At 59.1% G+C, this 109,034-nt stretch carries 96 protein-coding genes and 2 pseudogenes; 56 read left to right on the top strand and 42 right to left on the bottom strand.

All coding sequences use genetic code 11. The annotated features are described in order from the left end of the window. Positions 1-175: 175 nt before the first annotated feature. A complete protein-coding gene (gene mrdA / locus PMI25_RS07690) occupies positions 176-2,068 on the top strand; it encodes a penicillin-binding protein 2 (RefSeq protein WP_007961790.1) in 1,893 nt (630 codons plus the stop codon). Between the two features lie 75 nt (positions 2,069-2,143). Here the strand turns inward: mrdA and PMI25_RS07685 are convergent, their stop codons facing one another. The 5 genes from PMI25_RS07685 to PMI25_RS07665 form a co-directional block, all read right to left on the bottom strand. Next, positions 2,144-2,815 (bottom strand): hypothetical protein, encoded by a 672-nt coding sequence (locus tag PMI25_RS07685; RefSeq protein ID WP_007961791.1) that lies wholly within the window; start codon positions 2,813-2,815, stop codon positions 2,144-2,146. 84 nt (positions 2,816-2,899) lie between these two features. Then, positions 2,900-3,106, bottom strand: a complete 207-nt coding sequence (locus PMI25_RS07680) for a helix-turn-helix domain-containing protein (RefSeq protein WP_003226632.1) — start codon at positions 3,104-3,106, stop codon at positions 2,900-2,902. 9 nt (positions 3,107-3,115) lie between these two features. Further along, on the bottom strand, positions 3,116-3,721 hold the full coding sequence (locus PMI25_RS07675) for a hypothetical protein (protein WP_007961792.1): 606 nt from the start codon (positions 3,719-3,721) through the stop codon (positions 3,116-3,118). A 218-nt stretch (positions 3,722-3,939) separates the two neighbouring features. Then, positions 3,940-4,344, bottom strand: a complete 405-nt coding sequence (locus PMI25_RS07670; RefSeq protein WP_007961794.1) for a lysozyme inhibitor LprI family protein — start codon at positions 4,342-4,344, stop codon at positions 3,940-3,942. 58 nt (positions 4,345-4,402) lie between these two features. Next, on the bottom strand, positions 4,403-5,323 hold the full coding sequence (locus tag PMI25_RS07665) for an ADP-ribosylglycohydrolase family protein (RefSeq protein WP_007961795.1): 921 nt from the start codon (positions 5,321-5,323) through the stop codon (positions 4,403-4,405). A gap of 186 nt (positions 5,324-5,509) precedes the next feature. Between PMI25_RS07665 and PMI25_RS07660 the strand changes: the two genes are divergently transcribed. Together PMI25_RS07660 and PMI25_RS07655 are read left to right on the top strand one after the other, a co-directional pair. After that, positions 5,510-5,998 carry an SRPBCC family protein gene (locus tag PMI25_RS07660; RefSeq protein ID WP_007961797.1) on the top strand — a complete coding sequence of 163 codons (489 nt, stop codon included), beginning with the start codon at positions 5,510-5,512 and terminating at the stop codon, positions 5,996-5,998. Then, complete coding sequence (locus tag PMI25_RS07655) at positions 5,985-6,806, top strand: aminoglycoside phosphotransferase family protein (protein WP_081755194.1); 822 nt, start codon at positions 5,985-5,987, stop codon at positions 6,804-6,806. Before PMI25_RS07660 ends, PMI25_RS07655 begins: the two co-directional genes overlap by 14 nt. Positions 6,807-7,167: 361 nt before the next feature. On the opposite strand, the gene acnA is transcribed toward PMI25_RS07655, so the two are convergent. After that, positions 7,168-9,909, bottom strand: a complete 2,742-nt coding sequence (gene acnA / locus PMI25_RS07650) for an aconitate hydratase AcnA (RefSeq protein WP_007961800.1) — start codon at positions 9,907-9,909, stop codon at positions 7,168-7,170. Positions 9,910-10,131: 222 nt separating this feature from the next. Here acnA and rlmM point away from each other — a divergent pair, with 222 nt between their 5' ends. Then, positions 10,132-11,205, top strand: a complete 1,074-nt coding sequence (gene rlmM, locus PMI25_RS07645) for a 23S rRNA (cytidine(2498)-2'-O)-methyltransferase RlmM (protein ID WP_007961801.1) — start codon at positions 10,132-10,134, stop codon at positions 11,203-11,205. Between the two features lie 178 nt (positions 11,206-11,383). Beyond that, positions 11,384-11,635 carry a sulfurtransferase TusA gene (tusA, locus tag PMI25_RS07640; protein WP_007961802.1) on the top strand — a complete coding sequence of 84 codons (252 nt, stop codon included), beginning with the start codon at positions 11,384-11,386 and terminating at the stop codon, positions 11,633-11,635. A 49-nt stretch (positions 11,636-11,684) separates the two neighbouring features. Here the strand turns inward: tusA and PMI25_RS07635 are convergent, their stop codons facing one another. Continuing rightward, positions 11,685-13,094: an MATE family efflux transporter gene (locus PMI25_RS07635; protein WP_007961803.1), complete on the bottom strand. Its 1,410-nt coding sequence runs from the start codon at positions 13,092-13,094 to the stop codon at positions 11,685-11,687. Between the two features lie 309 nt (positions 13,095-13,403). Here PMI25_RS07635 and pdxB point away from each other — a divergent pair, with 309 nt between their 5' ends. After that, complete coding sequence (gene pdxB, locus PMI25_RS07630; protein WP_007961804.1) at positions 13,404-14,546, top strand: 4-phosphoerythronate dehydrogenase PdxB; 1,143 nt, start codon at positions 13,404-13,406, stop codon at positions 14,544-14,546. Positions 14,547-14,729: 183 nt separating this feature from the next. Here the strand turns inward: pdxB and PMI25_RS07625 are convergent, their stop codons facing one another. Next, entirely contained in the window at positions 14,730-14,909 is a 180-nt protein-coding gene (locus tag PMI25_RS07625) for a PA1571 family protein (protein ID WP_007961805.1), read from the bottom strand. A 256-nt stretch (positions 14,910-15,165) separates the two neighbouring features. Here PMI25_RS07625 and PMI25_RS07620 point away from each other — a divergent pair, with 256 nt between their 5' ends. After that, positions 15,166-16,944: an ABC transporter transmembrane domain-containing protein gene (locus PMI25_RS07620; protein WP_007961806.1), complete on the top strand. Its 1,779-nt coding sequence runs from the start codon at positions 15,166-15,168 to the stop codon at positions 16,942-16,944. Positions 16,945-17,028: 84 nt separating this feature from the next. Here PMI25_RS07620 and PMI25_RS07615 read toward each other — a convergent pair whose 3' ends face one another. Next, positions 17,029-18,957 (bottom strand): transglycosylase SLT domain-containing protein, encoded by a 1,929-nt coding sequence (locus tag PMI25_RS07615; protein WP_007961807.1) that lies wholly within the window; start codon positions 18,955-18,957, stop codon positions 17,029-17,031. A 214-nt stretch (positions 18,958-19,171) separates the two neighbouring features. Between PMI25_RS07615 and PMI25_RS07610 the strand changes: the two genes are divergently transcribed. After that, positions 19,172-21,094 (top strand): ATP-binding cassette domain-containing protein, encoded by a 1,923-nt coding sequence (locus PMI25_RS07610; RefSeq protein WP_007961809.1) that lies wholly within the window; start codon positions 19,172-19,174, stop codon positions 21,092-21,094. A 181-nt stretch (positions 21,095-21,275) separates the two neighbouring features. Here the strand turns inward: PMI25_RS07610 and PMI25_RS07605 are convergent, their stop codons facing one another. Then, on the bottom strand, positions 21,276-21,713 hold the full coding sequence (locus tag PMI25_RS07605; protein WP_007961810.1) for a universal stress protein: 438 nt from the start codon (positions 21,711-21,713) through the stop codon (positions 21,276-21,278). 103 nt (positions 21,714-21,816) lie between these two features. On the opposite strand from PMI25_RS07605, the gene PMI25_RS07600 reads away from it, so the two are divergent. From PMI25_RS07600 to PMI25_RS07570, 7 genes are all read left to right on the top strand, one after another. Then, positions 21,817-22,254, top strand: a complete 438-nt coding sequence (locus PMI25_RS07600; RefSeq protein ID WP_007961811.1) for a hypothetical protein — start codon at positions 21,817-21,819, stop codon at positions 22,252-22,254. Between the two features lie 527 nt (positions 22,255-22,781). After that, on the top strand, positions 22,782-24,929 hold the full coding sequence (fadB, locus tag PMI25_RS07595; protein WP_007961812.1) for a fatty acid oxidation complex subunit alpha FadB: 2,148 nt from the start codon (positions 22,782-22,784) through the stop codon (positions 24,927-24,929). Positions 24,930-24,958: 29 nt separating this feature from the next. Continuing rightward, a complete protein-coding gene (gene fadA, locus PMI25_RS07590; protein WP_003226599.1) occupies positions 24,959-26,134 on the top strand; it encodes an acetyl-CoA C-acyltransferase FadA in 1,176 nt (391 codons plus the stop codon). Positions 26,135-26,233: 99 nt separating this feature from the next. After that, positions 26,234-26,470, top strand: coding sequence for a DUF1653 domain-containing protein (locus PMI25_RS07585; protein ID WP_007961814.1), 237 nt, complete (start codon positions 26,234-26,236; stop codon positions 26,468-26,470). Positions 26,471-26,584: 114 nt separating this feature from the next. After that, positions 26,585-29,215 (top strand): type I DNA topoisomerase, encoded by a 2,631-nt coding sequence (gene topA, locus PMI25_RS07580; RefSeq protein ID WP_007961815.1) that lies wholly within the window; start codon positions 26,585-26,587, stop codon positions 29,213-29,215. Positions 29,216-29,358: 143 nt separating this feature from the next. Further along, positions 29,359-29,883 carry a DUF6586 family protein gene (locus PMI25_RS07575; protein ID WP_007961816.1) on the top strand — a complete coding sequence of 175 codons (525 nt, stop codon included), beginning with the start codon at positions 29,359-29,361 and terminating at the stop codon, positions 29,881-29,883. Between the two features lie 106 nt (positions 29,884-29,989). Beyond that, the gene (locus PMI25_RS07570; RefSeq protein ID WP_003226592.1) at positions 29,990-30,223 is read left to right on the top strand and encodes a hypothetical protein; all 234 of its coding nucleotides are present in this window, start codon (positions 29,990-29,992) and stop codon (positions 30,221-30,223) included. 94 nt (positions 30,224-30,317) lie between these two features. Here PMI25_RS07570 and sulA read toward each other — a convergent pair whose 3' ends face one another. Next, positions 30,318-30,791 (bottom strand): SOS-induced cell division inhibitor SulA, encoded by a 474-nt coding sequence (sulA, locus tag PMI25_RS07565; RefSeq protein WP_007961817.1) that lies wholly within the window; start codon positions 30,789-30,791, stop codon positions 30,318-30,320. A 10-nt stretch (positions 30,792-30,801) separates the two neighbouring features. Beyond that, complete coding sequence (gene lexA / locus PMI25_RS07560; protein ID WP_007961818.1) at positions 30,802-31,410, bottom strand: transcriptional repressor LexA; 609 nt, start codon at positions 31,408-31,410, stop codon at positions 30,802-30,804. Positions 31,411-31,639: 229 nt separating this feature from the next. Between lexA and PMI25_RS07555 the strand changes: the two genes are divergently transcribed. The 4 genes from PMI25_RS07555 to PMI25_RS07540 all read left to right on the top strand — a co-directional run bounded on the left by PMI25_RS07555 (position 31,640) and on the right by PMI25_RS07540 (position 37,567). Continuing rightward, positions 31,640-32,347, top strand: coding sequence for a TetR/AcrR family transcriptional regulator (locus PMI25_RS07555; RefSeq protein ID WP_007961819.1), 708 nt, complete (start codon positions 31,640-31,642; stop codon positions 32,345-32,347). Between the two features lie 170 nt (positions 32,348-32,517). Further along, positions 32,518-33,516 carry a beta-N-acetylhexosaminidase gene (nagZ, locus tag PMI25_RS07550; protein ID WP_177325703.1) on the top strand — a complete coding sequence of 333 codons (999 nt, stop codon included), beginning with the start codon at positions 32,518-32,520 and terminating at the stop codon, positions 33,514-33,516. A gap of 10 nt (positions 33,517-33,526) precedes the next feature. After that, on the top strand, positions 33,527-34,264 hold the full coding sequence (locus tag PMI25_RS07545; RefSeq protein WP_007961822.1) for an S-methyl-5'-thioinosine phosphorylase: 738 nt from the start codon (positions 33,527-33,529) through the stop codon (positions 34,262-34,264). Positions 34,265-34,273: 9 nt separating this feature from the next. Beyond that, positions 34,274-37,567 carry a DEAD/DEAH box helicase gene (locus PMI25_RS07540; RefSeq protein WP_007961823.1) on the top strand — a complete coding sequence of 1,098 codons (3,294 nt, stop codon included), beginning with the start codon at positions 34,274-34,276 and terminating at the stop codon, positions 37,565-37,567. Between the two features lie 79 nt (positions 37,568-37,646). Here PMI25_RS07540 and PMI25_RS07535 read toward each other — a convergent pair whose 3' ends face one another. The 3 genes from PMI25_RS07535 to mfd are packed head-to-tail and all read right to left on the bottom strand — an operon-like array spanning position 37,647 to position 44,375. Next, positions 37,647-40,337 carry a DEAD/DEAH box helicase gene (locus tag PMI25_RS07535; RefSeq protein ID WP_024164440.1) on the bottom strand — a complete coding sequence of 897 codons (2,691 nt, stop codon included), beginning with the start codon at positions 40,335-40,337 and terminating at the stop codon, positions 37,647-37,649. 11 nt (positions 40,338-40,348) lie between these two features. After that, positions 40,349-40,915, bottom strand: a complete 567-nt coding sequence (locus tag PMI25_RS07530; RefSeq protein ID WP_007968185.1) for a CsiV family protein — start codon at positions 40,913-40,915, stop codon at positions 40,349-40,351. A 10-nt stretch (positions 40,916-40,925) separates the two neighbouring features. Continuing rightward, a complete protein-coding gene (mfd, locus tag PMI25_RS07525; RefSeq protein WP_007968186.1) occupies positions 40,926-44,375 on the bottom strand; it encodes a transcription-repair coupling factor in 3,450 nt (1,149 codons plus the stop codon). Between the two features lie 354 nt (positions 44,376-44,729). On the opposite strand from mfd, the gene PMI25_RS07520 reads away from it, so the two are divergent. Beyond that, a complete protein-coding gene (locus tag PMI25_RS07520) occupies positions 44,730-46,193 on the top strand; it encodes a glyceraldehyde-3-phosphate dehydrogenase (RefSeq protein WP_003226583.1) in 1,464 nt (487 codons plus the stop codon). Positions 46,194-46,366: 173 nt separating this feature from the next. Here PMI25_RS07520 and PMI25_RS07515 read toward each other — a convergent pair whose 3' ends face one another. Then, positions 46,367-47,665, bottom strand: coding sequence for an MFS transporter (locus tag PMI25_RS07515; protein ID WP_007968188.1), 1,299 nt, complete (start codon positions 47,663-47,665; stop codon positions 46,367-46,369). Between the two features lie 72 nt (positions 47,666-47,737). On the opposite strand from PMI25_RS07515, the gene PMI25_RS07510 reads away from it, so the two are divergent. Both PMI25_RS07510 and sthA read left to right on the top strand, forming a co-directional pair. Then, positions 47,738-48,787 carry an FAD:protein FMN transferase gene (locus PMI25_RS07510; RefSeq protein WP_177325701.1) on the top strand — a complete coding sequence of 350 codons (1,050 nt, stop codon included), beginning with the start codon at positions 47,738-47,740 and terminating at the stop codon, positions 48,785-48,787. A gap of 197 nt (positions 48,788-48,984) precedes the next feature. Next, positions 48,985-50,379 (top strand): Si-specific NAD(P)(+) transhydrogenase, encoded by a 1,395-nt coding sequence (sthA, locus tag PMI25_RS07505; protein WP_007968192.1) that lies wholly within the window; start codon positions 48,985-48,987, stop codon positions 50,377-50,379. A gap of 42 nt (positions 50,380-50,421) precedes the next feature. On the opposite strand, the gene PMI25_RS07500 is transcribed toward sthA, so the two are convergent. Both PMI25_RS07500 and PMI25_RS07495 read right to left on the bottom strand, forming a co-directional pair. Further along, positions 50,422-51,144: a glycerophosphodiester phosphodiesterase gene (locus PMI25_RS07500; protein ID WP_003226579.1), complete on the bottom strand. Its 723-nt coding sequence runs from the start codon at positions 51,142-51,144 to the stop codon at positions 50,422-50,424. A gap of 14 nt (positions 51,145-51,158) precedes the next feature. Further along, positions 51,159-51,740, bottom strand: coding sequence for a PilZ domain-containing protein (locus PMI25_RS07495; RefSeq protein WP_007968195.1), 582 nt, complete (start codon positions 51,738-51,740; stop codon positions 51,159-51,161). A 94-nt stretch (positions 51,741-51,834) separates the two neighbouring features. Between PMI25_RS07495 and PMI25_RS07490 the strand changes: the two genes are divergently transcribed. The 3 genes from PMI25_RS07490 (at position 51,835) to PMI25_RS07480 (ending at position 55,193) form a co-directional block, all read left to right on the top strand. Continuing rightward, the gene (locus PMI25_RS07490) at positions 51,835-53,085 is read left to right on the top strand and encodes a lipoprotein-releasing ABC transporter permease subunit (protein WP_007968198.1); all 1,251 of its coding nucleotides are present in this window, start codon (positions 51,835-51,837) and stop codon (positions 53,083-53,085) included. Between the two features lie 7 nt (positions 53,086-53,092). Further along, positions 53,093-53,779, top strand: coding sequence for a lipoprotein-releasing ABC transporter ATP-binding protein LolD (gene lolD / locus PMI25_RS07485; RefSeq protein WP_177325700.1), 687 nt, complete (start codon positions 53,093-53,095; stop codon positions 53,777-53,779). Between the two features lie 169 nt (positions 53,780-53,948). Continuing rightward, positions 53,949-55,193 carry a lipoprotein-releasing ABC transporter permease subunit gene (locus tag PMI25_RS07480; RefSeq protein WP_007968201.1) on the top strand — a complete coding sequence of 415 codons (1,245 nt, stop codon included), beginning with the start codon at positions 53,949-53,951 and terminating at the stop codon, positions 55,191-55,193. Positions 55,194-55,301: 108 nt separating this feature from the next. On the opposite strand, the gene PMI25_RS07475 is transcribed toward PMI25_RS07480, so the two are convergent. Together PMI25_RS07475 and PMI25_RS07470 are read right to left on the bottom strand one after the other, a co-directional pair. Beyond that, complete coding sequence (locus tag PMI25_RS07475) at positions 55,302-56,651, bottom strand: heavy metal sensor histidine kinase (protein WP_007968202.1); 1,350 nt, start codon at positions 56,649-56,651, stop codon at positions 55,302-55,304. Then, entirely contained in the window at positions 56,651-57,331 is a 681-nt protein-coding gene (locus PMI25_RS07470; RefSeq protein ID WP_007968203.1) for a heavy metal response regulator transcription factor, read from the bottom strand. Before PMI25_RS07470 ends, PMI25_RS07475 begins: the two co-directional genes overlap by 1 nt. Positions 57,332-57,485: 154 nt before the next feature. On the opposite strand from PMI25_RS07470, the gene copI reads away from it, so the two are divergent. Next, the gene (gene copI, locus PMI25_RS07465) at positions 57,486-58,019 is read left to right on the top strand and encodes a copper-resistant cuproprotein CopI (RefSeq protein ID WP_007968204.1); all 534 of its coding nucleotides are present in this window, start codon (positions 57,486-57,488) and stop codon (positions 58,017-58,019) included. Positions 58,020-58,080: 61 nt separating this feature from the next. Then, on the top strand, positions 58,081-58,911 hold the full coding sequence (queF, locus tag PMI25_RS07460) for an NADPH-dependent 7-cyano-7-deazaguanine reductase QueF (RefSeq protein WP_007968207.1): 831 nt from the start codon (positions 58,081-58,083) through the stop codon (positions 58,909-58,911). Between the two features lie 26 nt (positions 58,912-58,937). Here the strand turns inward: queF and PMI25_RS29620 are convergent. The 3 genes and pseudogenes from PMI25_RS29620 to PMI25_RS07450 form a co-directional block, all read right to left on the bottom strand. Further along, positions 58,938-59,024, bottom strand: a pseudogene (locus PMI25_RS29620) (metal ABC transporter ATP-binding protein); the annotation flags it as partial. Between the two features lie 80 nt (positions 59,025-59,104). Continuing rightward, entirely contained in the window at positions 59,105-59,368 is a 264-nt protein-coding gene (locus PMI25_RS07455) for a DUF4404 family protein (RefSeq protein WP_007968210.1), read from the bottom strand. A 109-nt stretch (positions 59,369-59,477) separates the two neighbouring features. Further along, positions 59,478-60,098, bottom strand: a complete 621-nt coding sequence (locus tag PMI25_RS07450) for a hypothetical protein (protein ID WP_007968212.1) — start codon at positions 60,096-60,098, stop codon at positions 59,478-59,480. Positions 60,099-60,294: 196 nt separating this feature from the next. On the opposite strand from PMI25_RS07450, the gene PMI25_RS07445 reads away from it, so the two are divergent. Beyond that, positions 60,295-60,984: an MlaA family lipoprotein gene (locus PMI25_RS07445; protein WP_007968214.1), complete on the top strand. Its 690-nt coding sequence runs from the start codon at positions 60,295-60,297 to the stop codon at positions 60,982-60,984. 52 nt (positions 60,985-61,036) lie between these two features. Here the strand turns inward: PMI25_RS07445 and PMI25_RS07440 are convergent, their stop codons facing one another. After that, a complete protein-coding gene (locus PMI25_RS07440) occupies positions 61,037-61,336 on the bottom strand; it encodes a PilZ domain-containing protein (RefSeq protein WP_007968216.1) in 300 nt (99 codons plus the stop codon). Positions 61,337-61,610: 274 nt separating this feature from the next. Between PMI25_RS07440 and rssB the strand changes: the two genes are divergently transcribed. Both rssB and rssC read left to right on the top strand, forming a co-directional pair. Continuing rightward, the gene (gene rssB, locus PMI25_RS07435; protein ID WP_007968217.1) at positions 61,611-62,795 is read left to right on the top strand and encodes a two-component system response regulator RssB; all 1,185 of its coding nucleotides are present in this window, start codon (positions 61,611-61,613) and stop codon (positions 62,793-62,795) included. After that, on the top strand, positions 62,792-63,274 hold the full coding sequence (rssC, locus tag PMI25_RS07430; protein ID WP_003226553.1) for an anti-sigma factor antagonist RssC: 483 nt from the start codon (positions 62,792-62,794) through the stop codon (positions 63,272-63,274). Before rssB ends, rssC begins: the two co-directional genes overlap by 4 nt. 238 nt (positions 63,275-63,512) lie before the next feature. On the opposite strand, the gene tal is transcribed toward rssC, so the two are convergent. Together tal and PMI25_RS07420 are read right to left on the bottom strand one after the other, a co-directional pair. Further along, positions 63,513-64,439 (bottom strand): transaldolase, encoded by a 927-nt coding sequence (tal, locus tag PMI25_RS07425; RefSeq protein ID WP_007968220.1) that lies wholly within the window; start codon positions 64,437-64,439, stop codon positions 63,513-63,515. A 207-nt stretch (positions 64,440-64,646) separates the two neighbouring features. Then, the gene (locus PMI25_RS07420; protein WP_007968222.1) at positions 64,647-65,597 is read right to left on the bottom strand and encodes a hypothetical protein; all 951 of its coding nucleotides are present in this window, start codon (positions 65,595-65,597) and stop codon (positions 64,647-64,649) included. Between the two features lie 290 nt (positions 65,598-65,887). Here PMI25_RS07420 and PMI25_RS07415 point away from each other — a divergent pair, with 290 nt between their 5' ends. The 8 genes from PMI25_RS07415 (at position 65,888) to PMI25_RS07380 (ending at position 75,550) form a co-directional block, all read left to right on the top strand. After that, complete coding sequence (locus PMI25_RS07415; protein ID WP_007968224.1) at positions 65,888-66,328, top strand: low molecular weight protein-tyrosine-phosphatase; 441 nt, start codon at positions 65,888-65,890, stop codon at positions 66,326-66,328. 38 nt (positions 66,329-66,366) lie between these two features. Further along, on the top strand, positions 66,367-68,595 hold the full coding sequence (locus PMI25_RS07410) for a polysaccharide biosynthesis tyrosine autokinase (RefSeq protein ID WP_007968226.1): 2,229 nt from the start codon (positions 66,367-66,369) through the stop codon (positions 68,593-68,595). Positions 68,596-68,635: 40 nt separating this feature from the next. Continuing rightward, entirely contained in the window at positions 68,636-69,718 is a 1,083-nt protein-coding gene (locus PMI25_RS07405) for a glycosyltransferase (RefSeq protein WP_007968227.1), read from the top strand. A 15-nt stretch (positions 69,719-69,733) separates the two neighbouring features. Then, complete coding sequence (locus PMI25_RS07400; protein WP_007968229.1) at positions 69,734-70,846, top strand: polysaccharide pyruvyl transferase family protein; 1,113 nt, start codon at positions 69,734-69,736, stop codon at positions 70,844-70,846. Continuing rightward, positions 70,843-72,072, top strand: a complete 1,230-nt coding sequence (locus PMI25_RS07395) for a polysaccharide biosynthesis C-terminal domain-containing protein (RefSeq protein WP_007968230.1) — start codon at positions 70,843-70,845, stop codon at positions 72,070-72,072. The genes PMI25_RS07400 and PMI25_RS07395 overlap by 4 nt, the downstream gene beginning before the upstream one ends. Continuing rightward, positions 72,063-73,166 carry a hypothetical protein gene (locus tag PMI25_RS07390; RefSeq protein ID WP_007968231.1) on the top strand — a complete coding sequence of 368 codons (1,104 nt, stop codon included), beginning with the start codon at positions 72,063-72,065 and terminating at the stop codon, positions 73,164-73,166. The genes PMI25_RS07395 and PMI25_RS07390 overlap by 10 nt, the downstream gene beginning before the upstream one ends. A 12-nt stretch (positions 73,167-73,178) precedes the next feature. Continuing rightward, on the top strand, positions 73,179-74,225 hold the full coding sequence (locus PMI25_RS07385; RefSeq protein WP_007968234.1) for an acyltransferase family protein: 1,047 nt from the start codon (positions 73,179-73,181) through the stop codon (positions 74,223-74,225). A 185-nt stretch (positions 74,226-74,410) separates the two neighbouring features. Continuing rightward, the gene (locus tag PMI25_RS07380; protein ID WP_007968236.1) at positions 74,411-75,550 is read left to right on the top strand and encodes an SGNH/GDSL hydrolase family protein; all 1,140 of its coding nucleotides are present in this window, start codon (positions 74,411-74,413) and stop codon (positions 75,548-75,550) included. 85 nt (positions 75,551-75,635) lie between these two features. Here PMI25_RS07380 and PMI25_RS07375 read toward each other — a convergent pair whose 3' ends face one another. Beyond that, positions 75,636-76,040: a hypothetical protein gene (locus PMI25_RS07375; protein ID WP_007968238.1), complete on the bottom strand. Its 405-nt coding sequence runs from the start codon at positions 76,038-76,040 to the stop codon at positions 75,636-75,638. 37 nt (positions 76,041-76,077) lie between these two features. Next, positions 76,078-76,911, bottom strand: a complete 834-nt coding sequence (gene galU, locus PMI25_RS07370) for a UTP--glucose-1-phosphate uridylyltransferase GalU (RefSeq protein WP_007968239.1) — start codon at positions 76,909-76,911, stop codon at positions 76,078-76,080. Positions 76,912-77,300: 389 nt separating this feature from the next. Here galU and galE point away from each other — a divergent pair, with 389 nt between their 5' ends. The 6 genes from galE to PMI25_RS07340 all read left to right on the top strand — a co-directional run bounded on the left by galE (position 77,301) and on the right by PMI25_RS07340 (position 83,498). Further along, positions 77,301-78,317, top strand: a complete 1,017-nt coding sequence (gene galE, locus PMI25_RS07365) for a UDP-glucose 4-epimerase GalE (RefSeq protein ID WP_007968241.1) — start codon at positions 77,301-77,303, stop codon at positions 78,315-78,317. 231 nt (positions 78,318-78,548) lie between these two features. Then, positions 78,549-78,785 (top strand): hypothetical protein, encoded by a 237-nt coding sequence (locus tag PMI25_RS07360; protein ID WP_003226528.1) that lies wholly within the window; start codon positions 78,549-78,551, stop codon positions 78,783-78,785. A gap of 144 nt (positions 78,786-78,929) precedes the next feature. Then, the gene (locus tag PMI25_RS07355) at positions 78,930-79,991 is read left to right on the top strand and encodes a polysaccharide biosynthesis/export family protein (protein ID WP_007968243.1); all 1,062 of its coding nucleotides are present in this window, start codon (positions 78,930-78,932) and stop codon (positions 79,989-79,991) included. Positions 79,992-79,999: 8 nt separating this feature from the next. Then, positions 80,000-80,665: a YjbF family lipoprotein gene (locus PMI25_RS07350; protein ID WP_007968245.1), complete on the top strand. Its 666-nt coding sequence runs from the start codon at positions 80,000-80,002 to the stop codon at positions 80,663-80,665. Then, positions 80,662-81,423: a capsule biosynthesis GfcC family protein gene (locus PMI25_RS07345; RefSeq protein ID WP_238547071.1), complete on the top strand. Its 762-nt coding sequence runs from the start codon at positions 80,662-80,664 to the stop codon at positions 81,421-81,423. Before PMI25_RS07350 ends, PMI25_RS07345 begins: the two co-directional genes overlap by 4 nt. Beyond that, on the top strand, positions 81,420-83,498 hold the full coding sequence (locus PMI25_RS07340; protein WP_007968250.1) for a YjbH domain-containing protein: 2,079 nt from the start codon (positions 81,420-81,422) through the stop codon (positions 83,496-83,498). Before PMI25_RS07345 ends, PMI25_RS07340 begins: the two co-directional genes overlap by 4 nt. Positions 83,499-84,474: 976 nt before the next feature. Here the strand turns inward: PMI25_RS07340 and PMI25_RS07335 are convergent. From PMI25_RS07335 to PMI25_RS07325, 3 genes are all read right to left on the bottom strand, one after another. After that, a complete protein-coding gene (locus PMI25_RS07335; protein ID WP_007969591.1) occupies positions 84,475-85,869 on the bottom strand; it encodes an undecaprenyl-phosphate glucose phosphotransferase in 1,395 nt (464 codons plus the stop codon). A gap of 390 nt (positions 85,870-86,259) precedes the next feature. Next, the gene (locus PMI25_RS07330; protein WP_007969590.1) at positions 86,260-86,904 is read right to left on the bottom strand and encodes a winged helix-turn-helix domain-containing protein; all 645 of its coding nucleotides are present in this window, start codon (positions 86,902-86,904) and stop codon (positions 86,260-86,262) included. Positions 86,905-87,183: 279 nt separating this feature from the next. After that, positions 87,184-87,924 (bottom strand): winged helix-turn-helix domain-containing protein, encoded by a 741-nt coding sequence (locus PMI25_RS07325; RefSeq protein ID WP_007969589.1) that lies wholly within the window; start codon positions 87,922-87,924, stop codon positions 87,184-87,186. Between the two features lie 508 nt (positions 87,925-88,432). On the opposite strand from PMI25_RS07325, the gene PMI25_RS07320 reads away from it, so the two are divergent. Beyond that, positions 88,433-89,266, top strand: coding sequence for an undecaprenyl-diphosphate phosphatase (locus tag PMI25_RS07320; protein WP_007969588.1), 834 nt, complete (start codon positions 88,433-88,435; stop codon positions 89,264-89,266). A 52-nt stretch (positions 89,267-89,318) separates the two neighbouring features. Here the strand turns inward: PMI25_RS07320 and dusA are convergent, their stop codons facing one another. The 3 genes from dusA to PMI25_RS07310 form a co-directional block, all read right to left on the bottom strand. Beyond that, positions 89,319-90,314, bottom strand: a complete 996-nt coding sequence (gene dusA / locus PMI25_RS07315; protein WP_007969587.1) for a tRNA dihydrouridine(20/20a) synthase DusA — start codon at positions 90,312-90,314, stop codon at positions 89,319-89,321. A 623-nt stretch (positions 90,315-90,937) separates the two neighbouring features. Continuing rightward, positions 90,938-91,564 (bottom strand): RloB family protein, encoded by a 627-nt coding sequence (locus PMI25_RS28015; protein WP_007969586.1) that lies wholly within the window; start codon positions 91,562-91,564, stop codon positions 90,938-90,940. Positions 91,565-91,566: 2 nt separating this feature from the next. Then, positions 91,567-92,835 carry an AAA family ATPase gene (locus tag PMI25_RS07310; protein ID WP_007969585.1) on the bottom strand — a complete coding sequence of 423 codons (1,269 nt, stop codon included), beginning with the start codon at positions 92,833-92,835 and terminating at the stop codon, positions 91,567-91,569. 706 nt (positions 92,836-93,541) lie between these two features. Between PMI25_RS07310 and PMI25_RS07305 the strand changes: the two genes are divergently transcribed. The 3 genes from PMI25_RS07305 (at position 93,542) to PMI25_RS07295 (ending at position 95,182) form a co-directional block, all read left to right on the top strand. Next, positions 93,542-93,904: a DUF6124 family protein gene (locus tag PMI25_RS07305; RefSeq protein WP_007969584.1), complete on the top strand. Its 363-nt coding sequence runs from the start codon at positions 93,542-93,544 to the stop codon at positions 93,902-93,904. A gap of 180 nt (positions 93,905-94,084) precedes the next feature. Continuing rightward, entirely contained in the window at positions 94,085-94,864 is a 780-nt protein-coding gene (gene rimA / locus PMI25_RS07300) for a S6 modification regulatory phosphodiesterase RimA (RefSeq protein ID WP_007969582.1), read from the top strand. Positions 94,865-94,966: 102 nt separating this feature from the next. After that, positions 94,967-95,182, top strand: a complete 216-nt coding sequence (locus tag PMI25_RS07295; RefSeq protein ID WP_007969581.1) for a hypothetical protein — start codon at positions 94,967-94,969, stop codon at positions 95,180-95,182. Positions 95,183-95,374: 192 nt separating this feature from the next. Here PMI25_RS07295 and PMI25_RS07290 read toward each other — a convergent pair whose 3' ends face one another. Then, positions 95,375-96,286, bottom strand: a complete 912-nt coding sequence (locus PMI25_RS07290) for an alpha/beta hydrolase (protein WP_007969580.1) — start codon at positions 96,284-96,286, stop codon at positions 95,375-95,377. A 161-nt stretch (positions 96,287-96,447) separates the two neighbouring features. Here PMI25_RS07290 and PMI25_RS07285 point away from each other — a divergent pair, with 161 nt between their 5' ends. Further along, the gene (locus PMI25_RS07285) at positions 96,448-97,299 is read left to right on the top strand and encodes a helix-turn-helix domain-containing protein (RefSeq protein ID WP_007969579.1); all 852 of its coding nucleotides are present in this window, start codon (positions 96,448-96,450) and stop codon (positions 97,297-97,299) included. Here PMI25_RS07285 and PMI25_RS07280 read toward each other — a convergent pair. From PMI25_RS07280 to PMI25_RS07270, 3 genes are all read right to left on the bottom strand, one after another. After that, complete coding sequence (locus PMI25_RS07280; protein ID WP_007969578.1) at positions 97,268-98,053, bottom strand: transporter substrate-binding domain-containing protein; 786 nt, start codon at positions 98,051-98,053, stop codon at positions 97,268-97,270. The genes PMI25_RS07285 and PMI25_RS07280 overlap by 32 nt on opposite strands. A gap of 154 nt (positions 98,054-98,207) precedes the next feature. Then, positions 98,208-99,479 (bottom strand): hypothetical protein, encoded by a 1,272-nt coding sequence (locus tag PMI25_RS07275; RefSeq protein ID WP_007969577.1) that lies wholly within the window; start codon positions 99,477-99,479, stop codon positions 98,208-98,210. A 124-nt stretch (positions 99,480-99,603) separates the two neighbouring features. Next, positions 99,604-100,074, bottom strand: a complete 471-nt coding sequence (locus PMI25_RS07270; RefSeq protein ID WP_007969576.1) for a hypothetical protein — start codon at positions 100,072-100,074, stop codon at positions 99,604-99,606. Positions 100,075-100,239: 165 nt separating this feature from the next. On the opposite strand from PMI25_RS07270, the gene PMI25_RS07265 reads away from it, so the two are divergent. The 4 genes and pseudogenes from PMI25_RS07265 to PMI25_RS07255 all read left to right on the top strand — a co-directional run bounded on the left by PMI25_RS07265 (position 100,240) and on the right by PMI25_RS07255 (position 103,628). Further along, positions 100,240-100,905 (top strand): ribonuclease T2, encoded by a 666-nt coding sequence (locus tag PMI25_RS07265; protein ID WP_007969574.1) that lies wholly within the window; start codon positions 100,240-100,242, stop codon positions 100,903-100,905. A gap of 134 nt (positions 100,906-101,039) precedes the next feature. Beyond that, a pseudogene (locus tag PMI25_RS28010) lies at positions 101,040-101,150 on the top strand (PAAR domain-containing protein); the annotation flags it as partial. 148 nt (positions 101,151-101,298) lie between these two features. Beyond that, positions 101,299-101,823 (top strand): hypothetical protein, encoded by a 525-nt coding sequence (locus PMI25_RS07260; protein ID WP_007969572.1) that lies wholly within the window; start codon positions 101,299-101,301, stop codon positions 101,821-101,823. A 236-nt stretch (positions 101,824-102,059) separates the two neighbouring features. After that, complete coding sequence (locus tag PMI25_RS07255) at positions 102,060-103,628, top strand: sensor domain-containing diguanylate cyclase (protein WP_007969571.1); 1,569 nt, start codon at positions 102,060-102,062, stop codon at positions 103,626-103,628. Positions 103,629-103,705: 77 nt separating this feature from the next. On the opposite strand, the gene PMI25_RS07250 is transcribed toward PMI25_RS07255, so the two are convergent. Beyond that, complete coding sequence (locus tag PMI25_RS07250; RefSeq protein WP_003226473.1) at positions 103,706-104,011, bottom strand: hypothetical protein; 306 nt, start codon at positions 104,009-104,011, stop codon at positions 103,706-103,708. 89 nt (positions 104,012-104,100) lie between these two features. Then, entirely contained in the window at positions 104,101-104,685 is a 585-nt protein-coding gene (locus PMI25_RS07245; protein ID WP_007969570.1) for a GNAT family N-acetyltransferase, read from the bottom strand. Positions 104,686-104,812: 127 nt separating this feature from the next. Here PMI25_RS07245 and xth point away from each other — a divergent pair, with 127 nt between their 5' ends. Beyond that, on the top strand, positions 104,813-105,607 hold the full coding sequence (gene xth, locus PMI25_RS07240) for an exodeoxyribonuclease III (RefSeq protein WP_007969569.1): 795 nt from the start codon (positions 104,813-104,815) through the stop codon (positions 105,605-105,607). 100 nt (positions 105,608-105,707) lie between these two features. Continuing rightward, positions 105,708-106,535: an arylamine N-acetyltransferase family protein gene (locus tag PMI25_RS07235; protein ID WP_007969568.1), complete on the top strand. Its 828-nt coding sequence runs from the start codon at positions 105,708-105,710 to the stop codon at positions 106,533-106,535. A gap of 2 nt (positions 106,536-106,537) precedes the next feature. Here PMI25_RS07235 and PMI25_RS07230 read toward each other — a convergent pair whose 3' ends face one another. Together PMI25_RS07230 and PMI25_RS07225 are read right to left on the bottom strand one after the other, a co-directional pair. After that, positions 106,538-106,870, bottom strand: coding sequence for a BrnA antitoxin family protein (locus tag PMI25_RS07230; protein ID WP_007969567.1), 333 nt, complete (start codon positions 106,868-106,870; stop codon positions 106,538-106,540). 3 nt (positions 106,871-106,873) lie between these two features. Then, complete coding sequence (locus PMI25_RS07225) at positions 106,874-107,158, bottom strand: BrnT family toxin (RefSeq protein WP_007969566.1); 285 nt, start codon at positions 107,156-107,158, stop codon at positions 106,874-106,876. A gap of 253 nt (positions 107,159-107,411) precedes the next feature. Between PMI25_RS07225 and PMI25_RS07220 the strand changes: the two genes are divergently transcribed. Further along, positions 107,412-108,935, top strand: a complete 1,524-nt coding sequence (locus PMI25_RS07220) for a nucleobase:cation symporter-2 family protein (RefSeq protein ID WP_007969565.1) — start codon at positions 107,412-107,414, stop codon at positions 108,933-108,935. Positions 108,936-109,034: the final 99 nt, after the last annotated feature.

Genomic DNA, 109,034 nt, shown 5'->3' with positions numbered 1-109,034 from the left:
GCTTCTCTCGTCAGAATCAGACGACACGAGAGTTCCAACCGTCGCAGGGACTGCCATTGGGGAAAATCCTTCTGAAGTGACCACTCGGTTTTTGGTATGGTGCAGCTCGTTTTTAACGGACTGATGTCATGCCCACGGATCGGCACTCAAATTATGCCAAAGAGTTGCTGTAGAAATGCCTGAACCCATCCCGATCAAGGATCACGAAAAAGAGACGCGCCTGGTCAACAAGCGGTTGATCGCCTGTGCTCTGTTCGTCTTTGCTATCAGCTGCGCGCTGGTGGTACGTCTGTACATCCTGCAAGTAGTTGAATACGACTACCACTCGACCATTTCTGAAAATAACCGCGTCCACGTCTTGCCGATCCCGCCGACAAGAGGCCTGATTTATGACCGCAATGGCGTGCTGCTCGCCGATAACCGTCCCAGTTACAATCTGATCATCACTCGTGAACGCGCCACTGATGTCAATCAGGAGCTGGACGAGGTGATCAATCTGCTGCATTTGCCCGCCGAAGATCGCACGGTTTTCGACAAGGCCATGAAGCAGTCTCGTCATCCATTTACTCCAGTGACGCTGTTCTATGAACTGACCGAAGAACAGATCGCCGTGTTAGCGGTCAACGAATTTCGTTTGCCGGGCCTGGATGTCGAGCCACAATTCGTTCGTCACTACCCGCTGGGTACGCACTTCGCGCATTCGATCGGCTATGTTGGCCGGATCAACGAAAAAGAGTCCAAGACCCTTGATTCGGTGGAGTACCGTGGCACGCAGTCCATCGGTAAAACCGGTATCGAACGCTTCTACGAAGCGCAACTGCACGGTCATGTTGGCTATGAAGAAGTTGAGACCAACGCTCAGGGCCGAGTATTGCGGGTGCTCAAGCACACCGATCCGGTCCCAGGCAAAAACATCGTTCTAAGTCTCGACGTCAAACTGCAGGAGGCTGCGGAAGCCGCACTGGGCGACCGTCGTGGCTCGGTGGTGGCTCTCGACCCGTCTACCGGCGAAGTGTTGGCCATGGTCAGCAATCCGAGTTTCGACCCAAACCTGTTCGTCACGGGCATCAGCTCCAAGGAATACTCGGCGCTACGCGATTCCATCGACCGGCCGCTGTTCAACCGTGTGTTGCGCGGCCTTTATGCGCCGGGCTCGACCATCAAGCCGGAAGTGGCAATCGCCGGCCTCGATGCCGGTGTCGTGACGCCGCAGACCCGGGTCTTTGACCCAGGCTACTACCAACTCCCGGATTTCGATCACAAGTACCGCAACTGGAACCACAGCGGCGACGGTTGGGTGGACATGGATGCAGCGATCATGCGTTCCAATGACACCTACTTCTACGATCTGGCACACAAGCTCGGCATCGATCGCCTGCACGACTACATGGCGATGTTCGGCCTCGGCGAAAAAGTCTCGCTGGACATGTTCGAAGAGTCGCCCGGTTTGATGCCGTCTCAGGCCTGGAAACGCGCCACGCGCCGTCAGGCCTGGTTCCCGGGGGAAACGGTGATCCTCGGGATTGGGCAGGGCTACATGCAGGTCACGCCGCTACAACTGGCTCAGGCCACCGCACTGATCGCCAACAAGGGCGTATGGAACCGTCCGCACCTGGCGAAGACGGTCGATGGCGTTGCGCCGGTCGACGAGCATCCGATGCCGAACATCCTGCTGAAGAACCCGCGTGACTGGGATCAGGTCAACCACGGCATGCAGATGGTGATGCACGACGCGCGGGGTATCGCGCGCGCCGCAGCGGCCGGTGCGCAGTACCGCATTGCCGGCAAGAGCGGTACTGCGCAAGTGGTCGCGATCAAGCAGGGTGAGCGCTACAACCGCGAGAAAACCCTGGAACGGCATCGCGACAATGCCTTGTTTGTCGGCTTTGCTCCGGCAGAGCATCCGAAGATCGCCATCTCGGTGATGATCGAAAACGGTGAGGCCGGTGGTCGAGTGGCCGGCCCTGTGGTGCGGCAGATCATGGACGCCTGGTTACTGGATCAGGATGGCCACCTCAAGCCGCAATATGCGGCGCCCGCCAAGCCGCCGGGTGATCCGCACGTGTAACCTGGATCAGCTTCACAGCGCCGGCTCACATCGGCTGCGCTGTGAAGCTGTCGAGACAGACGTTTGGGCAACTGACTATTTGCAGCTGTAACCCTCGGGCATCGTGACGCTGTAGTTGCGTTGCAGGCGGTCCTGAAAATTCAGGTTCTGCAGGCCTTGCTCGACCAGAAACGCTTCGACCTTGGCGGCCTGACAGTCCTCGTTATAAGACGACGCCCGCAGCAGATACACCGTGCGTTTGCTCACCTCATCGCGGGCGGTGGCAATGAACGTACTGAGAGTGGTGTAGCCGATACGCTCTGAAGTTCCCACCGGACCATAGGTCGTATTGGGCTTACTGGTGCAGGTCAGTCGGTCATCTTTTTTCTTGGTGTTCTTGCACACGGTCGTCGTGCTGGTTGGCACTTGCCCATAGTCGGTGGCGGTGTAGCGGTAAGACACTTGCCGGCTGCCGATATCGAGACTGATGGTCATTTTGATCGGTGCATGATTTCCAGGCAGGCTGGCGTCGGTATAGACCTCCTGGAAGCCCCTGTCTTTCATTGCGTTGACCATGTCGCGAAGATAATAGCGGGCATTCAGTGCGTTCTCATCGGCGCTGTTGGTCGAGGTCACCAGTACGGTTGCCTTTCGGTCGAACTGATAGTCCGGATCAGGTATTGCATTGAGTGCTACGTCTAGTTTTGCGGCGCAGCCGCTGAGTGACGCTGTCAGCAATAACAGCGCGCATAACAAATAACGGGACATGACAAAGCCGCCTTGAAACTAAGGATTGAATAAGAGTTAAACGATTGGGACTTGCGATAAACAACTCGCCGTCAGAGGAAAGTCTCAGTCTTTCTGGTATTCCAGCAGATCGCCCGGTTGGCAATCGAGCGCAGCGCAGAGCTTGTCCAGAGTTGCCATCTTCACACCTTTGACTTTGCCGTTTTTCAGCAATGACAGATTGGCCTCGGTGATCCCGAGCAGGGCGGCCAACTCTTTCGAGCGAATTTTTTGCGTGGCCATGACAACGTCAAGGCGGACGATAATGGTCATTATGTTGTTCTATATGTATTGACTTTGCTCATCGCTGAGTACTTTTGCATCGCGCATGATAATTGAAAACGAACAGAGCAATACGCCTTTGATTATTTCGTAGGCAGAAGAGGAAGACAGGCCGATCGAGAACTGAAAAATGCGATCCCCCGGCGGCAGATCGATCGACAAAGCCAGGCCTTGCAAAGTCTCTACCAGCGGGTAGGCCGCCGGAGAAACGATGCACAGCACTCCCACTCGCCACAGGACGCCGATATTGCGATCGGTCCAGGTTTCGCCGCGTGACAAGCGCAAGAAAAACAACCCGGTCAGCCATAACGCGTAAGCCGACAGGACAACGGGCAGAAAATCCAGAAAAACGATCAGCGCAGTGACCATTGACGACAGCCAGGTGTCGGGATCAAGCAGCGCGCCTTCGACAAACGGGTCGAGCAGTTGCGGCGAGCCTTCTGCAAAGGCATAGAGCAGGCCCGCCAGCATTTCATCCTTTTTGAAGAACCAGACCGTCGCGTTGCCGCCGACCTCCGTCACACCCAGAACCCAGACGAGAATTGCTGCCAGCAGCCCGATCCAATGCATGCGCTGCGGCGCCAATCCGTTGATGTGAGTACTCATGAAAATTCCTGGTTGTTGCAATTTGGTAGCGAATTCTCGATTAAAAATTATCTGATTACAATAATTAATTTTGATTCGCTTGCTGCGGCATCCTCCTCTGCTGCGGCTCCGAGCAATTACTCGTAATGGTGCGGGGAGTCGGCTTGCTGGCGAGCGCGCCGAAGGTGCTCCAAGTGTGAAATCAACAAACTATCGGCAAGACCGAAACCACTACAAAATCAGGCCCCGGGTACCGGGCAACTCATGTCACCCTCCTGGCACTTCAAATATTGCTTCAGCGCCTCGACTCGCACCTTGGTCACACCGGTCAGGCAATTGCTGTAGATCAACGGATAAACACTTCCGCCTTCGACCCCGGATGCCGAAAACTTGCACTCGGCATCGCGAAACCCGATCCATGCTCGCTGCGCCCCCATTAGCAGCTTCTTGCTGTCAGGGTTGTCCTTCAAACGACCGGTGATCTGTTGATACACCGCGTTCAATTCCTTGTCCGCTGCCTTGAATTCCTCCCCGGCACACTGGTTCATGGTGGCCTGATCGCTGGCATTGGCGCAGTCGGCGGCAGCGTCGACGAAGGGAGTGAACAGAAAAGGTGTCAGGGCCAGAAGCAGGCGTGGGGACATAGGGTAATCTCACTGTGTCGGATGAAAAGTACAGTGCAGTTTAGCGGCTCCGGGGCTTCTAATCAGGCACCCGTAGCCGGGAGGCTTCGAGCAGGCGATCTGCAGTGGCTGCAATCTCCTCGCCGTCATGGAGCATTTCCAGCCAATGGGCAGGAATCGCTCGAACGCCGTAATAGGCGCCGGCTACTTGTCCAACGATAGCGGCCGTGGTGTCGGCGTCATCGCCCAAATTGGCGGCTTGCAGAATCGCTGCGGCGAAACTGTCGGTGTGATGAAAGCACCACAGTGCCGCTTCCAGAGACTCGACGCAGTAGCCGCTACCACGGATTTCGTCCGCCGACTTTGTGAGGTAATCACCCCGGGCGATGGCTGCGACTTTTGCTTGAACGAAGGTTGAGTCTGACAGTTTGCGCAATTCTGACTTGGACGCGCCAAGCAAGGCTTTGTTGATCACCTCGGCAAGCAACTGACAGCATTCGATGGCCTCGGGCGCTGCGTGGGTTGTCCGCGAACTGTCGCTGGCGAACTGGTGGATCTGACGGGCATCAGGGAAGTAAAACAGCACCACGGGTGCCAGACGCATCAGCGAGCCGTTGCCGGCGGTAAACGCGTCGGTGGACCCCGCGAAGGGCTGGCCGGTTTGCTGATACTGCGACAGCGCCTGTCTGACCGTCATGCCGATATCGAAACACTCACCTGTGGAACTGAGATAGCCCCATTTCCACCAGTTGAGATAGCGCCCCATCTGATCTGCCGCATCAAATCTGTTTTTGCTCAGCAGACTTTCCGCCAGGCACAGCGCCATCGAGGTGTCATCCGTCCATTGCCCTGGCTTCAAGTGGAAGGGACCGCCACCGACCATGTCGGTCAGTGGCTGGAATGAGCCCCGTGGCTTGAACTCCACCGTGGTGCCCACAGCATCACCACAGGCGAGGCCGAGCAGGGCGCCGCGATAACGTTCGGATAGAGATGGCTGCATGCTTCGTCCTTGTCCGTGTCCATTTCGCAGGAAAAGGTAACAGGTTCATCGGTTGAGGGCGCTCGATTCAACGATCGGAAATGCCGCCGAATGTTTCCTTTGGACTGAACAGGTGCAGCCCTTTGATACAACTTCAGGTTGGACATGTGGTCATACAAGCCTACTGTTCAGAACAGGAGGTGACTTATGAAACCGGTACCCAATAGTTTCGAACGCAAAATCACGCTGAAGGCGCCGCGTTCTTATGTCTGGCGCGCATTGGTCGATGCCGAGGCGTTTGGCCAGTGGTTTGGTGTGGCGCTGGAGGGCAGGCGATTCATCGCCGGAGAATGGACGCAGGGGCAGGTCACCTATCCCGGTTATGAACACGTGTTGTGGAACGTGCTGGTCGAGCGGGTCGAACCGCAGCAATTGTTTTCGTTTCGCTGGCACCCGTACGCGGTCAATCCGACGATCGATTATTCCCAGGAGCCAACGACGCTGGTCAAGTTCGAGCTGCAGGATTACGAGGACGGCACTTTGCTCAAAGTGTCTGAGTCCGGCTTCGCGCACATTCCCGACGTGCGGCAGAAGGAGGCGTATTACATGGACAGCCGTGGCTGGGAGGAACAGCTGAGTCGACTCGAACAGTTTCTCGCCGAAAGCGCCAAGACCCGCGAGCGTGACGGTGACTGACTGCGCAATCTTCGAACCCTGGCTGCAACGCTGGGCGCTGGTGCCGGACGGTGAGCCGATCATCACCCCCGGCAGCCGCCTGTTGCCGGTGCGTTTTGGCGGCACGCCGGCCATGCTCAAGGTTGTGCTGGATACCGACGAGCAATTCGGCAATCGACTGATGACTTGGTGGGACGGTGAGGGCGCAGCGCGGGTGCTGGCCCATCACGAGGAAGGTTTGTTGCTGGAACGGGCCATGGGCCGGCGTTCTTTGATGCACATGGCGCTCAACGGTGAAGACGACGAAGCCACGCAGATCATGTGCACGACACTAGCGCGCTTGCATGCGCCGCGCCCGACGCCGCCACCGCCGCTGGTGGAGCTGGCACCGTGGTTCGTCTCGCTGCGCGTGGCCGCGGCCGAACATGGCGGGACCTATGCCCTGAGCCTGCAAACGGCTGAAGCCTTGCTCGCAGATCCGCAGGACGTGGTGGTGCTGCACGGTGACATGCACCACGACAATGTTCTCGATTTCGCTGCACACGGCTGGCTCGCTATTGATCCCAAACGAGTACGCGGCGAGCGCGGTTATGACTACGCCAACCTGATCTGCAACCCGGACTTGCCGACGGCTGGCGATTCACAGCGATTGCGCCGGCAGGTCGAGGTGATCGTCGAGGCGTCCGGGCTTGATCGCCGACGCTTGCTGCAATGGGTGCTGGCGTTTGCCGGATTGTCGGCCGCCTGGTTCCTGGAGGACGATGCGCAGCAACAGGCTGCCGAACAGCTGCAGGTCGCGCAAATCGCCGCTTGCCTGCTGGATGACTGAGAGGGCTAAGGGTTTTCGGAAGGGCTTCTATAGCGAATGTCTTACACGCGGTGGTAGCTTTTGCGACTATTGCCGATTGGATCCACGACGTAATCTACACCCATCAACTGAGACACAGGGAGTGTTTCAGGATCACGGATGATCGACCATAGCAAGGATCGCTGCCGACAGGGAGTCGATAATGGTCTTGGGAAAAACCCGCTTCGGCGGGTTTTTTTTCGCCTGTAGAAAAGCGCTGAAGGCTTGTGTCGAGCACCTGTAGCGAGGGGATTTATCCCCGATGGGTAGCGAAGCGACCCCAAAAAAGGGCCTGCTGCGCAGTCCATCGGGAATGAATCCCCTCACCACGGGAATCAAGCAATCAAGAGGCGATCAGTTGGCGCAGGACGTAATGCAGAATTCCGCCCGATTTGAAGTACTCCACCTCATTCAACGTATCGATGCGGCACAGCACTTCTATTTTTTCCTGTTTCCCGTCTTCACGGGTGATCACTAGCGTCAGGTTCATGCGCGGTGTCAGCTCGACACCGGTCAGGCCCTGAATATCCAGGGTTTCCTTGCCGGTGAGGTTCAGGCTCTTGCGGTTCTGATCGAGCTTGAACTGCAGCGGCAACACGCCCATGCCTACCAGGTTGGAACGGTGGATACGCTCGAAGCTTTCGGCGATCACCGCTTTGACCCCCAACAGGTTGGTGCCCTTGGCCGCCCAGTCGCGGCTGGAGCCGGTGCCGTATTCCTGACCGGCGATCACCACCAGCGGCGTGCCCGAGGTCTGGTACAGCATGGCGGCATCGTAAATCGGCATTTTCTCACCGCTCGGGATGTAGATCGTGTTGCCACCTTCTTCGCCGCCGAGCATCTCGTTACGAATGCGGATGTTGGCGAACGTGCCGCGCATCATCACTTCGTGGTTGCCGCGCCGTGAACCGTAGGAGTTGAAGTCCCGCGGCTCCACGCCTTTTTCGCGCAGATAGCGCCCGGCCGGGCTGTCAGCCTTGATGTTGCCGGCGGGGGAGATGTGGTCAGTGGTTACCGAATCGCCCAACAGCGCCAGAACCCGCGCCCCTTTGACGTCGGTGATCACCGGCAACGGGCCGGAAATGTCGTCGAAGAACGGTGGATGCTGGATATAGGTCGAGTCGTCCTGCCACACGTAGGTGGCAGCTTGCGGTACCTGGATCGCTTGCCACTGTTCATCGCCGGCAAACACTTCGGCGTATTCCTTGTGGAACATCGCGGTGTTCACCTGATTCACCGCCTCGGCGATTTCCTTGCTGCTAGGCCAGATATCCCGCAGGTACACCGGATTGCCATGCTGGTCGTTGCCCAGCGGTTCAGTGCTGATGTCTGTGCGTACGCTGCCAGCCAGGGCGTAAGCGACCACCAGCGGTGGCGAGGCCAGCCAGTTGGTTTTCACCAGCGGATGCACCCGGCCTTCGAAGTTGCGGTTGCCGGACAGCACCGAGGCGACGGTGAGGTCAGCTTTCTGAATGGCTTTTTCGATCGGCTCCGGCAACGGCCCGGAGTTGCCGATGCAGGTGGTGCAGCCATAACCGACCAATGAAAATCCAAGTTGATCGAGGTATTGCGTCAGGCCGGCAGCCTTGTAGTAGTCGGTGACCACTTTCGAGCCGGGCGCCAGCGAACTCTTGACCCATGGCTTGCGGGTCAGGCCTTTCTCCACGGCTTTTTTCGCCAGCAGACCGGCCGCCATCATCACGCTTGGGTTGGAGGTGTTGGTACAGGAGGTGATCGCGGCGATCACCACCGCGCCGTTTTTCAGGCGATAGGTGTGGCCTTCGTATTCGTACTCTGTTTCTCCCACCAGATCAGCGTTACCCACGGCCACGCCACCGCCGCCCTCGCTTTCCAGACGGCCTTCTTCCTTGCTGGTGGGCTTGAATTGCAGGTCCATGAAATCACTGAAAGCCTGTGCCACGTTCGGCAGCGAAACCCGATCCTGTGGGCGTTTCGGCCCGGCGAGGCTGGCTTCGACGCTGCCCATGTCCAGCGCCAGGCTGTCGGTGAACACCGGTTCCTGACCGGGAAGGCGCCACAGGCCCTGAGCCTTGGTGTAGGCCTCGACCAGTTTCACCACTTCAGCCGGGCGACCGGACAGCCGCAGGTATTCGAGGGTCACGTCATCGACCGGGAAGAAGCCGCAGGTCGCGCCATACTCCGGGGCCATGTTGGCGATGGTCGCGCGATCGGCCAGCGGCAGGTCGGCGAGACCGTCGCCGTAGAACTCGACGAATTTGCCGACCACGCCTTTCTTGCGCAGCATCTGCGTGACCGTCAGCACCAGGTCAGTGGCGGTGATGCCTTCCTTGAGTTTGCCGGTGAGTTTGAAACCGATCACTTCCGGAATCAGCATCGACACCGGTTGGCCGAGCATCGCGGCTTCCGCCTCGATGCCGCCGACGCCCCAGCCGAGTACGCCGAGGCCGTTGATCATGGTGGTGTGGGAGTCGGTGCCGACCAACGTGTCGGGGAAGGCGTAGGTGCGGCCGTCCTCATCCTTGGTCCATACCGTGCGCCCGAGGTATTCGAGGTTGACCTGGTGGCAGATCCCGGTGCCCGGCGGCACCACGCTGAAGTTGTCGAAGGCGCTCTGACCCCAGCGCAGGAACGCGTAGCGCTCGCCGTTGCGCTGCATTTCGATGTCGACGTTCTGTTCAAAGGCGCTTGGGGTGGCGAATTTGTCGACCATCACCGAGTGGTCGATCACCAGATCCACTGGCGACAGCGGGTTGATTCGCTGCGGGTCACCGCCGGCCTTGGCCATGGCGGCGCGCATCGCAGCGAGATCGACCACGGCAGGGACACCGGTAAAATCTTGCATCAATACCCGAGCCGGGCGGTACTGGATTTCCCGGTCGGAGCGGCGCACCTTGAGCCAGGCGGCAATGGCCTTGAGGTCGGCGCCGGTGACAGTTTTTTCATCTTCCCAGCGCAACAGGTTTTCCAGCAGGACTTTCAGCGACATCGGTAGCTGGTCGATATTGCCAAGGCTCTTGGCGGCATCGGGCAGGCTGAAATAGTGGTAGGTCTTATCGTCGATTTGTAGAGTTTTAAGGGTCTTCAGACTATCGAGGGACGGCATTACGATCACTCCTTTGAGTCCGCACGGCTACGGACTGAGGGGACGGGCAGAGCTATCAACGTAGCCCTGTTTTCAGTAGCTGGCTAATAACTGGACTCTATGGGCAAGTCCAAGGTTCCGACATCGGCTATCATGCGCCGGTTTTCGTGACAGGCTTTGCTTCATCGCAAGGCTTGAGCAGCGTGCAGGGGCCGAATGTCCGCCCTCTGCCCAGGAGTAAGAATGAACACCCTATTCATGCATTGCCGGCCAGGCTTCGAAGGCGAAGTCTGTTCGGAGATTTCCGACCTCGCCGCCCAACTCAACGTGGCCGGCTACGCCAAGGCCAAACCGGCCACCGCGTACGCCGAGTTTGTCTGCACCGAAGAAGACGGCGCTGAGCGCCTGATGCGCGGCCAGCGTTTCGCCGAGCTGATTTTCCCGCGGCAATGGGCGCGGGGCGTTTTCATCAATCTGCCGGAAACCGACCGCATCAGCGTGATCCTCGAGCACATGGCGGATTTCCCGGTCTGCGGCAGCCTGTGGCTGGAAGTGGTCGACACCAACGACGGCAAAGAGCTGTCGAACTTCTGCAAGAAATTCGAAGGCCCGCTGCGCAAGGCGCTGACCGGCGCCGGGAAACTGGTGGACGACGCGAACAAACCGCGCCTGCTGCTGACCTTCAAAAGTGGTCGTGAAGTGTTCCTCGGTATGGCCGATGCCGGCAACTCGGCGATGTGGCCGATGGGCATTCCGCGTCTGAAGTTTCCGCGCGAGGCGCCAAGCCGTTCAACGTTGAAACTGGAAGAGGCCTGGCACCATTTTATCCCGCGTGACCAGTGGGACGAACGCCTGCACAGCGACATGACCGGCGTCGACCTCGGTGCGGCGCCGGGCGGCTGGACCTGGCAGCTGGTCAACCGCGGCATGCTGGTGACGGCCATCGACAACGGCCCGATGGCCGAAAGCCTGATGGACACCGGCCTGGTGCAGCACTTGATGGCCGACGGTTTCACCTTCAAGCCCAAGCAGCCGGTGGACTGGATGGTCTGCGACATCGTCGAGAAGCCGGCGCGTAATGCGGCGATGCTTGAAGAGTGGATCGGCGACGGCCACTGCCGCGAAGCAGTGGTCAACCTCAAACTGCCGATGAAACAGCGCTATGCCGAAGTGAAGCGCTTGCTCGAACGCATCGCCGATGGCTTCAAGGCGCGTGGGATCAAGGTCGATATTGGCTGCAAGCAGCTGTATCACGACCGCGAGGAAGTGACCTGCCATCTGCGTCGGCATGACATCAAGAAAACCAAATCCCGCTAAGTCACCACTAACCCCTGTGGGAATGATCTCTGTGGTGAGGGGATTTATCCCCGATGGGATGTAGCGCATCCCCAGTCTTTGCGGCCGCCCCGCAAGCCATCGGGGATAAATCCCCTCGCTACAGATGACTGAGCCCCCGGCAATGCGCGACAATGCCGGCCAGTTTCAGGAGTGAATCATGAGTGAAATGATCGATACCCCGGTCGACGGCACCCTCGACGCCACCGGTCTCAATTGCCCGGAGCCGGTGATGATGCTGCACCAGCACATTCGTGACCTGGTGCCTGGCGGCTTGCTCAAGGTGATCGCCACCGATCCCTCGACCCGTCGCGACATTCCCAAGTTCTGCGTGTTTCTCGACCACGAACTGGTGGGCCAGCACGAAGAGGCCGGTACTTATCTGTACTGGATCCGCAAGAAGTCCAATTGAATTCGGGCAAAAAAAAGACCTGCATGTGCAGGTCTTTTTTTATGGCTGATCAGCCCACCGAACGACTGATCCGGATACGCTTGCGCGCACTGCGGGTCAGGCGGATCGACAGCATGAACGCCGCGCAGCTCAAACCGACGATCAAGCCCTGCCACAAGCCGCTCGGGCCACGCGGTTCGCCGAGCCAGTCGGTCAGGCCGAGGGCGTAACCCACCGGCAGACCGATGCCCCAGTAGGCGAACAGGGTCAGGATCATCGTCACCCGGGTGTCCTGATAACCGCGCAGCGCGCCGGCGGCGGTGACCTGGATCGCGTCGGAGAACTGAAACAGCGCCGAGTACACAATCAGCATCGCCGCGATGTGGATCACCGTCGGATCGGCCGTGTAGATCGATGCAATCGGCTCGCGCAGCAACAGCATCATGCTCGCCGAAATACAGGCGTAGGCCAGCGCAGTGCCCATGCCGACGCCGGCGGCAAAGCGTGCTTCACGCGGCTCTTCACGGCCCAGTGCCTGGCCGACGCGTACGGTCACGGCCATGCCCAGCGAATACGGAATCATGAACACCAGCGAGCTGACGTTCAGCGCGATCTGATGCCCGGCGACCACGGTGGCGCCGAGACTGCCGATCAGCAGGGCGATCACCGCGAAGATGCTCGACTCGGCAAAAACGGCGATGCCAATCGGCAGACCGATTGCCAGCAAACGCTTGATCACCGCCCACTGTGGCCAGTCGAAACGGCTGAAAATTTCACTCGAACGATAGGCCGGCGCCCAGCGCTCGTAACCGGCCAGCCCCAGCGCCATGACCCACATCACGATGGCCGTGGCCCAACCGCAACCCACGCCACCCATGGCCGGCACGCCGAAGTGGCCATAGATGAAGATGTAGTTCAGCGGAATGTTCAGCGCCAGACCGCACAGCCCCAGCACCATCGCCGGGCGGGTACGGCCGATGCCGTCACTGGTGCAGCGCAGCACGTGATAGAACGCCACCGCCGGCAGACCGCTGGCAATGCCGTGCAGGTATTGCATGCACGGGCCGATCAGCTCGGGATCGACCTTCATCAGGTGCAGTACCGGTTCGGCGGCGACCAGCATGCAAGTCGCGATCAGGCCGACCACCAGCGCCAGCCACAGCGCCTGACGCACGATCGGGCCGATCTCGCTGTGGGTGCCGGCGCCGAAACGCTGAGCGACTTTCGGTGTGGTGGCCAGCAGGGTGCCGGTCATCAGCAGAAACACCGGGACCCAGATCGAGTTGCCCAGCGCTACCGCCGCCAGATCGCGCGGCCCGACGCGGCCGGCCATCACGGCATCGACGAAGCCCATGGCGGTGGTCGCCAGTTGCGCGATGATGATCGGCAAGGCCAGGGCGAGCAGGTTCCTGAACTCCAGGCGAATTCGCGCGGGGCGGGTGAGTGAGGCAGCGAGAGGTTGATCAGTAACAGAATTCACAGGCAAAGCGTCCACAGGTGTTGATGCGCAAGGCGCCGCATTCTACGCCGCTGACGTGACAGTCAGGAAAAATCCTCTGTTGCGCATTTGTAATCATCAATACCATCCACTGTGGTGAGGGAGCTTGCTCCCGCTGGGGTGCGAAGCGGCCCCACAACCATCCGGCGTGGTGGATCAGGAAAAACCCGATTGCAGACTTTTCGCCTGCTGCGCAGTCGAGCGGGAGCAAGCCCCCTCGCCACAGTGCAGTCTGCGCTGGCTCAACGGTGGATCTGCACCTAAACTGCCGATCCCCTCAAGGAGCCCGCCATGCTGATTGTTGCCGACGAAAATATCCCACTGCTCGATGCCTTTTTTGCCGGTTTCGGCGAGATTCGCCGGGTGCCGGGTCGTTCCATCGACCGTGCGACGGTCGAGCAGGCCGATGTGTTGCTGGTGCGCTCGGTGACTAACGTCAATCGCGCGTTGCTCGAAGGCAGCACGGTGCGTTTCGTCGGCACTTGCACCATCGGGACTGATCACCTCGATCTCGATTATTTCAACGAGGCCGGCATCACCTGGTCCAGCGCACCCGGTTGCAATGCGCGGGGCGTGGTCGATTACGTGCTCGGCAGCCTGATGACCCTGGCGGAAATCGAAGGTGTTGATTTGCCGCAGCGTACGTACGGTGTCATCGGCGCCGGTGAAGTCGGCGGGCGGTTGATCAAGGTCCTCAAGGGCCTGGGCTGGAATGTCAAAGTCTGCGATCCGCCGCGTCAGGCAGCCGAGGGCGGCGATTACGTCAGCCTCGAGCAAATCATCGAGCAGTGCGACGTGATCAGCCTGCACACGCCGCTGACCCGTACCGGCAAAGGCGCGACCTGGCACCTGTTCGATGAGCAGCGTTTGCTCCAGCTCAAACCCGGCACCTGGCTGATCAACGCCGCCCGTGGTCCGGTGGTGGATAACGCCGCGTTGCGCGAAGTGCTGCTGGAGCGCGAAGACCTGCAAGCGGTGCTCGATGTTTGGGAAGCCGAGCCTGAGGTCGATGTTGCCCTTGCCGAACTCTGCGTGCTGGCCACACCGCACATTGCCGGCTACAGCCTCGATGGCAAGCAACGCGGGACGGCGCAGATTTATCAGGCCTATTGCGAATTTATCGGTCAGCCGCCGAGCATCCAGTTCAGTGAACTGCTGCCGGCACCGTGGCTGTCAGAAGTGACCCTGCACGCCGACAGCGACCCGGCCTGGGCGCTCGCGATGTTGTGCCGTGGGGTGTACGACCCGCGCCGGGATGACGCAGATTTTCGCCGCAGTCTTGTAAGCAATGTCGCCGAACAGCGTGCGGCGTTTGATGTACTGCGCAAGCAGTATCCGGTGCGGCGCGAGATCGAGGGGCTGAAGGTGCGGGTTGAAGGCGACTCGCCGCAGTTGCAGCAGATCGTGGCGGCGCTGGGGGCGGTGGCTGTCTAGAAATAAAATTGGCTTTATCGCTGGCAAGCCAGCTCCCACAGGTTCTCCGTGTTACGCAAGATCCGAGCTGACCACTGGACCTGTGGGAGCGGGCTTGCCCGCGATGGTTGCACCACAATCGTCAATTTGTGGGCAGAAAAAACCCGGCCAAAAAGGGGCCGGGTCAGGAAGACGGTGGCTATATCACTTTTGTTCGGCAGGCTTGACCAATCGCTTGTCCAGTTCGCGGCATGCGTCCTGGATCATGTCTTCAGTGATCGGTACTTCACGCCCATCCTTATCAATAATCGAGCAACCCAGAGGTTGGCCGGGCTTGGTGCGGATCACTTGAATCTTGTCTTCGCTGCTGTGTTGCAAGGACATGGCCTGTCTCCTCATCAGGTTGTGCACGTAGATTAAAACCGCCACGTGACCAGGCTGTGACAACACCCTTGGGTCTGTCAAAAGCGGCACCTCCAGTCCAACAGAAATGACCGCTCGTCTCAACCGGGACATTAGACCAATAGCAACTATGGCCTAGTCTTTGGGGGCATATTTAACCTGACTCATTGTGATTTACAGAGTTCCGCCCCATAGAAGGTTTAGGCTAGCCCTTTCATCAACACGGATGTGTACCTGAATGATCTCGAAGCTTTCTTCCCGGCACCGTCGAGCGCTGAGTCTGACCAGCCGATTTCTGGCGCCTTATCGCTGGCAAGTTGCTGCTGCGCTGCTGGCGTTGATCGTCACCGCGGCCGTCACTTTGTCGATGGGGCAGGGGATCAAATTGCTGGTCGATCGGGGCTTCATGACTCAATCGCCGCACCAACTGAACCAGAGCATCGGCATCTTCATGCTGATGGTGCTGGGCCTGGCAGTCGGCACGTTCGCGCGTTTTTACTGGGTGTCGTGGATCGGCGAGCGTTGTGTGGCGGATATCCGGCGCGAAGTGTTCAACCATCTGGTCTATCTGCACCCCGGGTTTTACGAGAACAACCGCAGTTCGGAGATCCAGTCACGGTTGACCGCCGACACCACGTTGCTGCAATCGGTGATCGGCTCTTCACTGTCGATGTTTTTGCGCAACCTGTTGATGGTGATCGGCGGGGTGGTTCTGCTGTTTATCACCAACCCGAAACTCACCAGCATCGTGGTGATTGCCTTACCGTTCGTGGTCGCGCCGATTCTGATTTTCGGTCGGCGCGTGCGCAATCTGTCGCGGTTGAGTCAGGATCGGGTCGCCGATATCGGCAGCTATGTTTCCGAAACGCTTGGCCAGATCAAGACCGTGCAGGCGTACAACCATCAGGTGCAGGACGAGCGACGTTTCGCCACGACGGTCGAGGACGCGTTCGACACTGCACGCAAGCGCATCTTTCAGCGCTCGTGGATGATCACCGTGGTCATCGTGCTGGTGCTCGGTGCGGTTGCGGTGATGTTGTGGGTCGGCGGCATGGACGTGATTGCCGGACGCATCACCGGTGGCGAACTGGCGGCTTTCGTCTTCTACAGCCTGATTGTCGGCAGTGCGATCGGCACGTTGAGCGAAGTCATCGGCGAGTTGCAGCGTGCTGCGGGTGCCGCTGAGCGCATCGCCGAACTCCTCAGTTCGCAGAACATCATCCAGCCACCGACCCTCGGGCTGGTGACGTTGCCTGAGCGGATCAAGGGCGAACTGCAGTTGCAGAATGTACGTTTTTCCTATCCGTCGCGTCCGGACAGCTACGCCGTCAACGGCCTGAGCCTGACCATCAGAGCCGGCGAGACCTTGGCCCTTGTCGGGCCATCCGGTGCCGGTAAATCCACGGTGTATGACTTGCTGTTGCGCTTCTACGACCCGCTTGAAGGGCGGATCCTGATCGACGGTGTGCCGCTGACCAGCCTCGACCCGCTGGACCTGCGGCGCAATTTCGCCCTGGTCTCGCAATCGCCTGCGCTGTTTTTCGGCAGCGTCGAAGAGAATATTCGTTACGGCAACGCGGGCGCGACGCTGGAGCAGGTCAAGGAAGCGGCAAAAATTGCTCACGCCCATGACTTCATCGAGAAGATGCCCAACGGCTATCAGACCCACTTGGGTGACGCCGGCCTTGGGCTTTCCGGCGGCCAGCGTCAACGCCTGGCGATTGCTCGCGCTTTGCTGGTGGATGCGCCGATTCTGCTGCTGGACGAAGCCACCAGTGCCCTCGATGCCCAGAGCGAGCACTTGATTCAGGAAGCGCTGCCAAGCCTGATGCAAAACCGCACCACACTGGTGATCGCGCATCGCTTGGCCACGGTGAAAAACGCCGACCGGATCGCGGTGATGGATCAGGGTAGTCTGGTGGCCATCGGTACCCATCAGGAGCTGATCGTAAGCAATCCGCTGTATGCGCGGCTGGCGGCGCTGCAGTTCAATGATGGGCATGCGGTGGCGGTGTAGAACTGCCTCAGGCCTTTGCTGAAGACAAAAAAATGCCCGCATCGATTGATGCGGGCATTTTTCATATCAGGCAATCAGCACCTGTCATTGGTCGTCGAAATACCGCTCATGCCAATCCACCAGCGGCTGCGGCGAGTTGAGCTTCTGGCCGTAGATCACCGAGTACGACAGCACGTTCTGCACGTACTGGCGGGTTTCGTCGAACGGGATGCTTTCGACCCAGACGTCGAAACTCAGGTGATCCGCGCCACGCAGCCACTGACGGACGCGGCCGGGGCCGGCGTTGTAGGCGGCGGAGGCGAGGACGCGGTTGCCGTTGAACTGGCTGTGCACCTGGCTCAGGTAGGCGGCGCCGAGCTGGATGTTCTTGTCCGGATCGAGCACCTGCTGCGGCGAGGCCAGCGGAATGCTGAACTTGCGTGCGGTTTCCTTGGCGGTGCCGGGCATCAATTGCATCAGGCCGCTGGCACCGACCCCGGAGCGAGCGTCGTCCATGAACGCACTTTCCTGACGGGTGATGGCGAACACCCAGCTCGAATGCAGGCCACGTACCTTGGCCTCACGCACCAGAGTGTCGCGGTGGGCCATCGGGAAGCGGATATCCAGATCGTCCCAGTATTGGGCCTGACTGATCGTGCGGATCGCCGGGAAATACCATTTCAGGTCGTAGGCCAGTTTGGCCTGGGCAACCATTTCGTCCCGATTGAAATGACGGCTGACGTGATACCACTCGCGGCGACCGTCGACGATCTGCCCGCGCGCATGAAATTCCAGCGCACGCCGCACGCCGGGAGTGTTACGCACCTTGTTGATGGTGGCCTGGCTGAGTACCAGCGGCTTGTTCAGCAGCGAGTAAGGCAGTTGCGAGCGGTCGGCGGCGAGGAAACCGTAGAAATCGCGTTCCTTCGCCAGGTTCTTGTACAGGCTTTGCGCTTCCGGGTTCTGCGGTTGCGCCAGTTCCAGGCTGCGGGCCTGCCAGTAGCGCCAGCGGTTGGTGGTCGCAAGATCCTGTGGCAGACGACGAGTCAGCTGATAGGCATCGTCCCAGCGTGCCAGGCGCAGCAGCAGACGCAGGCGCCATTCGGACACGGTGTTGTCACGCAGCTCCGGATCGTATTTGGTCATCACGTCCAGCGCACGGCTGTCGAAACGCCGGGCCAGGGTCAAGCCGATTTCCCGGGCAATTGCGACTTTCTCGTCACGGGAGAAATGCATGCTGCTGGCGTATCCGTCGAGCAGGGCCATGGCCTTGTCCGGATCCTGACGGGCGAGGCGGCGCAGGCCGAGGCTGACCACATCGGACATCGGCTCGTCGGCCGGGGTGAAGCGCGATGGCTGATTGAGCAGCTCGGGTTTCTGCGCCACATCCACCAGCAGACGACCGCGCTGGGCGAGGGTGGTCAGACCGTTGACCAGGCTGTTGGCCAATGGATAGTTGCGCGCCTGGGCGGCGAGTTTGGTGCGTTCCCAGCGTTTCTGTTCGGTCAACTGACCGTCGGCGGCCCAGATCCCGAACAGTCCGTCACAGGCGGCCGGTTGCGATTTGCCGGTCAGCCACAGTTTGTCGGCGTTAGCATAGCCCTCGGCCTTGTGGCCGCTACTGATCTGGAATTGCGCATTGAGGCAGTCCAGTTCGGTGAAGTTGAGTTTAGGGTCGTAATATTTGGTGAAAGTGGCCCAGTCACCACGGTCGGCGAGCCAGCGCAACCAGCGCAGTTTCATCCAGTTGGCCTGGGGCAGGTCGCCGTGCTCGGCGAGGAATTTCTCGATTTCCTCGTTGCTCGCGGTCTTCAGGCGCGCGGTCAGTTCGTCGTAAGCCAGGTACGGTTCCAGCGGATAATCGGCAAGCGCCTGGCTGTAACGGAAGTACGGGCCGGTATCGCCCTTGGCCAGCGCGCGCTTGGCTTCATCGTAATACTGGCGTTGGGTGGACAGGTCCACCGCCTGGGCGGATTGAGCGGCAGCGGCGGTAAGTAGCAAACAGGACAAGACACTGAAAAGGCGACTGCGCATGAGACATCCGGGCAGAGAAATCATGACAAGCACCGGCCGTGGCCAGCACTGAATTGTCTGTAGCTTAGCCTTTTGCCAGCAACGGGCGAAAGCTTTGCCGGTCTCGCAGCACAAGTTCGCAACAAATGTTGTGCAGAGTGCTTCGGCAGACAAATTGCCGGCCTGCTGAGGGCCTGAATCAGGTAGAATGCGCGCCCGGTTTTTGGAGAAGCTCATGACCCTGCTCAAATTCAGCGATGTGTCCCTTGCATTCGGCGCGATGCCGTTGTTGGACAAGGTGTCCTGGCAGATCGCCCGTGGTGAGCGGGTGTGCATCATCGGCCGCAACGGCACTGGCAAATCCAGCATGATGAAGCTGGTCAAGGGCGACCAGAAGCCCGATGACGGCTCGGTGTGGCGTGCCCCCGGTCTGAAAATCGGCGAATTGCCGCAAGAATTGCCGGTGGCCGACGGGCGGACCGTATTCGACGTGGTTGCCGAGGGTCTGGACGGTGTTGGCGCCTTGCTCGCCGAATATCATCACCTGAGCCAGAACATCGTCACCGACGCCGATCTGGACAAGCTGATGCACGTTCAGCACGACCTCGAAGCCCGTGACGGCTGGCGCTTGCAGACCCTGGTCGACAGCACTTTGAGCCGCCTGCAACTGCCGGCCGACAAGACCCTTGCCGAGTTGTCCGGCGGCTGGCGTCGTCGCGTGCTGCTGGCGCAGGCGCTGGTCTCGGAACCGGATCTGCTGCTGCTCGACGAACCGACCAACCACCTGGACATCGGTGCGATTGCCTGGCTCGAAGAAGCCCTGAAGGATTTTCAGGGCGCCGTGCTGTTCATCACGCACGACCGTTCTTTCCTGCAGAACCTGGCTACGCGCATCCTCGAACTGGATCGCGGCGGCCTGATCGACTGGAACGGCGACTACGCCAGCTTCCTGGTGCACAAAGAGGCCGCGCTGGCCGCTGAGGAAACCGCCAACGCGCTGTTCGACAAGCGTCTGGCTCAGGAAGAAGTGTGGATCCGTCAGGGCATCAAGGCCCGTCGGACCCGTAACGAAGGTCGCGTCCGAGCCCTTAAAGCCCTGCGTGTTGAGCGCAGCGAGCGTCGCGAGCGTACCGGCAAGGCGAATATCCAGCTGGAAACCGCCGACAAGTCCGGCAAGCAAGTGATGGTGTTGGAAAATGTCAGCTTCCATCACCCGGACGGTCCGTACCTGATCAAGGACTTTTCGATGGTCCTGCAGCGCGGCGACCGTATCGGCCTGCTCGGTGCCAACGGTACCGGCAAGACCACCCTGCTGAAGCTGATGCTCAATGGTCTGCAACCGACCAGCGGCAAAGTGGAAGAGGGCACCCGGATTGACGTGGCCTACTTCGACCAGTTGCGCCATCAACTGGATCTGGAAAAGACCGTGATCGACAACGTCGCCGAAGGTCGCGACTTCATCGATATCGACGGCCAGAGCCGCCACGTCCTGAGCTACCTCGGCGACTTCCTGTTCAGCCCGCAGCGTGCGCGCACGCCGGTCAAGGCGCTGTCCGGTGGCGAGCGTGCGCGTTTGCTGCTGGCCAAACTGTTCAGCAAACCGGCGAACCTGCTGGTACTCGACGAACCGACCAACGACCTCGACGTGGAAACCCTCGAGCTGCTCGAAGAGGTGCTGCTGACCTTCAACGGCACTGTGCTGATGGTCAGCCACGACCGGGCATTCCTCGACAACGTGGTCACCAGCACCCTGGTCTTCGAAGGTGAAGGCAAGGTCCGTGAATACGTCGGTGGTTATCAGGACTGGATCCGTCAGGGCGGCTCGCCGCGCCTGCTGGGCGTGACCGAGAGCAAGTCGGGCAAGGCTGACCTGAATTCGGCGGTGGTCACCGCTGAACCTGCCGTGGCTGCCGTACCTGCCGCTGCCGCGCCGGCAGCCAAGAAGAAGCTGAGCTACAAGCTGCAGCGCGAACTGGAAGCGTTGCCGGGCGACATCGATGCCAAGGAACAGCAGATCGCTGCGGTCGAGGCTGAGATGGCTGAAGCCGGTTTTTATCAGCGTCCGCCGGCAGAAACGGCCAAGGTGATTGCTTCGCTGGAGCAGTTGCAGGCTGAGCTGGATGTACTGGTGGAGCGTTGGGCCGAGCTGGATGCCTGATTGATCCGGTAACAAAAAAGCCCGGCGCTCAGTGATGAGCGCCGGGCTTTTCATATACGGATATAGGTGAAGATTCCAATGTGGGAGCGAGCTTGCTCGCGAAAGCGGTATGTCAGGTAGCATCAATGTTGAATGTGCCGACGCCTTCGCGAGCAAGCTCGCTCCCACAGGTTTTTGTGTTTCAGCGTTTGATCAGGTGCACCGCCAGCACATCGCAAGGGGCGCCATGCAGCACGTCGTTGGCTGTGGAGCCCAGCAATAGCGCCAGACCATGACGACCATGGCTGCCGACCACGATCAGGTCGCACTGGTTTTCCTTGGCGAAATGATGGATTTCCTGACGTGGCTGACCATAGGTCAGGTGGCAATTGGCGCCCTCGAGTTCGGCGTATTTGGCTTTCAAGCGCTCAAGGCGCTCCTTGGCCTGATCGAACTGCTGCTGTTGCAGTTGTGACAGATCCATCGGCACATCGCCGCCGAATGCCATCGCCATCGGTTCGACGATATGCACCAGCGACAGCTTGGCGCCATTGCTCGCCGACAGCTCTCGGGCGCGGTGAATCACAGGGTCGCACTCTTCGGTCAGGTCTACGGCGACCAGGATATGGTTGTAGGGCATGAGGTGCTCCTCGTGACGGTTCAATATTGTTAAGTATGGCTGGTTTCAAGCGCATTGGTTCCAAAGTGACACAATGCGTTCACCTTAAGTCGGGAGTAGAGATATGACGGTCTGGTTGGTGGTGTCAATCCTGCTGGTGGTTTTGAGTCCACTGGCATGGTTGCGCCCGTCGCGCGTGCAGAGCGGCCGTATGGCCTTGCGCATGGAGGCGCGACGCATCGGGCTGGCCATGCAACTGGCGCCTCAGGAGTGGCCACACTGGCTGTCTCAGGAGCCGCCCAGCCCGTGCGCGCAATATCATCGACCACGGCGTGGCACTCAGCCGGCGTGCTGGACCTACTGGCAGAAATCGCCGGGGATATGGGTCAATCAGTGGCAGGAAGTCTGCGAGGACCGCTTGCTGCTCGATTATTTCGAAAAGTTGCCGGGCAACGTGTTCAAGGTCGAGGCCGACAAGCAGATGATCGCCTTGTACTGGGGCGAGAAGGGCGAAGCCACGGTTTTGCAGGATATCGACGCGACTCTGAAAGCGCTGGCCTGATTCGCGGACTTTTCCCACTGCAAGGGTGGGGAGCGTCCGGCAGACGAGCAATAAAAAGCCCGACATGATTCATCGGGCGGGGTGGCCAGGCAGGCCGGTAACTGTTTTTATCGCTGACTCGGCTTTTCGCGGTCAGCGATTCTCCCTGTAGTCCAGCCAGCGTAGCCTGTTAAACAAGGCTCGCCGGTAATTAGGGCGACTTTTCTAACTATTGATTCTATGAATGGCTTTGCATGCAGCTGCGTGTTGCGGATCTGTGTGCAACGGAAATGACCGCAAAGTCGCATTTCAACCCGTATTTTGGGCGATTGACAATTGTTGGAAATTCCGTGAAGGTGACGTACCCAAATCAAACGGGCGTATGAATTGAGCGTTTGTCTTACAGACTGCTCCTACAGAATCCCGACTATCGCGTTGGCGGGTGTGCCGGGTGGATTGGCGTCAGCATCGACGAAAAAACGTCCTGCCGAGCCATTTACCTGCGTCCGACGTGTACTGTTCAGCTTCCATATCGTGGAGATCAGTTGATGATTTACGAAGGTAAAGCCATCACGGTTAAAGCTCTTGAAAGTGGCATCGTCGAATTGAAATTCGACCTCAAGGGTGAGTCCGTCAACAAGTTCAACCGTCTTACCCTGAACGAACTGCGTCAGGCCGTGGACACCATCAAGGCAGATGCTTCGATCAAGGGCGTGATCGTCAGCAGTGGCAAGGACGTGTTCATCGTCGGCGCCGACATCACCGAATTTGTCGACAACTTCAAGCTGCCCGATGCCGAGCTGGTTGCTGGCAATCTCGAAGCCAACAAGATCTTCAGCGATTTCGAAGACCTCAACGTTCCGACCGTGGCCGCGATCAACGGCATCGCCCTGGGTGGCGGTCTGGAAATGTGCCTGGCGGCGGACTACCGCGTCATGTCGACCAAGGCCAAGATCGGTCTGCCGGAAGTCAAACTGGGCATCTACCCAGGCTTCGGCGGCACCGTGCGTCTGCCGCGTCTGATCGGCGTCGATAACGCCATCGAGTGGATTGCCGCCGGCAAGGAAAACCGCCCTGAAGACGCCCTGAAAGTCAGCGCCGTCGACGCCGTGGTTGCTCCAGAGAAGCTGCAGGAAGCGGCCCTTGAGCTGATCAAGCGCGCCATTTCCGGCGAGTTCGACTTCAAGGCCAAGCGTCAGCCAAAACTTGAAAAACTCAAGTTGAACGCCATTGAGCAAATGATGGCCTTCGAAACCGCCAAAGGTTTCGTGGCAGGGCAGGCTGGCCCGAACTACCCGGCGCCGGTCGAAGCGATCAAGACCATCCAGAAAGCCGCGAACTTCGGTCGTGACAAGGCACTGGAAGTCGAAGCTGCAGGTTTCGTCAAACTGGCCAAGACCTCTGCCGCGCAGAGCCTGATCGGCCTGTTCCTGAACGATCAGGAACTGAAGAAAAAGGCCAAGGCCTACGACGAAATCGCCAAGGACGTGAAGCAGGCAGCCGTACTCGGCGCCGGCATCATGGGTGGCGGTATCGCCTACCAGTCGGCCTCCAAAGGTACGCCGATCCTGATGAAGGACATCAACGAACACGGTATCGAGCAGGGTCTGGCCGAAGCCGCCAAACTGCTGGTTGGCCGCGTTGACAAAGGTCGCATGACCGCGGCGAAAATGGCTGAAGTACTCAACGGCATTCGCCCGACCCTGTCCTACGGCGACTTCGGTCACGTCGACCTGGTTGTTGAAGCCGTGGTCGAGAACCCGAAGGTCAAGCAAGCCGTGCTGGCTGAAGTCGAAGACAAGGTCAAAGAGGACACCATCCTCGCGTCCAACACCTCGACCATTTCCATCAGCCTGCTGGCCAAGGCCCTCAAGCGTCCGGAAAATTTCGTCGGCATGCATTTCTTCAACCCGGTGCACATGATGCCGCTGGTGGAAGTGATCCGTGGCGAGAAGTCCAGCGAGCTGGCGATTGCCACCACCGTTGCCTACGCCAAGAAAATGGGCAAGAACCCGATCGTCGTCAACGACTGCCCGGGCTTCCTGGTCAACCGCGTCCTGTTCCCGTACTTCGGCGGTTTCGCCAAACTGGTCAGCGCTGGCGTGGATTTCGTCCGCATCGACAAGGTCATGGAAAAATTCGGCTGGCCGATGGGCCCGGCGTACCTGATGGACGTGGTCGGTATCGACACCGGCCACCACGGTCGTGACGTGATGGCTGAAGGTTTCCCTGATCGCATGAAGGATGACCGTCGTTCGGCCATCGACGTGCTTTACGAAGCCAAGCGTCTGGGCCAGAAGAACGGCAAGGGCTTCTACGCCTACGAGGCCGACAAGAAAGGCAAGCAGAAGAAAGTCGCCGATCCGTCGGTGCTGGAAGTGCTCAAGCCGATCGTTTACGAGCAGCGCGAAGTCACTGACGAAGACATCATCAACTGGATGATGATCCCGCTGTGCCTGGAAACCGTGCGTTGCCTGGAAGACGGCATCGTTGAAACCGCCGCCGAAGCCGACATGGGTCTGGTCTACGGTATCGGTTTCCCTCCATTCCGTGGCGGTGCGCTGCGCTACATCGATTCGATCGGTGTTGCCGAGTTCGTTGCCCTGGCTGACCAGTACGCTGATTTGGGCGCGCTGTACCACCCGACCGCGAAGCTGCGCGAAATGGCCAAAAACGGCCAGAGCTTCTTCGGTTAAGCGCCCCCAACTAGAGTGAGAGTGAACTTATGAGCTTGAATCCTAGAGACGTCGTGATTGTCGACTTCGGTCGTACTCCGATGGGCCGCTCCAAGGGCGGCATGCACCGCAACACCCGCGCCGAAGACATGTCGGCGCACTTGATCAGCAAACTGCTGGAACGCAACGCCAAGGTCGATCCTGCTGAAGTCGAGGATGTGATCTGGGGCTGTGTGAACCAGACCCTGGAACAAGGCTGGAACATCGCGCGCATGGCGTCGCTGATGACCCAGATTCCGCACACTTCGGCCGGCCAGACCGTCAGCCGTCTGTGTGGCTCGTCGATGAGCGCTCTGCACACTGCGGCGCAAGCGATCATGACCGGTAACGGTGACGTGTTCGTGGTTGGCGGCGTCGAGCATATGGGGCACGTGAGCATGATGCACGGTGTCGATCCGAACCCGCACATGTCGCTGTACGCGGCGAAAGCCTCGGGCATGATGGGTCTGACCGCAGAAATGCTCGGCAAGATGCACGGCATCACTCGTGAGCAGCAGGACGCCTTTGGCGTGCGCTCCCATCAGCTCGCCCACAAAGCGACGGTGGAAGGCAAGTTCAAAGACGAAATCATCCCGATGCAGGGCTACGACGAAAACGGCTTCCTGAAGCTGTACGACTACGACGAAACCATTCGTCCGGAAACCACCCTGGAAAGTCTGGCGGCCCTCAAGCCTGCCTTCAATCCAAAGGGCGGCACCGTGACTGCCGGTACTTCGTCGCAGATCACCGATGGTGCTTCGTGCATGATCGTGATGTCGGCGCAACGTGCGCAGGACCTGGGGATCCAGCCGATGGCCGTGATCCGTTCGATGGCAGTGGCGGGTGTGGATCCGGCAATCATGGGCTATGGTCCAGTGCCGGCGACACAAAAAGCCCTGAAGCGTGCGGGCCTTGGCATCAACGATATCGACTTCTTCGAACTCAACGAAGCTTTCGCTGCACAGGCGCTGCCAGTGCTGAAAGATTTGAAAGTGCTCGACAAGATGAACGAGAAGGTTAACCTGCACGGCGGCGCGATCGCCCTGGGTCACCCGTTCGGTTGCTCCGGTGCCCGTATTTCCGGCACCTTGCTGAACGTGATGAAGCAGAATGGCGGCACCTTCGGGGTGGCCACTATGTGCATTGGTCTCGGCCAAGGCATCTCCACTGTCTTCGAACGCGTTTAAGCGTCTCGTCGATGGAAGCCGGGGCCAAGTGCCCCGGTTTTTGTTTTTGTGGATTTATTTTTGTATTTATTTTGAAAAAATTTGAGTGAGGGCCAAAACATGCCGATACAACCTGGGCTCTACCAACATTACAAAGGTCCGCAGTACCGCGTATTCAGTGTTGCGCGGCATTCCGAGACCGAAGAGGAAGTGGTGTTTTATCAAGCCCTGTATGGGGATTACGGCTTTTGGGTGCGCCCTTTGAGCATGTTTGTCGAGTCGGTCGAGGTTGACGGCGAGCAGGTGCCACGCTTTGCTTTGGTGCAAGCCGAACCGAGCCTTTTTTCCAAGGCATGAGGCGAGTGCGCACAGAACCCTGTGCTTGACCTCACCTTGTATCAACTATATATAGCGGTGCCGCGTCAGGCGCCAACCGCCTTTCACTTCTAGAATTCAGGAATTTTCTGATCCATGGGCAAATCGCTGGTCATTGTGGAATCCCCGGCTAAGGCCAAGACCATCAACAAGTATCTGGGCAACCAATACGTGGTGAAGTCGAGTATCGGCCATATCCGAGACCTGCCCACCAGCGGTTCGGCTAGCGCCAGCAAAGAGCCAGCCGCCAAGCGCGGCAAGGCTGCCGCGGGCGAGGGGCCGGTGCTCACGCCGAAAGAGAAGGCGCGCAAGCAACTGGTCTCGCGCATGGGGGTCGATCCCGAGCATGGCTGGAAAGCCCAGTACGAGATCCTCCCGGGCAAAGAGAAGGTCATCGAAGAGCTGCGCCGGCTCGCCAAGGATGCTGACACCATCTATCTCGCAACCGACTTGGATCGCGAGGGGGAAGCCATTGCCTGGCACCTGCGCGAAGCCATCGGTGGTGACGACAGCCGCTACAAGCGCGTGGTGTTCAACGAAATCACCAAGAAGGCGATTCAGGAAGCCTTCTCCGAGCCGGGCGAGTTGGACATCGATCGTGTGAACGCCCAGCAGGCGCGTCGTTTCCTCGACCGCGTCGTGGGTTACATGGTCTCGCCGTTGCTGTGGGCGAAAATCGCCCGTGGCCTGTCGGCCGGTCGCGTGCAATCGGTTGCCGTGAAGCTGGTGGTCGAGCGTGAGCGCGAGATTCGTGCCTTCAACCCGGAAGAGTACTGGGAAGTGCACGCTGATCTTGGCACCGCCAAGGGTTCGACCGTACGTTTCGAAGTGGCGCGCGAGAAGGGTGAAGCCTTCAAACCACTCAACGAAGCCCAGGCCATGGCCGCGCTGGAGAAGCTCAAGTCTTCCAGCTACAGCATCGTCAAGCGCGAAGACAAGCCGACCAGCAGCAAGCCGTCGGCGCCGTTCATCACGTCCACCCTGCAGCAGGCCGCGAGCAACCGCCTGGGCTTCGGCGTGAAGAAAACCATGATGATGGCCCAGCGTCTGTACGAAGCCGGCTACATCACTTACATGCGTACCGACTCGACCAACCTCTCGGCTGACGCCGTGGCGATGGCGCGCACTTACATCGAAGACGAATTCGGCAAGAAGTACCTGCCGGAAACGCCGAACGTCTACAGCAGCAAAGAAGGCGCACAAGAGGCTCACGAAGCGATTCGTCCGTCTGACGCCAACACCACGCCGAGCAAGCTGGCGGGCATGGAGCGTGATGCGGAGCGCCTCTACGAGCTGATCTGGCGCCAGTTCCTCGCTTGCCAGATGCTCCCGGCGCAATACCTGTCGACTACCGTCAGCGTTGCCGCTGGTGACTTCGAGCTGCGTGCCAAAGGCCGCATCCTCAAGTTCGACGGTTACACCCGCGTTCTGCCGCAAATCACCAAGCCTGGCGACGACGATGTTCTGCCGGACATGGCGCAGGGCGACGCGATGAAGCTGATCAAGCTCGATCCGTCGCAGCACTTCACCAAGCCGCCGGCCCGTTACTCCGAAGCGAGCCTGGTCAAGGAAATGGAAAAACGCGGCATCGGTCGTCCTTCGACCTATGCAGCGATCATTTCGACCATTCAGGATCGCGGCTACGTGACCCTGCACAACCGTCGTTTCTACTCGGAAAAGATGGGCGACATCGTCACCGAACGTCTGTCGGAGAGCTTCTCGAACCTCATGGACTACGGCTTCACCGCCGGCATGGAAGAGAACCTCGATGATGTGGCTCAGGGCGAACGCGACTGGAAAAACGTGCTGGACGAGTTCTACGGCGACTTCAAGAAGAAGCTCGAAGTGGCCGAGAACCCGGAAAGCGGCATGCGTGCCAACCAGCCGGTCATGACTGATATTCCGTGCACCACGTGCGGTCGTCCGATGCAGATCCGTACTGCATCGACCGGCGTGTTCCTCGGTTGCTCGGGTTACAGCCTGCCGCCAAAAGAGCGCTGCAAGGCCACCGTCAACCTGGTGCCAGGCGACGAGATCGCTGCGGACGACGAGGGCGAGTCGGAGTCGCTGGTGCTGCGCGGCAAGCATCGCTGCCCGATCTGCAGCACGGCGATGGACGCCTACCTGCTCGACGAGAAGCGCAAGCTGCACATCTGCGGTAACAACCCGGATTGCGCCGGTTACGAAATCGAGGAAGGCAACTATCGCATCAAGGGCTATGAAGGTCCGAGCCTGGAGTGCGACAAGTGCGGCAGCGAGATGCAGCTCAAGACTGGCCGTTTCGGTAAGTTCTTCGGTTGCACCAACCCGACCTGCAAGAACACCCGCAAACTGCTCAAGAGCGGTGACGCGGCGCCGCCGAAGATGGATCCGGTGAAGATGCCTGAGCTGAAATGCGAGAAGGTCAACGACACCTACATTCTGCGCGACGGTGCTTCCGGTCTGTTCCTGGCGGCCAGCCAGTTCCCGAAAAACCGCGAGACCCGTGCTCCGCTGGTGATCGAGATTCTGCCGCACAAGGACGAGATCGATCCGAAGTACCACTTCCTCTGCGAAGCACCGCAGAAGGACCCTGATGGTCTACCGGCAGTAATCCGTTACAGCCGCAAGACGAAGGAGCAATACGTGCAGACCGAGGTCGACGGCAAGCCTACCGGCTGGAAGGCTTACTACGACGGTGGCAAGTGGACTGTTGAAGACAAGCGCACGAAAGCCAAGGCTGAGTAAGCGTTAGCCTGATACACAAAAGGCCGCATGATGACCCTCGGGTTTCATGCGGCCTTTTTGTTTTGTGCTTGCGGTCGGATCCGTTGATCCACGACACTGTCGGGTCTGTGTGACGCAATTATTTCGCTGTGGAGACTATCGGCATGGCGCACGAACTCTATACCCGCACCAATCAGAAGATCTATTTCGCCGGCCTGTCGCTGGAAGCTCTGGCTCGCGCCGAAGAGGGGCGGGCGATGAATTCGTTGGCGTTGATTCAGGCCGGGCGTGAGTCGGCGTTGTTTCACCTCTACGGTGCGCTGTTGGGGCTGTGTCATGAGATCGCCGGTTTCTATCGTCTGCCTCAGGCCAATGCGTCGCGGGCCGAAGCGCTGTTGACTCGTGATGTTCTGGAATCGATTGCGATCCCTGAGCTGGCCGAGATGGTGGAGCTGGCTGGTAACTCTGAAACCTGGCTGGCGAAACTGCTGGCGGCGCACTCGGCGTTGTTCCAGCCGCCACGGGTGCCACACAAGCCCAAGGGCGATGTGACGCAGCCATTGATTCAGGCGGTTAATCTGGATGAAGAAGAGTCGCCGCAGGAGTTGAGTCGGGAAGAGCTGGAGAGCTGGCGGCAGCATCTCAAAGGCTTGGCCATCCGCTTTCGCGAAGGCTTGAACGAGTGCTGAGGACAATTGACACAGTGGCAATCTGAAACATGCTGCTGGTCAAGATCCCGAGCGAAGCCCGAATGATGTCTATATAATCCCTGCCTTTCGTGGAGAACAGACCTATATGCCAACGTCCTTTCTAGAAATTGTCGAGTTACCAGACGGCCGAATCGAACTGCGCAGGGCTGAGGACGAGGGTTCTCTGGTGACGCTGGATTTCTCCGAGGATGCCAAGGCGTTCCTGCAAGGCCAGCACGTGGAAATCGCCAAGGCGATGTTGAGCGTCGGCGTACAGATGGCCGGTCGTATGGTTGAAGGCGAGTTTGATAAGGAAGAAGGGCCGCGGGTTCTGCATTGAGCCCCGCCTGTCGGCGTTTGCCGGTACTGCATCAAGTCGGCTTCTCTGTCCCTGGAGAAGCCATGCGCTTCACACAGCGCGCGTTACAACAGAATCAACCCAATCGAATGTTCAGGCTCTGAGCGTCGCCCGTGCGGGCTGCGCTGATCAGTTGTTGCCGTGAACTTGTGTTCAGCGGATTGAGCCAGGTTACCACCGTATGGCTACGACCCAGGCGCAGTGCTTCGCAGGCCAGTTGCTGAGCGCTTTGCGCACCACGAGGTTGCAGTAGCAGAATGCGTTCACGGTTCAGGCCGGCCTCGCGCAGCCAGGTTTGTGTCAGGCTGGCTGGAGGGGCGATCAGCGTCAGCCAGCGCGCATCCTGATCCTCGCTCAGTTCCCGAAGGATCGGGGCCAGCAGATTCAGGCAGTTCCCGGCCGCGCCGCGCAGTGACAGCTCACTGAATACTTCCGGTTCGGCAATCCATGGGCGCTCGACCACATCTTTCAGGATCGGCGCCATCGGTTGTGCCAGAAACGCTTCAAATAAAGGCAGTTGTGTTTGCTGAGGGGTGTGTGGGAACTGCATAAAGCCTCCTTTAGCGGCGGATGACGCCGACACTCAAGCCTTCAATCACCAGTTCCTGATCTTTCAGGTCGACTTCGATAGGGCTGAACTCGGGGTTTTCGGCAATCAGCCAGACTTTGCTGCCTTCGCGCTTGAAGCGCTTGACCGTCACTTCATCGCCGATCCGTGCGACGACCACCTGGCCATTGCGTGCTTCGCGGGTTGTATGCACCGCCAGCAGATCACCGTCGAAAATGCCGATGTCCTTCATGCTCATGCCATGCACGCGCAACAGGTAGTCGGCGCGGGGATGAAAGAAGGCCGGGTTGATATTGCAGGACTCTTCGATGTGCTGCTGGGCGAGGATTGGCGCGCCGGCGGCGACCCGGCCAATGATCGGCAGGGTGGAGTCGTCAGCCTTGGCTTCGAAGCCCGGGATGCGAATGCCGCGTGAGGCACCCGGGGTCATTTCGATGGCGCCTTTGCGGGCGAGGGCTTTGAGGTGTTCCTCGGCCGCGTTCGGCGACTTGAAGCCCAGCTCCTGAGCGATTTCCGCGCGGGTTGGCGGGTAGCCGTTGTCTTCGAGGCAGCGTTTGATAAAGGCCAGAATCTCGGCTTGGCGTGGCGTCAGCTTTAGCATATTGATCGCTCTGTCTTTTTATACAGTGACTGGGATTATATACAGTGAAGCGGTCTTGGCAATGCCCGTTTTTTTGCAGGCCGCCGGACGGTCGATGGCCTTGCTGATTAATGAAGCGGGCGAGTGTGGTTAAATAGCTGACCGACCATTCCCAAAACGAACTGGCAGGCTTGACAAGGCACAGGCTGAAACGTATGTTTCAAACAAGTGTTTGTCAGGCGGAGTAGCCATGGCCCAGTCGGAAACCGTTGAACGCATTCTTGATGCTGCCGAGCAGTTGTTCGCGGAGAAAGGTTTCGCCGAAACCTCATTGCGTTTGATCACCAGCAAGGCCGGGGTAAACCTGGCGGCGGTGAACTATCATTTCGGCTCCAAGAAGGCGCTGATCCAGGCGGTTTTCTCGCGCTTCCTCGGGCCGTTCTGCATCAGCCTCGACAAGGAGCTGGAGCGGCGGCAGGCCAAGCCTGAAAACAAGCCGACGCTTGAGGAACTGCTAGAGATCCTCGTTGAGCAGGCGCTGGTGGTGCAGCCGCGCAGCGGCAACGACCTGTCGATCTTCATGCGCTTGCTCGGCCTCGCGTTCAGTCAGAGCCAGGGCCACCTGCGTCGTTATCTGGAAGACATGTACGGTAAGGTGTTCCGCCGCTATATGCTGCTGGTCAACGAAGCGGCTCCACGCATTCCTCCCATCGAGCTGTTCTGGCGCGTGCACTTCATGCTTGGCGCGGCGGCGTTCAGCATGTCCGGGATCAAGGCCTTGCGCGCGATTGCCGAGACCGATTTCGGCGTCAACACCTCGATTGAACAGGTGATGCGTCTGATGGTGCCATTCCTCGCCGCTGGCATGCGTGCCGAAACCGGTGTCACCGACCCGGCAATGGCCACTGCGCAGCTTCGCCCGCGCAGCAAATCGACCCCGGTCGCTGCCAAGGTTTAGCCGCGCACGGGTGGGCGCGGCTGCTTGTATCCGCTAAGCTAGCCGCCCATGCCGACTCTCGTTCTGAACCCGATCTTCATAGAAATTACTGACCTGCCGAGCACTGCTCACGGTAGCGATTTCTGGCGGATCGGGTTTTTCGTTTTCAAGGAATCTCTATGACTGCTGGCCTGCAAGGCTCGTTGATGGTGGACGTCGCCGGTACCTGGCTGACGGCCGAAGATCGCCAATTGTTGCGTCAGCCCGAAGTGGGCGGCCTGATCATTTTCGCGCGCAACATCGAGCATCCACGCCAAGTGCGTGAGCTCAGTGCGGCGATCCGCGCCATTCGCCCGGATCTGCTGCTGGCGGTGGACCAGGAGGGCGGTCGCGTGCAACGCCTGCGTCAGGGCTTCGTGCGCCTGCCGGCGATGCGCGCCATTGCCGACAACCCGAACGCCGAATTCCTCGCCGAACAATGCGGCTGGATCATGGCCACCGAAGTGCTGGCGGTCGGCCTCGACCTGAGTTTCGCCCCGGTACTGGATCTTGATTACCAGCGCAGCGCCGTGGTTGGCACCCGTTCGTTCGAGGGCGATCCCGAGCGCGCCGCATTACTCGCCGGCGCCTTCATCCGTGGCATGAACAGCGCGGGCATGGCCGCCACCGGCAAGCATTTCCCCGGTCACGGTTGGGCCGAGGCGGACTCCCATGTGGCGATCCCGAATGACGAGCGCAGCCTCGACGAGATCCGCGCCAACGACCTCGTCCCCTTCGCCAGACTCAGCAAACAGCTGGCCGCAGTGATGCCCGCCCACGTCATCTACCCGCAAGTCGATTCGCAGCCTGCCGGGTTCTCCCGCCGCTGGTTGCAGGACATCCTGCGCGGCGAATTTCAGTTCGACGGCGTGATCTTCAGCGACGACCTGTCGATGGCCGGCGCCCATGTGGTCGGCGACGCCGCCAGCCGGATCGAAGCCGCGTTGACTGCCGGCTGCGACATGGGCCTGGTGTGCAACGATCGCGCTGCGGCCGAGCTGGCTCTGAGTGCTGCGCAACGGATGAAGGTCACGCCGTCCCCGCGCATTGCGCGGATGCGCGGGCAGGCGTTCGCCAGTACCGATTACCGCCAGGATCCGCGCTGGCTCACTGCTATCGGCGCGCTCAAAGACGCTCAATTGATCGATTAAGGATTTTGCTATGACGGTTTACGCAATCATCGGTGGCACCGGCCTGACCCAGCTCGAAGGCTTGAGCATTCGTCAGTCGTTGGCGGTGGACACGCCCTACGGTGCGCCATCGGCCGACGTGCAGATCGGCGAATACGCCGGCAAGGAAGTGCTGTTCCTCGCCCGTCATGGCCATCCGCACCGTTTCCCGCCGCACAAGGTCAACTACCGCGCCAACCTGTGGGCGCTGAAGCAGGCCGGCGCCGAGGCGATCATCGCGGTCAACGCGGTGGGCGGGATCCATCCGGCCATGGGCACCGGGCATTTCTGCGTGCCACACCAGATCGTCGATTACACCAGCGGTCGCGAGCACACGTTTTTCGCCGATGATCTGGAGCACGTCACCCACATCGATTTCAGCTTCCCCTACAGCGAGCCACTGCGTCAGCAACTGATCGCCGCACTGGCTGCCGAAGGTTGTGAATACAGCGATCAGGGCGTGTATGCCTGCACCCAGGGCCCGCGTCTGGAAACCGTGGCCGAGATCGTGCGTCTGGAGCGCGATGGCTGCGACATCGTCGGCATGACCGGCATGCCGGAAGCGGCACTGGCCCGTGAGCTGGATCTGGATTACGCCTGTCTGTCGCTGGTGGTGAACCCGGCAGCAGGCAAGACTACGGCGGTGATTACCATGGCCGAGATCGAGCAGGCGCTGCATGACGGCATGGGCAAGGTGAAATCGACGCTCGCGCGGGTGTTGGCCAGCTAAGGGCTGTCCATGAGCATTTTCATCGAGCGGCTTAAAGGGCTGACATGGACTGACGCATTCAGTAGCAAGGCGTTGGCCAAGGCCCGCGCTTATGCTGCCGATGATCGGGTAGAGATTATCGAGATCGATGACAGGAAAATCGAGGCGTTCTGCGTCGGTTCCGAAAGTCAGGCGTATGAACAAATCATCTACCTGTCCGATGATCACCTGGGATCGGTTAATTTGCGTTGCTTATGCACCTGCCCCGTCGCGATTGATTGCAAGCACTGCGCGGCGGTGCTCTATCACCTGCAGGGCATTGACGACGATACGTCCGAAAGTGACGCACAGATCCCCTTGGGTCGGGCGCTGGAGCATTGGCTTTCGACAGTCCCCGTCCCGGCCAGGCCCGTCGACGAAGGGGCGCAAACCGCGGGCACGCGCCTGTTTTACAAACTCAAGCCCACGTCTGCGAACGGCAAGTGGCTGCTTGATATTTTCAAGGTCTATCAGCTCAAGAGCGGCGAGTTACGCGAAGTAAAACCGATGTATTCGCTGTCGGACATGCTCATGCGTCAGCCCGGTTATCTGTCCGAACTGGATCTGCGCGTCGCCAGGCTGTTGGTCGCCATGCATTCCCATCATGCCTATTACAGCGGCTATCCGCTGGAAGGCAGCAGTGGCGCGGAACTGCTGGAAATGCTCCTGCGCACCTCGCGCCTGTTCCTCGACTTCGAAAACTTGCAACCACTGACGCCGGGCGCGAAACGCATGGGGCTGTTCTCTTGGGCCGAGCAGGCCGACGGTGGGTTCCGCGCCCAGTGGAGCAGTGCCGAGGCTACGCAGGAAACCGTGCTGGCGCTGGAGCCGCTTTATTACCTCGATCGTGAGCAGCGACAGGTTGGCCCTCTGTTCAGTGAGCTGGAAGAAAAACTGGCCTGCCATTTGACCCTCGCCCCAGACATCCCCGCGCGTCAGGCCATGCAGTTCAGCCATCGCATGAGCGCGATGACCAAAATCCCGCCGCCGCACAAACTCACCGAACGAATCATCGATGACGTGTTTCCGCAGCCGCAACTGACCTTGGTCAGCGGCCGGGAGCGTTCGCGCTGGGAATACGTTCTGGAGCACCGCGCCGCTCTGGTGTTTACCTACAACGGTCATCCGGCGGTGGATCGTCATCCGGAAGTGATGATCCTCAATGGCACTGAAACCCAGCGCATTCGACGCCAGCCTGCGATGGAAAAGAAGCTGCGCCAGAGCCTGCAAAAGCACGGCTTCAAAAAAGCCACGCGCAAGAGCGCTATGGATCGTCCCGGCGAGATGTTCACCTTGCCGGATGATTCCGCCTGGCTCGGATTCATGCACGAAGGGCTTGCCACACTGCGCGCCGCGGACTGGGAAATCGAAATCAGTCCCGGCTTCCATTTCGATGTGCAGCCGGTTGAACACTGGTACGCGGAGGTTGAAGAGGAGGTCGGGCATCAATGGTTTGATCTGCAACTGGGCATCGTCGTCAATGGCGAGCGCTACAGCTTGTTGCCGATCCTTCTGCATCTGTTGCGCACCCAGCCACGTTTGCTCGACCCGGTGAATCTGGCGCAACGCAGCGACGACGAAAAACTCCTTATTGAACTCAAGCCCAGCGGTTTTGGCGACCCGGCAGGCGCCAAGGTGGCGTTGCCGCTGAGTCGGGTCAAACCGCTGATGGCGACGCTGGGCGAGCTGTACCTGGGCGGACATCAGGGCGATGCGCTGCGCTTGACTGCTCCAGACGCCGCGCGCCTGAGTATGCTCGATGGCTTGCCACTGGAATGGCAGGGCGGCGAACGCCTGCGCACTTTTGCCAAGCGGCTGCACAATTCCAGTCACACCCACATTGCTGCGCCGGCCGGCCTTAATGCGCAACTGCGCCCATATCAGCTCGAAGGCCTTGGCTGGATGCAGACTCTGCGGGAGCTGGAGGTCGGCGGCATTCTTGGCGATGACATGGGCTTGGGCAAAACCCTGCAGACCCTGGCGCATCTGCTTACGGAAAAGCACGCCGGGCGCCTCGATTGCCCGGCACTGGCGGTGATGCCGACCAGTCTGATTCCCAACTGGCTCGACGAGGCCCAGCGCTTCACGCCTCAGTTGAAGGTCCTGGCGCTGCATGGGACCGGGCGGCAAAAAGACTTCGCCAATCTCGCCGAATACGACTTGGTGCTGACCACTTACGCCTTGCTGCCCAGGGATCTTGAAACGTTGCGGCCGCAGTCGTGGAGCGTACTGATTCTCGACGAAGCGCAGAACATCAAGAACCCGCTGAGCAAAGCGGCGCAGGCCGCACGTGACTTGCAGGCCCGTCAGCGCTTATGTCTGAGCGGCACGCCACTGGAAAACCATCTCGGCGAGCTGTGGTCGCAGTTTCATTTCCTCATGCCTGGCTGGCTGGGCGACAGCAAATCCTTCAACCGCGATTACCGCACACCGATCGAGAAGCATGGCAATGTCCAGCGCATGCAGCACCTGACGGCGCGCATCAAGCCGTTTTTGCTGCGTCGCAAGAAAGATCAGGTCGCCACTGAGCTGCCGCCGAAAACCGAAATCATCCATTGGGTTGAACTCAGCGACGGCCAGCGCGACGTCTATGAAACCGTTCGCGTGGCGATGGACAAAAAAGTGCGCGACGAAATTGCCCGCAGTGGTGTGGCGCGCAGTCAGATCATTATTCTTGATGCCTTGCTCAAGCTGCGGCAGGTCTGCTGCGATCTGCGCTTGATCAACATGCCGCTTACGGCGAAGGCATTGCGCTCGGGCAGCGGCAAGCTGATCAGCCTGATGGAGATGCTCGAAGAGTTGCTCGGCGAAGGTCGGCGCATCCTGCTGTTCTCCCAGTTCACTTCGATGCTGGCGCTGATCGAGCAGGAGTTGCAGCAGCGCGCTATCGGTTATTCGTTGCTGACTGGCGACACAACCGATCGGCGCACGCCAGTGAAGGAATTCCAGGGCGGCAAGGTGCCGTTGTTCCTCATCAGCCTCAAGGCTGGCGGTACCGGTCTGAACCTGACGGCTGCGGACACGGTGATCCACTTCGACCCGTGGTGGAACCCGGCGGTGGAGAGTCAGGCAACTGATCGCGCTTATCGTATCGGGCAGAACAATCCGGTGTTTGTTTACAAGTTGATTGCCAAAGGCACCGTGGAGGAAAAAATCCAGGCGCTGCAGCAGGAGAAGGCTGCGCTGGCCGGGGCGGTGCTGGAAGGTGGTACGACAGGTGGGTTCAAGCTGGAGCAGAGTGACATCGAGGCGCTGTTTGCGCCGCTGCCGGTTTCCAGGGGTTGACTGTCCAGGCCAGAGTTCGATATCTGCTGGCCCCATCGCTGGCTCGCCAGCGATGGCAATCTATCTGAAAGAGCACATTTCAACGCTTGTCGAACTTGTCCGGCAACGGCGCAAACAGCGCTTCGATATCATCGCTCTGCAGTTTCCAGTCCCCGGCCTTGCGCCCATCCAGCACGCCTGCTGCCAAGTCAGACTTTTCCTTCTGCAGGTGCTGAATCTTCTCTTCCACCGTGCCGCGGGCAATCATCTTGTAGACGAACACCGGCTTCTCCTGGCCGATTCGATACGCACGGTCAGTCGCCTGATTCTCGGTGGCGGGGTTCCACCACGGATCGTAATGAATCACCGTATCCGCTTCGGTCAGGTTCAAGCCGACGCCGCCAGCCTTCAAGCTGATCAGAAAGATCTGACGCTTGCCGCTCTGGAATTCCTTCACCGGCGTGCGCCGATCGCGGGTCTGACCGGTCAGCAAGGCGTAGGCCACATTGCGTTTTTTCAGTTCATCTTCGATCAGTGACAGCATCGAGGTGAACTGCGAGAACAGCAGAATTCGCCGACCTTCTTCGAACAACTCTTCGAGCATTTCCATCAGGCTGTCGAGCTTGCCCGAGGTGCTGCCGCGGGCGGGCAGGGTAGCGTCGTTGACCAGGCGCAGGTCGCAGCAGACCTGACGCAACTTGAGCAAGGCTTCAAGAATGATGATCTGGCTACGCGCCACGCCTTTGCGAGTAATTTCGTCGCGGACTTTCTTGTCCATCGCCAGGCGCATGGTCTCGTACACGTCGCGCTGGGCTTCGTTGAGATCGACCCAGTGGATGATCTCGGTCTTGGGCGGCAGTTCGGTGGCCACCTGTTCCTTGGTGCGGCGCAGCAGAAACGGTTTTATCCGCCCATTGAGGTGCTGCAGCCTGACTTCGCTGGCGCGTTTTTCGATCGGCACGCGGTAGTCGGCATTGAAGCTTTTGATATCGCCGAGCCAACCCGGTAGCAGAAAGTGGAACAGCGACCACAACTCACCGAGGTGGTTTTCCAGCGGTGTGCCACTCAGGCACAGGCGCTGGCGCGCGTTGAGTTCGCGAGCGGCCTGCGCGGCCTTGCTGTTGGGGTTCTTGATGTACTGCGCTTCGTCGAGCACCAGCACGTGCAAGGGCTGTTGTGCCAGCCGTTCGACGTCCTTGGGCAGCAGCGCATACGTGGTCAGGATCAGATCGAAGTCGGCCAGATGGTCGAAATGCTTTTTGCGGCCGGCACCGTACAGCGCGACCACTTTCAGTTGCGGCGTGAAGTGCGCAGCTTCGTCGAGCCAGTTCGGGATCAGGCTGGTGGGCATCACCACCATGCACGGTCGATCCAGGCGCCCGGCGTTTTTCTCGCTGAGAATATGCGCCAGGGTCTGTAGGGTTTTACCCAGACCCATGTCGTCCGCCAGAATGCCGCCGACCTCAAGCTGACGCAGTGACTGCATCCAGCTCAAGCCTTCGAGCTGATAAGGACGCAGCGTCGCGTTCAAGCCCTTCGGCGCTTGTGCACTGTAGTCGCGGATGTCGCGCAGGCGTTGGGCGAAACTTCGAATCTGCTCGCCGCCCTCCCACAGCAGGGGAATGCCTTCCAGCGAGTTGAGGCGTGTGGCATCGGCCTTGCTCAAGCGCAGGGTGGTTTCGCCCGGCTCCTGCAAGTAGAACTCGCCCAGCGTCGCCAGCACCGGTTTCAGTCGGCCAAGGGGCAACGCCACTTGCAGCGGCCCGTGCTCACTGTTGCGCTGTGGAATATTGACCAGAATCAGCTCGTCATCGCGGCGCCGCGCCAGGCGTTCCGGATTGAGGATTTCCGCGTGCGAGCGCATCAGATTGAGCAGGATCGGCAGCAGGCTCAGGCGTTCGCCATTGACGATGATCCCCAGTTCCAGATCGAACCAGTCGCGCTCCGGCGCCTGTTCGACGGTGGCGTACCAGTCGTCGACGGCGGTCAGGTCGAAACCGAATTCCTCGTCAATCTGCAATTCCCAGCCTTGGGTACGCAGCTTCGGCAGTTCATTGAGGGTGAACGTCAGCCAGGCACTGTCGTTAACCATCTCGTACAGCTCGCCGGCGCTTTCCGGCAGCGCTTTGCTCTGGCGCGTGGCGATACGAAAGCCGAGGATTCTTAACTGTTCGCGGTAGGACTGTTCCACCTCAGGGTGGCGTTTTATCCGCAGGGTCTGGGTTTCCTGACGGATCAGGATGTCGCTGTTTTTCTGCCCGCTGACGTATTCATCCAGATAACTGAACGACAGCGCTGCACGATGCTGGATGTAACGCTGCATCTTGCCGTTGCGCGGTTCGAATGCGCTGAACTCAACGCTGGCCAGCCACAAGCGCGGTAGTGGCTGCACGTTATCCACCAGCACTTGTGGCGGCGCCTTGGGGCTGCGGTTCTCCAGCACGGCCTGAAGCTTTTCCAGCAGTTCGGCGTCTTTCGCGGCGGCAGGGTATTCGAGGGTTTCCTGCACTTGCAGGAGTACCGCAGCGCAGTGTTTGCAGTTGTTGCGCACCGGGCAGGTACAGGTGGCGTCAACCAGCAGCAGGGTGCCTTTGGCTGACTCGCGCAAGTGAATGGTCTGACGGTAGACATTGCCACCAGAGCCTTCGCAACTGGCGGTGATGGTCGCATCGCCCACCTGCGCGATGCGTACCCGGTTCTCCAGGGCGTAGCGGCGGCCACGCTCCAGGCTCTGTTCCTTGAATCGGCTGACCCAGGAGGGTGCCAACGGTTTACTCAGGGGCGGGGACATAAGGACTTCGATCAGTCCGGAATCGCTTCAGGGGCTTGCCGAGGGGCCGGCGCCGTCAGGGACGTGATCTTGATCAGCAGGGCCAGGTGGCCGTTGTCGAGGTAGTTGAGCTGACCATTCTTGGTGTGGCTGTCCTGTTTCAGGCGTTCGCTGGCGGTGACCAGGCCGTTGGCGTCGATCTGGTTGACCCAGAAGTCGGCGTTCACGTCGGTGAAGCGCCCGAGTTTCATTTCCAGGGTGCCCTCGATCGGGAACTGACCGAACTGTTCCTTGCCGTCGCTGACGGCCACTTTGGTCGGCGCCTCGCCGAGGGTCTGCTGCCAGGCCTTGTGCATCAGCACGCTGTAATCACCGCTGGCGCTGAGTTTGCTGGCAACGTCGCCGAGCGCGGGTGTGCGCAGGCTGTCATCACCCAGGCGTTGAGCGCCGGCGGCCCAGTCTTCCGGGGCGGCACGGCTGACGATCGCCGGCACGGCGTTCTGGCGCACCAGAATCATTTCGACCTGATACAGGTCATCGGCAAACGCCATCGGTGCTACGAAAGTGAGTAGCAAAGTCAGTGAGCGAAACAGGCGCATGCGGCGTCCTTCAAACGGTTTTCGGGAGGAGGCGCTCGAACAGCGCCTCTACAGTATTAAAGCGCTCTTCCGGGCGCTCCATCGGCACCTGGAACTTGAACATCGTCGCGCCTTCGAATTTGTAGCGTTTTGGCTGAGTCTGGATCAGTTTGATCAAGGTCATCGGGTCGACCGGCGTCTGCGCGGCGAACTCGATGCGTCCACCCTGCGGGCCACCGTCGACTTTCTTGATACCCAGCTGTTCGGCCTGCAACTTCAGCGCAGTGATGCGCACCAGATTCTTGGTCGGCTCCGGCAACAGACCGAAACGGTCGATCATCTCCACTTGCAGATCCTTCAGGCCTTCCTCGTCGGTGGCTGAAGCGATGCGCTTGTACAGAATCAGGCGGGCGTGAACGTCCGGCAGGTAGTCTTCCGGAATCAGCGCCGGCACCCGCAGGTTGACCTCCGGGCCACCGCCGAGCGGTTGATCGAGGTTCGGCTGTTCGCCCTTGCGGATCGACTTCACTGCGCGCTCGAGCATTTCCATGTACAGCGTGAAACCCACGGCCTGAATCTGCCCGCTCTGGCCGTCGCCGAGCAGTTCGCCGGCGCCACGGATTTCCAGGTCGTTGGTTGCCAGCACGAAACCAGCGCCCAGATCCTGGGTGTTGGCAATCGCTTCCAGACGCTTTTCCGCATCGGACGTGATTTGCTGGCGTGGCGGGGTCAGCAGGTAGGCGTAAGCCTGGTGGTGACTGCGGCCCACGCGTCCGCGCAACTGGTGCAACTGCGCCAGACCGAACTTGTCGGCGCGCTCGATGATGATGGTGTTGGCGCTCGGCACGTCGATGCCGGTCTCGATGATGGTCGAGGCGATCAGCACGTTGAAGCGCTTGTGATAGAAGTCGCTCATCACCTGTTCGAGTTCACGTTCGCGCATCTGCCCGTGACCGATGCCGATCCGAGCTTCCGGCACCAGTTCGGCGAGATCCGCCGCGCACTTCTCGATGGTTTTGACGTCGTTGTGCAGGTAATAAACCTGCCCACCGCGCAGCAGTTCACGCAGCAGGGCCTCTTTGACCGTGCTCTTGTTCTGCTCCATGACGAAGGTGCGCACCGACAGGCGGCGCGCCGGCGGCGTGGCGATGATCGACAGATCGCGCATGCCCGACACTGCCATGTTCAGCGTGCGCGGAATCGGCGTGGCGGTCAGGGTGAGAATGTCGACTTCGCTGCGCAGGGCCTTGAGCTGTTCTTTCTGGCGGACACCGAAACGGTGTTCTTCGTCGATGATCACCAGTCCGAGGTTTTTGATCTTCACATCGTCGGACAGCAGCTTGTGCGTACCGATGACGATATCGATCTTGCCTTCGGCCAGATCGGCAATCGCCGCATTGACTTCCTTGGCCGACTTGAAGCGGCTCATCACTTCCACGGTCACCGGCCAGTCGGCGAAGCGGTCGCGGAAGCTGTTGTAGTGTTGCTGGGCGAGCAGGGTGGTCGGCACCAGAATCGCCACCTGACGCCCGCCGTGCACGGCGATGAATGCGGCACGCATCGCCACTTCGGTCTTGCCGAAACCGACGTCGCCACAGACCAGCCGGTCCATCGGTTTTGGCGCAAGCATGTCTTCGCGTACGGCTTCGATGGTGGCCTGCTGGTCCGGGGTTTCTTCGAACGGGAAACCGGCGCTGAAGGTTGCGTAATCGGCTTTCGGGTCGGCAAACGCATAGCCTTCGCGAGCGGCGCGACGGGCATAGATGTCGAGCAATTCAGCAGCGACATCGCGCACCTGTTCGGCCGCCTTGCGCTTGGCTTTCTGCCAGGTCTCGGAGCCGAGGCGGTGCAGCGGCGCCAGCGAATCATCGCTGCCGGTGTAACGGGCGATCAAGTGCAGGTTGGCCACCGGCACGTAGAGCTTGGCGTTCTCCGCATATTCCAGAGTGAGGAATTCTGCAGCCTGGTTGTCGATTTCCAGAATCGTCAGGCCCAGATAACGCCCGACACCGTGATCGATGTGCACCACCGGCGCGCCTTCGCGCAGCTCGGTGAGGTTTTTGATCACTGCATCGTTGTTGGCGTCGGCGCGTTTTTCCCGGCGACGACGCTGCATGACGCGCTGACCGAACAGCGGACTCTCCGCCACCAGCGCCAGCGCCGGGTCATCAAGCATCAAGCCTTCGTCGAGCGGGGCGATGGTGATCGCCAGGCGATCCTTGCTCGAAACGAAGTCCGGCCAACTGTCGACGGTTTTCGGCCGCAGCTTCAGCCGTTCCAGCAGCTCCAGCAGGACTTCACGCCGGCCCGCGGATTCGGCGGTGAACAGCACGCGTCCGGGGAATTCGTCGAGGAATGTCGAGAGCGCCGCCAGTGGTTGTGTGGCCTTGGCTTCGATCGCCAGGTTTGGCAGTGCCTGCGCCGGGAAGCGCTCGCGACCGGCACCGGATTCGACGTCCTGCTGACTGGCGACGACCCGTGGCCAGCTCTTGAGGCGGGCGAAGCAGTCTTCCACCGGCAGGAACAATTCCGCAGGCGGCAATAGAGGGCGCGATGGATCGACGCGGCGCTCTTCGTAGCGATTGCGCACGTCGTTCCAGAAGTTTTCTGCCGCCTGTTCGATGCCCGGCAGCGAGAACACCTGGGTGTCCTGCGGCAAGTAATCGAACAGTGTCGAGGTTTCATCGAAGAACAGCGGCAGGTAGTACTCGATGCCGGCCGGCGTAATGCCGCTGCTCAGGTCCTGGAAGATCGGGCAACGCCGGAAGTCGACGTCGAAACGCTCGCGAAACCGCGCCTTAAAGCGGGTGACCGCATCTTTCTGCAGTGGAAACTCTCGCGCCGGCAGCAGCTTGACCGATTCGACCTTGTCGATGGAACGCTGGTTTTCCGGGTCGAAGGTGCGCAGGGTTTCGATTTCGTCGTCGAACAGGTCGATGCGATAGGGCAGTTTGCTGCCCATCGGGAACAGGTCGATCAACGCGCCACGTACGGTGAACTCGCCGTGCTCGTAAACCGTATCGACGTAGCGATAGCCGCTGGCTTCGAGCCGCGCGCGCATCTGTTCGACATCGAGCTTCTGCCCGACATCCAGCACCAGACTGCTGCCGAGCAGGAATTTGGTCGGCGCCAGGCGGTGCAGGGCGGTGGTGATTGGCACTACCAGCACGCCGTGCGCCAGTTCCGGCAGTCTATAAAGGCTGGCGATGCGCTGGGAAATGATGTCCTGGTGCGGCGAGAACAGATCGTACGGCAGGGTTTCCCAGTCGGGGAAATGCAGCACGGGCAAATCCGGGGCGAAGAAACTCAGCTCCTGTTCCAGCCGTTCGGCACTCTGGCTGTCGGCGGTCAGTAGCAGGGTGAAGCGCTTGGCAGCGCTGGCAGCCTCGGCAATCGCGAGGCTGAGGGCAGCACCGGGCAGGTTGCCCCAATGCTGTTTACCTGCCGCGGCAGGGAGAAGCGGTAGACGCAGAACGGGCACGGAAGGTTGAGCTCCAGGCTTTGCGACAAAGTCGGTAATTGTAACGGCGTCCGGTGCCGGCTGTCAGTTGCAGACTGCGTCTATCTTCGCGCTTTGCGCAAAATGTAGTGGTAACCATAAAAACGAGCACTTTTTTCAGGGTTATGTAGTGCCGAAATCGACTGGTGTTACGGAGGGTTACAGATATCGTCTAACAGTCGTCGAAAAATTGACTGCGCTGGAAGCCCCGGTTTTACTGGGCTGGCGCGGGGCGTAATTTTTTTGAACGGAATTTTGTTACCGATTGCGCGACAAGCGCGCATTGCTACAAGAGGTTCTCGGCGGCATAATGTAGCCCCTTTTTTCTGCCCCTACATGTGGAAGGTTCCCGTGACTCAGAAGCCCGACCAGTGTCTTGGTGAATGGATCGACCGTGAAGCACTCGCAGAAGCGATGATTCCGCTTATCGGTCAGCTCTACCGCAATAACAACGTGGTGAGCTCGATCTATGGCCGCAGCCTGATCAACCAGTCTGTCATCGCGATTCTCAAAGCTCACCGCTTTGCTCGCCACCGTTCCTCCGACGATAGCGAACTCTCCGTCCACGAAACATTCCCTCTGCTGAAAGCCATGAGCGAGCTCAAGCTCGGCGCGGCTTCGGTAGACCTGGGCAAGTTGGCGTTCAAATTCCGCAGCGAAGGCAATGGCCGCAGCGCCGAGCAGTTCGTGCGTGAAGAACTGGCTGACGTTGTTGGCCAGCAAAACGCTTCGGCCCGCAAAGGCACCGACGTTGTGCTGTACGGCTTCGGTCGTATCGGCCGTCTGCTGGCGCGCATCCTGATCGAGAAAACCGGTGGTGGCGACGGTCTGCGTCTGCGTGCCATCGTCGTGCGCAAAGGCGCCGAAAACGACCTGACCAAACGCGCCAGCCTGCTGCGTCGCGATTCGGTACACGGTCCGTTCAACGGCACCATCGTCATCGACGAAGAAAACAACACCATCACCGCCAACGGTAACCTGATCCAGGTGATCTACGCGAAGAACCCGACCGAGGTGGATTACACCCAGTACGGCATCAAAGACGCGCTGCTGGTGGACAACACCGGTGTATGGCGTGACGCCGATGGCCTGGGTCAGCACCTGCAATGCCCAGGTGTCGCTCGCGTTGTGCTGACCGCGCCTGGCAAAGGCAAGCTGAAGAACATCGTTCACGGTATCAACCACAACGAAATCACCGCTGACGACAAGATCGTGTCCGCCGCTTCCTGCACCACCAACGCCATCGTGCCGGTGCTGAAGGCTGTGAATGACAAGTTCGGCATCATCAACGGTCACGTCGAAACCGTTCACTCGTACACCAACGACCAGAACCTGATCGACAACTTCCACAAGGGCGATCGCCGTGGCCGTTCCGCCGCGCTGAACATGGTGATCACCGAGACCGGTGCTGCCACTGCTGCTGCCAAGGCTCTGCCTGAACTGGCCGGCAAGCTGACCGGTAACGCGATCCGCGTTCCGACGCCAAACGTGTCGATGGCCATTCTCAACCTGAACCTTGAGAAAGCCGCCAGCCGTGAAGAGATGAACGAGTACCTGCGCTACATGGCGCTGCACTCCGATCTGCACAAGCAAATCGACTTCGTCAACTCGCAGGAAGTGGTGTCCACCGACTTCGTGGGTTCGCGTCACGCCGGTGTGGTCGACGCTGAAGCGACCATCGTTCAGGACAACCGTGTTGTTCTGTACGTCTGGTACGACAACGAGTTCGGCTACAGCTGCCAGGTGGTTCGCGTGATGGAAGACATGGCCGGTGTAAACCCGCCAGCGTTCCCGCGCTAAGCTTTAGCTGCAAATGAAAACGCCCCGACTTTGGTCGGGGCGTTTTTGTTTTTGGGCCTTTTAGAGCTGTGTTGTCAGTGCTGGCCCCTTCGCGAGCAAGCTCGCTCCCACACTGGATCTGTGTCGCTCAGAAAATCTCCTGTGGGAGCGAGCTTGCTCGCGAAGGCGTCCGATCAGGCGCCGCCGACTATCGAGGCTTGCGCAGTCCGCAGCTCATGTTTGTTTCCGCGAAACAGCACCAGCGTCGCAATCAACCCCAGCACCGCCGCACCGCTGAGCCAGATCCCCGGTGCCGCCTTGTTGTCGAGCACGTGAATCAGGTAGGTACAGGCCGCCGGCGTAAAGCCGCCAAAGGTCGCCGTCGCCAGGCTATAGGCCAGCGAGAAGCCGGTGGTGCGCACTTCCACCGGCATGATTTCGGTCAGCGCCACGACCATCGCGCCGTTGTACGAACCGTACAGGAACGACAGCCACAGTTCGACGATCAGCAGATGACTGAAACTCGGGTTCGCCACCAGCCACGACAGCGCCGGATAGGCGGTCAGGATCGCCAGAATGGTCGCCGCCAGCAGTAGGGGTTTGCGCCCGATCTTGTCGGACACCGCGCCCATCACCGGCAGCCAGAAGAAGTTCGACAGACCGATGCACACGGTCACCAGCAGCGCGTCGAAATCCGACAGATGCAGTTCAGCCTTGCCGAAGGTCGGGGTGTAGGCGGTGATCAGGTAGAACGAAACCGTGGTCATCACCACCAGCGCCATGCCGGCGATGACGATGCCAAAGTTCTGGCCGATCGAACGGACGATTTCCCGCAGGGTAGGGCGATGTTTACGCGCTTGGAATTCCGGGGTTTCTTCCAGGGAACGACGAATGACGAAGATCACCGGAACAATCATGCAGCCGATCAGGAACGGCACGCGCCAGCCCCAGTCACCCATCTGTTCCGGGCTCAGCCAGTGGTTGAGGCCAACCCCGAGCAACCCGGCAAAGACTACCGCTGCCTGTTGGCTGGCGGACTGCCAACTGACGAAAAAGCCCTTGCGGCCCGGCGTGGCGATTTCCGCCAGATACACCGAAACACCGCCCAGCTCGACACCGGCCGAGAAGCCTTGCAGCAAGCGACCGAACAGCACGATCAACGGCGCTGCGACACCCAGGGTGGCATAGCCCGGCACGCAGGCGATCAGGATCGTACCGGCGGCCATCAGCGCAAGGGTAATGATCAGGCCCTGGCGACGACCGTGACGGTCAATGTAGGCACCAAGGAAGATCGCGCCCAGCGGACGCATCAGGAAGCCGGCACCGAAGGTGGCCAGGGACAGCATCAGGGAAGCGAAGGCGCTGTCGGCCGGGAAGAAGGTTTTGGCGATGGCCGTGGCGTAGAAGCCGTAGACCATAAAGTCGAACATCTCGAGAAAATTGCCGCTGACAACGCGAAAAATCGCTTTGCCTTTGCCCGTGGTCGAGGACATTTTCAGTTACTCATTATTGGTTTCTTATGACGCGTTGCATCCGTTGGGGAGCGTGCGGGCCTTTGATCCATAATGGCCGGCGCGCTTTTATGGGGAGATGAAGAATTGTTCACTGGACGGTGGGTTTGGCTTGTGAGTGTGGCGGTTGTCCTCGCTGCCTGTGGCAACGGTGAGTCCATGGAAAGCTTTGGGGGGCCGACCATGGGCAGCACGTATTCGATCAAGTACGTGCGGCACTCGGGTATTGCCGAACCGGCGCAAGTTCGCCGGGAAGTGGAGGCTATCCTCGCGAAAGTGGATCGGCAGATGTCGACCTATCGCAATGACTCCGACATCGAACGTTTCAATGCCTTGCCAGCGAACAGCTGTCAGACCATGCCGGCTGCCGTGCTCGAATTGGTCCGTGTCGGCGAGCAGCTGTCGGAGCAAAGCGAAGGTTCCTACGACCTGACTGTCGAACCGCTGATGAACCTGTGGGGGTTCGGCCCGCAAGGGCGTGAAGAGACAGTCCCCGACTCCGCCGCGCTGGCCGAAACCCTGCAACGGGTCGGCTACCGCCATTTGCATGTCGACGGCGACCGCTTGTGCAAGGATGCGCCGGTGGAAGTCGACTTCAACAGCATCGCTGCCGGTTACGCCGTCGACACCATCGCCGCCCGGCTCGACGCCATGGGCATCCATGATTATCTCGCCGAAGCCACAGGCGAGCTGAAAGCCAAGGGCAAAAAACTCGACGGTTCGGCATGGCGCATCGCGCTGGAGGAGCCGCGTGACGATCAACAGGTGGCCGAACGGATCATCCAAGTGGATGGCTACGGCGTCTCCACCTCCGGTGATTACCGCAACTATTTCCTGCAAGGTGGCCGGCGTTATTCCCACACCTTCGATGCGCGTAGCGGGGCGCCGGTCCTGCACAACCTGGCGTCAGTCACGGTGATTCATCCTTCAGCGTTGATGGCCGATGGACTATCGACGCTGTTGCTGATTCTCGGGCCTGAAAGGGCCTGGGACTATGCCGAAAAACACGACATTGGTGCATTCTTCGTGATTCGTGCCGATACAGGTTTTGTTATCCGCACCAGTACGGCTTTCGAGCGCCTCAGTGGCGCAAAAGTTGACTGAAAACAGTACGAAAGCTGGCGTTGTAGTGCAGGCAAAAGTAGCCTACGACGCGACCAAGGGTTAATGTGCGCGGCGTTGACGCTTCTATAGACTGTGTCCGGGTTCTTTACTGACCCCCAATTGTTCCTTCGCGCCGCGATTCGGCGTGATTTAGCCGCCGGTGCTGCTGGCACCGCGGCCTGTTCTGAGGAGTACGCATGGCTGTCTACAACTACGACGTGGTGGTGTTGGGTTCCGGCCCGGCGGGAGAAGGTGCGGCAATGAACGCCGCCAAAGCGGGGCGCAAGGTGGCAATGGTCGACAGCCGTCGCCAGGTCGGCGGCAACTGCACCCACCTGGGAACCATCCCGTCCAAGGCCCTGCGTCACTCGGTGCGGCAGATCATGCAGTTCAACACCAACCCGATGTTCCGGGCGATCGGCGAACCGCGCTGGTTCTCCTTCCCGGACGTGTTGAAAAGCGCCGAGAAAGTCATTTCCAAACAAGTCGCTTCGCGCACTGGCTACTACGCTCGTAACCGCGTCGACGTGTTCTTCGGCACCGGCAGCTTCGCCGACGAGCAAACCATCGAAGTGGTCTGCGCCAACGGCGTGGTCGAGAAGCTGGTGGCCAAGCACATCATCATCGCCACCGGTTCGCGCCCTTATCGCCCGGCGGACATCGATTTCAATCACCCGCGTATCTACGATAGCGATACCATCCTCAGCCTCGGCCACACCCCGCGCAAACTGATCGTTTACGGCGCCGGCGTGATCGGTTGCGAATACGCTTCGATCTTCAGCGGTCTGGGTGTATTGGTTGAACTGGTGGACAACCGCGGTCAGTTGTTGAGCTTTCTCGACTCGGAAATCTCCCAGGCGTTGAGCTACCACTTCAGCAACAACAACATCACCGTGCGCCACAACGAGGATTACGATCGCGTTGAGGGCGTGGACAACGGTGTGATCCTGCACCTGAAGTCCGGCAAGAAGATCAAGGCCGACGCCTTGCTCTGGTGCAACGGCCGTACCGGCAACACCGACCAGCTCGGTCTGGAAAACATCGGGGTCAAGGTCAACAGCCGTGGCCAGATCGAAGTCGACGAGGCTTACCGCACCTGCGTGCCGAACATCTACGGCGCCGGTGACGTGATCGGCTGGCCGAGCCTGGCCAGTGCCGCCCACGACCAAGGTCGCTCGGCGGCCGGCAGCATCGTCGATAACGGTAGCTGGCGCTTTGTGAATGATGTGCCGACCGGCATCTACACCATTCCGGAGATCAGCTCGATCGGCAAGAACGAGCAGGAGCTGACCCAGGCCAAGGTGCCGTACGAAGTCGGCAAGGCGTTTTTCAAGAGCATGGCGCGTGCGCAGATCGCCGGCGAGCCGCAAGGCATGCTGAAGATCCTGTTCCACCGTGAAACCCTGGAAGTGCTGGGCGTTCACTGCTTCGGTTATCAGGCATCGGAGATCGTGCACATCGGTCAGGCGATCATGAACCAGCCGGGCGAACTGAACACCCTGAAGTACTTCGTCAACACCACGTTCAACTACCCGACCATGGCCGAAGCCTATCGGGTAGCGGCGTACGACGGCCTCAACCGGCTTTTTTGACGGGCTCCGGCCGGTGGCCTGAGCCGGCCGGGGAGACCGATTTCAGCAATTCTCGAGGGTGGCAGTGGCCAAACCGGGAAAGTCTGTAATCAGGCTGTCAACGCCGAAGTCGGCGAGTCTGCGCATCAGCGCAGGCTCGTTGACGGTCCACACCGACACATGCAGCCCTTGACGCTGCGCCTTCTGCAGGCGTTCCGGCGTACACAGCGTCCAGTTCAAAGCCAGAATCTCACAGCCATAGCTGGCCGCGACCTTCAACGGATCGAGCCAGGCGTATTCGGCCACCAGTCCCCGTGACACGTCCGGCACCAGGTCCAGCGCCGCTTTCAGCACTTCCCGCGAACTCGAAGTAATCGTGACTTTATCCAGCAAACCATGACGCTGGGCCATTTCGCGAATCGCCAGCACGGTGGTCGCCGCACGGGTGCGCGAGGCACTTTTGACTTCGAGCTGCCAGTGCTCGAAATCGCATTTCTCGAACAGTTCTTCCAGCGTCGGAATCGGGCACGGTTTGATCCAGCCCGGGCCGCCCTTGCGTGCGTCGTAGGTCACCAGTTCGGCGGCGGTGTGCTCCACCACCTTGCCGCGCCGGTCGGTGGTGCGTTTGAGGGTCGGGTCGTGGATCACCATCAGCTCGCCGTCCTTGGACAGGTGCAGATCCAGTTCGCAACGGCGTACGCCGTGCTTGAGACATTCCTGAAAACTGGTCAGGGTATTTTCCGGTGCTTCGCCCTTGGCGCCGCGGTGGCCGTAGATGAGGGTCACGGTGCTTCCTTAATTTAAATGCCGGATTCGTTCTGTTCACGGGCCAGGCGTCGTTCCTGGGCCTGTTTCTGCAAGATATAGCGGGCGAGCAACTGGCGCTGGGCGTCGGTCAAGTGTTCGAACTCGGTGCCGACGTCGTAGCCGTCGCCCTTGCGGTCGCAATGGGTGACGCGGGCGCGCAGCAGCAGGCCGAGCGCCTGCGGCATCAGCACCAGTTTCACCGACAGGTGCGCGCCGGTGGCGATCGGGGTCGGGTGCTGAAAATCGATCCCGCCTTCGGAGATGATCACCGGTTGCGGCTCGCCGATATGGCCGAGCACGGTCAGGGCGACCACCTGGCTGAGCAGGTCGATGCGTTTGTTCTGCGATTTGAGGAACGCGGCGATCGCCCGGTCGCGCTCGCTGATCTGGCGCAACAGGTGCTGCGACTCGAATTCGCTCAGGTGCAGTTCGCTGAGCAGGTTGAACAGCGGGGAAGCATCCTGCAACACTTCCTGGCCTGCGGCTTCGGGAGCGGACAGGGGCCGAATTTCCAGTGCGATCATGTCCTCGATACGGTAGTATTCGCGGCGATCTTCTTCATCTAATGTCGACATGGCGAACCCATGGTAGCGGCGGTGGTCTGAGTGTAAAGCTGGTTATCGACCCCCGCCACAAGGACGTTCCTTTTCCCTCCGAACAAGCCCCGACATGTTCAGACCTCTCTTCGTATTTATCGGCACGCGTTATACCCGTGCAAAGCGTCGCAATCATTTTGTGTCATTCATTTCCCTGACTTCGATGATCGGGCTCGCCCTTGGCGTGGTCGTGATGATCGTGGTGCTCTCGGTGATGAACGGCTTCGATCATGAGATGCGCACCCGCGTGCTGGGCATGGTGCCCCACGCGACTCTTGAAACCGGCGAGCCGATCAACGATTGGCAGAGCCTGGCCGCCAAGGTCAAGCGCAACCCGGAGGTGACGGCGGTTGCGCCGTTTACTCAGATGCAGGGTTTGCTGACCAACAATGGTCAGGTGTCCAAGGTGTTGCTCAACGCCATCGACCCCGCGCTCGAGCGCAATGTGTCGATCATCGACAACTTCATGAAGCAGGGCAAACTCGACGACCTGACGCCGGGCAGCTTCGGCATCGTCATCGGCGACAAGGCCGCGACCAAGCTCGGCGTGGGCCTCGGTGACAAAGTCACCTTCGTTGCGCCGGAGGTCAGCGTGACCCCGGCCGGGATGTTTCCGCGCATGAAGCGCTTTACCGTGGTCGGCATCTTCCATGTCGGCGCCGGTGAGCTGGACGGCTATCTGGGCGTCACCAACCTGCAGGATCTGGCGAAGATGCACCGCTGGAAGCCTGATCAGGTGCAGGGCATCCGGTTGAAGTTCGATGATCTGTTCCAGGCACCGCGCGTGGCCTGGACCATCGCCCAGCAGTTGGGCGAAGACCATTACTACGCCCGCGACTGGACCCGCACCCACGGCAACCTGTATCAGGCGATCCGCATGGAAAAAGCCATGATCGGTCTGCTGTTGCTGCTGATCGTCGCGGTGGCTGCGTTCAACATCATTTCCACGCTGGTGATGGTGGTAAATGACAAGAAGAGCGACATCGCCATTCTGCGTACCCTCGGCGCCACGCCGGGGACGATCATGCGTACGTTCATGGTGCAGGGCACCGTGATCGGCGTGGTCGGTACGGCGATTGGTGCGGTGCTCGGTATTCTCGCTGCGCTCAACGTCAGTGCGGCGATTTCCGCTCTCGAAGGGCTGATCGGCCACAAGTTCCTCAACGCCGACGTGTATTTCATCGATTACCTGCCATCGCAGGTGCAGAGCCAGGACGTGGTCATGGTCTGCGCCGCTGCGTTGGTCCTGAGTTTCCTCGCCACCCTGTATCCCGCCTGGCGTGCCGCGCGCACCCAGCCGGCGGAGGCGCTACGTTATGAGTGAGTCGGGCATGAGTGATAAAGCAATCTTGAGCTGCCGAAAACTGGGCAAATCCTACGAGGAAGGCCCGGAGTCGGTGCAAGTGTTGGCCGGTCTGCAACTGGAGTTGCACCCGGGTGAGCGTGTGGCGATCGTCGGCAAGTCCGGTTCGGGCAAAAGTACCTTGCTCAACCTGCTGGGCGGCCTCGACACCCCAACCGAGGGCAGCGTCTGGCTCGACGGCGAAGAACTGTCGGCGCTGAGCGAGAAGAAGCGTGGCCTGCTGCGTAACCGTGCCCTCGGGTTCGTGTACCAGTTCCACCACTTGCTGCCGGAATTCACCGCGCTGGAAAACGTCTGCATGCCGCTGCTGATCGGCAAGACTGCGATCCCGGAAGCACGTCAGCGCGCTACCGCGTTGCTGGAGCGTGTCGGTCTGGGCCATCGTCTGGAGCACAAACCGGCGGAGCTGTCCGGCGGCGAACGCCAACGTGTGGCCATCGCCCGGGCGCTGGTGAACAATCCAGGCCTGGTGATGCTCGACGAGCCGACCGGCAACCTCGACTCGCACACTGCCGAAGGCATTCAGGATCTGATGCTGGAACTCAGCACCTCGATGCGCACGGCGTTCCTGGTGGTGACTCACGACATGAACCTGGCCCGCCAGATGGACCGCGTCCTTCAATTGCAGGAAGGCTGCCTGACTCCAATCGCTTGAGAGCTACTGCGCTCGGAAATACTGCGTTAAAAACAGGCTCGGAATGCTCATTTACAGCCAGTAGACTCCGCTTCCTCGCCTGTTTTTGCCTTGTCTTTCCTTCGCTCGCTACGCTCTCAAGCGATTGGCCGCTTTTTTAAGCTTGATTTTTTATACGGTGCCCCAGCGAATGTTCAGACCGTTATCGATCTTTATCGGCACGCGCTATACCCGCGCCAAGCGCCGCAATCGCTTTGTTTCGTTCATCTCGATGACTTCGATGATTGGGCTCGCCCTCGGCGTGCTGGCGATGATCGTGGTGCTGTCGGTGATGAACGGCTTCCAGCGCGAAATGAGCTCGCGCATCCTCGGTATGGTGCCGCACGCGACCATCGTTGGCGTCAAGCCGATCGATGACTGGCAGCCGGTGGCCGCCACCGCGCTGAAAAATCCTGAAGTGACCGCCGCCGTGCCGTTCACCGAGATGGAAGGCATGCTGTCCTACAAGGGCTTGATGCAGCCGATCCAGATCAGCGGTGTCGATCCGGCTCAGGAAGGCAAGGTGTCGATCGTGGCCCAGCACATCGTGCAGGGGCGTCTCGATGACCTGAAACCGGGCGAGTTCGGCGTGGTGATCGGTGAAATCACCGCGCGCCGCTTCCGTCTCAACGTAGGTGACAAGATCACCCTGATCGTCCCGGAAGTCAGCACCGCACCGGGTGGTATCACCCCGCGCATGCAGCGACTGAACGTGGTCGGTGTGTTCAAGGTCGGCGCCGAACTGGACGGCTCGATGGGCCTGATCCACGTGGCCGATGCTGCCACCATGCAGCACTGGCAGCCGAATCAGGTGCAGAGCGTGCGCCTCGCGGTGAAGGATCTGTACGCCGCGCCGAAAGTCTCCTCGGACATCGCTGCAGGCCTCGGTGCCGAGTTCAAAGCTGACGACTGGACCCACACCCAGGGCAGCCTGTTCAGCGCGATGAAAATGGAAAAAACCATGATCGGCCTGTTGTTGCTGATGATTGTCGCGGTGGCGGCGTTCAACATCATCGCCACGCTGATCATGGTGGTGAACGACAAAGGCGCGGACATCGCGATCTTGCGCACCATCGGCGCCACGCCACGGCAGATCATGGCGATCTTCATGGTGCAGGGTACGGTGATCGGGATTGTCGGCACCTTGATTGGCGGCGTGCTCGGCGTGATCGCGGCGCTGAACGTCAGCGAAATGGTTGGTTGGGTCGAGCGCGTTACCGGGCAGCACATCTTCAGTTCCGACGTGTACTTCGTCAGCAACCTGCCTTCGGAATTGCAGGGCGGGGATGTGCTGTTGATCTGCTCGGCGGGTTTTATTCTGAGCTTTTTGGCGACGGTGTACCCGGCGTTGCGGGCGGCGAAGATCGAGCCGGCTCACGCGCTGAGATATTCCTGAGTTTCAATTCCGCCTTCGCGAGCAAGCTCGCTCCCACACTGGAACTGTGTCGTTCACGAATCCAATGTGGGAGCGAGCTTGCTCGCGAAGGGGCCGGAACTGTCGGCCTCAATCCTTCTTGGGCAACTCGATCACAAACCGCGTCCGCCCCGCAGCCGATTCGCAATGAATCTGCCCGCCATGCGCCCGCACGATCGATTGGGTAATCGCCAGCCCCAGCCCCGCATGTTCACTGCTGCCTTCCTGCCGCGCCGGATCTGCTCGATAAAACCGGTCAAACAGCCGTGGCAACAACTCTGCCGAAATGCCTTCGCCACTGTTCTCCACCGACACCTGCGCTATGTGCGGTTGATCGACGATGGACAGGCGCACGCTGCCTGACGCCGGGGTGAAGCGCAGCGCGTTATCCAGCAGATTCGACAAGGCCCGGCGCAGCATGCTGCGATCGCCTTCTATACGCGCATGACCTTCGCGGCTCAGCGTCACCCCGGCGTCCTCGGCCAGTGGCGCAAAAAACTCCAGCAGCACATCGCTCTCATCCGCCAGTTCCAGTGCCTCACGCTTGGGCATCAGCAAACCGTGGTCAGCCTTGGCCAGATAAAGCATGTCGTTGACCAGTTGCGCCATCCATTGCAGTTCTTCGAGGTTGCTGTGCAGGGCTTCGCGGTAATCCTCGATCGGGCGTGGGCGGGTGAGGGTGACTTGGGTGTGGGTCAGCAGGTTCGACAGCGGTGTGCGCAGTTCATGGGCGATGTCGGCCGAGAACGCCGACAGCCGTTGAAACGAGTCATCGAGGCGTCCGAGCATGGCGTTGAAGCTGTGGGCCATTTCCGCAAGCTCCGGCGGCATTTGCGCTTCCGGCAGTCGGGCGTTGAGCGAATGTGCGGAAATCCCACGCGCCACTGCACTCATGCGCCGCAGCGGATGCAAGCCGCTGCGTGCAGCCCAGGCGCCGAGCAGCGCGGTGGCCAGCGCTGACAGGCCGACGGTCAGCCAGATAAGATGCTGCATGCGTTGCAGGAAGTGCTGATGATGGGTGATGTCCAGCAGCAGCGTCAGTTGCGGCGAATCGGATTGGTCTGGATCGAGCGGGGCGTTAAGCACGCGGTAGTCGGCGCCGTCATGGCTGATGGTCGACAGGCCCGGCTGTTGCGGTAAGTCCTGCGGCAAATTGATCGAGCTGTCGTACCAGCGCTGGCCGTCACTGCCAGTAATACGCAGTGCCAGGTCGGCCTGACGGCTCAGCTCATCCGCCAGCCGCGCCTCTCGCTGAGCGGGTTGCACATCCTGCAAGGCCCGGCGCAAACCGATCAACTTGCCGTCGAGCAATTGCTGATCGAGCTCAATGAAGTGCGCCTCGCTGGCGCGGCTGAACAGCACCCCGGCGAACAGCGAGACCACAGCGGTGCAGGCGGCGAACAGCAGCGCCAGACGAGAGCTCAGCGACAGACGACGCATCAGGCAGGGCGCTCTTCAAGCACGTAACCCATGCCGCGCACGGTGTGAATCAGTTTGTCGGGGAAGTCATCGTCGATCTTCAGGCGCAGACGCCGGATCGCCACTTCGATCACGTTGGTGTCACTGTCGAAATTCATGTCCCAGACCTGCGAGGCAATCAACGATTTCGGCAACACTTCACCCTGGCGGCGCAGGAGCATTTCCAGCAGGGCGAATTCTTTGGCGGTGAGGTCGATGCGCTGGCCGTTGCGTTCGACCCGGCGGCGAATCAGGTCCAGACGCAGGTCGGCCAGTTGCAGGCTGGTTTCCTGGGGCAGGGCGCTGCCACGGCGCAACAGGCTGCGCACCCGGGCCAGCAACTCGGAGAAGGCGAACGGTTTGACCAGATAGTCGTCGGCGCCGAGTTCGAGACCGTGCACCCGGTCTTCCACGGCATCCTTGGCGGTGAGAAACAGTACCGGCGTGTCGAGGCCGGCACTGCGCACCGCGTGCAGAATCTGCCAGCCACTGCGCCCGGGCAGCATCACGTCGAGAATCAGCAGCGCATATTCACCGCTCAAGGCCAGTTGCTGACCACTGTTGCCGTCGGCCACCAGTTCCGTGTTGAACCCGGCCTCGGTCAGGCCCTGGCGCAGGTAGTGGCCGGTTTTCGGTTGGTCTTCGACGATCAGCAATTTCATGGGCGGCTCGGGTTGTAGGAACAAAAGCGTTATACCGTGGGAGCAGGCGACAGGCGCCAACCTGACAAAGTTGTAATCTGTCTGTCAGGTCGCTGCCAGCGCAGGCGGGCTAGAGTTTCCCACAGGCTGAACCTTATCTTGTTGGAGTATGACTATGTTTTTGCGCAACCCTCTGGCCGTCGCCGCCTGTTTGCTGGCGCTGAGTTCACCTGTCTGGGCCGCGCCCGCGCACACGTATGATTTCGGCCAGCCGGCGCCTGCAGCCAAGGCCTCCCGCAGCATCGAGGTGGTGCTGAACGACATGTCGTTCGACCCGAAAGCCATTCAGGTCAAGGCCGGTGAGACCGTTCGCTTTGTGCTGGTGAATAAAGGCCAGTTGCTGCACGAATTCAACCTCGGTGACGCCGCGATGCATGCCAGACACCAGCAGGAAATGTTGCAAATGCAGCAAAGCGGCATGCTCACGCCTACCGGCATGAAAGAAATGTCCCACGATATGGCGGGCATGGCTCACGGCAGCATGGACCACAGCATGAAGCACGACGACCCCAACAGCGTGCTGGTCGAGCCGGGCAAGACCGCCGAGTTGACCTGGACCTTCAGCAAGGCCACCAGCCTGGAATTTGCCTGCAATATTCCCGGTCACTACCAGGCGGGCATGGTCGGCAAACTGACTGTCAGTCAGTAAGCACTCAAAGGCGGGCGCAAAGGCTGATAGAATCCGCTGATTCTTCAGTCAGGTTTCCGCCATGCATCCCGCAGCCGAACATTCGCCGCTGGGCAAATCCAGCGAATACATCGCCACGTACACGCCGTCCCTGCTGTTCCCGATTCCGCGCACCGCGAAATGGGCCGAGCTGGGCCTGACCGCCGAAACCCTGCCGTATAAAGGTGTGGATTTCTGGAATTGCTTCGAACTGTCGTGGCTGTTGCCGTCGGGCAAGCCGGTGGTGGCGATCGGTGAATTCAGCATTCCGGCGGATTCGCCGAACATCATCGAATCGAAGTCGTTCAAGCTGTACCTGAACTCGCTGAACCAGACGCCGTTCGCCGACATCGCCAGCCTGGAAGCGACGCTGGTCAAGGACCTGTCGGCCGCTGCCGGCAAACCGGTCGGCGTACGTGTACGCAACCTGAAGGACGTCGAAGCCGAAGGCGTCGTGGCGTTGCCGGGCGTGTGCATCGACGATCTGGACATCAGCGTCAGCAACTATGAGCATCCGCGCCCCGAGCTGCTGCGTTGCGATGATTCGAAGATTGTCGAAGAGAGCGTGCACAGCCACCTGCTCAAATCCAACTGCCCGGTGACCAGTCAGCCGGACTGGGGCAGCGTGGTGGTGGAATATCGCGGCGCGGCGCTGGATCACGCCAGTCTGCTGGAATACATCGTCAGTTTCCGCCAGCACTCGGACTTCCACGAACAATGCGTGGAGCGGATCTTCCTCGACCTGCAGCGTTTGTTGAAGCCGGAGAAACTCACGGTGTTTGCGCGCTATGTGCGTCGTGGCGGGCTGGATATCAATCCGTATCGCAGCACTGAAGCGGAACAGCTGCCGAACCACCGTCTGGTCCGCCAATAAAGAATCAAATTGTGGCATATCCAATGTGGGAGCGAGCTTGCTCGCGAAGGCTGTGTGTCATTCAACGATGATGTCGACTGACACGACGCCTTCGCGAGCAAGCCCGCTCCCACAGGGGACTGTGTTTCAAATTATGGAAATGAAAAAGCCCTGCCATCGCTGGCAGGGCTTTTTGCGTTTCAGCGCAGGGCAGTCAAATGCCCATGCTACCCAGCGCATTAACGATATTGCGCAGGGTGCCGGCAATGGCCGGGTGTTCCACTTCAAAGCGTTCCACCGCCAGGTTCACACCGTCTGCGATGCTGGTTTCCTGCGTGACGCTTTCCAGTTCGATTTCCGATTCGATCTGCGCCATCAGCGCATGCAGATCTTCACGTTCGGCTTCGGACAGCGGCGGATTCTGCTCCAGTTGCTCGCGCAGGGTGTCGAGTTGTTTTTGCAGTTCTTGGGCGGGCATGGTGGGGTTCCTTTTATCTAGAGGCACTGGCATTGACCGCAGCCGCGCGCCAAAGGTCTATGGCTGACCTTTAGATTAATCCACTCTGCTGCAACCTGCATGATCCCGGTCAGGGCTTTTCGCCCTTGAGGCGGCGCAGGTTGATGTCGGCCAGGCAGGTGTCGAGTTCGCCCAGATGATCGATCACCGAATGCACGCCCAGGTTAAACAACTGCAGGGTCGCCTTGCCGCGGCGCTGTTCGCGTTCCTGTTGGCTCAAGGCTTGCCACTCGCTCGGCGACAGGCCGCACAACGAACCGCAGGACGCCAGGCCAATGGTCCACAACCCGGCGTTGAGGCCCGATTGCAGCAGGCGCGGCTCGCCGCTGACCAGTACGCAGCCGTCCAGGCGTCCGACATTCAGCCCCATCAGTGCTTGCCAACAGGCGTTCGGCGCCGGCCACGGATTGATTGTTGCTGAATATTGCGTCGGTTGGATCCACCCCGGCAACGAGGCCGCCAGAGATTGCGCGAGGGCAGGGGGCAGTTCATCGATCCACGCACAGGGAATCTGCTGGCGCTGCAGGCTGAGCAGGCTGTCGAGGGCGCCGGGTGTGGCGTCGGCGTGCTCGGGCAGCATGCTGGCGTGTTGATGGGCGCGGGCACCGAAATCCACCAGACAGCCACTGAGTCCGAACAGCACGGCGGTCAGGCCGGGCTCGGCGACAGGCAAGGCTTCAGCGTGGGTCATGGCAACGTCCCTGAAATAGGTATGAGGCTAGGGGACATCAGTGACAGTTGGATGACAGGTGTGTGAAAGAGCGTGTAGGAAGCGTCCTGCATGACTCTTTACGGGTGGACTGCCCAAAACGGCATTTGCGCTTATACTAGCGCTCTTAACGCTTGGGCCCGGGTGCCCGCGCCAGTAAAAATCCAAGGAGTTTTCTATGCGCTGGAGCAATCCTCTCGCTCAGCTATGTGTATGTGCCAGCGTCTTGCTGGTTCCGTTCGCCGCCAACGCCGCAACGGAAGAAGACCCTTGGGAAAGCGTCAACCGCCCGATCTTCCAGTTCAACGACTTCGTCGACACCTACGCGCTCAAGCCGCTGGCGCAGGGCTATGAGTTCGTGACGCCGCAGTTCCTCGAAGACGGCATCCACAACATGTTCCGCAACGTCGGTGACGTCACCAACCTGGCGAACAACATTCTGCAGGCCAAACCGGCAGCAGCCGGTGTCGATACCGCGCGGATCATTTTCAACACCACTTTCGGCCTGCTGGGCTTCTTCGATGTCGGCACCAAAATGGGCCTGAATCGCAGCGACGAAGACTTCGGTCAGACCCTCGGCTACTGGGGCGTCAGCAGCGGTCCTTACGTGATGCTGCCGTTGCTCGGCCCAAGCACCCTGCGTGACGCGCCGTCGAAGTACGTCGACAGTTACACTGCTCCGTACCGCTACATCAACGACGTGCCTGTCCGTAACTCGGTGTTCGGCCTGAACATCGTCGACACTCGCGCCAGCCTGCTGTCGAGCGAGAAGCTGATCAGCGGCGACAAGTACACCTTCATCCGCAATGCCTATCTGCAGAACCGCGAGTTCAAGGTCAAGGATGGTCAGGTTGAAGACGATTTTTAATTTCGACCGATGACAAGAAGGCGGCCAATGAGGCCGCCTTTTTTGTGTGCGCTTATTTCATCTTCAAAATGGTCAGGCCGAGTTTCTGGCTGGCGCCGTCCTGGGCCTTGACCCAGACCACTTCGGTCTCCGCTTCCAGCCCGCTCAATGCGGCATGCTCGGAATCGATGCGCACGCTCAAGCGGTCGCCAACCGCGAACTGGCGCGGCGCTTCGACCTGCATGCCGCTGCTGGAGAGGTCGATGCACACGCCGGCGATCTCATCGCCTTCATGAATCAACACCACATCGGCGTCGACCCGCATGCGGATGAAATCACGCTTTTCGCTGTAGTCCCGACCGGTTTGACTCATGGCTTCGACCTTCCATTGGGTTACGGTTTGAGCTGTTCTTATAACTCTCGGTGATTTGACAAGTAAAGTCGTCAAGCGACCATCGGCGCATGCTTGAAACGCCCCGCGGATGGGAGTACCGTCTGCGCCTTAGAAGGGCACCTCTGGTGCAATCGCGTTCCGGCTCAGTGCTCGAAAGCGGTGCAGCAGAGAGGCTAGAAAGCGAATCCAGTAGTCTGAGCCGGGCCGATGCCCCGCCTGCTACGCCAACCTAATTCTGGCGCCGTTTGCCCACATGCCAAAAACCAGTGCCACGCTGCTGATAATCGATGATGACGAAGTAGTGCGCGCGAGCCTCGCGGCCTATTTGGAAGACAGTGGTTTCAGCGTCCTGCAGGCCAGCAACGGCCAACAGGGTCTTCAGGTATTCGAGCAAGACAAGCCCGACTTGGTCATCTGCGATCTGCGCATGCCGCAGATGGGCGGTCTCGAACTTATCCGTCAGGTCACCGAGCGCTCACCGCAAACGCCGATGATCGTCGTTTCGGGTGCCGGCGTGATGAACGACGCGGTCGAGGCGCTGCGCCTGGGGGCGGCGGACTACCTGATCAAGCCTCTCGAAGACCTGGCCGTGCTCGAGCATTCGGTGCGTCGCGCGCTGGATCGTGCGCGCCTGCTGCTGGAGAACCAGCGCTACCGCGAGAAGCTGGAGAAGGCCAACCGCGAGCTCGAAGCCAGCCTGAACCTGCTCCAGGAAGACCAGAACGCCGGTCGCCAGGTGCAGATGAACATGCTGCCGGAAAGCCCGTGGCGCATTGACGAATTCCAGTTTGCTCACCAGATCATCCCGTCGCTGTACCTGTCGGGTGATTTTGTCGACTACTTCCGCGTCGACGAGCGTCGGGTGGCGTTCTACCTGGCCGACGTATCGGGCCATGGCGCCTCTTCGGCGTTCGTCACCGTGCTGCTGAAGTTCATGACCACGCGCCTGTTGTTCGAGTCCAAGCGCAACGGCACGTTGCCGGAATTCAAGCCTTCGGAAGTCCTTGGACATATCAACCGGGGGCTGATCAGTTGTAAGCTGGGCAAACACGTCACAATGGTCGGTGGAGTCATCGACGAGGAGACCGGTTTGTTGACCTATAGCATCGGCGGCCATCTGCCGTTGCCTGTGTTGTACACGCCTGACAGTGTTCGTTACCTCGAAGGCCGCGGTTTGCCGGTGGGCCTGTTCAATGAGGCCACCTACGAAGATCACGTGCTTGAGCTGCCTCCGACGTTCAGCCTGACGCTGATGTCCGACGGCATTCTGGATCTATTGCCAGAACCGACGCTCAAGGAAAAAGAAGCTGCCTTGCCTCAACGGGTGAAGGCGGCGGGCGGCAGCCTGGATGGTCTGCGGCAAGTGTTTGAATTGGCCACGCTAGGGGAGATGCCGGATGATATCGCCCTGTTGGTGTTGAGCAGGAATCTTCAATGAGTACCGGTAGAATCCAGTTCGCCGAACAGGACGGCACCTTCGTCCTGAAGTTCGTCGGTGAAGTTCGCCTGACCCTGTGTTCGGCGTTGGATGCGACTATTGAGAAAATCTTCACCGCGTTGAATTTCAACGCGATCGTGATCGATTTGACCGAAACCCGTAGCATCGACAGCACCACCCTCGGCCTGCTGGCCAAATTGTCGATCCTGTCGCGGCAGAAGGTCGGCCTGCTGCCGACCGTCGTCACCACCCACGAAGACATTACCCGTCTGCTGCAGTCGATGGGCTTCGAGCAGGTGTTCAACATCGTCAACCACCCGGTGCCGTGCCCCGAGTGCCTGGACGACCTGCCGGATCAGGATCAGTCCGAGGAAGTGGTGCGGATCAAGGTGCTCGAAGCGCACAAGATCCTCATGGGCCTGAACGACTCCAATCGTGAAGCCTTCCATGACCTGGTGAACGCCCTCGAGCGCCACTGAGTGGCCTCTGTGGCGAGGGAGCTTGCTCCCGCTTGGCTGCGCAGCAGCCATAAAACCTGCCGGCACGGTGTTTCTGAAAAAACCGGATAGCCAATTGGGCCGCTTCGCAGCCCAGCGGGAGCAAGCTCCCTCGCCACAGGGATGCCACCTGCCATAAGTCATCATTTGCGCTGAGCAACACCAACAAAAAAGGGCGAACCCAACCGGGTTCGCCCTTTTTGCATTTCAACCGCTCAGATCACAGCTTGGCCTGCAGCAGCGCCTCGAGCTTCTCCTGGTCACGGGCAAACTGACGGATGCCCTCAGCCAGTTTCTCGGTAGCCATCGCGTCTTCGTTGGACAGCCAGCGGAATTGCGCTTCGTTGAGGCTCAGGCGCGCTTCGCCGGCGTGGCCCGGGGCGAGTTTGCGCTCCAGTTTGCCGGTGTCTGCCGCGAGCTTGTCGATCAGGTCCGGGCTGATGGTCAGACGGTCGCAACCGGCCAATTGCTCGATCTGGCTCAGATTACGGAAGCTGGCGCCCATGACCACAGTCTTGTAGTCATTGGCCTTGTAGTAGTTGTAGATGCGGGTCACCGACTGCACGCCCGGATCATCGGCGCCGGTGTAGTCGTTGCCGTTGGCCTTCTTGTACCAGTCGTAGATGCGGCCCACGAACGGCGAAATCAGGAACACCCCGGCGTCAGCGCATGCGGCAGCCTGAGCGAAGGAGAACAGCAGGGTCAGGTTGGTCTGGATGCCTTCCTTCTCGAGGATCTCGGCAGCGCGGATGCCTTCCCACGTCGAAGCGATCTTGATCAGTACGCGGTCACGGCCGACGCCGGCCTTGTCGTACAGTTCGATCAGGCGATGCGCACGCTTGAGCACGGCGTCCTGGTCGAACGACAGGCGCGCATCCACCTCGGTGGAAATGCGGCCCGGAATCACCTTGAGGATTTCCTGGCCGACGGCGACGCCGAAACGGTCGCTGGCCAGGCCCACGTCGCCCTTGCAGTCGCTGACGCAGGCGTTCAGCAGCTCGGCATAGCCCGGGATGGCAGCGGCCTTGAGCAGCAGGGAAGGGTTGGTGGTGGCATCGACCGGCTTGACCCGGGCGATCGCTTCGAAGTCGCCGGTGTCGGCAACTACGGTGGTCATCTGTTTGAGTTGTTCCAGCTTGGAAGTCATGGGTGTGCTCTGTCCTGTGGGTTTGACGACATTACCCGAGCGTTGACAGCCACTCAAGGGCATCAAGGCGCAACGGGTTCCCCGGGGGCAACAACCTGAGAACGGCTGTTTGAACGGTGGGGCGCGGTATCGATGAATACGATGCCAAAATCGGCCGCAGGTTCAAAGCAACTGACGGTCAGCGCCCCTTGAGCACATCGATGAAGGTTATTGCTGGCTCAGCTGGGTTTTAACCGCAGTTTCTGCCGGTTTCGGTTGGCCATCGGAGGTCAACAGACCGAAATTCTTCTCGCGGTCATTGCTGCCAGTGTCGCTGTTTTTCCACTCGTAGATCGAGGTCAGGGCAATGTTGCGGGTTTTGATATCGGCGACGAATGCACTGATTTTACTGGCCTGACCCTCAGTCCCGCCGTTGGAGGCGAGCGCCGAGATACCCCATTCGCTGATCACCCCCGGCAGATGGAAGTTCTGCTGGATAAACGCCTGGGCATTGCTGATCTGCGTGCCGCTCATGCCGTAGGGATGGTAGGAAACCGCGTTGAGGCATTTGGGGTATTCGCTGACGATTCGGTTGAGTGCCACGGTGGACGCCGAGCCGGCAGTCGGCGGCCGGGCGAAGCCAAAACCGATCACCGGGACAGTCTGGGGTTTGTCTTGCAGGGTCTTGCACGCAGCGCTCATGAACGGCACGAACGTCGTGTCGAAATTACCGGTCGGCCAGTAGGTGCCGAGGTCCGGCTCATTCCACAACTCGATCGCCACCAGTTGTGAGCCATAGGTCGCTGTCAGGCTGGTCAGCGCGTTGGCATACGCGACCCCCGCGTTCGCCAGATCATTGGCCGGTAACGGCTTGGTCGCGCGCAGGGTCATCAGCACCGGCAGACCGGCCGCGCGAGCCACGGCGAAGGCATCGCTGATCTGCTTCTGGTAGGCCGCGCTGGGCAGGCTGTCAGTCCATACGCCAAAGCGCACGAAACTGAAGCCGGTGGCTTTGACGCGCTCGGCGTCCGCAGCGGAAAAGCTCTGGACTTTGACCTGAACCCCGATGGTTTTATTGGCGGGCAATGCCGGGAACAGTTCATTGGCCTGGCTCTGGCCGGTTGCCGCCAGCAGTAACAGGGTCAGGGCGCTCAGGGGTTTGAGATGGGCTGATTTCATGTCGGTTCTCCGGGTGAGAAGTGACAACGGCGAAAAGTATCTCGAGATAATTGTTTCGAAACTAACAATCGCACTAAGTGCGCCAATGTTATTTTTTGTCAGGAAAACAAGACCTGAAAATCACAGTTATTTTTAGTCCGGTAATTCTGTTTTGGCGGCTTTTGACCCTGTGGTACTTAATACGCTGGTACTAACAGGGCGAATCTATTTCTGAGTGCAGAATGATCTAGTGGGTTCATTAAGATCCGCTCTAGATGTTGGCAGAATGATATTACACAGGAATGTAAACCTTGTTCAAAAAGATCCTCGTCGTGTGCGTTGGCAATATTTGCCGAAGTCCGACAGCAGAACTTCTGCTGCGTAACGCGCTGACCCCCTCAACCATTTCGGTGACGTCCGCAGGTCTCTCTGCGCGGGTTGGCGAAGGCATGGAAGCATCGGCGCGCCAGGTGCTGGAAGACCACGGGCACAGCGCCGAAGGTTTCCGGGCCCGGCAATTGACCGCCGATATCGTCAATGAATCAGACCTGATTCTGGTCATGGAAAAACAGCATGTGAATCAGGTACTGAAGATTGCCTCGCACGCCCGAGGCAAAGTGTTTCTTCTTGGCAAGTGGCAGAGCGAACGAGAAATACAGGATCCGTATCGTCAAGGTAAGGCCGCTTTTATTCATGCCCATGCATTGATTGAAGATGCTGTTAGCTCGTGGGCGCAGCGCCTCGGACATTGATGAATATTCTTCAGATCAGTGAATGGTAAGAAAGACTTATGCAGTTACCGTCAGTAATCGCCAACCGTGATAACGATCAAGACAGTATTGATCTTCTCGGCATATTCGGCAGTTTGATTGACCAGAAATGGTTGATCGGTGCATTCACCGGCGCCTTCATGGCCGCTGGCGTTGCCTATGCGGTATTGGCGACCCCGGTGTACCTGGCGAATGCGCTGGTGCAGGTCGAACCGAAAAAGAACGACATGCTCGGCTTTTCCGACCTCAGCAGCATGCTCGGCGGGCAATCGCCGTCGGTGACCGAAATCGGCATCATCAAGTCCCGCGCGGTGATCGGCAAAACCGTCGACGACCTGCGCCTGGACATCGACGTCACCCCCAACACCTTTCCGGTCATCGGCGGTTTTCTCGCCCGGCGTTATCGCGGCGAAACCGAACTCAGCGTGGCGCCTCCGCGTTTTGGCCTCAACAGCTACGCCTGGGGCGGTGAGCGTCTGGAGTTCACTCGGCTCAATCTGCCTAAAGAGTTGTTGGGCAAGAAGCTCACGCTGGTGGCTGGCGAACAACAGCACTTTCAGTTGCTCGATGACAACGACAACCTGCTGGTCGAGGGCGTCGCCGGCCAAGCCTTCGCCCAGGACGGCGTCGACGGGTTGATCGAGCGCCTGCAAGCCAACCCGGGCACGCGCTTTGAAGTGGTGCGCAATCCACGGATCGTGACCATTCAGGGTTACCAGGATGCGCTGGATATTTCCGAGCAAGGCAAGGAGTCGGGGATTATCCGTCTGGCGCTGGCCAGCGCCGATGCCGCCGAGGCGGTGAAGATCCTCAACAAGATCGCCGCGCTCTACGTGGACCAGAACGTGCGCCGCACCTCGGCGGAAGCGGCGCAGAGCCTGGCGTTCCTGCAAAGCCAGCTGCCGCAGGTCAAGCGCGATCTGGCCAAGGCCAGCGATGCGCTCAACGCGTATCAGACCCACGGCAAGACCGTGAACATTTCCCTGGAAACCCAGTCGGTGCTCGGTCAGTCCGTGGCGCTGGAAACGCGGATTTCCGAGCTGAAAATGCAGCAGGCGGAAATGGATCGCAAGTTCACCAAGCAGCATCCGGCGTATCGCGCCTTGATGTCGCAGATCGGTGAGTTGACCCAGCAGCAGAAGTCGCTGGAAGGCAAGGTTGGCGATCTGCCGGCCACGCAACAGGAACTGCTCAACCTGACCCGCGATGTGGAAGTGGCTTCGCAGATCTACACGCAATTGCTGAACAAATCCCAGGAACTGGACATCGTCCGCGCCGGGGCGGTGGGCAATGTGCGCCTGATCGATCCGGCAGATGTCGACCTGAGCAGCCCGGTCAAACCGAAAAAAGCCCTGATCGTGCTGATCGCAACGTTCCTCGGCGCCTTTGTCGGCGTGGCCCTGGTGCTGTTGCGCAAATCGTTGAGCAAAGGTCTGGAAGGCCCGGAAGCCATCGAACAGCTCGGGCTGCCGGTGTACGCGTCGATTCCTTACAGCGCCTTGCAGCGCGACGAGGACACGAAAAAAGGCCGAGCCAAAGTCACCGCCGAGACGCCGGCCTATCTGCTGGCGCTGCGCAACCCGACCGACCTGTCTATCGAGTCGATCCGCAGCCTGCGCACCTGCCTGCATTTCGCCGCGCTGGATTCGACCAACAACCGCATCATGATCTCCGGCCCCAGCCCGCAGGTCGGCAAGACCTTCGTCTCCTCCAACCTCGCGGCGGTCATGGCGCAAAGTGGTCAGCGCGTGCTGCTGATCGACGCCGACATGCGCAAGGGCCACCTGCACAAGACCCTGAACGTGCCGATCGCCAATGGCCTGTCGGATCTGCTGGTCAAGCGCTGCAGCATCGAGCAGGCGATCAACACGGTGGAAATCGACAACCTGCACTTCATCAGCCGTGGTCAGGTTCCACCGAATCCTTCCGAGCTGCTGATGCACGCCAACTTCCGCGATCTGCTCGCCGAACTCAGTGAACGCTACGACGTGGTGATCATCGATACGCCGCCGCTGCTGGCGGTGACCGACGCGGCGATTGTCGGGCGTGAAGCCGGGATCAGCCTGATCGTTACGCGGTTTGCGGTAAACCCGGCCAAGGAAATTGAAGCGACCATTCGCCGCTTCGCGCAGAACGGCATCGAGCTCAAGGGCGCGGTGTTCAACGGCGTCGAGAAGCGCGCTGCCAGCTACTACGGCAATGGCAGCTATGGCTATTACAACTACGAATACGCGTCGGACAAATCCTGAGATTCAGGTACGTTCCAACAGGCATGAAAGTGGGTGGGTTGTGAAGAAAATACTGCACGTGGCTGAAACGATAAAAGGTGGGGTCGCCACCGTTATCCGCACCATCTCGGCGTCGCCCGAAGGCCAGGATTCGAATTACGAGCTGGTCTATCTGGTGCCGCTCGACCAGAAACAAGAGCTGCACGGCATCGACCAGAGCCAGATTCGCACGTTCGTCAGGTCCGGGCGTAACGTGCCCTCGCTGCTGCGCTTTGCGTGGGAGCTGGCCCGGACACTGCTCAAGGAAAAACCCGATGTGGTGCATCTGCACAGCACGTTTTCCGGGGTGATTGGCCGCTGCGTGTGCGTGCTGCTCAAGCCTTGGCGTCGGCCGAAAATCGTCTACTGCCCGCACGCGTTTTCGTTCCTGATGGAAAGCTCGCCCATCAAGCAGAAGGTCTACGCCTGGATCGAGCGGGTCCTGCAGAAAGTCACCGACGTGATCATTTGCGTCAGCCGCTACGAGATGGACAAAGCCGCGCGGTTCGGTATCGAGCGCAAGCGCATGCGCCTGATCTACAACGGCATCCCGCACAAGGATGACGCGCCGAAGGCCGACAACCCCGAGCCGATCCATCTGCTGTTCGTTGGTCGCCTCGACTACCAGAAAGGCTTCGACGTATTGCTCAAAGCCTTCGCCAAGGTCCAGCGCAGTGATCTGAAACTGACGGTGGTTGGCAGTGCGGTCAACGAGGACACGGTCGAGTGCCCCGAGATGGACGCGGTCGAGTACCTGCCGTGGGTCACGCCAGCCGAAGTGCAGGCGCTGTATCAACAGGCCGACGCGCTGATCGTTCCGAGCCGCTGGGAAGGTTTCGCCATGGTGCCGCTGGAAGGCATGGCCATGGGCTTGCCGGTGATTGCCAGCAACTGCACGTCACTGCCCGAACTGGTCACCCATGAAGTGTCCGGCTACGTCTTTCCCACCGGTGATCATCAGGCGCTGGCCGACGTGCTGGCACGAATCCAGAAGCCGCGGTTGCTCGACCTCGGCAGCGAAGGCCGGAACATCGTGCGCGAGCGTTTCAGCGCCGCGCTGATGATCCGCCAGACCTACGACGTGTATTGCGCTCCCACTTATTAAGTAGAACTCAAGCTTATGAACGTAACGATTTTGCATGGCTACAGTGCCTCCAACTCCGGCGACGGCCTGCTCGTCGATCTGGCCATCGCCTTGGTGCAGCGCAACTTTGGCGAAGACACCGCGATCAATGTCGTGGCGTCCGACCCGCAGTCTTTCGCCTACTTGCCGTACCCGCGATTCGACGCGCCGGTGATGGCGGCCAAGGGCCTGGGGCGGGTCAAGCAGGCGGTTTTTCTCAATCAGTCGTATGCCGGGCTGGCGGATCTGTTGCGCAAGACCGATCTGATCGTCGGCGTCGGTGGCGGCTACATGCGCTCGAAAAGTGCCTTCGAACACATCAAGCTCAAACTCGGCCACGCCAAGCAACTGGAAACGGCGATCCTCAGCAAGGTGCCGTCGGTGTACCTGCCGCAAAGCATCGGCCCGTTCCATGGCGAGAGCCGCAAGATCGTCGATCACTACGCCAGCGCCGACGCGGTGTTCGTGCGCGATAACCGCTCCTCGGCAATGTTCGATGCCTGCGAAAACGTCTATCGCGCGCCGGATCTGGCGGTGCAGTCGTTGGCCAGCAAGATCCTTCAGCAGCCGAAGTTCACCCGCTGTGCCGCATCGCCGGCCACCGTGTGCGTGGTGCTGCGCAAGCCGCCGGAGTGGAGCAAGGACAAGAAGGTCGCCTACGTCGCCAACCTGAAGTTGCTGCTGCAGCGCCTGAAGAACAAAAGCAAAGTGGTCTGCGCGGTGCAGAGCGCCGTTCGCGGCAACGATGACGGTGCGTTCTATCGCGAACTGGGCATCAGCGAAGACCTGCTGTCGCTGAAGGCGACGATTGCCAAATATCAGCCGGACCTGGTGATCTCCGTGCGTCTGCACGGCGCCATCGAATCGTTGTTGTCCGGTGTCCCGGCGTACCACATCAGCTATGAGCGCAAAGGCTTTGGCGCCTATCAGGACATGGGCGTGGAGGACTGGGTAATCAATGGCGGCGACATCAATGTCGACACCATCATCGACACCGTGTACGCGCCGAACGCGCTGTCGAACTTCGGCAAGCGCCTGACCGACACTTGTCGCGAAATCGAAGCCAAGACGGTGATGATGGACGAGATCATCAAAGGCGTCGTTCGATGATTTTTCGCCTTCTGCTTCGCGGCGGAGCTTTAGGCGCGAAGTTTCTGCTGGTGTTGGCCATCACCCATTACCTGGGCTACGAAGCGCTGGGGTTTTATGGCGTGGTGGTCGCCGCGTCGCTGATCGCCTCGAAGTTCTACAGCGTCGGTTTCAGCTCCGAGATCAATCGGTTGATCAGCGTCGGCGGCAGCTCGCGGCGGGTGGTCGATAAAGTCCTGCTGCTGTATCTGGCGGTGGGGCTGCTGCTGTCGCTGCTGACGGTGGGGATTTACTCGCTGTTCCAGCAGGTCGAGGCGAGCACCGCGTTGATTCTTTGCGTGACGCTGGTGCTGCTCACCGAACACCTGTCGTTCGAGATCAATTCGTTCGTTTTTTCTGCGCAGAAAGCCACGGCAGGCGCGCTGCTGTTCTTCATCAAGACCGGCCTCTGGGCGCTACTGGCAGTGGGCGGGATGATGCTCGACTGGGTCTCCGGCATCGCCAGTGTGCTGTGGCTGTGGGTGGCCGCCAACGTGTTGGTGATCGTCGCCGGTTACCTGATTGTGGTGAACGTGCACAAGGGCCGGGTCAGCGAAGCACTGACTACCGCGACCGTGTGGAAGGCCGGCCTGCCGTTCTACTTCGGCACGGGCTTGATCGCGCTGAGTCAGTACGCCGAGCGCTTTCTGATTGCCGACCTCGAACCCTACGCCAGCCTCGGTAAATACGTGTATGCATGGTCGGCGGCGAATACCTTGCAGGCGCTGTCCTACGCGGTAGTGGCGGTGGTCGGCATTCCGGTATTGGCCAAGCGGTTTCAGGCGGATCAGCAGGCGTTCACCGTACGGCAGTTGTTCGTCAACAAATGGGTGATGCGCTCGTTAGTGGTGTCGGCGGCGGTGGCGGTGCTGATCTATCTGTTCTTCAACGTGGTGCTCGATTACGTCGCCAGCAGCGTGCCGCGTCCGGACAACACGATCCTCGGCGTGCTGATCTTTTCCTTTGCCCTGCGGGCCATCGGCGACATCGTCTGGGGTGGTCTGATCGCTTCGAAAAACAGTCGGGTGTCATTCGCCAGCGCGGCGATCTGCCTGCTGGTGTCGGTGCCGGTCAGTTATCTGCTGATCAAGCACTATTCGATTTACGGCGCGGCGTGGGGCAATGTCTTCGCGATCATCGTGCAGCTCGGGGTGATCGCCGTGTTGACTCGGGCGACCCGTGCCAAAGGGGCGCTGGCATGGGGTTGAAGTTGCCGTGCATCGAGTTTCGCGGCCGCAGACTCGATTCTTCGCTGTCGTTCCTGATTCTGTTTACCGGGCTGTTTCTGTCGGTGGCGATGCCGCTGTTGATCCCGCGCGATCCAGGCCCGGATGCGATGACCTTGTGGTCGTCCTATGCGCGGGCCGACAACTGCAATTTCTGGAACCCGTTCTCGCCGGATCGCTCCTCCTACGAGTGTTCGGCGTTCCTGCTGCGGCCCACCGGGATCAACCTGACCAACGCCTGGGCCTACGGGATGTTCTGCAATTTTTTCCTTACGGCGATTCCGGTGGTGGTGTTCCGACGTATGCCGCTGGCGATCTTCGGCACCCTGTGTCTGTGGGGGGTTGTGCGTTCGTTCTTTCTGGAAAACCTGACCAAGGAAATCATCGTCTCGGTGGCGGTGCTGAGCATCTTGTTCAGCTCGCTGACGCGTAAATATCGCGGCGGGTTTTTTCTGTCGGCGGTGATCTACGGCGTACTGATCCGCCCTTACTGGATCCTGTTTTCGCTGTCGTGGGTCGGCGTTTGCGTGATGAAGAAGTACGTGTCGCGCTTCACTTTCTTCCTGATGCTGTTCCTGTTTTACCTGGCCGTGGCCATGGCGATCCAGCTGGCCCTGGGCTTTCCGGTGTCGTCGATTCGCGCCAGCAACAACGAACTGCGCACGGCAGGGGAGGAGGGCTCGAAATCGCTGATCGTGTCGTGGCTCAGCGGCAGTGACTTCGTCTCCCAGGCGCTCGACTCGATGATCATCTTCTTCCGGCTGTCGTTCCCGGTGGAGCTGATTCTGTTGTCCGGGCCGGGCCAAGTGATCTTCGTCGCGTTGATGATCATGACCGCGCTGCTGCTGTTCAAAGTCATCACCTCCACCGATTACAAAGGCGCGCCGATCGAAACCAAACCCAAGGAACTGATCGCGATTCCGCTGGCGTTCCTGCTGGTGCAAGGGTTGTTCGAGCCGGACTTCGGCTCCTTCGCCCGGCACTTTTCCATGGTAGTGCCGGTGTTGTTTGTCGGCTTGGGTCTGATGTTGCGCGCGAACAAACCGGTGCGGGTTGAATCACGAGTTCTGAATTGAGGCAGGTGCTGTATGTCGAGCAAGAAAAAATCGCTGGAGATCGAAACTCTGCGGGGTCTGGCGTGCCTGCTGCTGGTGCTCTATCACGTCATTGGCCCGTTGGGCGGGGGCCTGAAGATCGATATCGGCTCGCCGTTCCGAGTGATCGCCGACTCGATGGTGTATGTGCGCATGCCGCTGTTCACCTTCATTTCCGGCTACATCTATTCGATCTACAAAATTCGCGGCAATGACTTTTCCGCGTTCTTCAGCGGCAAGGTACGGCGGCTGCTCGTGCCGCTGTTTTGCGTCGGCGTGCCGTTCTCGGTGTTGCAGGCGGTAGGGCCGGGGGTGAACAAGGACGTCGGCGTGATTGATGCGTTGCTGTCGTTCTGGGTGCCGGTCAACCACTTCTGGTTCCTGCAGGCGGTGTTCATCATTTTCATGTTCGTCGGCCTGCTGGAATGGCGCGGGATGCTGCGCTCGATGACGCGCTTGTATCTGCTGTTCGCCTTCGCTGCAGCGGTGTTTCTGTTGCCGCCGTTCAAGCTCGATGCGTTCGGCATCAATGGCGCGATTTACCTGCTGCCGTTTTTTGTGGCGGGGATGATCGGCCAGGAAAATGTCGAAGCGTTGAAGCAGCGCTTCAAGGTGATCGGTCCGCTGGTGTTTGTGTTGATTTCGTTGACGCTGCTGTACGTGGCGGCGATTGATCGCGAGTTGATCGTTGACCGCCGCAGCCTGATCGGTCTGACCGTGGGGTGTGTGTCCTGCATTGCTTTGCTGTCGAGTGACATGCGCTCGAAGTGGCTGACCTGGCTGGGCGGCTACTCTTACGCGATCTTCCTGTTTCATGTGCTGTTCGCGGCGACTTCGCGGTTTGTCATGGGGCGGCTGGGGGTGAAAGACGAAAGCATTCTGGTGCTCAGTGGGCTGCTGTTCGGTCTGTTGGGGCCGGTGGTACTGTCGATGATTTTCAGTCGCTTCAATGTCACTTCGGTGCTGTTTCTCGGGGAACGTGCGGCGAAGAAAAAACCGGCGGCGAGCGTTACTCCGGTGGTGCAGACCCAACGGATTTAACGTCGTACACCATTCCCTGTAGGAGCTGCGGCACGCTGCGATCTTTTGAGGTTGATGTTGAGGATCAAAAGATCGCAGCCTCGTTTCACTCGACAGCTCCTACAGGGGATTGGCGCATGACGTCGATCCAATGTGGGAGCGAGCCTGCTCGCGAAGGGGCCATTCCAGACTGAAGGAAATAATGCATGTTGGCAGTAAATGACGCTCAGCCCGTCGCGGCGTCGGTGGTGGAAGTGGGCGATGCCCGCGAGCGCTTTGCGCAGTGGCGCGAAGGCAAGGCCGGGAAGGTCTTGTCGGTCTCGGTGATCGGCGACAGCTACAGCGCCGGGCAGGATTTCTACCTGAACAAACTGGTGCAGCGCGTGGCTGGCGAAGTCGGTTTTGCCGGTCCCGGTTACGTCGGTTTCAACCACGGTGCCGCGCTGGGGGGCACGCATTTCAAATACACCCGCAGCAGCGAAAAGTACTTCGGTGGTGGCTGGCAGGTTTCCGGTCTCGGTCAGGCCAGCCCCGACAGCCGCACGGTCACCGGCAAGCCCGGTGCCTGGTTGCAAATCGATGCCAGCCCGACACCGGCCATCGACACCCAAGTCAACCAGGCGAAATTGCTTTATCTGGGCAACGGCGAAGCCAGCGAGCTGCGCTACCGCTGGACACCCTCGCAGGACTGGCAACCGCTGGCGCTCAAGGGTTCGGGCGTTCAGGAAGTACCGCTTTCAGGTCTCTCTTCAGCGGCAGACTGGTCGTTCAAACTGGAAGTGGTGAAGGGCGCACCGACCTTGTTCGGCCTGTGGCTGAGTAACGACCAGAACGGTGTGCGGGTTTCGAAACTGGCGGCCTCCGGAGCGGCCTCCGCTGACTTTTATCACCAGGATCCGCAATGGCAGGTGCAGTGGAAAGCCGCCGTGTCGAAGATTCCCGCCGACGTTTACCTGATCATGCTCGGCGGTAACGATCAGGGCTTCGGCGTCAAACCCGAGCAGTACCTGCACAACGTTCAGGGCCTGGTGGCGATGATCCGCGAGATCCAGCCGGCGGCGAGCATCAACCTGATCATGCGTCAGGACACCACGCGCTCCAGTGCCTATCCGATGTCGGCGTATGCGCAGGTCTTGCAGCCGTGGGCGCATGAGCAGCAGTTGGGCTTTGCCAATCTGCAATGCGCGTTCGGCCCTGACGTCAAACGCTATGCGGCGGCGATGATCGGGCCGGACAGGATTCATCCGCAGCCGGCCACGGGCGGGAAAGTGATTGCCGATTACTTCTATCGCTGGATCGTCAGTGGCATCAACGCGGACAGTTGCGACCCAACGAAACCCCTGTAGGAGCTGCGGCACGCTGCGATCTTTTGATCTTGCTCTTAAAATCAAAAGATCGCAGCGTGCCGCAGCTCCTACAAGGGGCAGTGTGCTATTCGAATTGTTCGATCTGGCTCAGGAGCTCCGCAGTTTTCTGCGGCATCAGTTGCGTCGCACACCGCGTCTCGACATTGATGATGATCGCCGGCTCGTTGCAGCACAGGCGCACGCGGAAGCGCCAGTCGCTGAAGATCACCTTCAGGCCATCGCGATCGTCCATTTCCAGCGCCTGCTCGGCATACCGTTGTTTCAGGTGGGCGAGCAGGGGATAGGGATCGGCCAGCGCTCGGCGAATGTCGCCGGACGCGGGGAACATGCCGATGCGCTCCACCAGCAGAATGCTGCCCAGCCACGACTCGTTGGCGCTGGGCAACGGCTGATGGCGTGACAGCCAGCTCACCGTGCCGAGGTTGCCCACCTCACGTTCAATCTCTGCTGCATGCTGTGCCATGTTCATCGGTTGCCTCCTGAAAAGAGAAGTGGGCGGGGCCGTCTCAGCGGCCTTTGAGGTAGACGTTGTCGTAGCAGAAATTAGTCGCCTGCAGGTAACCCTCGGCGTCGCCGCAGTCGAAGCGCAGGCCCTTGAACTTGTAGGCCAGCACGCAACCGTTCTGCGCCTGTTTCATCAGCGCGTCGGTGATCTGGATTTCGCCGCCCTTGCCCGGTTGCGTGTCGGCGATCAGGTCGAAGATGTCCGGGGTGAGGATGTAGCGGCCGATGATCGCCAGGTTCGACGGGGCGTCCTGCGGCGCGGGTTTCTCCACCATGTTATTGACCCGGTAGATGCCCTCGGAAATCAGTTCGCCGGCGATCACCCCGTACTTGTGGGTCTGGTCGGCCGGGACTTCCTGGATGGCGACGATCGAGCAGCGGAATTTCTTGTACAGCTGAATCATCTGCGACAGCACGCCGTCACCTTTCAGGTTCAGACACAGGTCATCGGCCAGCACCACGGCAAAGGGTTCATCGCCGATCAACGGACGGCCGCTGAGAATCGCGTGACCGAGGCCCTTCATTTCCACCTGACGGGTATAGGAAAAGGTGCAGGTGTCGATCAGCTCGCGGGTGCCGGCGAGGAACTTCTCTTTCTCGGTGCCGCGGATCTGGTGTTCGAGTTCGTAGCTGATGTCGAAGTGGTCTTCCAGCGCACGCTTGCCCCGACCGGTGACGATGGCCATGTGTTGCAGGCCGGCGTCCCGTGCTTCTTCAACGGCGTATTCGATCAACGGCTTGTTGACGATCGGCAGCATCTCTTTCGGCATGGCTTTGGTCGCCGGCAAGAAACGCGTGCCGTAACCGGCAGCGGGGAACAAACATTTACGAATCATAAAAGTATCCTGGACAGTCATGGAACACAGGCAACGGATGCGCGCACTGATCAAAGCGCACAAGTTTCAATGATTATTGAACGAGTACTTTAATACCTGAGTCAGGTTGTTAATGGCAATTAGCGCAGGGGGTAAAACATGACAATGTTATGAGATGTCGGTAATAACGTTATTAGTTATTTTTAGTCGGTATCTGTTGATAGTGATGAGCGCACTTGGGGTGCTAATAAGTACCGGGCAATACAGTTTGACCTGCAAAAATATTTATTGCCAGTAGTTGAACTAATTTTGTTTAAGGCTGTTGTCGTCCTTATTTGTGTGGTGCGCCACAGATTCAATGAAAGGGACTTGACAGGCTACTTGTCACTTATCCAATGACGGACCGCGCTATGAAGATTCTGGTAACGGGTGGCGCCGGCTATATCGGCTCGCACACCACACTTGCGCTGCTTGAAGCAGGTTATGAAGTTGTTGTACTGGATAATCTTTGCAACAGCAGCGATGCGGCATTGCACGCGATAGAAGGTATCTGCGGCAAAAGCGCGTTGATGATTCGCGGCGATGTCTGCGACCGGGCGTTGCTCGACCGGATTTTCCGCGAGCATGCGATCGACGCGGTGCTGCATTTTGCCGGGCTCAAAGCCGTCGGCGAGAGCGTGCGCAAGCCGCTGGATTACTACGAGAACAATGTCGGCGGCAGCATCACCTTGTGTCAGTCGATGGCCGCAGCGGGGGTGTTCCGGCTGGTGTTCAGCTCGTCGGCGACGGTGTATGGCGAGCCTGAGCAGATGCCGATCCGCGAGGATTTCCCCACCGGCATTCCGACCAATCCTTACGGTCAATCCAAGCTGATCGTCGAGAACGTGCTGCGCGACCTGAGTCAGGCCGAGCCACGCTGGAGCATCGCCTTGTTGCGTTACTTCAACCCGATCGGCGCGCATCACAGTGGGCATATGGGCGAAGACCCCAGCGGCATCCCCAACAACCTGTTGCCTTACATCAGCCAGGTTGCGGTCGGCAGCCTGCAAGAGTTGTCGATCTTCGGCGACGATTACCCGACGATCGACGGCACCGGGGTACGCGATTACATCCACGTCGTCGACCTCGCCGATGGCCATCTCAAAGCTCTGCAATCGATTGCCGACCGCCCGGGCATCCATACCTGGAACCTCGGCACCGGCGACGGCTACAGCGTGATGCAAGTGCTGCATGCCTTCGAACAAGCCAGCGGACGACCCGTGCCGTACCGGGTGATGCCACGTCGCAGCGGGGACATCGCCGAGAGCTGGGCCGACGCTTCCAAAGCCGAAAAAGAACTGGGCTGGAAAGCCACTCGCAGTTTGCAGGACATGGTCACCGATACCTGGCGCTGGCAATCGAATCATCCGCGCGGTTATCTCGAATGATGTCGTTCTAATACTGAATGTTAGTTTCGGTCAGCTGTTAGATATCGTCGGGAAAATACGCTGGAAATGCCTTTTGCAAGTCCGTAGATATAAACCTGCCGTTCGACTTTTATCAGTTGGGTAAGACTGTGAAAGAACGACGGATCTTGTTCGCGCTTTTCGCGGACTTGAACGCTACCACCGCTAACAAAGACCGGTTTTTAACAGGTCGAATGTTAGAAAGGAGTTGATATGAAAAAAGTGATGGCGATTGCCCTGTTGACGATGTTGAGCAACTGGGCGTCCGCTGCTGAAGCGCCGCTAACTGCGGTGACCAATGTATCTGGCAGTGTGGCGGCTTCTACAGCGCCTGCTGCCAGTACTGCAATGGTTGCCAGTGCAGTCGCAGCGTCCAACAGCGGCGGAAGTGCCAACGGCGGTACCACTGGCACCACCGGTACTACCGGCACCACCGGCACGCACAACTAACAGGAACATTTGTTAGTGCAGTACAGGGTCGCCCGACGCAAGTCGGGTGACTTTATTTTTAGATTCGCCCTTGAATAGCGTAGTGCCATTATGACTCGTAGTTTTTCTCTTTTGCTGTTGGCAAGTATCGCTTTGCAAGGTTGCATGTTTTCCCCCGGCCAATACCTGAGTACTGGCGACATCACACGCCAGGGCGCCAGCGAAAGCAGTCGGGTCGAGCTGATTCCGATCACGCCCAAGCTGATCTCGATGACTCGCGCCACACAAAAGCGTGAAACGGTGCCGGCGGAACTGTTGGCAACACCGGCGGAATACCGCATTGGCAGCAACGATGTGCTGTACATCACGGTCTGGGATCACCCGGAGCTGACCGCGCCATCGGGGGCACAACAGCAGATCGACGCCAACGGTCGACTGGTGCGCTCCGATGGCACGCTGTACTACCCGTTCATCAAGGAAGTGCAGGCGGCCGGCAAGACTATTCAACAGCTGCGCTCGGACATCGAATCCCGCCTGTCGGCGTTCATCGCCGAGCCGCAGGTGGATGTCGCGGTGCTGCGTTTCGCCAGTCAGAAAGTGGTGGTTTCCGGCGCCGTGGCCAAGGCCGGGCCACAACCGATTTCCACCAATCCGCTGAGCGTGGTCGAAGCCCTCGGTACTGCCGGCATCGACACCAATAACGCCGATCTGTCGGGCTTGTTGCTGACTCGCAATGGCCGGGTGTATCCGCTCAATCTCGACTCGCTGAACCAGCAGGATTCCGAGTTGCAGCACGTCTTCCTCAAGGGCGGCGATCAGTTGTATCTGCCGTACAACGACAACAAGCGCATCTACGTCATGGGCGAAGTCAATCAGCCCCGTGCGCTGAGCTTCAAGACCGCGACGATGAACCTCTCCGACGTGCTCGGTTCGGTCGGCGGTTTGAGTCAGACCACTTCCAACGGCAACGCGGTGTACGTGATTCGCGGGGTGGAAAACCTCGATGTCGAGCCGGCGAAAATCTATCAACTGGAAGCTCAGTCGCCGACCTCAATGGCGCTCGCTTCGCACTTTGAAGTGCGTCCCCAGGATGTGGTGTACGTCGGCCCGGCCAACGTCACGCGCTGGAACCGCTTTATCAGCCAACTGGTGCCGTCGGCATCGATTGTCGGGACCGGGGCTTCCGCTGCGAAGAACTGGAGCGAATTCAGTAACAACAGCAAATAAGGCCGACCGTGAAAACCTTGAAAGTTGGCGTCTGCCTGATGGCGGCCTTGATGTTGTGTGGCTGTAACCCGCTGATGACCGCTTCGGTGCGCAACCTCAAGTCGGCGGTGATCGGTCCGGACGAGCTGGACGTGAGTGCGGCGCAGGTGGCGGAGGTCAAGTATCCGCAAGTCAAACTGACCACACCGTCCGGCTCCGGGGTGCTGGCGCTGGTGCGCGAGCGTGAAGACCTGCAGTTCTGGGTCGCCTCCGGCAAACAGGTGTTGCTGCTGCGCGATGGCCTCGCCGTGCGCACCATCGGCCTCGGCGTCGAGGGCGATCTGGACGGCACGCGGCTGGCCGACAACGCGCCGTTCAAACAAGGCCTGCACCGGGTCGCCGATGGCTTCACCAGCCAACGCTGGATCGACCTGTACAAGGGGCAGGAAGTCGGTTTGATCGTCAACAGCCGGTTCTCCCGCCGATCCACGCAAACCCTGCAAATTCTCGACAAGGAATACACCGTGCTGCGTGTCGACGAACGTATCGACGTCCCGGCCATCGGCCTGCGCGCGACCAACCATTACTGGGTCGATCCGCTGGACGGTTTCATCCTGCAGAGCGAGCAGCAACTGACCACGCAACTGCGCGTGCGCATCGTGCAACTGACCCCTGATCGCAGGCATCTGCCGTGAAGCGCTTACGGATGTTATCGGCAGGTTTGCTGTTGCTCAGCGGCGTCAGTCAGGCAGCGGTCACGGTCAGCGGCGATGTCGCCAATCCAGGGCAGGTGGAGTTGCCGCCGGGCGGACGCTTGCTCGACGTGATCAGCGTGGCGGTGCCGAATGCCGAGGGTTACTGGCTGGCCGGCGTGTTGCTGCGCCAGTCGTTGCTGGAACAACAGGCGCGGCTCAAGGCCGGGGTGTTGTTTGATCTCGATGTGTTGCAGCGCATGGCCTCGTTGTTTGACCGCCCGAGCCGCGCGGCGCTGGCGCTGCGCCTGGCCGAACAGGTGCGGCAGATGCCGGTCACCGGGCGTCAGGTGGCGGACCTCGATCCGGTCGCGGTGGAAGTCGGTTTCGCGCGCAACATTCGTCTCGACGATGGCGATCAGCTGATCTACCCGAAGCGGGTCGACGAGGTGCAAGTGTTGGGCGCGGTCGCCGAGACCTGCCACCTGCCTTATCAGCCTCTGCTGGAGGCGCGTGAGTACCTGGAAAGCTGTACGCCGCTGGACGATGCCGAGGCCGATTACCTGTGGCTGATCCAGCCCAATGGTGCGGTGCGGCGCGTGGGTATCGCGCACTGGAATCGCGAGAGCGGGCAGTTCCCCGTGGCCGGCAGCAAGATTCTGGTGCCGGTGAAAAACGATGATCTGGATCCGCCTGTTCCTGAACTGAATCAGCAGTTGGCCGAATTGATTGCCACGCAGCTGGCTGAGGTGGTTCGTTGAAGTTACGTTTTGCAGCTGTGTTGTTATTGCCGTGCGGTCTGGTACATGCCGAGCCGCGTATTACCCAAAATGATTTCGGCGGCACCGGTCTGTTGCAGACGCCGACCGCGCGCATGGCCCCGGCCGGCGAACTGAGCGTCAACGCCAACCGCACCGAGCCTTACAGCCGCTACAGCGTGTCGTTGCAGCCACTGGACTGGCTCGAAGGCTCGTTTCGTTACACCGCCATCACTAACCGGCCGTACGGCTCCGAGGCGCTGAGCGGTAGCCAGAGCTATAAGGACAAGGCGGTCGATGCCAAAGTCCGGCTGTGGCAGGAAAGCCACTGGGCACCGGAAATCGCGCTGGGCTTCCGAGACATCGGTGGTACGGGCTTGTTCTCCAGTGAGTTCTTCGTCGCCAACAAGCGCTTCGACAATTTCGATTTCAGCGCCGGCATCGCCTGGGGTTATCTCGGTAATCGCGGTGATCTCGACAACCCGCTGGGTTACGTCAGTGATCGCTTCGACACCCGGCCGGCCCTTGAGGGTACCGGTGACGTCAACTCCGGTTCGTACTTTCGCGGTCGGCCGTCGTTCTTCGGTGGTGTGAGCTATCAGACGCCGTGGGATCGACTCAGCCTGAAGCTCGAATACGAAGGCAACGACTACAAGCATGAGCCGAAGGACAACGTGATCAAGCAAGACTCGCCGATCAACTTCGGCGCGGTGTTCAAGGTGGCCGATTCGGTGGACGTCAGCGCGGCGTGGGAGCGGGGCAACACGGCGATGTTCGGCATCACCTTCCACACCAATTTCGTCAGCCGCAAGGCACCGGCCAAGACCTACGATCCGACGCCGGAACCGCTGCCGGCGAAGATGCCGACCACGCCGATGGAACAGGTCAACTGGGCCGACGTGTCGCAACGTCTGCAGCAAAATGCCGGGTACAAGGTCGAGCGCATCAGCCAGCGTGATTCCGAGCTGATCGTCTACGGCGAGCAGCAGCGCTACTTCCATTCGTCGAAGGCCGTTGGCCGCGCGAGCCGGATTCTCGACAACAGCGTGAACGACGACATCAACTGGTTCACCGTGGTCAACAAACGCTACGACCTGCCGCTGGAAGAGACCAGCGTGCCACGCCAAACCTTCCGCGAAGTGATCAACAATGAGGAGCCGCTGGAGTCGCTGCACCGCACCACCGAGATCAACCCGGCGATGCCGCACAACGAGAAAACCCTCTACAGCGAAGCGCCGCAGCACTTCAATTACGGCGTCGGCCTCGGCTTCAAGCAGAACGTCGGTGGCCCGGATGGTTTGCTCTATCAATTCAGCGCCGATGCGGACGCCGAGTACCGCTTCAACCGCAACACCTGGTGGAACGGCCTGCTCAGTGCCAACCTGGTGAACAACTTCGACAAGTTCACCTACGATGCACCGAGCGGCCTGCCGCGGGTGCGCACCGATTTGCGTCAGTACCTGACCACCTCGGAAGTGACCATGCCGTTGTTCCAGGTCAGCCACGCCGAGCAGTTGGACAAGGACCTGTATGGCATGGTCTACGGCGGCTATCTGGAGTCGATGTTTGCCGGCGTCGGCGGTGAGGTGCTGTTCCGTCCGACCGGTGAGCGCTGGTCGGTGGGGGCGGATCTGAACTACGTGCGTCAGCGCGAGTTCGACCAGGGTTTCGGCCTGCGCGATTACTCAGTCTGGACCGGGCACATCACCGGCTACACCGACTTGCCGTACGACACGTTGGCGGCCGTCAGTGTCGGTCGTTATCTGGCCGGCGACTGGGGCGGCACGCTGGACATCTCTCGCGAGTTCTTCAACGGCGTGCGCTTCGGCGCCTGGGCGACGATCACCACGGCTGGCAGCGCCGAGTACGGGGAGGGTAGTTTCGACAAGGGCATCTACCTGTCGATCCCGTTCGACGAAATGATGAGCATGTCGACCATGCGCCGCGCCAACCTGGTCTGGGCCCCGCTGACCCGTGACGGCGGCGCCAGGCTCAATCGCAGCTTCCAGCTGCACTCGATGACGGATAGCCGCGAGGGTGACATGTTCTATCGCAACTTCTCGAAGATTACCGAGTAAATCCCGGGTCACCCCACATCCCTCTCCCTGTAGGAGTGAGCCTGCTCGCGATAGCGTCAGCCCAGTTGACATCCGTGTCGCCAGACCCACCGCAATCGCGAGCAGGCTCACTCCTACAATGGCCCTGCGGTGAGGCCACGCATCCCAACCTAAACCCCATCCCTGTGGGAGCGAGCTTGCTCGCGAAGGCGTCGGCACATTCAACATTTGTGCAGTTTGACCCACCGCTTTCGCGGGCAAGCCACGCTCCCACAGTGGTTCGAGGGTGAAGCAAATATCTTGATCCACACCCCAATCCCTGTGGGAGCGGGCTTGCTCGCGAAGGCGCCGGCCCATTCAACATCTGTGCTGCCTGACCCACCGCTTTCGCGGGCAAGCCACGCTCCCACAGTGGTTCGAGGGTGAAGCAAATATCTTGATCCACACCCCAATCCCTGTGGGAGCGAGCTTGCTCGCGAAGGCGTCGGCCCATTCAACATCTGCGCTGCCTGACCCACCGTCTTCGCGGGCAAGCCACGCTCCCACAGTGGTTCGAGGGTGAAGCAAATATCTTGATCCGCACCCCAATCCCTGTGGGAGCGAGCTTGCTCGCGAAGGCGTCGGCCCATTCAACATCTGCGCTGCCTGACCCACCGCCTTCGCGGGCAAGCCACGCTCCCACAGTGGTTCGAGGGTGAAGCAAATATCTTGATCCACACCCCAATCCCTGTGGGAGCGAGCTTGCTCGCGAAGGCGTCGGCACATTCATCATCTGCGCTGCCTGACCCACCGCCTTCGCGGGCAAGCCACGCTCCCACAGTGGTTCGAGGGTGAAGCAAATATCTTGATCCACACCCCAATCCCTGTGGGAGCGAGCTTGCTCGCGAAGGCGGCGGCACTGCCACCCTCGCAACAGCCTGACCCACTGCCCGAATCCCGCCCACAAAAAAGGGGACTTTCGTCCCCTTGCGGTATCGTCTGGCTTGTCACCAGTCCATCAATAAATATCCTTCGACAACAACGTAAACGGCGTCTTCACCAGGATCTTCAGATCCAGCCACAACGACCAGTTGTTGATGTAATGCAGGTCCATCTCAACGCGGCGCTGCATCTTGTCGATGGTGTCGGTCTCGCCACGGCAGCCGCTGATTTGCGCCAGCCCGGTGATCCCCGGTTTGATTCGGTGGCGAGCCATGTACGCGAGGATTTTCCCCGAGTAGTAGTGGTTGTGCGCCACCGCGTGTGGGCGCGGGCCGACCAAAGCCATTTGCCCCTGCAGCACGTTGAACAACTGTGGCAGTTCATCCAGTGATGTGCGGCGGATGAAGCGCCCAACGGCGGTAATGCGCGAATCGTTGCGGCTGGCCTGAACCACCTCACGATCATCGTGCACGCGCATCGAGCGGAATTTCCAGACCTGAATCACCTTGCCGTTCCAGCCGTGGCGATCCTGCTTGAAGAACACCGGGCCCGGCGAGTTGATCTTCACCGCCAATGCAATGAACAGCAGCACCGGACTCAACAGAATGATCGCCAGCAGCGCCACGCCTTTTTCCACCAGACTCTTGCTCAGCGCAGCAGTAGGGCGGCTGGTCAGCGGGCTTTCGTTGAGGCAGATCGCCGGCAGACCATCCACGACCTTCACCGAGTGATTGAGCAGAGTCAGACTGTTCAAGTCTGGCACCCAGACCACATCGACGTTGGCGCCGAGCAAATCGACGTACATCGCTTCGATTCTCGCGGCCTCGGCCAGCGGCAGGGTGATATACAAACGACGGATGTCGTGGTCTTTGATCAGTTCCAGCAAGTCTTCCTGATCACCGACCACACGCGGCGCATCCGCATTCAGTTGTGGTGTCGCGCCGTTGCTGACCAAACCTACCAGCGGCAGGTTTTCCACCTGACTGATCTTCTTCGCCAGACCCAGAGCCAGCTCGCCAGTGCCGACGATCAGGGTCTTCTGTGCGCTGGTGCGGGAACGCTGGTAGTACTTGGAAAAGGCATGCAGTGGCGCGTACATCAACGCCTGACCGAGGAAGCCGTAGACCGCCCAGCTCAGCGTCACCTCGCGGGAGAACACTTCGTCGGCCTTGCATACGAACGCGATGCCGGCCAGCGCCACCATGGTCATCGACCAGCCCATGAACAAACGTCCGAGACCGGTCAGGTAGTTGTCCTGCTTGCGATACACGCCGCTGAACGTATACGCCGGTACCGAGGCCAATACCGCCAGTGTCGCGCACATGCGGTAATAGAACTCGACGGTGCCTGTGTGCCGTTCAGCCAGTATGAATAACAACGCAACAATGAAAGCCTGCGCCAATGCCCATTGGCCCCAGAAGGTAAGTCCCTTGAGGCCGTTATTTCGATTGATCCGTAGAGAAAGTTCCATGAGATATCCCCAGAAATACGTCCATTCAGGTTTCGACAGTTGAAGTCCGAGTTGCTAGATAGGCTTGTTGTTGTTATTGGACGAGTGTCCTGAGGTAACAACGTCGATAGGCCGAACTGTCGTCAATCAATAGACTAAGTTATTGCCGGAGAGGGTGTCTGACGAGTTCTAACAAGATGGCACAGTGCCAACTTTTTAATAATCAAATACAAGGGTGTTAGAAAAGGTCGCAGAGCAGGGGGTGAATAAATTATGTTGTGTTTGTTACTGTAGGAGGGGTGGAGGCAGGGAGCTTGAATTTACCAGGAGAGGTGAAACCAAACAGAGTGCTCTTGTTGTTTTTGTAATCGCACTGTATCTGTTTGTCTTGTTCGCGGATATCGGCGGTATTTACGCAACGATTTCCTGAATGAGGCAATAACCGCGGTTTCTTACGGCACGGAATAATCGCTCACCATTACTCGCGTTTTTGAACTTGTCCTGCAAGCGACTCAGGCACATTTCCAGGCCACGATATTGCTCCGGCTCGCGGCCGATGCTGAGGATCAGGTCATCTCGACTGACCACGCGTTCTTCGTGATGGAGCATTTTGCGCACCAGCGCGGTTTCCAGTCCGGTAAGGCTGATCTCGACGCCTTCCTTGACCAGTGCGCCTTGATCGTTGTCCAGATGCCAGGTTTCGTTGCAAGTGGCGGCGTCTTCGATGGCGGCAGTGCGGTTGTCGCTCTCTGCACTTTGAAACGGATTGGCCGATTGTGCTGCGAGCCATTCCGATTCGAGGGTGGCCAATATTCGCTGGGTGTCGTGTTCAATCGTACGGGCAACGTTTTTCCGGGTGCCCCTTGGGTAAGTGAACTCCATCAGCATGGGAGCGGAAGAGGGCGAAGTAGCACCTTCAATAAACATTTGTGCCTGAGACGTGCCAAACGAATTGAAGCGCTCGCTGGACAGAATGCTCTCAAGTTCGCGCTGCGACGTTGTACTGTTGGTCACGACGACAAAATATTTTCTTGGGAGGGTTGTACTAGTTTCCATGTCTCTCTCCTAAAATGTGCACCAAAATGGGCGAAAAGGTAAATCGGCAGGCGAGCAATGACTTCCTTGGAAGTAATCGACAGGCAGGGTCTGGGCCCAAAATGGCCCTCGATAAGTTCCACTCGTTCTGCTGCTATGTTGTTAAGTTTATTGTTATGGTTCGGTGTAGCCGCGCTCATTCAATGGCTTGATTATTAGTAGATTTGAAGTACAACTTGAGCTGTATGGTTGCATATGACGATCCTTCGTGATTATGCAAAGAGGATGGCTGCCCGAGAGTCAGGCAGTCGATATCAGACCCCGCATCAGGCGATAGCCGTAGCCGCGGATGCTCTGAATCGCGTTGGTACCATACATGTCCTTGATTTTTCCACGCAAGCGGCTGATGGATTTTTCCAGTGCCCTCGGGTCGTAGAAATTGGTATTGAGCCCCATGATGCCGGCGATTTCATCATGGCTGAGAATGTGATTGCTGGTCTGCGCAAAGGCTTCCAGGATCTTCATTTCGGCGAACGAGATGTCGAGTTTCTGGTGGGGGCCGCCCTGCAGGCAGATGCGCGTAGGGTCGAGTGTCAGATTGATATCCCGCTGCCATTCTTCGCTGTTGAAGAACTCACCGAGCAACTCGTCGCCCTCGTCGGAAAGGGTATTGAGCTTGATACAGAAGTCGGCACCGGCCAGGAAGTACTTGATCTTGTTGAAGGCGCCGCGACCGGTAATGACCGCGCAAATGATCGGCTTCAAGTTTTCGTTACGCAGGTTCTCGATCAACGCAAGATTGTCTTCCAGCGCTTGCGGACTGTCGATAACGATGAAGATGGCTCGATACGAACCAGAAAGTTCATTGTTATAGGAACTAGTGTACGAACCGGCCTCAAGTGCCATATCAGTGCGTACGTGCTTTGCGATCAGCGCCCTGAAATGTTCAGCCACGCCACGGGTACGACCCAGAGTAAGAACACCGGGTACGTCGTTTGTCGGGCGCGGACTTCTAGTCGCCAAGTTCCCTGAGAGCATCATGCTTTGACTCGAATTAGGTGCTGACATCGGGATGTTAAAGCACCGGTTCTCATCTGTGACTGACAATTGGTAACATTCACGCGATTTTTAGACGTGGCTCCCGAGTTTTCTAACAATAATTAAGCATTTCAAGCTTTTAGTTGATTTTCTCGAGACCGTGAACTAGTCGTTAGATGGTGGCAATGTGGAATTGTGCCACTATTTTGAATCTATGGCGATGGCTTTATTCATGTCCAATTGCCACTGTCCACGATCGCGGGATAGTGTGAGCTTGATCACACTTTATTGGCTGGTCGAACTTTTTCCTATCTAAATGCCTAAATATTTTCCGAGTGGTTCGTAGGCGGACGATTATTAACATGGCTTGAGTGTGTCTTTTGATAAGACATATTCTCCGTCGCCTGATCAGGCAATGGGTGTCGCGTTATACCGATTGTTTAACTTCAGATACTCAATTCCTGAATGCAGTTGACCGGTCGCTCATCAAGAGCGCTCTGACGGAGGATTAATGGATTTCTGGACCTTTATCCAGGTGTTGATATTGGGCGCGGTAGAAGGCCTGACCGAGTTCTTGCCGATCTCCAGTACCGGCCACCAGATCATCGTCGCCGACCTGCTGGACTTCGGCGGCGAACGCGCGATGGCGTTCAACATCATTATTCAGCTGGGCGCGATCCTGGCCGTGGTCTGGGAGTTTCGCCCGAAGATCTTCGACATCGTCAAAGGCTTGCCCACCCAACGCAATGCGCAGCGTTTCACCCTCAACCTGCTGATCGCGTTCCTTCCGGCGGTGATCCTCGGCGTACTGTTCGCTGACAAAATCCACCAATACCTGTTTAACCCGATCACCGTAGCCATGGCCTTGGTAGTGGGCGGCATCGTCATGTTGTGGGCCGAACAGCGCAGCCATGTGGTGAGCGTCGATCACGTTGACGACATGCGCTGGTCAGACGCGTTGAAAATCGGTTTCGTGCAATGCCTGGCGATGATTCCCGGCACGTCGCGCTCGGGCTCGACCATCATCGGCGGTTTATTGTTCGGCTTGTCCCGGAAAGCCGCCACAGAGTTCTCGTTTTTCCTCGCCATGCCGACCATGGTCGGCGCCGCGGTGTACTCCGGCTACAAATACCGCGACCTGTTCCAGGCCAGTGACCTGCCAGTGTTCGCCCTCGGTTTCGTCATCGCCTTCATCTTCGCCATGATCGCCGTACGCGGCCTGCTCAAATTCATCGCCAACCACAGTTATGCGGCGTTCGCCTGGTATCGAATCGCGTTTGGCTTGTTGATTCTGGCGACGTGGGTGTTTGGTTGGGTGAACTGGACGGAAGCGGCGGCGGGGTGATGCGCACGCCAGGCGGATCAACCCGCCTGGCGCGTTTTACGGGGGGAGGGCATCAACGCCCTTGCAGCAACTCGCCAGCCTGATCCAGCAACGCCAACGGATCCTTGGCCTTGTGAATATCCACCGACAACAACTGACGGAATTTACGCGCCCCCGGGAACCCGGAGCCCAGCCCCAGCACGTGCCGGGTGATGTGATGCATCGCACCGCCTGACTGCAAATGCTCGGCAATATACGGCCGCAACTGCGCCAGCGCCTCGGCACGGCTGATCACCGGCGCGCTGCTGCCGAACAACTGCTGATCGACCTCCGCCAACAAATACGGATTGTGATAAGCCTCACGCCCGAGCATCACACCGTCAAAAGTCTGCAAATGCTCATGGCAGGCCTCCATCGTCTTGATCCCGCCGTTCAGCACAATCTCCAGCTCCGGAAAATCCGCCTTCAACTGCGCCGCCACGTCATACCGCAACGGCGGAATGTCGCGATTCTCCTTCGGCGACAACCCCTCCAGAATCGCAATCCGCGCATGCACGGTAAAACTGGTACACCCGGCATCGCGCACCGTGCCGACGAAATCACACAGCTCGGCGTAACTGTCCCGCCCATTGATCCCGATCCGATGCTTCACCGTCACCGGAATCGACACCGCATCGCGCATCGCCTTCACACAATCCGCCACCAACTGCGGATGCCCCATCAGGCACGCACCGATCATATTGTTCTGCACCCGATCACTCGGGCAGCCAACATTAAGGTTTACCTCGTCGTAACCATGCTCCTGCGCCATGCGGGCGCAAGCGGCCAGATCCAGCGGGACGCTGCCACCCAACTGCAGCGCCAGCGGATGCTCGGCTTCGTTGTGACGGAGGAAACGTTCGTGATCGCCGTTGAGGAGGGCGCCGGTAGTGACCATTTCGGTGTAGAGCAGGGCGTTCTTCGACAGGAGGCGTAGGAAGAAACGGCAATGGCGGTCGGTCCAGTCCATCATCGGGGCGACGGAGAAGCGGCGGGAGAGTGGGGCGGGTGTGGCGGAGATAGGGGGCATTGGCGGTTCTGGATTGGGTGGGGCTGGGAGGTGGGGGAGTTTATCAGGAATGGTGGAGGACGGGGTTGGAGGCTGGTGGGGGTCTATTTGTGAAAATTTTACCCAATGACGATGGAGGGGGTAGAAAAAAATTTGTCCTTCCATTGTCACTGTGAACGAGCTGATTGGTTTGTTCTTACTCATTCTCGAATGGTTTACGCTGGTGTGAAAAGGGACCGTACTTCTAAAGCTCGCCGCCGATGACCAATCGATGGACAGCCTCGAGCGATTGTTCTGCATCTCCGACTTTACTGGCTCCAACAGGGCAGTGGTGAAGTGTTCGCCGGCAGTTGGATCGATAGTTTTTTAGTGCCAGAGTACCGCTGCAAACTCCTACGGAGATGTTCGACGGCTACCGGATAAGCAAAGGCTTAAAGGGCGATTTGTTTTAAGAATATTGCAGATGAGAGGGGTAGGCTGGCACTTTCACACAAATTGCGTAAATGACACTAGTCTCGCCTGACGCTACTTCGATACCGCTGAAGGCCTCGAAATATTGGGGGGTGAAGGGAATCGAAATCTCGCAATTAGCTTGGAAAGTTAATTGCGAGGATCTAGTGGAAGACTCATAAAACATGAGTATTTTACTTTTTTTGTGGGGCGGATAAGGTTTCGAATTTGTCGATTAGTAAATGAATTTTTGTGCTTGGGTTAAGTTGGTTTTCATTTTCTGCATCGATTAATACTCTCGGCGAAACCTTTCTAGCTTGATCAAAAGGTGCGCCTAATAGTTCTTGGAAATAGCTACGGTTTTTCCCCTTGTCATAATCAGCAAGAGGCGGTTTTGTTTTGATTTCTCGGATGACGTTATCTCCCGGAGACGATCTTCCAGTTCTGCTAAAAGGTTTTCTGCAATATCCAAAATGTAATAATATCCAAAACTCAAAAGATGGATAAGAGGGTATTATGGTGATTTTTTTATGGGGTCTAGCAATGTCTAATGCTCTATCGAAGCAGGCGTGGCTGTCTCGGTCGATGGCGCAGTAAACTTCGTCAAATTTCCTTTGGCGAGCAATCGCATGTTCGACAATGCCGCTAGGATGTGTTACGCCTGCGTGAGCAATATCTACCAAAAGATTTGCCCTAAAGTATTCGGCTGCTTCCTCTAGGTATTGTTTTCCAGATTTTGTATCTTCGCAAAGAACCAATACTCTCTTTTCGGGAGCATACTTTGATTCTCCTCTCGCAAAAGAGTTTGCACTCCTAGCCATGATTAAACTTCCTTCGTCAATGGAAGGCCGCGATAGCGCCCCGCAAAATAACGTTTTTCTAGATCCTCACCCTCACGACCGTCGAAATCATGGATTGAATAAAGTCGCGTAGCGGCGAACTGGTCTCGTTCTGTAATCCAGAACTGATCTCTTCTCAGGACTTTTGAGTTCATTAAGTGTGTGTCGTGAGTAGTAAATATAAGTTGTGAGTATTTAGTGGTTGTAATGTGTTTCTTTATTATGTTTACGACAATCTGAGGGTGTAGGCTGCTGTCGAGTTCGTCGATGATTAACGTAAGGTTGTCGCCACTGCTCTGGCCTTTCATACCTAGGGTGAACCACGGTAGCCAAAAGCCAATTAGATTTCTAGTTCCTTCCGACTCTTCGCTGAAGTCAAAGTCAGCCTCTCCAAGTGCGCTCTTATGAGTTAGCGTGGTCTTGGTGTCTTCCTCGAAAGTGTGAAATTCCTCTTCTACACTATAGTCGCTATTGAGTAGCATTTCATTTTCAGCTGAAGGGGTAATAGTGATAGAGCTGATTGGAACGTCGACTTCCTGCAAAAAATTTGCGAGATGCTCCGATGTGTTTGGCATTATTGCCAAAACTTTTCGGCTCGCTCGAGACCATGATTGTAAGTTGTTTTGATCAATTACGAAGCAAGAGCCATCAAACCAAGAGAATGGAGTCATGAGTTGAGTCATGTCTTCGCTGCTGTTTTGAGCGGCTTGTGCTAGATATAATGTACGAGGGCTTGTTATTTTTCGCCAAGCTTCATGTACCTGCTCCCCCCCTTCAAGAGTGTCCCCAAACGTATAAACTTCTTTTTTGTCGATAAACTCTCGTTTAAACAGTGGTCTTGTTTTTCCATTGGGGAATGCTATGAGTTCTTCGAATAATATTCGTGAGCTGTTGGCGCTTACTGTGTACTGGAAGCGCGTGCCGCCTTGAATAAAGTGATACTCAAAATTACTAGGTTCTAATTCTAAGTCTTTGTCAAAGCGGAATGGGCTTACCTGTAAAGATTTGTCGGAACTTCGCGCATCCTTTCTAATAATATCCTTTACAAAGTCAATCGCACGGAGCAGTGATGACTTTCCAGATGCATTCGGCCCATAAATAGCTGCAACTTTCAATAAGTTAGGTAGTTTTTCTCCTCGTACGTTAGGGGAGAAAACGTTGTCTCTCTTCCCAAGGCGAGGAGACGCCACCATAGACAGCGTCTGGCGCCCCCGGAAGGATCTAAAATTGGAGACTGAAAACTCAATTAGCATGCTGAAATCCGTTGCTACTTATTAATAATCGCTCACAGTAGGCCAAAAAAGCCATTGAAGTGCAATTTTTTTGCATTTGGCGGGCTCGCAGATTGTGAAGCTGTGTGCTAGCCGGTTGCCCGCTATCCGGCTACGTGAGGTCGGTAAGAGGATGTGGGGACCAGGTTGGTATGGGAGGGAGAAGGTATTGCTCTAAGCCGTTATTCTAGAGCGGTTTGGGGTTAATGGATCCAATTCATTTTTGGAGAACGGCGATCAGTGCTTGAAGAAAGAGCACAACGCTCTTCCTGCAAAGGTTAATGGTGTCAGGTTCAAACATTGTGCTAGTTGAGTCCGTTCCAACCAAAAAATCTGTAGCTGTTTAAATGAGGCCTATTGTTGCAGTCCTGCTCCTACACCACCTTGCGCCTCCCCCTACACCTAAGACAGAATCCGCCGGCTTGTGCGTCTAGTTCGCGGGTTCTATCGTCCCTGTGTCACTGCAAACCAGTGATCGGGTTTGGTAGCCCGCTTCGTTTCTAGACTCATGGCGTCACCGTGTGCAGTCCTTTCTCGGGGCTCCGATTTCATGGTGGTCATGCGTGGGGCTCATTCGTGGGCGCCGGGTTCTAGTGCGACCGGTCTACCAACCCGCGTATGGCCGCCACCTATCGTTTGGTAGCGAGGGTGATGGCTCCTTTTAGTATTCGCACTAGAGGCTCCATCTATGTTCAAAGTAACGCCCAACCCACCCGAATCCGACCCCGCATCCCCATACGAATCCCTCGATTCCCGTAAACTCCACGAAGCCGCCGAGCGCGCCCTCGATCACTACCTCACCCCGGCCAGCCAGATCATGGCCAGCGGTGATCAATCCAGACCGACGTTCCTCGCCAACCCGGCCTACGACACCGAATCCCTGCTCGCCAACGCCAGCGAATCCCTGGGTTCCGCCACAACCATGCTCAACGATTTCGCCGCATTGCTGGATGTCTCGCACCGCAAGACGTTGCTGGGCATTGCGCAGGTGGTGATGTTGGGGGAGTTGGCGGTGAATCAGGCGTTGGATAACGTCGAGCTCAAGGCGTAAAAACCCTGCCCTCCATGAGGAGCAATGGTGCATTTTTGCACCTGATGGCATTTCGCAATGAACTTGGGCTGACCGCGCCGGTCAGCCTGTAATATGCGGTGCCATCAAGTGATGGCTACCGCTTTTCTTACCGTTAATTTCTGCACCACGGAAGGTTTCAACCCGCTCTCAGGGGGCTTCATGACTCATATTCCCGTTTTCCCCCAGCCCGGCGGCGGGTGCCAAGGGTGCCGACAAAAAGGCGAGGCCGATCTGGCGTTCTCCTTTGCTTTCCAGCCGATTGTCGATGTACGTGATCAATCGACCTTCGCCCACGAGGCGTTGGTCCGTGGGGTGCATGGCGAGGGCGCACTGTCGGTGCTGGAGCAGGTCGATGACCAGAACCGCTATCGCTTCGATCAACTGTGCCGCGTGCGTGCGATCTCCACGGCTGCGCAGTTGGGGCTCACCGGGTTTCTCTCGATCAACTTCTTGCCGAACGCCGTTTATCGTCCGGACCTGTGCATTCGCAGCACGCTGGAGGCGGCTCGCGCGCATGCGTTTCCGCTGGATCGGCTGATCTTCGAAGCGGTCGAGGGCGAGCACGTTGAAAGCAACAAACACTTGATGAACATCTTGCGCGAATATCGCGAGTTTGGTTTCAAGACAGCCATCGATGACTTCGGCGCGGGTTATTCCGGGCTGAATCTGCTGGCGGACTTTCAGCCGGATCTGATCAAACTGGACATGGCGTTGATTCGTGATATCCACCGTGATCGTGTGCGTCAGGCGATTGTGCGGGGCGTGGTGGGCATGTGTACCGAACTGGGAATCGAGGTGATTGCCGAGGGCATCGAACACCCGGAGGAGCGGGATTTTCTCGCCGATTGCGGGATTTATCTGATGCAGGGTTTCTGGTTTGCCAAACCGGCGTTTGAGGCGATGGCGCAGATTCCGCTGGAGGCTTGGCGGGCGGTTTGATGCGAACCTGAACCCGCGCTGTCGATCAGCAAAGTTTCATCTTGCCGAGTGCGGCGAAGGCCTAGGATGCTTGCACAAGATCATCCCAAGGGGAGCCGTACCATGCGCGCCAATGTCGTCAAAGTGCTGTTGATTGCTGCAGCTGTCTCGGTATTGAGTGCCTGTTCGGGCTCCGGTGGGCTGACCACCACCAGTTGTTTTTCCTCGGATTGTCAGTCGCCGGAGGGGCGCAGTAATGCGACGACCCTCAAGTTTGGTGGCAACAGTATTGGCAGCAGTTTGAATCAGTACAGTTCCGGGATGTTGCATGATGATTGATGAAAATCGAGGTTGAACCTGTGGCGAGGGAGCTTGCTCCCGCTGGGGCGCGCAGCGACCCCACAAAAGAAGGCCTGCTGCGCAGTCCAGCGGGAGCAAGCTCCCTCGCCACAGGGGCAATTGGCATCTCAGGTTCAGTGTACAGGCCAATAAAAAGGCGCCCATGTCGGGCGCCTTTTTTGTGCCTGTGGCTTAAAGATAGTGCTTGAAGAACCCCACCATTTTCTCCACCGCCGGCCCGACAAACTGTTCCTTGTCGTACAGGTCGATGTGGCTCGCGCCTTCAATCAGCACCAACTCCTTCGGCTCCAGCGCCTTCTCGATCGCCATTTCGCTGAAGTAACGGGTGTCGGCTTCCGAGCCGGCAATCATCAGCAGCGGATGCGGCGAGATCAGGTCGATATGGTCGTAGGACGAGTATGCCGCGATCCGGCCGATGCTGGTGAACACGTACTTGTTCGGCGAGTTGGGATGCTGCGCACGCGGGGTGCGGTAGTAGTCGCTGCCTTCGCGGAACAGGGTCGGGGTGTCGACGTTGATGTCGGCGGTTTCCGGGACGATCGGGTCGATGCGCACCGGTTCGCCACGGGCTTCGCGGGTGCGTTGTTCGCCGACGGCTTCCAGCAGCTCTTTGAGTTGTTCCGGGGTGCCGTGGCCGCCGAGGCCTTCGCGATAGAGCAGGCCGATGTCGGCGGCGCTGACGGTGGCGACGGCGCGGATGCGGCGGTCGGTCTGGGCGGCGAAGGGCACGTAACCACCGGAAGCGCAGATGCCGAGGGCGCCGATGCGTTGTGAGTTGACCGAGGCGTGGTTGGCGAGGAAGTCGACCGAGCTCTTGATGTCTTCGGCGCGGACGAACGGGTCTTCGAGGTAGCGCGGCTCACCTTCGCTCTCACCCTGGTAGCTGGCGTCGTAGGCGAGGGCGATCAGGCCTTTGGCCGCGAGTTTGGCGGCGTAGAGGCCGGCGGTCTGCTCCTTGACGCCGCCGAACGGGTGGGCGACGACGATGGCCGGGCGTTGTTCGCCGGGTTGCAGGTCGTCCGGCGTGTAGAGGTGGCCGACGAGTTTGAGACCGTTGCTGAGGAAGCTGACGTTGGTTTTCATAGGTGCACTCCACGGGTTGCTGCGATGCCGCAGGTGGCGGCTGACGAGGCACAGATTGCCGCCGTGGGTGGGGGGCAAAAAGAGAGCGCGGATCCTGGGAAAAACTTTCCTATGATAAGGATGGCCTTCCCCCGGACGCGCTCGCGCGCAATGATCGGCCCATGAATACACACACCAGCCCCAACGACCTCGGCAAATTTCTTCGCGCCCGTCGTTCCGAACTCGAGCCGACGCAAGTCGGTTTACCCGCCGACGCCGGTCGGGCACGCCGTGTCGCCGGTTTGCGCCGCGAAGAAGTGGCGATGCTCGCCGGCATCAGCGTCGATTACTACACGCGCCTGGAGCAGGGGCGACTGTCGCCGTCCAAGTCCGCGTTGGCGGCGGTTGCCCGCACGTTGCGCCTGCGTGAGGATGATCTGGATTACCTCTATCGACTGGCGCGCCTGGGGCGAACCCCGGTCGATCAGCATCGCCGGCAAACCGTCGGCCCGCAGACGCAGCGGCTGCTGGACAGCCTGCAAGGCATCCCGGCGATGGTCATCGGCCGCTACATGGATGTATTGGCGTGGAATCAGTTGGCCGCCGCGCTGTATGTCGACTTCGCCGAGATACCGATCGAGCAGCGCAACCTGATTCGACTCTCGTTTCTCGACCCGAGGTTTCGCAGCCTGTATGCGGATTGGGAGAACAATGGGCGCAATTGCGTGGCGTTTTTGCGCATGGACACGGCACAGTTTCCCGATGATCCGAGGCTGGCTTCGCTGATCGGTGAACTGTCGCTGCGTGACGAAGATTTCCGCCGCTGGTGGGCGACGCATCTGGTGGCCAGCCCGACCTGCGGCAGTAAAACCCTTTTGCATCCGCAGGTAGGCAAGCTCAGCCTCGACTGGCAGATTGTGTCCTGCGCCGAAAGCCCGGATCAGGCGCTCATCGTCATGACCGCCGCGCCGGGCGGCGAGGCCAGCGAAGCGTTGAAAATCCTTACTGCGGCAGCGCCAGCCACTCACCAATAACCTTCTGATAACTGCCAGTGACTTTGCTCAGATGCAGCCACTGATCAACGTACAGTTTCCAGCTGATGTCATCGCGCGGCAGCAGATAAGCCTTTTCGCCGTACTGCATGTACTGGTGCGGATTCACCGCGCACAAACCCGGTTTGAGTTTCTGCTGATACAGCGCTTCCGAGGCGTCGGTGATCATCACGTCGGCCTTGTTATCAAGCAGTTGCTGGAAGATCGTCACGTTGTCGTGCAGGGCCAGTTGCGCCTTGGGCAGGAAGGCGTGGACGAAGGCTTCGTTGGTACCGCCTGCCGGTTCGACCAGGCGCACGTTCGGTTGGTTGATCTGTTCGATGGTCTGGTATTTGGACTGGTCGGCGCAGCGCACCAGCGGGATCTTGCCGTCGCTGTCGAGGGTATTACTGAAGTAGGCTTTTTTCTGCCGTTCCAGCGTCACCGAAATGCCGCCCATGCCGATGTCGCACTTGCCGACCTGCATGTCCGGCATCAGGGTTTTCCAGGTAGTCTGCACCCACTCGACTTTGACCCCGAGGCTGTCGGCCAGCGAGCGCGCCATGGTGATGTCGATGCCTTCGAAGTCGCCGTCAGGGCGCTTGAAGGTGTAGGGCTTGTAGTCGCCAGTGGTGCAGACGCGCAGTTGGCCTTGTTGCTGGATGCTGTCGAGGTGCGAAGGGCTTTCCTGAGCGTGAGCGACGCAGGAAAGGGCTAGAAAAATGCCGAGCAACGCCGATTTTTTTTGATTGTGCATATTTACCGGACTTTTTTGAGGGAGTGGATTCGCAGGGGAAGGTGTTTAGTAACACACGATCCGGCTGCTGATCCACGTTCTTTGGCGGTGGCAATATGCAGTTTGCTGATGCGGTACGTGGCCGTTGCTGTCGCCAGAATTTCCCAGCCTATCTTCAGTCAGCGGAGAAGGGGACCACAGCTTTGGCAGGTTCAGTCATCTGATCATTCAAGCGTTTGAATTCGAGCGCTCGTGGTGATGCGTGAATGGGTTTGAAAACAGCTAAGCGCAAATGCTCCCAACCCAAAACGTGCTCAGCGCGCTGTTGCCAGGTGAGCGCACGCGCAAGCCCGGGATGCCATGGTTTCTGGGTCACCTTGCTGTTGCGTGTGGCGATGCAAAAGCCTGTGTAGCGGGGCAAGTCATATAGGTTCAAACGCTGCAAATCTCTGCTGCACAACAGCAAAACGTCGCCGAAGGCGAACAATGGAAATGCGGTGACTTCAACCTTTTTCTTTTCATTGAGTCTGGTCCTCCACGCTCTGTTATCCACGTCTCCCAGGCTGATATTCTCGTCGAGAATGAACCGTGCCGGCTGCTGACGGATAGCCAGATTTCCTGCGGCGGCGTAGGTGATGCTCGGCATTGCACCTGGTGATAAAAGAAGAAACCCGCTGAACAGCACCAATGCTGTTGCGATGCCATAAGCGATACGCGCGAAGACATGACCTTTGCTGATGTAAAAAATGAAAACCGGAACAAGACTGAAAATGAGTGTGCCGAGGGAGAACAACCCGACAACCACCACCGCCTGCGCGTTATCTTCGCCGACGTAGGTCGAGATAATCAGCAATGTGGGGAGTGACGCACACAGAACGGCAAAGCCGATCATGCTACCGATCAAGAGTCGGAACCCGTTTTTCTTCCAGACTCCCATTCGACGGGTGTTTTTGTTGAAAATCTTTCGGAAGTGTTTGAACAGGAAAAGAGCAAGGTAGGCGAGCAGGGTCGAGGAAAAAACAAACAGCATCGAACCTCCGGCGCTGAATGTATTCGAGAACTTGAAAAGCAGAAAAGTGAAGGTACAAAAGCCAAAGCACAAAGGAAGCAGCAACCAGGCAGCTATCTGCTTGTGCCTTTTTGGCACTTTTTCGAACATCGATACGGTAATGCCATAGAACCATGCGCTGGCGGAGAGCACGCCAAGGTAGCCCACCATGATCAGCACGATCAGTAAAAGCCAGATAGCAAGGGCTGACTTGGCATCGCTACCTGCCAGGAAAAGGTCAGTACGACCAATTGCCCGGGTGTAGACGTATAGCCCAAGGATTGCCAACCCTGCGCCGAGAAAACCCAGAGTGACGGTGATCTGGCTCCAGTAATTAAGAACACGTTTGAAATTGCGCTTGAAAAACTGTGTAAACGTTGGTGCGGTCGAAGCATCCATGCGAACAAAATTTCCATCGAGTATGACTAGTGGTCCTGTAACGACAAATGGCCAGAATTCTTTAGGAAGTCTGGCCGTTGAGTGTGGCGGGTCTTTGTTGTTCTGAGCGGTGAACGTGAAGAAATTACAGGCCCAGTCCTTCCTGCACCACCTGCAACAGATTGTTCTCGGTCAGCGCAATCGCATCCAGTTCCAGACCGGTTTCCACCGTCTGCAGCCACCAATGGCTTTCATGATGGTCATCGACGGTACGCAGCAGGTAGGTGTTGCGGTCGGGCAGGGTGATCTGCACGCGGCCGGCGCCGTCTTCGGTGAACCGGGCGATGGGATCAAAGGTCAGGGTTTGCTGGTTGGCTTCGATCACCAGTTGGTCGATCGCGTAATCGTGACTTTCGCCATCGGGTGAGCTTTCGCAAACGTGGGTTGGATTGCGGCGGATTTTCAGGCCGACTTCGGTGACGGGTTGCAGCCAGCCCTCGATGCGGTGGTACAGATCGTAGACCTGCGCCGGCCAGCAATCGATCTCCAGCGCGGCATCCGCATGGGTGTGCCGGGTTTGCTTGAGTTTGGCGGCGAGTTCGTCTGCTTTACTCATTTCGGTTCCCTTGGTTTGATGTCTGCCTGTTAATCGTAGACCGTTCAACGGCGTACGGCCTTGCCTTGCGTCATGCGCTTGCAACACAAGCATGGCGAAATCAGCGCTGGCCAAGTCTGGTCAGCATCGAAAACCACGGACGCAGGCGTCCCAAGGAGCGGGTACATGAAAAAGCTGTTTACAATTCTGGCGCTGATCGCGCTGACGGCCGGTAGTATCGGCCTGAGTTCGGCGCGTCAGTCGAACGCCAGCAAGGTACAAACGGAAGCGGTGGCGGGGCAGTTCGATTATTACCTGCTGACGTTGTCCTGGTCGCCGACCTTTTGCCTCACTCACAAGGATGACGTGCAGTGTTCCGGCAAGGGTTACGGCTTTGTGTTGCATGGTCTGTGGCCGCAATACGCCAATGGCGGCTGGCCGGAGTCCTGCCCACCACTGACCACGCTGTCGGCGGCGGAAACCACCAAGGGCCTTACGCTGTTCCCGACCAAGAAGCTGCTCGATCACGAATGGTCCAAGCACGGCACCTGCAGCGGTCTGGGGGCGATGGGTTATCTGGATGAAGCGGACAAAGCCGTCGGCGCGGTGAAAATTCCGCAGGAGCTGCAACCGTTCAGCTCCTCGTATTACTTCGAAGCCCAGGAAATCGCCGACCTGTTCCGCAAGGCCAACCCCGGGATCCCGGCGGATGGCATCGCGGTGATCTGCAGCGGTCCGGAGCTGTCGGAAGTGCGGGTGTGCATGGGCAAGGATCTGCAGTTCGGCGCTTGCGGTAAGGGCGTGAAGACGCAGTGCCGGGCGGGGGATATTCGGGTGCCGCCATCGCGTTGATGCGAGCGGTTTCACGAACAGGAAAGGGCGCCCGAGCGGGCGCCTTTTTTTTGCCTGGAGGTTTGAAGCACCCGAAAAATTCACGCATGCTTGCGCCCCAAAAGGATGACCCGCAACAGTGCAAGGAGCTGTTCATGAGCGGAAAACCCGCCGCCCGCGTCACCGATCCAACCGCCTGCCCACTCCCGGGACATGGCACCAATCCGATTGCCAGTGGCTCGCCGAACGTGAATTTCGACGGATTGGTGAAAAGTGGCTTATCTCCTGTGGCCCTTCATTGAACGTCAATATAGATACTAATCATGCAAATGCATTGGGGTTGTTTACTGCCCGTATCGCGGGGAGCAAATCTGCAGCCGATATGCTTTTTGACTCAATCACGAAGGATTTTCCATGATGTACAGGTTACTCCTTTGCGGCTTGCTCGCTATTTGCTCTGGTTGTGCGAAGGATCACACAAAGCCTCCCGCAAACCTGAGCTTCGAGTCTGTGGAAAGAGAAAAGTCGTTGCTATACGTCATCCGATATCAGTCGGACGTTGATGTGTTGGATCTTTTTGATCGCGGAGAACGAGTCGGAATGATTTCGGGCATGCTGCATTGCGCATTGGCAGATGATCATGATTTCTCGGTAGGCAAAGCCATACAGTTTTCCGCCACCGGCTTGATACGCTCGGAAAAAAATGAAAACTACAAGGCCAAGTTTTCCTATCTCACCCGCGCATTCCTGAGTGAAACTTCCAGCAACCGGAGTTCTGAAAGAAATCTCTCGGTGGCAGAACTGAATCACCTCCTCGCGAACAAACAACAAATCCCCTGCAAAGTCGTCGTCACCGCGTACGGCTACAAACCCTACTACTCAAACATCATGAACCTGCCGGTCGCGGATTTGCTGCGGGAAATCAACAAACCCCGTTAGCCGTCATCGGTGCGCTGCGCGATTGCCCGGCGCAGATACGCGAGGGCGATCACGCGTAAAACCACAACTGAAAATAAATCGACGTGCGGAGGTCATCCAAATCCCTCGCGCGCCGATACAACGGGGCGGGCGTGTATTGGCGCGGCGGGTTTGCCGTGCACACCCCGGTGGGCTACGCTCACGAAAAGCAAGGGTTTCGGGCTGCGGCCCCTGTCGTACCTGCCCAGGACACGTTTTTGCCAATCCCCATTCACGACCCGCATCAGACTCCCGGCACGCTTAAACGCCTGCCGCTGCGCAAGGCGGCAGCGCTGTTCATCGTTGCAGTGTGCCTGTGCCTGTCCGGCTTGCTCTATCTGCAACTGGAGCAGACACGGCGCCAGGATCTGGCGACTGCGCAAATGGCGTCCACCAACCTGACCCGGGCCATGGCGCAGCAGGCCGAAGACACGTTTCTGGCCGCCGACCTGGTGCTTACCAGTCTGGTGGATTGGGTCGAAGACGATGGTTACGGTGCCGCGCAGCGTCCTCGTCTGCAAAAAACTTTTGCACGTCGGGTGCAGCAACTGGAGCAGTTGCACGGCATGTTCCTGTTCGATCGCGAGGGCCAGTGGGTGATCACCTCGTTCACCGATCTGCCCCGTGGCAATGGTGTGGCTGACCGCGAATACTTCAAGTTTCACCAGCAGAACGTTTCCACTGTGGCGCACATCGGCCCGGCGATTCGCAGCCGCGAAAATGGCGAGTGGATCATCCCGATCTCGAAACGCATCAACGACCGTGCCGGCAATTTCCAGGGCGTGCTGATGGCCGGGATCAAGATGGCGTACTTCGACCGGTTCTTCAAAAGCTTCAGCCTTGATGACAACGGCATCATGTTTCTCGGACTCAAGGACGGCACGTTGCTGGCGCGGCGACCGTTCGACGAAGGCCTGATCGGCTCGTCACTGGCGCAAGGCAGGATTTATCAGAAGCTGCTGCCCGAGGCTCCAGCCGGTACCGCGATGATCAAGTCGGTGGTCGACGGTGTGGTGCGTTTGTACGGCTACCGTCAGTTGGGCTCGTATCCGCTGGTGGTCGCGGCGGCGTCCTCGCGCGACACGATTCTCAAGGGTTGGTACGAGCGGGCCTTTCAGTCCAGCGTGATTGTGGCGTTGGTGATTCTCGGCGTCGGACTGTTCGGCTGGGTTTTCATTCATCAGGTGCGCGACGGCGAGCGCATCGAGAAAAACCTGCGCAAGGCGCAGCGCGCACTGGAGCAGATCGCGACCCACGACAGCCTGACGGGGCTGGCGAATCGGCGCCTGTTCGAGCGTTCACTGGAAGTCGAATTTGCCCGCGGCGCTCGGCAGTCGAGTCCGGTCGGCCTGATCATGCTCGACATCGATTTCTTCAAACGCTACAACGATGCCTACGGCCATGTGGCGGGCGACCATTGCCTGACGCAGGTGGCGCAGGTGTTGAAAAATTGCTGCCAGCGCAAGGCTGACCTGGCGGTGCGTTACGGTGGCGAGGAGTTCGCGGTGCTGCTGCCGGATACCGATATAAATGGCGTATTGGCGATTGCCGGGCAGATCCGCCGCAGCGTGATGGATAAACGCATCACCCACAGCGGGTCACCGACCGGGTATCTGACGGTGAGTCTGGGCTGCTATTCGTTTATCCCGAGTGGCAATGACAGTCTGGAAGTGTTTATTCAGCGTGCAGACGCGGCGCTTTATCAGGCGAAAAATGCCGGTCGCAATCGCGCGGCGGTGTTGTCACTGGATGCAGGCTTTGCCGAGTTGATTCGTTCGGATCGCTGAGGTTTCGACGCTTCAACAAGCGTGAGGGAGCAAGCTCCCTCACGCGGGTCTCATTACCAACCGTAACGCCGGTTCGTTCAGCTGCCCGAGCCACCGCCCGCACCGCCGGTTCCGCCACCGGCCGCGCCTGTACCGCCGCCAGCCCCCGAGCCCGAACCCATGGCGCCGCCGTTGGTGCCGGTGCCGTTGCCAGAACCAGGGCTACCCGCACCGTTACTGCCGGCAGGTGCGCCCGGGGTGTTGTCCGGCGGCTTGGGCGTGCTTTTGTTGACGTCGGGGTTGGTACTCGATGTGCCAGAGCTGTCGTTCGCCGCGAAGCTGGCAGCCGAGGTGGCGGCGAGCAGGCCGGCGAGTAACAACGAGGTGAGTGTGCGTGTAGTCATGGTACGTCTCCAGAAGGGGTCGGTTACCTGACTTTGGTCTGACGCTTTTACCCGTTGGTGCCGATTGCCTGACGAGCGGTTGTCGAGCCTCAGTGTCGGTCGGCCGCCAGTTTCTGCTCCAGTGCCTGACGCACCTGCGGCCACTCGTCATCGATGATGCTGAAGCGCACCGAGTTGCGCTTGCGTCCGTCGGGCATGATCCGCTCGTGGCGCACGATGCCTTCCTGTTGCGCACCGAGGCGCAGAATCGCGTTGCGCGACTTCTGGTTGTTCTCGTCGGTGGTGAACTGCACTCGCACGCAATCGAGCACTTCGAAGGCGTGGCGCAACATCAGGTATTTGGCTTCAGTGTTGACGAAGGATTTCTGCCAGCGCGCGGAAATCCAGCTGCTGCCGATTTCCAGCTTGCGATTGAGCGGATCGATCTTCCAGAACCGGGTCGAGCCGATCACTTCGCCGCTATCCTTCAACACAATCACAAACGGCATGACCGTATCGGCGTCGCGGCCGTCGAGGGCCTTCTTCAGATAGCTGTCGACGGTACTCGCCGACGGCACCACGGTGACGGTGAGGTTCCACAGTTCGCCGTCGGCGGCAGCGCGGAGCAGGGCGTCGGCGTCGCTGTACTGAAGCGGACGCAGGAGGATGCGCGGGCCTTGCAGGGTGGTGAGCATGGAATCGAGTCTCGGCAGTTCGGGGCAGTGGCGAGCGCCTATTACGCCGCAGCCGGTTGATCCGATGCAACCACCGCCGTCAGCACAGGGTCACAATTTTCACACCTTGTTCGCCGGAGCCTGAACGATGAAAAACCTGCGGATCGCCACGTTCAACGTCAACGGCCTGCGCGCACGCTTGCCGAACCTGCTGGAGTGGCTCAAGCGCGAGCAACCGGACATCGCTTGTCTGCAGGAACTCAAGTCGGTCGACAGTGCATTCCCCGCCGCCGAACTGGAGGCAGCGGGGTACGGCGCGATCTGGCACGGGCAGGCGTCATGGAACGGCGTGGCAATTCTCGCCCGCGATGCGCAACCGCTGGAGAGCCGTCGCGGTCTGCCGGGTGATCCGGACGACAAGCACAGCCGTTATCTTGAAGCGGCGGTGCATGGGGTCTTGGTCGGCTGTCTGTACCTGCCCAATGGCAATCCGCAGCCGGGGCCGAAGTTCGACTACAAACTGGCCTGGTTCGAACGCCTGATCCGCTATGCCAAGGATCTGCAAGGCAGCGATCATCCGGTGGTACTGGCCGGCGATTACAACGTGGTGCCCACCGACATGGACATCTACAACACTCGCTCCTGGCTCAAGGATGCGCTGCTGCAACCCGAGAGCCGCGAGTGTTATCAACGGCTACTGGATCAGGGCTGGACTGATTCGCTGCGCCATCTGTATCCCGACGATCGCCTCTACACCTTCTGGGATTACTTCCGCCAGCATTGGCAAACCAACTCCGGTTTGCGCATCGATCATCTGCTGCTCAACCCGGCACTCAGCCCGTATCTGCACGAGGCCGGGGTCGACGCCTGGGTGCGCAACGAACCGCACGCCAGCGACCATGCCCCGACCTGGATTCGCATCGGTTCACGCAAGCGGCGGTAGCGTTGATTGGCGAAATCAATTGTCGGAGTGGTGGCCTGATCCCGTATACCTGTCGGCCAGCGGCGCAGCGATCCGCGGCCACATGCAAAAGGACTGAGCAATGAGCGAGCCACGTCTGGCGAATCCGACGTTGTACCTGCAACGTCTGGGCTTCGATGCTCCACCGGCACCGACCCTGGGAACCCTGCGACAGTTGCAGTTGCGCCATACCGGCGTCTTTCCCTTCGAGAATCTGTCGACGATCACTGGCGCGCCGGTGCTGATCGATCTGGCGTCGGTCGAACAAAAGGTTCTCCACGGTGGCCGGGGTGGTTACTGCTACGAACTGAACAATCTGTTTCTCGCGTTGCTGCAGGAATTGGGCTTCGAGGCCCGTGGCATCTCCGGGCGCGTGGTGCTGGCGCAACCTGAGGGCACGTGGACGGCGCGTACCCATCGCTTGAGCCTGGTGATCATCGACGGCGAGCGCTATATCACCGATGTCGGCTTTGGCGGCATGGTGCCGACTGCGCCGCTGCTGCTCGATAGCGAGGCTGAACAGCCGACGCCGCATGAATCCTATCGCATCGAGAAACAGGCCGACGGCTACATGCTACGCGCCAATGTCGCAGGCGAGTGGCGCGCGATGTACCTGTTTGATCTGCAACGCCAGGAAGACATCGATTACACCCTGGGCAACTGGTACGTCTCGACCCATCCCGAGTCCCCGTTCGCCAAACGGCTGATGGTTGCGCGCACTGGCGATGGCTGGCGTCGGACCCTGAACAACGGCAGCTTCGCGATTCATCACATGGGCGCCGACAGCGAGCGGCGCGAGGTGACGGATGTCGATAAACTGATTGAAGTGCTGGAGCAGGAGTTCGGCCTGCGCCTGCCTGACCAGCCGCACGTGCGCCAGTCGCTGGCGCGGATGCTCGTGCCGGGCTGATCTCAGGGCTTGGCTTCCGGCTCCAGCACCCGGCGGATTTCCCCGACCGCTGCCGACAGCTTTTTTTCCAGGCTCTTGAGGTCGGCGGCGGTGATGCCTTGCTTGAATAGCCCCGCGTGGGGTGCCTCTACCTCCCGCGTTTTACTGCCAGCCTCCAGCAGAGCATGGCGCAGGGTGTTGTTGATCACCGTCTGATAACCGAAGCCCTCGTTTTCCGCGACATTGCGCGCGGCCTCGATCACGGCGTCGTCGAGCATGATGGTGATGCGGGTCTTGCCCTTGGCGGGCGCCAATGCGCCGCGCGTGCCCTGCGAGAAATCGTATTGATCTTTCATCGTTCAAGTCTCCAGAAAGTAAGCGCAACGCTCGCTCGGTGTAGCGACACGCGCAGAAATGATTCGTACGACGTTGGTTTCGCGATAACTGTACGCAACCACCAGCAAGCGGCCTTTGCCGTCGAGTCCAAGGGTGATCCAGCGCTGTTCGTCATGGTCGTTGTCCTCGATCGTCAGCGCGCGCTCGTCGTGAAAGACCGGCTCGGTCTCGGCAAGGCTGACGCTTCTGTGCTTGAGTTTATTGGCTGCGTTCTTGCTTTTGTCGTACTGAATGTCGAATGACTTCATTATGCATACTTTATATGTATAAAAAAGAGCGCCGATGCACCGCTGGTCGCCATGAACACTTCAGCCTGGTGGGCGCTGATTCGAATGAAGGAAGGAGTGTGTTGCCGGATTTGTGGGGGATGGAGACAGTGAGATAGAAGGTTCGGTGGCTACCTATCCATTATGTGACTGACAAGTTGTATACAACTCTATGGACATTTGTCCCGAGTATTGAATACAGTGTGCGCATAACAAAAACCAGGGAACCCCCCACATGAAAACGCCCCATGTTTCACACCAACGGCCCGAGGACGAAAATCTCGGGGTCGGCGCGAATATGGCTTACGGCCTGCAACATGTTCTGACCATGTACGGCGGTATCGTTGCGGTGCCACTGATCATCGGCCAGGCGGCCGGGCTGTCGCCGGCGGACATTGGTTTGTTGATTGCTGCTTCATTGTTTGCGGGGGGGCTGGCGACACTGCTGCAAACCCTGGGTCTACCGTTTTTTGGCTGTCAGTTGCCGCTGGTGCAGGGCGTGTCGTTCTCCGGTGTGGCGACCATGGTCGCGATCGTCAGCAGTGGCGGGGAGGGCGGCTTCCAGTCGGTGCTCGGCGCGGTGATCGCCGCGTCGTTGATCGGCTTGCTGATCACACCGGTGTTCTCGCGAATCACCAAGTTCTTCCCACCGCTGGTGACCGGCATCGTGATCACCACCATCGGCCTGACGCTGATGCCAGTGGCCGCGCGCTGGGCCATGGGCGGCAACAGCCACGCGCCGGACTTCGGCAGCATGCAGAACATCGGTCTGGCGGCGGTGACGCTGGTGCTGGTGTTGCTGCTGAGCAAGGTCGGCAGCTCGACCATCTCGCGTCTGTCGATCCTGTTGGCCATGGTGATCGGCACGATTCTGGCGGTGTTCCTCGGCATGGCCGATTTCTCTGGTGTCGCTCAAGGGCCGATGTTCGGCTTCCCGACGCCGTTCCACTTCGGCATGCCGACCTTCCACTTCGCCGCGATTCTGTCGATGTGCATCGTGGTCATGGTGACGTTGGTGGAAACCTCGGCGGACATTCTGGCGGTCGGTGAGATCATCGGCACCAAGGTCGACTCCAAACGCTTGGGCAACGGTCTGCGCGCCGACATGCTGTCGAGCATGTTTGCGCCGATCTTCGGTTCGTTCACTCAGAGCGCCTTCGCGCAGAACGTCGGGCTGGTGGCGGTGACCGGGATCAAGAGCCGTTATGTGGTGGCCACCGGCGGTATCTTCCTGGTGATTCTCGGCTTGCTGCCGTTCATGGGGCGGGTGATCGCTGCGGTGCCGACCTCGGTGCTGGGCGGTGCCGGTATCGTGCTGTTCGGTACGGTGGCGGCGAGCGGCATCCGTACGCTGTCGAAGGTCGATTACCGCAATAACGTCAACCTGATCATCGTCGCCACCTCGATCGGCTTCGGCATGATCCCGATTGCTGCACCGAACTTCTACGATCATTTCCCGAGCTGGTTCGCGACCATTTTCCACTCGGGCATCAGCTCGTCGGCGATCATGGCGATTGTGCTGAACCTGACCTTCAACCACTTCACTGCCGGCAACTCGGACCAGCAGTCGGTGTTTGCCGCGGCAGAAGAGCGCACCCTGCGTTATCGCGACCTGGCGGCGCTGCGTGAAGGCGATTACTTCAGTGACGGCAAGCTGCATGATTGCGATGGCAAGGAAGTTCCGGTGATCGAGCCTGATGAACACGATCATGGGCACGGCGCGCCTAAGCCCCAGGTGAAGAGCAGCGAACACGTCTGATCGCTGACTGGATGAAAAAGGCCGAACTACCGTTCGGCCTTTTTATTTGAAGAGCAAAAGATCGCAGCCTTCAGCAGCTCCTACAGGGGAACGCATTCC

This window comes from Pseudomonas sp. GM30, from assembly GCF_000282275.2.
In the GTDB taxonomy this organism is placed as follows: domain Bacteria; phylum Pseudomonadota; class Gammaproteobacteria; order Pseudomonadales; family Pseudomonadaceae; genus Aquipseudomonas.
This window is presented reverse-complemented; position numbering and strand designations above follow the sequence as displayed.

Coding starts and splice junctions, on each gene's coding strand:
- lexA (WP_007961818.1), bottom strand. CDS start 31,410: ATGCTAAAGCTGACGCCACGCCAAGCCGAGATTCTGGCCTTTATCAAA.
- PMI25_RS07585 (WP_007961814.1), top strand. CDS start 26,234: ATGCCGATACAACCTGGGCTCTACCAACATTACAAAGGTCCGCAGTAC.
- rssB (WP_007968217.1), top strand. CDS start 61,611: ATGCCAAAAACCAGTGCCACGCTGCTGATAATCGATGATGACGAAGTA.
- PMI25_RS07510 (WP_177325701.1), top strand. CDS start 47,738: ATGGCCGGCGCGCTTTTATGGGGAGATGAAGAATTGTTCACTGGACGG.
- PMI25_RS07445 (WP_007968214.1), top strand. CDS start 60,295: ATGCGCTGGAGCAATCCTCTCGCTCAGCTATGTGTATGTGCCAGCGTC.
- tal (WP_007968220.1), bottom strand. CDS start 64,439: ATGACTTCCAAGCTGGAACAACTCAAACAGATGACCACCGTAGTTGCC.
- PMI25_RS07600 (WP_007961811.1), top strand. CDS start 21,817: ATGACGGTCTGGTTGGTGGTGTCAATCCTGCTGGTGGTTTTGAGTCCA.
- acnA (WP_007961800.1), bottom strand. CDS start 9,909: ATGCCGTCCCTCGATAGTCTGAAGACCCTTAAAACTCTACAAATCGAC.
- PMI25_RS07495 (WP_007968195.1), bottom strand. CDS start 51,740: ATGTCGACATTAGATGAAGAAGATCGCCGCGAATACTACCGTATCGAG.
- galU (WP_007968239.1), bottom strand. CDS start 76,911: ATGATTCGTAAATGTTTGTTCCCCGCTGCCGGTTACGGCACGCGTTTC.
- PMI25_RS07335 (WP_007969591.1), bottom strand. CDS start 85,869: ATGGAACTTTCTCTACGGATCAATCGAAATAACGGCCTCAAGGGACTT.
- PMI25_RS07420 (WP_007968222.1), bottom strand. CDS start 65,597: ATGAAATCAGCCCATCTCAAACCCCTGAGCGCCCTGACCCTGTTACTG.
- PMI25_RS07395 (WP_007968230.1), top strand. CDS start 70,843: ATGATTTTTCGCCTTCTGCTTCGCGGCGGAGCTTTAGGCGCGAAGTTT.
- lolD (WP_177325700.1), top strand. CDS start 53,093: ATGAGTGATAAAGCAATCTTGAGCTGCCGAAAACTGGGCAAATCCTAC.
- dusA (WP_007969587.1), bottom strand. CDS start 90,314: ATGCCCCCTATCTCCGCCACACCCGCCCCACTCTCCCGCCGCTTCTCC.
- PMI25_RS07260 (WP_007969572.1), top strand. CDS start 101,299: ATGATGTACAGGTTACTCCTTTGCGGCTTGCTCGCTATTTGCTCTGGT.
- PMI25_RS07290 (WP_007969580.1), bottom strand. CDS start 96,286: ATGAAAACCAACGTCAGCTTCCTCAGCAACGGTCTCAAACTCGTCGGC.
- rimA (WP_007969582.1), top strand. CDS start 94,085: ATGACTCATATTCCCGTTTTCCCCCAGCCCGGCGGCGGGTGCCAAGGG.
- PMI25_RS07610 (WP_007961809.1), top strand. CDS start 19,172: ATGACCCTGCTCAAATTCAGCGATGTGTCCCTTGCATTCGGCGCGATG.
- PMI25_RS07545 (WP_007961822.1), top strand. CDS start 33,527: ATGACGGTTTACGCAATCATCGGTGGCACCGGCCTGACCCAGCTCGAA.
- sulA (WP_007961817.1), bottom strand. CDS start 30,791: ATGCAGTTCCCACACACCCCTCAGCAAACACAACTGCCTTTATTTGAA.
- PMI25_RS07250 (WP_003226473.1), bottom strand. CDS start 104,011: ATGACTACACGCACACTCACCTCGTTGTTACTCGCCGGCCTGCTCGCC.
- PMI25_RS07325 (WP_007969589.1), bottom strand. CDS start 87,924: ATGATGCTCTCAGGGAACTTGGCGACTAGAAGTCCGCGCCCGACAAAC.
- xth (WP_007969569.1), top strand. CDS start 104,813: ATGAAAAACCTGCGGATCGCCACGTTCAACGTCAACGGCCTGCGCGCA.
- PMI25_RS07490 (WP_007968198.1), top strand. CDS start 51,835: ATGTTCAGACCTCTCTTCGTATTTATCGGCACGCGTTATACCCGTGCA.
- fadB (WP_007961812.1), top strand. CDS start 22,782: ATGATTTACGAAGGTAAAGCCATCACGGTTAAAGCTCTTGAAAGTGGC.
- PMI25_RS07555 (WP_007961819.1), top strand. CDS start 31,640: ATGGCCCAGTCGGAAACCGTTGAACGCATTCTTGATGCTGCCGAGCAG.
- PMI25_RS07320 (WP_007969588.1), top strand. CDS start 88,433: ATGGATTTCTGGACCTTTATCCAGGTGTTGATATTGGGCGCGGTAGAA.
- queF (WP_007968207.1), top strand. CDS start 58,081: ATGCATCCCGCAGCCGAACATTCGCCGCTGGGCAAATCCAGCGAATAC.
- PMI25_RS07355 (WP_007968243.1), top strand. CDS start 78,930: ATGTTTTCCCCCGGCCAATACCTGAGTACTGGCGACATCACACGCCAG.
- PMI25_RS07220 (WP_007969565.1), top strand. CDS start 107,412: ATGAAAACGCCCCATGTTTCACACCAACGGCCCGAGGACGAAAATCTC.
- mrdA (WP_007961790.1), top strand. CDS start 176: ATGCCTGAACCCATCCCGATCAAGGATCACGAAAAAGAGACGCGCCTG.
- PMI25_RS07235 (WP_007969568.1), top strand. CDS start 105,708: ATGAGCGAGCCACGTCTGGCGAATCCGACGTTGTACCTGCAACGTCTG.
- PMI25_RS07615 (WP_007961807.1), bottom strand. CDS start 18,957: ATGCGCAGTCGCCTTTTCAGTGTCTTGTCCTGTTTGCTACTTACCGCC.
- topA (WP_007961815.1), top strand. CDS start 26,585: ATGGGCAAATCGCTGGTCATTGTGGAATCCCCGGCTAAGGCCAAGACC.
- PMI25_RS07230 (WP_007969567.1), bottom strand. CDS start 106,870: ATGAAAGATCAATACGATTTCTCGCAGGGCACGCGCGGCGCATTGGCG.
- PMI25_RS07275 (WP_007969577.1), bottom strand. CDS start 99,479: ATGGATGCTTCGACCGCACCAACGTTTACACAGTTTTTCAAGCGCAAT.
- PMI25_RS07440 (WP_007968216.1), bottom strand. CDS start 61,336: ATGAGTCAAACCGGTCGGGACTACAGCGAAAAGCGTGATTTCATCCGC.
- PMI25_RS07310 (WP_007969585.1), bottom strand. CDS start 92,835: ATGCTAATTGAGTTTTCAGTCTCCAATTTTAGATCCTTCCGGGGGCGC.
- PMI25_RS07480 (WP_007968201.1), top strand. CDS start 53,949: ATGTTCAGACCGTTATCGATCTTTATCGGCACGCGCTATACCCGCGCC.
- tusA (WP_007961802.1), top strand. CDS start 11,384: ATGAGTGAAATGATCGATACCCCGGTCGACGGCACCCTCGACGCCACC.
- PMI25_RS07670 (WP_007961794.1), bottom strand. CDS start 4,344: ATGTCCCCACGCCTGCTTCTGGCCCTGACACCTTTTCTGTTCACTCCC.
- PMI25_RS07470 (WP_007968203.1), bottom strand. CDS start 57,331: ATGAAATTGCTGATCGTCGAAGACCAACCGAAAACCGGCCACTACCTG.
- PMI25_RS07375 (WP_007968238.1), bottom strand. CDS start 76,040: ATGAACATGGCACAGCATGCAGCAGAGATTGAACGTGAGGTGGGCAAC.
- PMI25_RS07535 (WP_024164440.1), bottom strand. CDS start 40,337: ATGTCCCCGCCCCTGAGTAAACCGTTGGCACCCTCCTGGGTCAGCCGA.
- PMI25_RS07625 (WP_007961805.1), bottom strand. CDS start 14,909: ATGTCCTTGCAACACAGCAGCGAAGACAAGATTCAAGTGATCCGCACC.
- PMI25_RS07265 (WP_007969574.1), top strand. CDS start 100,240: ATGAAAAAGCTGTTTACAATTCTGGCGCTGATCGCGCTGACGGCCGGT.
- PMI25_RS07520 (WP_003226583.1), top strand. CDS start 44,730: ATGTGGAAGGTTCCCGTGACTCAGAAGCCCGACCAGTGTCTTGGTGAA.
- PMI25_RS07665 (WP_007961795.1), bottom strand. CDS start 5,323: ATGCAGCCATCTCTATCCGAACGTTATCGCGGCGCCCTGCTCGGCCTC.
- pdxB (WP_007961804.1), top strand. CDS start 13,404: ATGCTGATTGTTGCCGACGAAAATATCCCACTGCTCGATGCCTTTTTT.
- PMI25_RS07570 (WP_003226592.1), top strand. CDS start 29,990: ATGCCAACGTCCTTTCTAGAAATTGTCGAGTTACCAGACGGCCGAATC.
- PMI25_RS07685 (WP_007961791.1), bottom strand. CDS start 2,815: ATGTCCCGTTATTTGTTATGCGCGCTGTTATTGCTGACAGCGTCACTC.
- rlmM (WP_007961801.1), top strand. CDS start 10,132: ATGAACACCCTATTCATGCATTGCCGGCCAGGCTTCGAAGGCGAAGTC.
- PMI25_RS07390 (WP_007968231.1), top strand. CDS start 72,063: ATGGGGTTGAAGTTGCCGTGCATCGAGTTTCGCGGCCGCAGACTCGAT.
- PMI25_RS07675 (WP_007961792.1), bottom strand. CDS start 3,721: ATGAGTACTCACATCAACGGATTGGCGCCGCAGCGCATGCATTGGATC.
- PMI25_RS07620 (WP_007961806.1), top strand. CDS start 15,166: ATGATCTCGAAGCTTTCTTCCCGGCACCGTCGAGCGCTGAGTCTGACC.
- PMI25_RS07400 (WP_007968229.1), top strand. CDS start 69,734: ATGAACGTAACGATTTTGCATGGCTACAGTGCCTCCAACTCCGGCGAC.
- fadA (WP_003226599.1), top strand. CDS start 24,959: ATGAGCTTGAATCCTAGAGACGTCGTGATTGTCGACTTCGGTCGTACT.
- PMI25_RS07455 (WP_007968210.1), bottom strand. CDS start 59,368: ATGCCCGCCCAAGAACTGCAAAAACAACTCGACACCCTGCGCGAGCAA.
- PMI25_RS07225 (WP_007969566.1), bottom strand. CDS start 107,158: ATGAAGTCATTCGACATTCAGTACGACAAAAGCAAGAACGCAGCCAAT.
- PMI25_RS07575 (WP_007961816.1), top strand. CDS start 29,359: ATGGCGCACGAACTCTATACCCGCACCAATCAGAAGATCTATTTCGCC.
- sthA (WP_007968192.1), top strand. CDS start 48,985: ATGGCTGTCTACAACTACGACGTGGTGGTGTTGGGTTCCGGCCCGGCG.
- galE (WP_007968241.1), top strand. CDS start 77,301: ATGAAGATTCTGGTAACGGGTGGCGCCGGCTATATCGGCTCGCACACC.
- PMI25_RS07360 (WP_003226528.1), top strand. CDS start 78,549: ATGAAAAAAGTGATGGCGATTGCCCTGTTGACGATGTTGAGCAACTGG.
- PMI25_RS07285 (WP_007969579.1), top strand. CDS start 96,448: ATGAATACACACACCAGCCCCAACGACCTCGGCAAATTTCTTCGCGCC.
- PMI25_RS07270 (WP_007969576.1), bottom strand. CDS start 100,074: ATGAGTAAAGCAGACGAACTCGCCGCCAAACTCAAGCAAACCCGGCAC.
- PMI25_RS07385 (WP_007968234.1), top strand. CDS start 73,179: ATGTCGAGCAAGAAAAAATCGCTGGAGATCGAAACTCTGCGGGGTCTG.
- PMI25_RS07680 (WP_003226632.1), bottom strand. CDS start 3,106: ATGACCATTATCGTCCGCCTTGACGTTGTCATGGCCACGCAAAAAATT.
- PMI25_RS07410 (WP_007968226.1), top strand. CDS start 66,367: ATGCAGTTACCGTCAGTAATCGCCAACCGTGATAACGATCAAGACAGT.
- PMI25_RS07540 (WP_007961823.1), top strand. CDS start 34,274: ATGAGCATTTTCATCGAGCGGCTTAAAGGGCTGACATGGACTGACGCA.
- PMI25_RS07530 (WP_007968185.1), bottom strand. CDS start 40,915: ATGCGCCTGTTTCGCTCACTGACTTTGCTACTCACTTTCGTAGCACCG.
- PMI25_RS07295 (WP_007969581.1), top strand. CDS start 94,967: ATGCGCGCCAATGTCGTCAAAGTGCTGTTGATTGCTGCAGCTGTCTCG.
- PMI25_RS07660 (WP_007961797.1), top strand. CDS start 5,510: ATGAAACCGGTACCCAATAGTTTCGAACGCAAAATCACGCTGAAGGCG.
- PMI25_RS07515 (WP_007968188.1), bottom strand. CDS start 47,665: ATGTCCTCGACCACGGGCAAAGGCAAAGCGATTTTTCGCGTTGTCAGC.
- PMI25_RS07330 (WP_007969590.1), bottom strand. CDS start 86,904: ATGGAAACTAGTACAACCCTCCCAAGAAAATATTTTGTCGTCGTGACC.
- rssC (WP_003226553.1), top strand. CDS start 62,792: ATGAGTACCGGTAGAATCCAGTTCGCCGAACAGGACGGCACCTTCGTC.
- PMI25_RS07280 (WP_007969578.1), bottom strand. CDS start 98,053: ATGCACAATCAAAAAAAATCGGCGTTGCTCGGCATTTTTCTAGCCCTT.
- PMI25_RS07605 (WP_007961810.1), bottom strand. CDS start 21,713: ATGCCCTACAACCATATCCTGGTCGCCGTAGACCTGACCGAAGAGTGC.
- PMI25_RS07305 (WP_007969584.1), top strand. CDS start 93,542: ATGTTCAAAGTAACGCCCAACCCACCCGAATCCGACCCCGCATCCCCA.
- PMI25_RS07475 (WP_007968202.1), bottom strand. CDS start 56,651: ATGCGTCGTCTGTCGCTGAGCTCTCGTCTGGCGCTGCTGTTCGCCGCC.
- PMI25_RS07380 (WP_007968236.1), top strand. CDS start 74,411: ATGTTGGCAGTAAATGACGCTCAGCCCGTCGCGGCGTCGGTGGTGGAA.
- PMI25_RS28015 (WP_007969586.1), bottom strand. CDS start 91,564: ATGGCTAGGAGTGCAAACTCTTTTGCGAGAGGAGAATCAAAGTATGCT.
- copI (WP_007968204.1), top strand. CDS start 57,486: ATGTTTTTGCGCAACCCTCTGGCCGTCGCCGCCTGTTTGCTGGCGCTG.
- PMI25_RS07450 (WP_007968212.1), bottom strand. CDS start 60,098: ATGACCCACGCTGAAGCCTTGCCTGTCGCCGAGCCCGGCCTGACCGCC.
- PMI25_RS07245 (WP_007969570.1), bottom strand. CDS start 104,685: ATGCTCACCACCCTGCAAGGCCCGCGCATCCTCCTGCGTCCGCTTCAG.